108 protein-coding genes (2 of these 108 cut by a window edge) are annotated in these 112606 nt (G+C 68.7%); 54 read left to right on the top strand and 54 right to left on the bottom strand.

The genetic code is table 11. The features are described 5' to 3' along the window. The 4 genes from JQX13_RS49345 to JQX13_RS49330 form a co-directional block, all read right to left on the bottom strand. A protein-coding gene (locus JQX13_RS49345) for a dihydrolipoyl dehydrogenase family protein (RefSeq protein WP_203406324.1) crosses the window boundary here: on the bottom strand, positions 1-192 show its 5' portion. The gene continues 1203 nt to the left of window position 1, outside the view; 192 of the gene's 1395 nt are visible here — the first part of the coding sequence; it begins with the start codon at positions 190-192; its stop codon lies off the left edge, out of view. A gap of 93 nt (positions 193-285) precedes the next feature. Continuing rightward, positions 286-1200 carry a helix-turn-helix domain-containing protein gene (locus tag JQX13_RS49340; RefSeq protein ID WP_203406323.1) on the bottom strand — a complete coding sequence of 305 codons (915 nt, stop codon included), beginning with the start codon at positions 1198-1200 and terminating at the stop codon, positions 286-288. 33 nt (positions 1201-1233) lie between these two features. Beyond that, entirely contained in the window at positions 1234-2163 is a 930-nt protein-coding gene (locus JQX13_RS49335) for an NAD(P)/FAD-dependent oxidoreductase (RefSeq protein WP_203406322.1), read from the bottom strand. Between the two features lie 90 nt (positions 2164-2253). After that, the gene (locus tag JQX13_RS49330) at positions 2254-3849 is read right to left on the bottom strand and encodes a serine hydrolase domain-containing protein (RefSeq protein ID WP_203406321.1); all 1596 of its coding nucleotides are present in this window, start codon (positions 3847-3849) and stop codon (positions 2254-2256) included. Positions 3850-4163: 314 nt separating this feature from the next. On the opposite strand from JQX13_RS49330, the gene JQX13_RS49325 reads away from it, so the two are divergent. Further along, positions 4164-4991 carry an Ig-like domain-containing protein gene (locus JQX13_RS49325; RefSeq protein WP_203406320.1) on the top strand — a complete coding sequence of 276 codons (828 nt, stop codon included), beginning with the start codon at positions 4164-4166 and terminating at the stop codon, positions 4989-4991. A 69-nt stretch (positions 4992-5060) separates the two neighbouring features. Here JQX13_RS49325 and JQX13_RS49320 read toward each other — a convergent pair whose 3' ends face one another. The 4 genes from JQX13_RS49320 to JQX13_RS49305 form a co-directional block, all read right to left on the bottom strand. Then, positions 5061-5903: a carboxypeptidase regulatory-like domain-containing protein gene (locus JQX13_RS49320; RefSeq protein WP_203406319.1), complete on the bottom strand. Its 843-nt coding sequence runs from the start codon at positions 5901-5903 to the stop codon at positions 5061-5063. A 177-nt stretch (positions 5904-6080) separates the two neighbouring features. Continuing rightward, the gene (locus JQX13_RS49315; RefSeq protein WP_203406318.1) at positions 6081-6575 is read right to left on the bottom strand and encodes a GbsR/MarR family transcriptional regulator; all 495 of its coding nucleotides are present in this window, start codon (positions 6573-6575) and stop codon (positions 6081-6083) included. A 125-nt stretch (positions 6576-6700) separates the two neighbouring features. Then, on the bottom strand, positions 6701-7555 hold the full coding sequence (locus JQX13_RS49310) for a peptidase MA family metallohydrolase (RefSeq protein WP_203406317.1): 855 nt from the start codon (positions 7553-7555) through the stop codon (positions 6701-6703). Positions 7556-7563: 8 nt separating this feature from the next. After that, the gene (locus tag JQX13_RS49305; RefSeq protein WP_203406316.1) at positions 7564-8499 is read right to left on the bottom strand and encodes a metalloenzyme; all 936 of its coding nucleotides are present in this window, start codon (positions 8497-8499) and stop codon (positions 7564-7566) included. Between the two features lie 33 nt (positions 8500-8532). On the opposite strand from JQX13_RS49305, the gene JQX13_RS49300 reads away from it, so the two are divergent. Next, positions 8533-9615 (top strand): DUF4388 domain-containing protein, encoded by a 1083-nt coding sequence (locus JQX13_RS49300; RefSeq protein WP_203406315.1) that lies wholly within the window; start codon positions 8533-8535, stop codon positions 9613-9615. Between the two features lie 3 nt (positions 9616-9618). On the opposite strand, the gene JQX13_RS49295 is transcribed toward JQX13_RS49300, so the two are convergent. The 5 genes from JQX13_RS49295 to gstA form a co-directional block, all read right to left on the bottom strand. Then, the gene (locus JQX13_RS49295) at positions 9619-10779 is read right to left on the bottom strand and encodes a GTP-binding protein (RefSeq protein WP_203406314.1); all 1161 of its coding nucleotides are present in this window, start codon (positions 10777-10779) and stop codon (positions 9619-9621) included. Then, positions 10776-11918, bottom strand: coding sequence for an anhydro-N-acetylmuramic acid kinase (locus tag JQX13_RS49290; protein ID WP_203406313.1), 1143 nt, complete (start codon positions 11916-11918; stop codon positions 10776-10778). The genes JQX13_RS49295 and JQX13_RS49290 overlap by 4 nt, the downstream gene beginning before the upstream one ends. A gap of 4 nt (positions 11919-11922) precedes the next feature. Further along, positions 11923-13095, bottom strand: coding sequence for a hypothetical protein (locus tag JQX13_RS49285; protein WP_203406312.1), 1173 nt, complete (start codon positions 13093-13095; stop codon positions 11923-11925). Between the two features lie 245 nt (positions 13096-13340). Further along, positions 13341-14669, bottom strand: coding sequence for an amidohydrolase (locus tag JQX13_RS49280; protein WP_203406311.1), 1329 nt, complete (start codon positions 14667-14669; stop codon positions 13341-13343). A gap of 172 nt (positions 14670-14841) precedes the next feature. Beyond that, positions 14842-15450: a glutathione transferase GstA gene (gene gstA / locus JQX13_RS49275; protein ID WP_203406310.1), complete on the bottom strand. Its 609-nt coding sequence runs from the start codon at positions 15448-15450 to the stop codon at positions 14842-14844. A gap of 440 nt (positions 15451-15890) precedes the next feature. Here gstA and JQX13_RS49270 point away from each other — a divergent pair, with 440 nt between their 5' ends. Together JQX13_RS49270 and JQX13_RS49265 are read left to right on the top strand one after the other, a co-directional pair. Next, positions 15891-17624 (top strand): hypothetical protein, encoded by a 1734-nt coding sequence (locus JQX13_RS49270; protein WP_203406309.1) that lies wholly within the window; start codon positions 15891-15893, stop codon positions 17622-17624. 127 nt (positions 17625-17751) lie between these two features. Continuing rightward, positions 17752-18729, top strand: coding sequence for a LysM peptidoglycan-binding domain-containing protein (locus JQX13_RS49265; RefSeq protein ID WP_203406308.1), 978 nt, complete (start codon positions 17752-17754; stop codon positions 18727-18729). Positions 18730-18740: 11 nt separating this feature from the next. Here the strand turns inward: JQX13_RS49265 and JQX13_RS49260 are convergent, their stop codons facing one another. Then, entirely contained in the window at positions 18741-19892 is a 1152-nt protein-coding gene (locus JQX13_RS49260) for a hypothetical protein (RefSeq protein ID WP_203406307.1), read from the bottom strand. Between the two features lie 133 nt (positions 19893-20025). On the opposite strand from JQX13_RS49260, the gene JQX13_RS49255 reads away from it, so the two are divergent. Then, positions 20026-20967, top strand: coding sequence for a TraB/GumN family protein (locus tag JQX13_RS49255; RefSeq protein ID WP_203406306.1), 942 nt, complete (start codon positions 20026-20028; stop codon positions 20965-20967). A gap of 12 nt (positions 20968-20979) precedes the next feature. Here the strand turns inward: JQX13_RS49255 and murQ are convergent, their stop codons facing one another. From murQ to purM, 7 genes are all read right to left on the bottom strand, one after another. Further along, positions 20980-21882 carry an N-acetylmuramic acid 6-phosphate etherase gene (murQ, locus tag JQX13_RS49250; RefSeq protein ID WP_203412570.1) on the bottom strand — a complete coding sequence of 301 codons (903 nt, stop codon included), beginning with the start codon at positions 21880-21882 and terminating at the stop codon, positions 20980-20982. A 20-nt stretch (positions 21883-21902) separates the two neighbouring features. After that, positions 21903-22094 carry a 50S ribosomal protein L28 gene (gene rpmB, locus JQX13_RS49245; RefSeq protein ID WP_043403428.1) on the bottom strand — a complete coding sequence of 64 codons (192 nt, stop codon included), beginning with the start codon at positions 22092-22094 and terminating at the stop codon, positions 21903-21905. Positions 22095-22194: 100 nt separating this feature from the next. Then, positions 22195-23715: an NAD(P)-binding protein gene (locus JQX13_RS49240; protein WP_203406305.1), complete on the bottom strand. Its 1521-nt coding sequence runs from the start codon at positions 23713-23715 to the stop codon at positions 22195-22197. Positions 23716-23800: 85 nt separating this feature from the next. Continuing rightward, the gene (locus JQX13_RS49235) at positions 23801-24562 is read right to left on the bottom strand and encodes an arginyltransferase (RefSeq protein ID WP_203406304.1); all 762 of its coding nucleotides are present in this window, start codon (positions 24560-24562) and stop codon (positions 23801-23803) included. 106 nt (positions 24563-24668) lie between these two features. Beyond that, entirely contained in the window at positions 24669-25148 is a 480-nt protein-coding gene (locus JQX13_RS49230; protein ID WP_203406303.1) for a DUF523 domain-containing protein, read from the bottom strand. Continuing rightward, positions 25145-25807 carry a phosphoribosylglycinamide formyltransferase gene (gene purN, locus JQX13_RS49225; RefSeq protein WP_203406302.1) on the bottom strand — a complete coding sequence of 221 codons (663 nt, stop codon included), beginning with the start codon at positions 25805-25807 and terminating at the stop codon, positions 25145-25147. Before purN ends, JQX13_RS49230 begins: the two co-directional genes overlap by 4 nt. Next, positions 25804-26841, bottom strand: a complete 1038-nt coding sequence (gene purM, locus JQX13_RS49220; protein WP_203406301.1) for a phosphoribosylformylglycinamidine cyclo-ligase — start codon at positions 26839-26841, stop codon at positions 25804-25806. The genes purN and purM overlap by 4 nt, the downstream gene beginning before the upstream one ends. A 137-nt stretch (positions 26842-26978) precedes the next feature. Here purM and JQX13_RS49215 point away from each other — a divergent pair, with 137 nt between their 5' ends. From JQX13_RS49215 to JQX13_RS49165, 11 genes are all read left to right on the top strand, one after another. Beyond that, positions 26979-27362 (top strand): histidine kinase dimerization/phospho-acceptor domain-containing protein, encoded by a 384-nt coding sequence (locus JQX13_RS49215; protein ID WP_203406300.1) that lies wholly within the window; start codon positions 26979-26981, stop codon positions 27360-27362. A gap of 204 nt (positions 27363-27566) precedes the next feature. Then, a complete protein-coding gene (locus JQX13_RS49210) occupies positions 27567-28217 on the top strand; it encodes a Crp/Fnr family transcriptional regulator (RefSeq protein WP_203406299.1) in 651 nt (216 codons plus the stop codon). 1 nt (position 28218) lies between these two features. Next, positions 28219-28974: an MBL fold metallo-hydrolase gene (locus JQX13_RS49205; RefSeq protein WP_203406298.1), complete on the top strand. Its 756-nt coding sequence runs from the start codon at positions 28219-28221 to the stop codon at positions 28972-28974. A 104-nt stretch (positions 28975-29078) separates the two neighbouring features. Beyond that, on the top strand, positions 29079-29924 hold the full coding sequence (accD, locus tag JQX13_RS49200) for an acetyl-CoA carboxylase, carboxyltransferase subunit beta (RefSeq protein WP_203406297.1): 846 nt from the start codon (positions 29079-29081) through the stop codon (positions 29922-29924). A 13-nt stretch (positions 29925-29937) separates the two neighbouring features. Then, the gene (locus JQX13_RS49195; protein WP_203406296.1) at positions 29938-31242 is read left to right on the top strand and encodes a bifunctional folylpolyglutamate synthase/dihydrofolate synthase; all 1305 of its coding nucleotides are present in this window, start codon (positions 29938-29940) and stop codon (positions 31240-31242) included. Between the two features lie 9 nt (positions 31243-31251). Next, positions 31252-32529: an alpha/beta fold hydrolase gene (locus JQX13_RS49190; protein WP_203406295.1), complete on the top strand. Its 1278-nt coding sequence runs from the start codon at positions 31252-31254 to the stop codon at positions 32527-32529. 196 nt (positions 32530-32725) lie between these two features. Then, positions 32726-34063 (top strand): AMIN domain-containing protein, encoded by a 1338-nt coding sequence (locus tag JQX13_RS49185; RefSeq protein ID WP_203406294.1) that lies wholly within the window; start codon positions 32726-32728, stop codon positions 34061-34063. A gap of 426 nt (positions 34064-34489) precedes the next feature. Further along, positions 34490-34840, top strand: coding sequence for a helix-turn-helix domain-containing protein (locus JQX13_RS49180; protein WP_108074726.1), 351 nt, complete (start codon positions 34490-34492; stop codon positions 34838-34840). Positions 34841-34975: 135 nt separating this feature from the next. After that, on the top strand, positions 34976-36535 hold the full coding sequence (locus JQX13_RS49175; protein ID WP_203406293.1) for a hypothetical protein: 1560 nt from the start codon (positions 34976-34978) through the stop codon (positions 36533-36535). Positions 36536-36625: 90 nt separating this feature from the next. Further along, positions 36626-37339, top strand: coding sequence for a TetR/AcrR family transcriptional regulator (locus JQX13_RS49170; protein WP_203406292.1), 714 nt, complete (start codon positions 36626-36628; stop codon positions 37337-37339). Then, positions 37282-38070 carry an enoyl-CoA hydratase/isomerase family protein gene (locus JQX13_RS49165; RefSeq protein ID WP_203406291.1) on the top strand — a complete coding sequence of 263 codons (789 nt, stop codon included), beginning with the start codon at positions 37282-37284 and terminating at the stop codon, positions 38068-38070. The genes JQX13_RS49170 and JQX13_RS49165 overlap by 58 nt, the downstream gene beginning before the upstream one ends. 20 nt (positions 38071-38090) lie before the next feature. On the opposite strand, the gene JQX13_RS49160 is transcribed toward JQX13_RS49165, so the two are convergent. After that, a complete protein-coding gene (locus JQX13_RS49160) occupies positions 38091-39002 on the bottom strand; it encodes a M23 family metallopeptidase (protein ID WP_203406290.1) in 912 nt (303 codons plus the stop codon). Between the two features lie 256 nt (positions 39003-39258). Between JQX13_RS49160 and JQX13_RS49155 the strand changes: the two genes are divergently transcribed. From JQX13_RS49155 to JQX13_RS49120, 8 genes are all read left to right on the top strand, one after another. Beyond that, a complete protein-coding gene (locus JQX13_RS49155; protein WP_203406289.1) occupies positions 39259-39720 on the top strand; it encodes a hypothetical protein in 462 nt (153 codons plus the stop codon). A 15-nt stretch (positions 39721-39735) separates the two neighbouring features. Beyond that, complete coding sequence (locus tag JQX13_RS49150; protein WP_203406288.1) at positions 39736-40500, top strand: endonuclease/exonuclease/phosphatase family protein; 765 nt, start codon at positions 39736-39738, stop codon at positions 40498-40500. A 131-nt stretch (positions 40501-40631) separates the two neighbouring features. Next, complete coding sequence (locus JQX13_RS49145) at positions 40632-41078, top strand: phage holin family protein (protein WP_203412569.1); 447 nt, start codon at positions 40632-40634, stop codon at positions 41076-41078. Beyond that, positions 41068-41292 carry a DUF3618 domain-containing protein gene (locus JQX13_RS49140; protein WP_203406287.1) on the top strand — a complete coding sequence of 75 codons (225 nt, stop codon included), beginning with the start codon at positions 41068-41070 and terminating at the stop codon, positions 41290-41292. The genes JQX13_RS49145 and JQX13_RS49140 overlap by 11 nt, the downstream gene beginning before the upstream one ends. Positions 41293-41335: 43 nt before the next feature. After that, positions 41336-41536, top strand: a complete 201-nt coding sequence (locus tag JQX13_RS49135) for a hypothetical protein (protein ID WP_203406286.1) — start codon at positions 41336-41338, stop codon at positions 41534-41536. Positions 41537-41573: 37 nt separating this feature from the next. Continuing rightward, a complete protein-coding gene (locus tag JQX13_RS49130) occupies positions 41574-42020 on the top strand; it encodes a hypothetical protein (protein WP_203406285.1) in 447 nt (148 codons plus the stop codon). A gap of 38 nt (positions 42021-42058) precedes the next feature. Continuing rightward, positions 42059-42331: a YtxH domain-containing protein gene (locus JQX13_RS49125; RefSeq protein WP_203406284.1), complete on the top strand. Its 273-nt coding sequence runs from the start codon at positions 42059-42061 to the stop codon at positions 42329-42331. Positions 42332-42725: 394 nt separating this feature from the next. Then, the gene (locus JQX13_RS49120) at positions 42726-43721 is read left to right on the top strand and encodes a hypothetical protein (RefSeq protein ID WP_239015522.1); all 996 of its coding nucleotides are present in this window, start codon (positions 42726-42728) and stop codon (positions 43719-43721) included. A gap of 18 nt (positions 43722-43739) precedes the next feature. On the opposite strand, the gene JQX13_RS49115 is transcribed toward JQX13_RS49120, so the two are convergent. After that, positions 43740-44600, bottom strand: a complete 861-nt coding sequence (locus JQX13_RS49115) for a hypothetical protein (RefSeq protein WP_203406283.1) — start codon at positions 44598-44600, stop codon at positions 43740-43742. A gap of 95 nt (positions 44601-44695) precedes the next feature. On the opposite strand from JQX13_RS49115, the gene JQX13_RS49110 reads away from it, so the two are divergent. Continuing rightward, on the top strand, positions 44696-47266 hold the full coding sequence (locus JQX13_RS49110) for an adenylate/guanylate cyclase domain-containing protein (protein WP_203406282.1): 2571 nt from the start codon (positions 44696-44698) through the stop codon (positions 47264-47266). A 15-nt stretch (positions 47267-47281) separates the two neighbouring features. On the opposite strand, the gene JQX13_RS49105 is transcribed toward JQX13_RS49110, so the two are convergent. From JQX13_RS49105 to JQX13_RS49070, 8 genes are all read right to left on the bottom strand, one after another. After that, complete coding sequence (locus JQX13_RS49105; protein WP_203406281.1) at positions 47282-47641, bottom strand: (2Fe-2S) ferredoxin domain-containing protein; 360 nt, start codon at positions 47639-47641, stop codon at positions 47282-47284. 200 nt (positions 47642-47841) lie between these two features. Next, on the bottom strand, positions 47842-48603 hold the full coding sequence (locus JQX13_RS49100; RefSeq protein ID WP_203406280.1) for a NuoI/complex I 23 kDa subunit family protein: 762 nt from the start codon (positions 48601-48603) through the stop codon (positions 47842-47844). Between the two features lie 12 nt (positions 48604-48615). Beyond that, complete coding sequence (locus JQX13_RS49095) at positions 48616-50118, bottom strand: complex I subunit 1/NuoH family protein (RefSeq protein WP_203406279.1); 1503 nt, start codon at positions 50116-50118, stop codon at positions 48616-48618. Positions 50119-50120: 2 nt separating this feature from the next. Further along, positions 50121-51983, bottom strand: a complete 1863-nt coding sequence (locus JQX13_RS49090; protein ID WP_203406278.1) for a 2Fe-2S iron-sulfur cluster-binding protein — start codon at positions 51981-51983, stop codon at positions 50121-50123. After that, positions 51980-53245 carry an NADH dehydrogenase (quinone) subunit D gene (gene nuoD / locus JQX13_RS49085; protein WP_203406277.1) on the bottom strand — a complete coding sequence of 422 codons (1266 nt, stop codon included), beginning with the start codon at positions 53243-53245 and terminating at the stop codon, positions 51980-51982. Before nuoD ends, JQX13_RS49090 begins: the two co-directional genes overlap by 4 nt. A gap of 38 nt (positions 53246-53283) precedes the next feature. Then, a complete protein-coding gene (locus tag JQX13_RS49080; protein WP_203412567.1) occupies positions 53284-53796 on the bottom strand; it encodes an NADH-quinone oxidoreductase subunit C in 513 nt (170 codons plus the stop codon). A 382-nt stretch (positions 53797-54178) separates the two neighbouring features. Beyond that, positions 54179-54736 carry an NADH-quinone oxidoreductase subunit B gene (locus JQX13_RS49075; protein WP_203406276.1) on the bottom strand — a complete coding sequence of 186 codons (558 nt, stop codon included), beginning with the start codon at positions 54734-54736 and terminating at the stop codon, positions 54179-54181. 6 nt (positions 54737-54742) lie between these two features. Next, positions 54743-55114 carry an NADH-quinone oxidoreductase subunit A gene (locus JQX13_RS49070; RefSeq protein ID WP_203406275.1) on the bottom strand — a complete coding sequence of 124 codons (372 nt, stop codon included), beginning with the start codon at positions 55112-55114 and terminating at the stop codon, positions 54743-54745. 210 nt (positions 55115-55324) lie between these two features. Between JQX13_RS49070 and JQX13_RS49065 the strand changes: the two genes are divergently transcribed. Further along, the gene (locus JQX13_RS49065) at positions 55325-56920 is read left to right on the top strand and encodes a methyl-accepting chemotaxis protein (RefSeq protein WP_203406274.1); all 1596 of its coding nucleotides are present in this window, start codon (positions 55325-55327) and stop codon (positions 56918-56920) included. 24 nt (positions 56921-56944) lie between these two features. On the opposite strand, the gene JQX13_RS49060 is transcribed toward JQX13_RS49065, so the two are convergent. Together JQX13_RS49060 and JQX13_RS49055 are read right to left on the bottom strand one after the other, a co-directional pair. Further along, the gene (locus JQX13_RS49060; RefSeq protein WP_203406273.1) at positions 56945-58306 is read right to left on the bottom strand and encodes a cytochrome P450; all 1362 of its coding nucleotides are present in this window, start codon (positions 58304-58306) and stop codon (positions 56945-56947) included. Positions 58307-58451: 145 nt separating this feature from the next. Then, positions 58452-59291, bottom strand: a complete 840-nt coding sequence (locus JQX13_RS49055) for a PHP domain-containing protein (protein ID WP_203406272.1) — start codon at positions 59289-59291, stop codon at positions 58452-58454. A gap of 141 nt (positions 59292-59432) precedes the next feature. On the opposite strand from JQX13_RS49055, the gene JQX13_RS49050 reads away from it, so the two are divergent. The 10 genes from JQX13_RS49050 (at position 59433) to JQX13_RS49005 (ending at position 69269) form a co-directional block, all read left to right on the top strand. Then, positions 59433-59861 carry an RrF2 family transcriptional regulator gene (locus JQX13_RS49050; RefSeq protein WP_239014330.1) on the top strand — a complete coding sequence of 143 codons (429 nt, stop codon included), beginning with the start codon at positions 59433-59435 and terminating at the stop codon, positions 59859-59861. 14 nt (positions 59862-59875) lie between these two features. Then, positions 59876-60157 (top strand): hypothetical protein, encoded by a 282-nt coding sequence (locus JQX13_RS49045; RefSeq protein WP_203406270.1) that lies wholly within the window; start codon positions 59876-59878, stop codon positions 60155-60157. Positions 60158-60201: 44 nt separating this feature from the next. After that, positions 60202-61413: a deoxyhypusine synthase family protein gene (locus JQX13_RS49040; protein WP_203406269.1), complete on the top strand. Its 1212-nt coding sequence runs from the start codon at positions 60202-60204 to the stop codon at positions 61411-61413. A 27-nt stretch (positions 61414-61440) separates the two neighbouring features. Then, on the top strand, positions 61441-61881 hold the full coding sequence (locus tag JQX13_RS49035; protein ID WP_203406268.1) for an OsmC family protein: 441 nt from the start codon (positions 61441-61443) through the stop codon (positions 61879-61881). 112 nt (positions 61882-61993) lie between these two features. Next, the gene (locus JQX13_RS49030; protein ID WP_203406267.1) at positions 61994-62533 is read left to right on the top strand and encodes a hypothetical protein; all 540 of its coding nucleotides are present in this window, start codon (positions 61994-61996) and stop codon (positions 62531-62533) included. Between the two features lie 72 nt (positions 62534-62605). Continuing rightward, positions 62606-64933 carry a hypothetical protein gene (locus JQX13_RS49025; RefSeq protein ID WP_203406266.1) on the top strand — a complete coding sequence of 776 codons (2328 nt, stop codon included), beginning with the start codon at positions 62606-62608 and terminating at the stop codon, positions 64931-64933. Between the two features lie 81 nt (positions 64934-65014). Then, positions 65015-66229 carry a metallophosphoesterase gene (locus JQX13_RS49020; protein WP_203406265.1) on the top strand — a complete coding sequence of 405 codons (1215 nt, stop codon included), beginning with the start codon at positions 65015-65017 and terminating at the stop codon, positions 66227-66229. A 142-nt stretch (positions 66230-66371) separates the two neighbouring features. Beyond that, on the top strand, positions 66372-67733 hold the full coding sequence (locus JQX13_RS49015) for a TAXI family TRAP transporter solute-binding subunit (RefSeq protein ID WP_203406264.1): 1362 nt from the start codon (positions 66372-66374) through the stop codon (positions 67731-67733). Positions 67734-67965: 232 nt separating this feature from the next. Next, positions 67966-68484, top strand: a complete 519-nt coding sequence (locus tag JQX13_RS55055; RefSeq protein WP_239014329.1) for a hypothetical protein — start codon at positions 67966-67968, stop codon at positions 68482-68484. Then, positions 68481-69269: a hypothetical protein gene (locus JQX13_RS49005; RefSeq protein ID WP_203406263.1), complete on the top strand. Its 789-nt coding sequence runs from the start codon at positions 68481-68483 to the stop codon at positions 69267-69269. The genes JQX13_RS55055 and JQX13_RS49005 overlap by 4 nt, the downstream gene beginning before the upstream one ends. Positions 69270-69309: 40 nt before the next feature. Here JQX13_RS49005 and JQX13_RS49000 read toward each other — a convergent pair whose 3' ends face one another. Continuing rightward, a complete protein-coding gene (locus JQX13_RS49000) occupies positions 69310-70728 on the bottom strand; it encodes a 5'-methylthioadenosine/S-adenosylhomocysteine nucleosidase (protein WP_203406262.1) in 1419 nt (472 codons plus the stop codon). A gap of 112 nt (positions 70729-70840) precedes the next feature. Then, complete coding sequence (locus tag JQX13_RS48995) at positions 70841-71347, bottom strand: hypothetical protein (protein WP_203406261.1); 507 nt, start codon at positions 71345-71347, stop codon at positions 70841-70843. A 501-nt stretch (positions 71348-71848) separates the two neighbouring features. On the opposite strand from JQX13_RS48995, the gene JQX13_RS48990 reads away from it, so the two are divergent. Further along, positions 71849-72691: an SIR2 family NAD-dependent protein deacylase gene (locus JQX13_RS48990; protein ID WP_203406260.1), complete on the top strand. Its 843-nt coding sequence runs from the start codon at positions 71849-71851 to the stop codon at positions 72689-72691. After that, positions 72684-73244 carry a non-canonical purine NTP pyrophosphatase gene (locus JQX13_RS48985; RefSeq protein ID WP_239014328.1) on the top strand — a complete coding sequence of 187 codons (561 nt, stop codon included), beginning with the start codon at positions 72684-72686 and terminating at the stop codon, positions 73242-73244. The genes JQX13_RS48990 and JQX13_RS48985 overlap by 8 nt, the downstream gene beginning before the upstream one ends. Before the next feature lie 78 nt (positions 73245-73322). Here the strand turns inward: JQX13_RS48985 and speA are convergent, their stop codons facing one another. Beyond that, positions 73323-75341 carry a biosynthetic arginine decarboxylase gene (speA, locus tag JQX13_RS48980; RefSeq protein WP_203406259.1) on the bottom strand — a complete coding sequence of 673 codons (2019 nt, stop codon included), beginning with the start codon at positions 75339-75341 and terminating at the stop codon, positions 73323-73325. Positions 75342-75566: 225 nt separating this feature from the next. Here speA and clpX point away from each other — a divergent pair, with 225 nt between their 5' ends. Further along, complete coding sequence (clpX, locus tag JQX13_RS48975) at positions 75567-76640, top strand: ATP-dependent Clp protease ATP-binding subunit ClpX (protein WP_203406258.1); 1074 nt, start codon at positions 75567-75569, stop codon at positions 76638-76640. A gap of 10 nt (positions 76641-76650) precedes the next feature. Here clpX and JQX13_RS48970 read toward each other — a convergent pair whose 3' ends face one another. From JQX13_RS48970 to dnaK, 3 genes are all read right to left on the bottom strand, one after another. Further along, positions 76651-77403, bottom strand: coding sequence for a CvpA family protein (locus JQX13_RS48970; RefSeq protein WP_203406257.1), 753 nt, complete (start codon positions 77401-77403; stop codon positions 76651-76653). Positions 77404-77430: 27 nt separating this feature from the next. Next, positions 77431-78183 carry a J domain-containing protein gene (locus JQX13_RS48965; protein WP_239015519.1) on the bottom strand — a complete coding sequence of 251 codons (753 nt, stop codon included), beginning with the start codon at positions 78181-78183 and terminating at the stop codon, positions 77431-77433. A gap of 816 nt (positions 78184-78999) precedes the next feature. Then, positions 79000-80619 carry a molecular chaperone DnaK gene (gene dnaK, locus JQX13_RS48960; RefSeq protein ID WP_203406256.1) on the bottom strand — a complete coding sequence of 540 codons (1620 nt, stop codon included), beginning with the start codon at positions 80617-80619 and terminating at the stop codon, positions 79000-79002. A gap of 213 nt (positions 80620-80832) precedes the next feature. On the opposite strand from dnaK, the gene JQX13_RS48955 reads away from it, so the two are divergent. Further along, positions 80833-81666: a class II glutamine amidotransferase gene (locus JQX13_RS48955; RefSeq protein WP_203406255.1), complete on the top strand. Its 834-nt coding sequence runs from the start codon at positions 80833-80835 to the stop codon at positions 81664-81666. Here the strand turns inward: JQX13_RS48955 and mrtX are convergent, their stop codons facing one another. From mrtX to polX, 3 genes are read right to left on the bottom strand one after another with little or no spacing between them, the layout of a single operon-like run. Next, the gene (mrtX, locus tag JQX13_RS48950; RefSeq protein WP_203406254.1) at positions 81667-82389 is read right to left on the bottom strand and encodes a myxosortase MrtX; all 723 of its coding nucleotides are present in this window, start codon (positions 82387-82389) and stop codon (positions 81667-81669) included. Then, positions 82386-82982, bottom strand: coding sequence for an MXAN_2756 family trypsin-like serine endoprotease (locus JQX13_RS48945; RefSeq protein WP_203406253.1), 597 nt, complete (start codon positions 82980-82982; stop codon positions 82386-82388). Before JQX13_RS48945 ends, mrtX begins: the two co-directional genes overlap by 4 nt. A gap of 34 nt (positions 82983-83016) precedes the next feature. After that, on the bottom strand, positions 83017-84696 hold the full coding sequence (gene polX / locus JQX13_RS48940) for a DNA polymerase/3'-5' exonuclease PolX (RefSeq protein WP_239015518.1): 1680 nt from the start codon (positions 84694-84696) through the stop codon (positions 83017-83019). 203 nt (positions 84697-84899) lie between these two features. Here polX and JQX13_RS48935 point away from each other — a divergent pair, with 203 nt between their 5' ends. Then, entirely contained in the window at positions 84900-85217 is a 318-nt protein-coding gene (locus tag JQX13_RS48935) for a Rieske (2Fe-2S) protein (protein ID WP_203406251.1), read from the top strand. A gap of 165 nt (positions 85218-85382) precedes the next feature. After that, positions 85383-85850, top strand: a complete 468-nt coding sequence (locus JQX13_RS48930) for a MogA/MoaB family molybdenum cofactor biosynthesis protein (protein ID WP_239015515.1) — start codon at positions 85383-85385, stop codon at positions 85848-85850. 86 nt (positions 85851-85936) lie between these two features. Here JQX13_RS48930 and JQX13_RS48925 read toward each other — a convergent pair whose 3' ends face one another. Then, the gene (locus JQX13_RS48925; protein WP_203406249.1) at positions 85937-87109 is read right to left on the bottom strand and encodes an epoxide hydrolase family protein; all 1173 of its coding nucleotides are present in this window, start codon (positions 87107-87109) and stop codon (positions 85937-85939) included. Between the two features lie 129 nt (positions 87110-87238). Here JQX13_RS48925 and JQX13_RS48920 point away from each other — a divergent pair, with 129 nt between their 5' ends. From JQX13_RS48920 to holA, 3 genes are read left to right on the top strand one after another with little or no spacing between them, the layout of a single operon-like run. Then, positions 87239-88189, top strand: coding sequence for a TIGR02757 family protein (locus JQX13_RS48920; protein ID WP_203406248.1), 951 nt, complete (start codon positions 87239-87241; stop codon positions 88187-88189). Positions 88190-88228: 39 nt separating this feature from the next. Further along, positions 88229-89257 (top strand): DNA polymerase III subunit delta', encoded by a 1029-nt coding sequence (gene holB / locus JQX13_RS48915; RefSeq protein WP_203406247.1) that lies wholly within the window; start codon positions 88229-88231, stop codon positions 89255-89257. Next, the gene (gene holA, locus JQX13_RS48910; RefSeq protein WP_203406246.1) at positions 89254-90570 is read left to right on the top strand and encodes a DNA polymerase III subunit delta; all 1317 of its coding nucleotides are present in this window, start codon (positions 89254-89256) and stop codon (positions 90568-90570) included. Before holB ends, holA begins: the two co-directional genes overlap by 4 nt. A 9-nt stretch (positions 90571-90579) precedes the next feature. On the opposite strand, the gene JQX13_RS48905 is transcribed toward holA, so the two are convergent. The 3 genes from JQX13_RS48905 to JQX13_RS48895 all read right to left on the bottom strand — a co-directional run bounded on the left by JQX13_RS48905 (position 90580) and on the right by JQX13_RS48895 (position 91983). After that, positions 90580-90762, bottom strand: coding sequence for a hypothetical protein (locus tag JQX13_RS48905; RefSeq protein WP_203406245.1), 183 nt, complete (start codon positions 90760-90762; stop codon positions 90580-90582). Between the two features lie 285 nt (positions 90763-91047). Continuing rightward, positions 91048-91251: a cold-shock protein gene (locus JQX13_RS48900; protein ID WP_203406244.1), complete on the bottom strand. Its 204-nt coding sequence runs from the start codon at positions 91249-91251 to the stop codon at positions 91048-91050. Between the two features lie 192 nt (positions 91252-91443). Beyond that, positions 91444-91983 carry an Lrp/AsnC family transcriptional regulator gene (locus JQX13_RS48895; RefSeq protein WP_203406243.1) on the bottom strand — a complete coding sequence of 180 codons (540 nt, stop codon included), beginning with the start codon at positions 91981-91983 and terminating at the stop codon, positions 91444-91446. Between the two features lie 49 nt (positions 91984-92032). On the opposite strand from JQX13_RS48895, the gene JQX13_RS48890 reads away from it, so the two are divergent. Beyond that, positions 92033-93277: a trans-sulfuration enzyme family protein gene (locus JQX13_RS48890; RefSeq protein ID WP_203406242.1), complete on the top strand. Its 1245-nt coding sequence runs from the start codon at positions 92033-92035 to the stop codon at positions 93275-93277. 114 nt (positions 93278-93391) lie between these two features. Here the strand turns inward: JQX13_RS48890 and JQX13_RS48885 are convergent, their stop codons facing one another. Further along, a complete protein-coding gene (locus JQX13_RS48885) occupies positions 93392-94795 on the bottom strand; it encodes an NAD(P)/FAD-dependent oxidoreductase (protein WP_203406241.1) in 1404 nt (467 codons plus the stop codon). Positions 94796-94932: 137 nt separating this feature from the next. Then, on the bottom strand, positions 94933-95730 hold the full coding sequence (locus tag JQX13_RS48880; RefSeq protein ID WP_203406240.1) for an NRDE family protein: 798 nt from the start codon (positions 95728-95730) through the stop codon (positions 94933-94935). 115 nt (positions 95731-95845) lie between these two features. On the opposite strand from JQX13_RS48880, the gene metG reads away from it, so the two are divergent. The 3 genes from metG to JQX13_RS48865 are packed head-to-tail and all read left to right on the top strand — an operon-like array spanning position 95846 to position 99686. Further along, positions 95846-97933: a methionine--tRNA ligase gene (metG, locus tag JQX13_RS48875; protein ID WP_203406239.1), complete on the top strand. Its 2088-nt coding sequence runs from the start codon at positions 95846-95848 to the stop codon at positions 97931-97933. A 2-nt stretch (positions 97934-97935) separates the two neighbouring features. Next, positions 97936-98916, top strand: a complete 981-nt coding sequence (locus JQX13_RS48870; protein WP_203406238.1) for a HEAT repeat domain-containing protein — start codon at positions 97936-97938, stop codon at positions 98914-98916. After that, the gene (locus JQX13_RS48865) at positions 98913-99686 is read left to right on the top strand and encodes a TatD family hydrolase (RefSeq protein ID WP_203406237.1); all 774 of its coding nucleotides are present in this window, start codon (positions 98913-98915) and stop codon (positions 99684-99686) included. The genes JQX13_RS48870 and JQX13_RS48865 overlap by 4 nt, the downstream gene beginning before the upstream one ends. 52 nt (positions 99687-99738) lie before the next feature. Here JQX13_RS48865 and JQX13_RS48860 read toward each other — a convergent pair whose 3' ends face one another. After that, positions 99739-101700, bottom strand: coding sequence for an HD domain-containing phosphohydrolase (locus JQX13_RS48860; protein WP_203406236.1), 1962 nt, complete (start codon positions 101698-101700; stop codon positions 99739-99741). Positions 101701-101702: 2 nt separating this feature from the next. Further along, positions 101703-103157 carry a 3'-5' exoribonuclease YhaM family protein gene (locus JQX13_RS48855; RefSeq protein WP_203406235.1) on the bottom strand — a complete coding sequence of 485 codons (1455 nt, stop codon included), beginning with the start codon at positions 103155-103157 and terminating at the stop codon, positions 101703-101705. 53 nt (positions 103158-103210) lie between these two features. On the opposite strand from JQX13_RS48855, the gene JQX13_RS48850 reads away from it, so the two are divergent. Further along, on the top strand, positions 103211-103822 hold the full coding sequence (locus JQX13_RS48850) for an START domain-containing protein (RefSeq protein ID WP_203406234.1): 612 nt from the start codon (positions 103211-103213) through the stop codon (positions 103820-103822). A 6-nt stretch (positions 103823-103828) separates the two neighbouring features. Here JQX13_RS48850 and JQX13_RS48845 read toward each other — a convergent pair whose 3' ends face one another. The 3 genes from JQX13_RS48845 to JQX13_RS48835 form a co-directional block, all read right to left on the bottom strand. Beyond that, the gene (locus tag JQX13_RS48845) at positions 103829-104968 is read right to left on the bottom strand and encodes a class I SAM-dependent rRNA methyltransferase (RefSeq protein WP_203406233.1); all 1140 of its coding nucleotides are present in this window, start codon (positions 104966-104968) and stop codon (positions 103829-103831) included. A gap of 146 nt (positions 104969-105114) precedes the next feature. Continuing rightward, a complete protein-coding gene (locus JQX13_RS48840; RefSeq protein ID WP_203406232.1) occupies positions 105115-105486 on the bottom strand; it encodes a hypothetical protein in 372 nt (123 codons plus the stop codon). A 16-nt stretch (positions 105487-105502) separates the two neighbouring features. Continuing rightward, positions 105503-107098 (bottom strand): NAD(P)/FAD-dependent oxidoreductase, encoded by a 1596-nt coding sequence (locus tag JQX13_RS48835; RefSeq protein ID WP_203406231.1) that lies wholly within the window; start codon positions 107096-107098, stop codon positions 105503-105505. 313 nt (positions 107099-107411) lie between these two features. On the opposite strand from JQX13_RS48835, the gene JQX13_RS48830 reads away from it, so the two are divergent. Then, a complete protein-coding gene (locus JQX13_RS48830; protein WP_203406230.1) occupies positions 107412-107612 on the top strand; it encodes a hypothetical protein in 201 nt (66 codons plus the stop codon). A 133-nt stretch (positions 107613-107745) separates the two neighbouring features. Here the strand turns inward: JQX13_RS48830 and JQX13_RS48825 are convergent, their stop codons facing one another. Further along, a complete protein-coding gene (locus JQX13_RS48825) occupies positions 107746-108429 on the bottom strand; it encodes a diacylglycerol kinase family protein (protein WP_203406229.1) in 684 nt (227 codons plus the stop codon). 120 nt (positions 108430-108549) lie between these two features. Between JQX13_RS48825 and JQX13_RS48820 the strand changes: the two genes are divergently transcribed. From JQX13_RS48820 to JQX13_RS48810, 3 genes are all read left to right on the top strand, one after another. After that, positions 108550-111318, top strand: a complete 2769-nt coding sequence (locus JQX13_RS48820) for an N-acetylmuramoyl-L-alanine amidase (protein WP_203406228.1) — start codon at positions 108550-108552, stop codon at positions 111316-111318. A 109-nt stretch (positions 111319-111427) separates the two neighbouring features. Further along, the gene (gene gap, locus JQX13_RS48815; RefSeq protein ID WP_203406227.1) at positions 111428-112438 is read left to right on the top strand and encodes a type I glyceraldehyde-3-phosphate dehydrogenase; all 1011 of its coding nucleotides are present in this window, start codon (positions 111428-111430) and stop codon (positions 112436-112438) included. Positions 112439-112468: 30 nt separating this feature from the next. Continuing rightward, positions 112469-112606: the 5' portion of a phosphoglycerate kinase gene (locus JQX13_RS48810; protein WP_203406226.1), read on the top strand. It continues 1053 nt past the right edge of the window; the window shows 138 of its 1191 coding nt (coding positions 1-138); it begins with the start codon at positions 112469-112471; its stop codon lies beyond the right edge, outside the window.

Here is a 112606-nt window from a genome sequence, read left to right as displayed (position 1 = left end):
CCGGGCCAGCCACAACACCTCCGGAGGCCGCAGCAGCGCCTTGCTGGGGATGCAGGCCCAGAAGGAGCACTCTCCGCCGAACCGCTCCACCTCCACGATGGCCGTCGAGAGTCCTCCTCCGGCGGTCCTCGCCGCCACGTTCTCTCCCGTGGGGCCTCCTCCGATGACCACGACATCGAATGCATCCGCCATGTGCCCTCTCCGTGTGTCGAGTCCCAGGGGGGCGTAGGGGAGCACGAGCGGTGGCTTCACGCGGCGCGCGATGGAGCTTCCATCCGAAACATGTCACTCGGAGTGCCGTGGTTGTTGGGAGGGCTGCGTTGCCTGACGTCTCCACGCGGCGGGCGTGAGGCCGTGCGCGCGCCGGAAGAGGCGGATGAAGTGCGTCACGTCCGCGTAGCCCACGCGCTCGGCGATGATGTCCACCCGTTCATCCGTCCCCTGGAGCCGCCGCCGGGCCTCGGCCATGCGGTACTCGAGAATCCACTGTCCCACCGTACGGCCCGTCTCCTTGCGAACCACGCTCGCCACGTGCGTGGGCGAGCGCCCGACGGCGCGTGCGACCTGAGCGAGTGACAGCGGCTCGAGGGCGTTCGTCTCGATGTACGTGAGCGCCTGGCGGGCGATTCCCTGGCCCGCGGGGTCAGGTGTGGCCTCGGGGCCGCTCATCCGCTCCAGTTCGATCAGCACCAGGCGGAGCAGGGCACTCACGGCCTCGTCGCGGGACCGCTCGTTGCCGGAGAGCTCCTGCTCGATGAGGCGCATCCACCCTTCGAGGCGCTGGCGTTGAGCGGCGTTCGGGCGGAGGACCGGGTGGCATCCGCTCCGGACCCGCAGCAAGGGACCCAGCCGCAGGCCCGTGTGGCTCCCCCAGCTCGGGTCCTCATGAGGAAAGGCCTCGGGGTGGAATGAGAGCCCCCAGCCTTCCATGTCCTCGAAGTGCGCCGAGCCGTGTGCATCCCCGGGGGGAATGATGTGAACGTCTCCCGCGCGCAGCACCAGATCGCCGGAGTGCCGTACCCTCGTCAGGCCTCGCGTCACGAGGAAGATGACCGCGTACGAATGGACGAAGGTTCCAGGCCGGGCGGGACGACGCTCACCGCTGAAGCGTTGCACCCATACCGGGAACTGGTGACGTTCGAACTCCTCACGCGCTAGCGCCGGCGTCTTCTCTCCGGGCGGGGTCTTCGTCTTCGTCATCGTCTCCTTCGTAGCGGCAAGCATGGCAGGGGCTCAACCTTCGGACGGAAATCCCGCGCTCGCGTTCTCCAGGTTGAGGGCATGGTTGAGCATCGCCGCGGCCTGGAACCCCGCCGACGCCGCGACGATCGCTGACTGGAGGCGGGTCGTGAGGTCGCCCGCCGCGTGGATTCCTGGAGTGGAGGTCTCCATGTGCTCGTTGATGCGGACGAAGCCCTGCTCATCGAGGGCGAGGCCGAGCCGCTGGACCAGCTCCGTCTGGCGCTGGTGCGGATGGGCGAAGAGCACCTCGCGGGACAGCCGGGTTCCATCCTCCAACTCCACCGCTTCGAGGTGGTCCCCGTGGGGAACGAGTCGGCGGATCCTCCGGGGCTCGAGCCGGACGCCGGCGCGCTCGAGCCGCTGGCGCTGCTCGGCGGGCACCTCCAGGCTTCCCTGGGTGAAGGCGACCACGTCCCGTGACCAACCCGTGAGGAACAGGCTGAAGTCGAGGAGCATTGCACTCGTCGCGAGCACCCCGAACGCCCGATCGCGGACCTCCCAGCCATGGCAGTACGGGCACGCGAAGATGCTCCTGCCCCACAGCTCGCGATAGCCGGGCAGGTCCGGGAGCTCATCGACCAGGCCCGTCGTGAGCAGCACACGGCGGCACTCCACCACGTCACCTCCCGCGAGGACGACCCGGAAGCCCGAGGCGATGCGCTCCACGGAGGAGATCGCCACGTCACGGACCTCGACTCCTCCGTAGGGCTGGAGCTGCTCACGGGCGATTCGCCGGAACTCCATCGGGGGCGTCCCATCGCGGGTGACGAAGCCATGGAGCTGCTCCGCCATGAGGTTCCGGCGGGTTCCCCCGTCGCAGAGGAGAACCTTCTTCCGGGCGCGCCCGAGCACCAGCGCCGCGTTCAGGCCCGCCGGGCCACCACCGATGATCACCACGTCCTTCCGCTTCGAATCCGTCACCTTTTCGTCCTCCGGTGCTCAACGGATAAACGCGGGCACACCGTGGCGGCAGGGCGGGTTGTCGTGCGGAATCGGCGGATCTTCCGGTGGTCAGTGTTGGGACGGCTCGATGTTCCCCGCGGTGAACCGGCGCAGGTCCGCGCGCAGCACCTCGTTGAAGCGGAACGGCTCCGGGCAGTTCCGTGTCTCGCAGACGGCCAGGTAGTCGTTGAAGAACGCGAGCGGTCCCCGGGCCGGATAGCTCCGCAGCCGCTCGGGGCCCAGGGCCTCCTCCATCGTCCGGGCCATCTGGGCACCCACGCGGATGAAGAGCCAGTCCTCGCTCGGCCCGTGGGCGGTGAGGATGCGCTCGCGCGTGGCCTTCGGATCGCGCGCGATGGCGGTCCGATCGAGCAGCCGCGTCACCTGCTCGAAGGCCTCGGGGAGCCCACCCGTTCCGGGCAGTTTCCCAGGACCTCGCGTGGCCCACAGGTGGTACGCGAGCCCGTAGCCGAAGACACGTCCCAGCCCCTCGTTCACCACCGCGTCCACCGCGTCCTGACGGCGCGCGTTCAGCCGGGAGCCCTCGTCCTCGAGCAGCAGCGCGATGATGCCGTAGGCGATGCGCCGCAGCGAGGCGGCCTGTCCCTCCACGTTGCTCGCGAGCGCGATGGCCACGTCCTCCCCGGGGAGCAGCAGGAGCAGCGTCGACGTCTCCGGCTGGGCCCCCGCGTGGGCCACCACGTAGTGGCCCCGGAGCGGCCAGGTCGCGAAACCCATGCCGTAGTCGGTGAGCCGCCCATCGCGGGTGCTCATCGAGGTCTGCATCAGCCCCGTGCTCGCGCGAGACACCAGCCGGTAGTCGAGCAGCGCTCCTCCGTAGTCGAGCAGATCCTCGATGGACGCGCGGGTGCCTCCGCCAGCGAAGCGGCCGGAGACGTCGACGACCTTGGAGGGCACGAGCTGCCCGTCCCGGAGGCGGTAGCCCACGGCGTGGTGCCCGTCACGTGTGCGGCGATCGTCCAGTGCCGCGTGCTCCATTCCGGCGGGAGCGAAGACGTGCTCCCGGAGGTACTCCCCATAGCTCCGCCCCGAGACGGCCTCGATGGCGGCGCCGAGCAGGTTGTAGGCCCAGGTGCTGTAGATGAACCGGGTGCCGGGCTCGGCCTCCAACTCGTAGCCCGCGACGAGGGCGAGCGAGCCCGCGGTGTCGAGCGGGCCGGTGTCATGGCTCGGGCCGAAGCGGCCGTAGTTCGTCACGCCACCCAGGTGCCCGAGCAGTTGCCGCACCGTCACCGGCCAGCGCTTCTCCGGCCAGGAGGGCACCAGCGTGCGGATGTCGGCGTCCAGGTCGATGCGGCCCCGCTCCACGAGCTGCATCACGGCCACCGCGGTGAATGTCTTCGTGATGGAGGCCATCCGCCAGGTGGTCCTCGGCGTCGCTGGGAGTCCGCGGGCCTTGTCGCGCGAGCCGTAGGTGCCCACCCAGCGCCGCTCTCCCCACCGCACGCCCACCGCGAGGCCCACGTGCGGCCCCCGGGCGAGCTCCGCGCGCACGAGCGCATCCATCGCCCGTTGCACGTCCTCGGCGAAGGGGACCGCCACGGCCGATGCCGGGACGTGGGGCCGCTCGCACACCGGTACGCCCCGGGGCGCCGCCCACACTGTGAGGCCGAGTAGGAGCAACGGCGGCAACAACCCCTTCACCGGGCGTTCCTCCGGGGCTCGTTCCCGGTGTGGGTCTCTTCGGCTCGGGTGTGGTGATTCATGTCGCGCGGCGCTGGCGGCGCCCACCGTAACCGGATTTCGACCGGTCCGAGCGCCTGTGGAAGGAAAGGACAACTCAGGGCGTGGGCTGCCCCTTTTTTCCACACCCTCCAGGAGCCCTCAGAGGGGTGTTGGAAATGGAACGGGTCTTGCTGCTGCGTGGTGGGTTTTACCACCCAGGTCCTTTGGACCCAAAGTTCCTCATCCCGACATCCCTGCGCTCGCCCCCCCGGCGAGTGGGAGGCACATTCATCATGAAGAGGCTGTTCAATCCGTTGATGGCCGCGTCCGTCGTCATGCTCGCTTCCGCTTGCGCGAAGGTGGAGCGCATCGAGGTGAAGCCGGCGAAGGTGGAACTGTCCGAGGCGGGCCAGACGGTGGCCCTGTCCGCGCGGGCGCTCACGAAGGATGGCGAGCCCGTGGAGAAGGCGGAGCTCGCGTTTACCACCAGCGACGCGAAGGTCGCGACCGTGGATGCCACCGGCAAGGTGAGCGCGGTGAAGAGTGGCTCGGCCGCCATCTCCATCAAGTCCGGCGAGGTGAGCGCCACGGCCCCCGTCGAGGTGGTCATCCCCTCGGCCATCACCGTCAAGGGCGCGCCCTTCACGCTCACCGGGCTCGGCTCGGAGGCGGTGGTGGAGGCCGAGGTGCAGGATGACGCCGGCCGGCCCGTGAAGGAGGCGAAGCTGGAGTACACCAGCGCCGACGCCAACGTGGTGGAGGTGGACGGCAACCGGCTGATCGCCAAGGCCGTGGGCGCCACGACGGTGACGGCGACCTCGGGCAAGCTGACGCAGGCCATCGAGGTCACCGTGAAGCTGCCGGACGTGGACGCGGTGGCCTTCGAGACGGTGCCCGCCACCCTGAAGGTGGGTGAGAGCGCGACGCTCGCCGCGGTCGCCAAGGGCACGGACGGCGCCGCCATCCAGGGCGTGTCCTTCACCTACACCACCAGCGACGAGAAGATCGCCACCGTGGACGCCACCGGCACGGTGACGGCCGTGAAGGCGGGCGCGGTCACCATCAAGGCCGAGGGCGGCAGCAAGGCCACCGAGGCGAAGCTGACCATCAAGAAGAAGTAGGCGGCACGGCGGTACCTGCCCGGGCTCCGAGTGCCCTCCTGGTGCGCTCGGGGCCCGTGGTGCGTTCGGCTACCGGGCGCGAGCCTGCTTCGCGGCCGTGAACTCGAAGGACACCTCGGCGTCCTGGCCTTCCTTCACCGTCACCTGGGCCGTCTTCGTGCCGAGCGTCTCGTGCCAGGCCTCGAGGGTGTACGTCCCCGGCGGCACGCCCTGGAGATGGAAGGCGCCGTCCTCTCCGGAGGTGGCGAAGTACGGGTGGGGGCTCATCACCACGAAGGCGGTCATCCACGGGTGGATGTCGCACTTGAGGCGGACGATCTCCGCGTCCCCGGGAGGCCGGGCCTCCTTCGTCTTCAGGGGCGGCTGCGTCACGTTGAAGAGCTGCTTGCCCCCGGCCATGCCCCGCACGTTGTGGAGGGTGCTGTCGCTGTTCATCAGCACGAGCGGCTGGCCGATGACGGCACCTTGCACGCGCGGCAGGTAGGTGCACCGGTTCTGGTCCACCACCACCAGGGTGCTCGGCGGCGTCGTGGGCTGGCCGGGCACGTTGCCCTGTACGCGCACCAGGACGTTGGCGAGCTTGCCGTCCTTCACCTGGACGGGCTGATCCACCAAGTCCATGCCGTCACAGTTGGGATCCGTGCCCGGGGTGATGGGGGAGGGGGCGGGAGGCGTTCCCTTGAAGGTCACGAACCCGCGGACGCCACCGCCGCCCTGGGGGGCCTGGGCGGCTTCCTCCTGTTCCTGGGGAAGGGGCGTGTCGGCGGGCAGCGGCGCGGCCTTCACGGTGGCCGGGGCCGGGGCTTGCGCGGGAGCGGGAGCGGGAGCGGCGGCCTCGTCCTTCTTGCAGGCCGTCAGGGCGGTGAGCCCCACGGCTCCGAGCACCGTCAGGCCCAGCGTACGCAGCTTCATCGTGCAGTCTCCTCACACTCCCGGTGAGCAGGGGGGTAGCGCACCTGGGTGGGGATGGTCCACACCTGTCTAACAGAAAAGCGGGCCGGTGGGCCAATGGGGTGGGGTATCGCTCCCAGGAGGTGCTGGGTAGCCCTGCGAGGAGGCGGGCCGGCTTCCACGCTCCGTGTGGGGCGATCAGTGCCGGGGAGCCGGCTTGCGGCGGGAGCGGGTGTCGGCCCCGGCTTCGCGCAGGCGGGTGAGCAGCGACGACAGGTCGCGCTCGAGCAGGGCACAGGACTCGCTGAGGTCCCTCAGGGCCTCGAGGCGGGCGCGGGCGGGGTGCTCACCTTCGCCGAGCAGCCAGAGGCCCTCCTCGACCAGGCCCTTCACGCTGGCGAGCGCGTGGAGGCGGGTGCGCAGGAGGTTCTCCCAGGCATCCTCCCGGAGGCGGTAGCTGTCGCGCCGATCCAACACCGGCACCCGCTCCACGAAGCCGCGCTCCGCGAGCAACCGGGCCATGCTGCTCACCGAGGCCTTGCTGGCACCGAGTCCCCGGGCCATCGCGTCCAGCGAGTCACAGCCGGACTCCGACAGCGCCAGCCACGCCACCATGCGGCCCGCGATGGGCGGCACACCGAGCTGGTGGATGAACCCGCTCAGGGACTCCATCACCTGGGGCAGGGTGCGCATCGTCCAGCTCCCTTCGAATCACATTCGGAATCGGCCGAATGATATTCGGTACGCACCGAATGTGATTCAACCCGGGCCGGATGACATTCGGAGTTTTCTGAACGAACGAAAGGGGCCGGTGGGGCTCAGTTCTGGGGCTCGGTGACGCGCTGCAGGGCCCGCCCGCTGCGGAAGCCACGCCAGCGCACATAGCGGGTGAAGTCGCGCGTGAAGGCCTCCGCGGTCAGCCCGATGGCGCTCTCGAAGGCCTCCGGGAAGTCCTTTCCGCCCTTCATCTCGCCCAGCAGCGCGCGCACGGCCTCCTCCCCGTAGCGTCCCACCAGGAACGAGAAGGCATGGTGCGCCACCCCGTACACGAGGTTCGAATCGGCCCGGTACAGGTCGTCCGGTTTTTGTACCGGATCGCTCCCGGGGAAGCGCTCCAGGTACCGGGCGATCTCCTCCAGGGTCACCCACCGGTACGACTGCTCCGCGGTGAACGAGGCCATGCCCTCGCGGAACCAGAGGGGAATCCGCTTGCGCGACCAGCCGAACCGGTCCGACGCGAGCTGGTACATCAGGCTGTGGGTGAGCTCGTGGAGCATCAGCTCGTTGATTTGAGCCTGGGTCGCCCCGGCCAGTCCCCAGGTGGCGGGCGCCTGGACGAACATGTCGTCGTAGCGGCTCCAGGCGCGCAGCCAGTCGAGGCCGTGTTGCCGGACGGCATGCTCCAGCGCCTGGTGATCGGGCATCACCTTGATGGTGACGGTCTCCCGCAGTTGGCCCCAGCGCTCCAGCCGGGGCAGGGCCTCGTCCACGGCCCGCTGGAGGCGGGCGGCATCCCGGGCGTCCTCGGGGGCGTATTCGATGCGGAACAGGCCGGAGGGGCTCTCCATCGATGCCTCGAGTGTCGCCATCCTGGGCGCGGCGCACCCCACCAGGAGCGTCAGCACCGCCACGGCCACGCGTCCCGCTGCTCCCAGCCCACTGCCCTTGCGCATCTCCACCCTCATTCCACGTTCAACCAGTGCAACACGGTGCGGCCCACGTCCGCCACGGTGGCCAGGGACTCCAATCCAGGCGCTGGCGGACCGAAGTAGAGCACGGGGACGGGGTTGAGGGTGTGTGAACGGGTCGTCAGATCTTCCACGTTCCCATGGTCGCTGCAGATGAGCACCCGGGCCTCGGCCGGCCGGGAGGCGATGACGGCCCGGGCGAAGGCGTCGAAGATCTCCAGGGCCTCGTGGGCGGCGGCGAAGTCCCGGGCGTGCCCGGCCTCGTCCGCCAGGTAGTGCTCGAAGAAGGTGAAGTCCGCCTCGCTGGCCACCCGCCAGAAGACCTCGGCGGCCTCGGCCGGGGTGCGCTGGGGGGCGGACAGGCTCCGGGCCCGCGCCCTCGCCCCGGTGATGTCATGGGTGAGGCCCTCTCCGGCCCGGGCGTCCGCCAGCGTGCGCAGGGGGACGTCGCCGGCGGCGAAGGCCAGCGTGGTGGCGGAGGGCTTCAGGCGCCGCAGGGCGGCCGGGGTGAGGGTGAACTCGGGGGCGCAGGTGGAGGGGCGCCGGTTCAGCTTCAGCGCGTCCAGGTAGGCCACGGGGTAGCTGTTGGCGAAGGTGGCGCGGCGGCCCGCGGCCACCAGGCGCTTGATGATGGAGTGGCGCGCGAGGAGCTCGCGCAGAGGCGCGTCCGGGTAGCCCAGCACGTGCCGGCCGATGAGGACGGGGGCGGGCTGGCCGGTGAGGATGGCCGTCTGATTGGAGGCGGACTGCGGGCGCCCGGTGACGCCGAAGGTGGGGTCCACCGGGAAGCACAAGCCTCCCTCGGGGAGCGGGCGGGCGGGCGCGTCCTGGAAGTGGGACAGGAGGTAGTCGCGGCCCGCGAGCGGATTGTGCTCCGGCTCGTTTCGTCCGATGCCGACACCGTCGATGAAGAGGATCGCGACGCGCATGGTGTCCGACTGTATCCTCACCGCAAGACACTCATGGCCCTCCACGGCGATTTCTCCAGCTTCCCCCTTCCCGAATTGCTCCAGTGGTTGGATAGCTCCCGGAAGACGGGAACGCTCCAGCTCCTTTCCTGGGAAGGAGGCGAGCGGAAGCTCTTCCTGCTCTCGGGCCAGGTGCTGGCGGTGGCCCACGAGGGGCTCTGGGGGCGTGTGGCCCGGGTGCTGTCCCTGGCGAAGCTGGCGGATGGCTCGGCGGTGCTGGCGGCCCTCAAGGCGCTGCCTCCGGGGGGCGAGGACGTGGACGCCGTCCTCCGGGCCCGCAAGGTGGACCCGAAGCTGGTGCGTGAGCTGGTTCGCGAGGAGATGTTCGGCTCCATGGTGGACCAGACGCGCGGAGGCCATGGAGCCTTCCACTGGACGGAGGACCTGGATCGCTCGAACGAGGAGTGGGCACCCTGCGAGATGAGCCTCCGGGAGCTGCTCTTCGAGTCGCTGCGGTGGGTGGATGAGCAGGCGGACGTGGACCGGGTGTTGCCGGGGGATGCTCTGACGGTGCGGGCCCGCGTGCAGCCGAGCCCGCGCCAGCCGCTGATGCACCGCATCCTGCTGTCCATGTGCGCGGGAGGGCAGAACCTGGGGCGGCTGCGGCTGTCGCTGGGCCTGTCGCGCTCCTCCATCACGCGCCGTGTCTTCGAGTTGCTGCGCGCCAAACAGGTGGAGGTGGAGGGGGCACCGGAGGTGGTGGTGGATCCGGTGACGGACATGCTGGAGAAGGGCGCGGTGCTGGTGCGCGAGGGGCAGTACGACGCGGCGGAGCTGGTGTGCTCGTCGCTGCTGGCGAGCGATCCCACGGAGCGGCGGGTGCGCGAGTTCGCGCGGATGGTGCAGAGCGAGCACATGGCGGCGCTCTACACGGAGCTGCCGCCGCTGGCGGTGCCGGTTCTGCGGCCGGATCCGGACGCCCAGTCGCTGCTCAAGCCCGAGGAGCGGCAGGTGGCGGGGCTCGTCAATGGCACCTGGGACGTGTCGACGCTCGTCCTGGCCAGCCCGGTGCGCGAGCTGGAGACGCTGAAGACGCTGGCCAAGCTGGTGCGGATGGGCCTGCTGCTGCTGGGCTGAGCGCTACTCCGTCGCGGGCGCGGGCAGCCCGGCCGCGTGGAGCCGGGTGAAGATCTGCATCAGCACGTAGAGCGCGAACGCCGCGTCATCCACCCGGTTGCTGGAGCGCGCGGCCAGCGTCTGGAGCTTGAGCAGATCTCCCCCATCCACGTGGAGCAGGTATGCCTGGGCGCCGAGGGGTCCCTCTCCGGCGAGCGCGAGCCCGCGCCGGGCGGCATCGAGGCACGCCTGGATGCACGTCCCATAATCCCCGGAGGAGAACGCGCCCTCCGCGGCCCGGGCATGATCGAACAGATCCGAGGGCGCGAGCGCGCTGGCGGGCCCGAGGGGCCGCTGTCCGGTGAGGGCGGGGGGCGCGACGGGAGGCGCCACCTGGACCTGGGGATGGGCGCCGATGGCCGGCATGTTGCTGCGGGAGACGGGGCCCATGGGGCGCGGCGCCGTGGCCGTGGCGGGAGCCGAGACCGCGGGCGTGCGGCCCGCGAGCTGGCTGAGCTGGGCCTCCAGTCCACCTCCCGCGCCCTTGGCGGCGCCGAGGGAGGGAACGGTCGGGGTGGCCGCGCGGGGCGGGGGGACGATGCGCTTGGCGCGCAGATCCTGGATGACCAGCCGGGTGATGGCCTTGAGGGCGTCCATCACGCCGCGGCCGCTGATGGCCTCGGTCTCGAAGTCGGGGACGTTGCGCGGGTTGAGCGCGGCGCGCAGCTCCGGCACGGGCAGGGCCTTGGGGATGTCGCGCTTGTTCCACTGGAACACGAGCGGGAAGCGCTCCAGCCGGACGCCCTGCTCGAGCAGGTTCTCCTCCAGGTTGGCCAGCGACTCGCGGTTGGCGTCCATCATCTCCGGCTGCGAGTCCGCCACGAACACCACGCCGTCGGCGCCCTGGAGCACCAGCTTGCGGGTGGCGTTGTAGAAGACCTGACCGGGCACGGTGTACAGCGCGAGCCTCACGGTGCAGTCATTCACCCGCTCGACCTTCACGGGCAGGAAGTCGAAGAAGAGCGTCCGGTCTCCCTCCGTGGCGATGGACATCATCTCGCCCCGGTGCGCGGGGCGCACGGTCTCGTAGACTTTTCGCAACGTCGTCGTCTTGCCGGAGAGACCCGGTCCGTAGAAGACGATCTTCACCGCCACTTCGCGGGCTACCAGGTTCACGCTGCTCACGGTGTGAGCTTTCCTAGAACGACTTGCCTCCTGGCGCCAGTTGCCGATGGCACATTCGCGGGGGTCCCCGAGAGATGTTCATTCGCCAGGAGGGCGAAGCACACGGCCTCCTTGGCCCCTTCCGGCAGGCCCAGCACGTCCAGGGGGCGGACGGGCAGGGGGGCGAGCCGTGCCGTCAGGCGCTCCATCAGCACCGGATTCCGGGTACCTCCGCCGGAAACGTACACCGCCTCCAGGGCGAAGCGCGGCAGGAGCCACCGCTCGTAGGCGCGGGCCGTGGCCTCCACCGTGAAGGCCACCGCCGTGGCCATCACGTCGTGCGAGGACCAGGCGCCATGGCGCTCCCATATCCGCGTCACCAGCGCGTCACCGAAGCCCTCGCGGCCGGCGCTGCGGGGCGGGGGAAGGGCCAGGAAGGGGTGGGCGAGCAGTTCCTCCAGCAGGTCCGGGATGACCCGGCCCTGGCGGGAGAGGCTTCCATCCAGGTCGCACTGGAGCCGGCCCTGGGTCACTCGCCGGGCCAGTCCGTCCAGCACCATGTTGCCCGGCCCGGTGTCGAAGGCGATCGTGTCCTCGAGCCGATCGCTCACCACGCTCACGTTGCCGATGCCGCCGAGGTTCTGTAGCGCGCGGGCCACCCCCGGCTTCCGGAACAGGGCCCAGTCCAGGTACGGCACCAGCGGCGCCCCCTGTCCCCCGGCCGCCACGTCCCGGGTGCGGAAATCACTCACCACGGGAATGCCGGTGCGCTCGGCGATGACGGAGGCCTCTCCGAGCTGCAGCGTGGAGGGCGTGTCGGACAGGCTCGAGGGCAGGTGCGCCACGGTCTGCCCGTGCGAGCCGATGACGTCCACGTCCTCGGGACGGAGATCGGCCCGGGAGATGACCTCCAGCGCGGCCTCGGCGAAGCGTTCACCGAGGGCGAAGTTGAGCTCGCAGAGCGAGCGGGCGTCATCGGCGGCGAGGACTCGCCGGGTGAACTCGGGGGTGAAGGGCCGGGAGATGTGGGCCAGGAGGGTGATACGGACCTCGGGGCCGGTGCCCTCGATGCGGCACAGCACCGCCTCCACCGCGTCCACGCTGGTGCCGGACAGCAGACCTATGCACAGGCGGGAAGGGGGAAGGGGACTCGGGGCCATGCCCTCAAGTGTAAGGCCCGGGTCCCACGGATGCCGGGACGCCCGGGGTGGAACGACGAGAATCCCTCAATTGTGACCCCACGCTCGCACTCTGGGCGACCCTGTCCGGCGCCAGGCTCCGTTCCCCGGCCCACCCCGGGTCGGGAGGTCCCACGTCCGCCAGGGGGGGCCGGAGGGCCGTTGGCGCATGGGGACGTAGGACTCCGGGTGGAGCTTCTCCGAGTCGTTCTTCTCCGAGTCGTTCCTGTTTCTCGCGCCATCGTCGGACGCCGGGGCACTCGGGGGATTCGAGCACTCGAGGTTCGCGGGCGCACTCCTCGCGGGAGTCGAGGGCGAGGGGCGGAGAGGTTCCACCCGGAGGCGGAGTCCCGGGGCGTTCCACCGGGAGGCGGGGTCGGCCCCAGGCTCTTCGCCCGAGGGCCTGCTCGATGGCCACTCCCGTCGCGCGGAAGGTGGCGACGCGCGTGCCCGCCGTGTGCTCCCGGGCGGTGGCTCTGGACGCGAGCGCTCCGCCACGCGTCCCCCGCTCGAACGTCATGAAGACGCGCCGGCCCCGGACGCTGGGTTCGCTCCGGTGGGCCTGTTTGGTCTGAGCGGGGGAGTGATTCTCCGCCACCCGCACACGGACAGATGATTCGCGCGCTCCACACTGGCTCAGCTCATTGCCCTCCAGCGTGGCGGACCCCCAGAGCACCTGGAGACAGTCCCGGGTGGTGGCGCTCACCGAGGTGTTCCGCACCACCGCGCTCATGCCCAGGGAGATGCCCTGGGCCGCGCGGGTGATGACGGCGCCGTGGATTTCCGTACCTCGACCGCCCCGGACCCGGATGCCGTACCAGGAGCCCTCTCCTCCACGCGAGGAGAGCTCGACCGGGTGCGCCGCGGTGCCTCGCACCACCAGCGTCCCATCCACGATGAGCTCCACCCGCCGCGGATCCACACCGGAGCCCAGCGCGTCCTCGGAGGCCGCGATGACCTGGACGCCGGGCTCGAGCGTCAGCCGAGCGCCCCAGGCCACGGTGACATCGCCCTTCAGGACATAGGGGCTGCCACTCCTCTTCCAGACGGTATGGCCGGAGAGGGTTCCCTGCACGTCCGTGGCGGACGCCAGGGCTGGGAGGAGAAACATCAAGGCGAGAAGCACTGCGCGCATGGCGGAGCGAAGGGTAGCGCGCATTCGCGAACATCGTCCATGCGGCCATTCCCGCTCGGGCGATGCGCGAGAGGATTTGGCTGCTGACCGGGCGGACGAGCGGGCGCCAGATCGTCGGCGGCCCTCCGTCGCCTCGCCCGTTTGTATGTGATTGCGCCAAAGCCTTGCATCGACATTGGCACCGACATACTTCAAGCCCGAACCTTCCGGGTTGGAAGGTTCAGGGGTCGAATCTTTCAGGGGCGAAGGTGTTCCCAGCCTGAGCGGGGCTACGGCCTGGCCAGCAGCTCCAGGGCGGAGGTCGTCAGCGTGGTGACACCGGTGCGGAGGGTCCGCTCGCGATCCGGGGCGAAGAGAGGGGAGTGCAGGGAGGGGAGCGTCGCACCTGCGGCCCTGGCCTCCGCGAGACGCTTGGGCTCGACGGTGCCCAACCAGAGCATCACCGCGGGGACTCCGGCGAGGCCGTACTCGGAGAAGTCCTCGCCGCCCATGACGGGCTGGGCCTCGCGGATGTTCTCCGCGCCGAGCACCCGGGTGACGGCGCCGATCAGCCGCTTCGTCAGCTCCGGATCATTGTAGGTGGCGGGCGTGCCCTCGGTGACGGCCACGTCGGGCTTGCGGGGGGCGTTGGCCGCCATGGCCTCGGCGTTCACCACGCGCTCGATGGCGGAGAGCAGCTGCTTGCGGACCTCGGGCTTGTAGGAGCGCACGGTGAGCTGGAGCTTCACCTCGTCGGGGATGATGTTGTGCTTCGTGCCGCCGTGGATGGAGCCCACCGTCACCACGGCGGGCTCGAGCGGGGACTTCTCCCGGCTCACGAGGGTCTGCAGCGAGAGGATGGTGCGGGCCGCGAGGACGATGGGGTCCACCGTGGTGTGCGGGTAGGCGCCGTGACCGCCCTTGCCGTAGAGGGTGATGTCGACGGAGTCCACGTTGGCCAGGGCGTAGCCGGACACGTACTCGACGGTGCCCGACGCCGCGGTGGCGCTGTTGTGGATGGCGACGGCGAAGTCCGGCTTGGGGAAGCGTTTGTAGAGGCCGTCCTCGAGCATCCGCCGCGCGCCGCTGCCCCGTTCCTCGGCGGGCTGGCCGACCATCATGAGGGTGCCGCGCCAGCGATCCTTCGAGCGTGCCAGGAGCGTGGCGGTGCCGAGCCAGGACGTCATGTGGACGTCATGCCCGCAGGCGTGCATCACGGACACGCTCTGGCCGGCGTCGTCCTTCGCCTTCGCCTGGCTGGCGTAGGGCAGCCCCGTCTTCTCCTCCACCGGGAGGCCATCCAGATCGGTGCGCAGCATCACCGTGGGGCCCTTGCCGTTGCGCAGCAGGGCCACCACACCATGGCCGCCGACCTTCTCGGTCACCTCGAAGCCGAGCTTGCGCAGGCGCCCGGCCAGCTTCGCCGCGGTCTTCTCCTCTTGGAGGGAGAGTTCGGGGTTCTGGTGCAGCTCCCTGTAGAGGGCATCGAGCTCGGGATAGAGCCCGTCGAGACCCTGGAGGACGGGGGAGGCGGTTTTCGTGGCATTCGCGGCCCGCGCGGCCCCTGGGGCCCAGGTGGTGGCGGCGAGGACGAGTGCGAGGAGGGGGAGTGATTTCACCGTGCTGTCTCCGGTCTGGAGCGGGGGAGCCGACTACAGCACGGCCACACCTCGACGCCCAATCCACCGGTGGGGGTTCTTCGTCCCCGGGGAGACAGCTCTCGGATGAGGAGGGAGGTGCTCGGGCCGTGAGGCCAGGGCCGGCGGCCCGAGCAGCCGGGACTTCAGGAGACTACTTCAGCAGACCCTCGGCCTTGAGCGCCGCCTGCACGTTGGGCCGCTCGGCCACGCGCGCGTGGTAGGCCTTGAGCACCGGCCACTGGGAGAGGTCGATGCCCGTGAACTGGCTCCAGCCGAGCACGGTGAAGAGGTAGGCATCGGCGACGGTGAACTGCTCGCCCATGAGGAAGGGACCCTTCTCGAGCTGGGTGCTCAGGGTGTCGAAGCGCTTGCCGAGGAGCTCGCGCTGGATCTTCTTTCCCTCCTCGGGGAACGAGGGGTTGAAGAGGGGAGTGAAGTTCTTGTGCAGCTCGGTGCTGATGAAGTTGAGCAACTCCTGGAGACGGTAGCGCTCCAGGGTGCCGTTGGCCGGGGCCAGCTTGGACTGAGGGGCCTTGTCGGCGATGTACTGAACGATGGCGGGTCCCTCGGTGAGGATGTTGCCGTCATCGAACTGCAGGGCCGGGATGTAGCCCTTGGGGTTGATGGCGGTGAAGTCCTTGCCGGACTCGGTCTTCTTGGCACGCAGGTCGACCTTCTCGACCTGGAAGTCCAGACCCGCCTCGCGCAGGACGATGTGCGGCGACAGCGAGCAGGCCCCTGGGGAGTAGTAGAGCTTCATACGTGAGGACTCCTTGTATGCCTGGGTGCAGGCGGCCGGGCAATCTGCCCGTTTCTCCGCTCCCGCGCCATGGAATCCGCCTGCACGGCGAGTCAAGCAGGGTCCGGGTGACCCCGGGTTTTTTCTCGCCCTTTACGTCACATCAGACAAAACACGTACGTGTCGGGTGGAGGCGCCAGGAGGACTCCGCAACTCTTGCACACCGCAAGTCTTGCACACCGCAATCCCTGCACGGTCCGTCACGGTACCTTTATCCTTGGGACGGATGGACAGCCCATTCGATGTTAGGGGTTGATTTAATCATATACATGCGTGTGCTCATTGCGGTATCAAGGACGCGACCTCGATGCCGCTGGGGGGCGGGGGGGTCGTGTCCTAGAAAAATCCATCCAGGAGCCGAACAGATGCGAAGTGATTCCGGTAGGCGTGTAGGTTTTTTGGTGAGACCCGTCAGTCAGCGGTTGGGATTGACCCTGGGTCTGGTGATGGCCGGGGCCTCGGGGCTGGTGCCCTTCGAGAGCCACGCGGACTCTCCGCCCGGTGTCATGTTCCTGTTGGACAATCATGAGTCTATGCAGGACTACCCCGAGTACCTGCCCGAGGCCTTCACGCCCGGCTACGAGCCGCCAGCCACGCCCGCCACCAGGCCCGGTGACCGCGGAGGCACGGGCTCGGGCGGACTCGCTCTCAACACGGGCTGCGATGACCCGGCGCTGGTCGCAGCGATGAGCTGGTTCGACAAGGACAGCCCGGATCCGGCGAAGAACGGCTCCGTCATCTACGACAGCGACGCTGATCTGGCCTCGCCGTTCTTCGATCCGAACAGGTTCTACCACTCGCGCGGACGGCGCATTAACTTCGTCGTGGAGGAATCTCCGGCTACGCTCTACCCCGACTTCGAGTCGATGGCCTCCTCCAGTAACACGCTCACCGCCTGCTACTCGAGCGTGGGTTGGGATTTCAACGACTATCCCTACATGGCAACGCAGATCATGGACGACTGCGTGCGGTGCCTGACGACCAGGGGCTGGTGGCGAGGGCCGATCGTGACCGACGCGCTGAAGCCCTATCAGGGTCCCAATCAGAAGCCCGGCGAGGCGCCGCTCCCTCCCGAGGCGTTCCGCAAGTGGGTTGTCAGCGGACGCGTGCTCAACGTGCGTCCGCCCAAGTTCGTGATCGCGCGCAAGGCGCTCAAGGATGCCATCGCCGCCGCGAGCAACGTCCGTATGGGGGTGGCCACCTTCGGGAAGGACCATGGCTGGTACGATCCGCCGGAACTGCTCGCGTCGGTGCGCCCGAGCTGTGACAAGTCTTCTCCGAATATCGATGAGGTGGCGCTCGATCGGCCCCTGCTGATGAAGGCCGTCAACAAGACGGAATTCCGCAACAACGAGCGCTCCACCGGTGAGGCGCTCTTCGGTCTGGGTGGCTACTTCTCCTCGCAAGGGGTGGACGGTAAGTGGGCGAACTGGTTCAACCAGCCCATCAACCCTGGCTGGGGATGGCCGGGCTGCTGCAGCGGTGGAACCTCCGACAACCCGTACACGGGGGAGTCGGGCCAGAACTGGGGTGGGGCGAGTGATGAGTGGATCAAGCCGAAATCCGTGGATCCCGCTACGGGGTACTACCGGCCGGGTCAGCCGTGGGAGGGCTCCGGAACCGACAGGTCCGTCTGCTCCGAGTCCCAGGCCAATGCCGTCATCGTGGTGACCGGTGGACGGCCTCATTCCGACAACTCGGTGCCCATCACCAGAATGATGGACATCCTCGTGGCGGATGGTGCGCGGCACGCGGATGGCTCGCTCCTCACGTTCGATCCGAGCAACCCCCAGACGAACCCGAACCCGGGTGGTGTGAACTACTGCCACCTGTTCGGCTCCACCCAGCAGGCCTGCGATTACACCGACTACAACTGGCCCACGGGTCTGGCGACGACGAACAAGAACTTCATGGATGACGTGGCGTTCTTCCTGTCGCACGCGGACCTGCGTGGCGACATGCCGGGCAATCAGTCGGTGCGCACGTTCGTCGTCGGCTACGGTGACAGCAGCCCCATGCTCCAGAGCATCTCGCTGGCGGGCAAGGGTCAGTTCTTCCGTGCGGACCAGCCGGGAGAGCTGCGGGATGCGCTCTTGAACGCCCTGGGAGAGGTTTCCGCCGGCTCCACGCCGTAGCGTAGCGCCCGCGCCACGAGAAGAGGCCAGGGCAGGGCGCGTGAGTCCCCGTCCTGGCCTCTATCCTGCCTGGTTCCCTCCCTGTGTTATGCTTCCGCCCATGGCCAGCGAAGCTCGAAACGGGGGAGTGGCCTTCCGCTCCAATCATCATCGGTTGCTCGATGGAGATCACGAGTACTTCCTGCTCGAGTTCCACGAGCCTGTCCCTTCCGGGCACCAGCTCGTGGCGCTCGGGGACACGTGGCGGGCCGAGCGCCGGCTGCGTGATTTCGCGCAGGACTACTTCAACCTGCGGACGTTGCGCGAACTGGTCCACACCCACTCCCTCGGGGGGTCGTTCGAGCCCGTCACCCAGGATGAGGTGGTGCGGCAGGTTGCGACGTTGATCTCCCGCGGGCAGTTCCGGCTGGCGCGAGCCCCCCTGAAGATGGTGTCCGGGGTGGTGCCTCCGCTCGACAAGAAGCCAGCCTCGCCAGCTCCCGCGCCCGAGGAGGAGAAGCTGCGGCTGATGCTGCAGGTCGTCGACGACGTCACCGAGGATCCGATCGCGGATCTCGAGCTCCGCCTCACGCTCCCGGATGGTTCGGCGCAGAAGGTCAAGACCGACGAGGAGGGCCATATCGAGGTCTCGAATCTCCCCCAGGGGCGCGTCAAGGTGGCTGCGTCCATCGAAGGGGCGACCCTGAAGGAGACGCTGGCGTTCGTGAAGGCCGGCATCCTCCCGGCCATGCAGCCGGTGGGGAAGACCCGCCGCCGGCGCAAGAAGGGTGTTTCGGGACGCTTCCTCGCGCGCCTCGTCTCGCACAAGGTCGCCGATGGCGAGACGTTGGAGAGCATCGCCGAGGCGTACGAGATGACGGTGGATGCGATCGCTCGGTTCAACTGGGGCACGACAGACCCCGAGAAGATCCAGAGCCACCTGCTCATCGACGTGGGCTGCACGCTCAAGGACGACAGCGGCAGGTTCGTGCTCTCCAGCGAGGACGATCCCGGACTCATCTACATCCCCCGTCCGTTGGAGATGGACTGGGTGCCGCTGGAGCAGCGTCACATCTGGCGGGTGAAGAAGCTGCCAGAGCCGCGGCTCTACCTGTTCTCGGCCTGAGGCGGGTCGCGTCAGTAGACGGCGAACCCCACCGACCATGAGCTGATGAAGTCGCGGGTGTCCGCGCTGGCGGTGGGCAGCCAGTCCTGGGTCCAGCGGAAGGTCAGCCCCAGGCGCGTGGAGAGCTCGAGCTCCGCGAGCCCTCCGAAGGAGACGTAGGGCCGCTGGCCCTGGGTGGTGGGTAGCGTCGCCCCGGCCGAGGCGGACCACGACTGCCCGCCGCCGACGAAGGGGCCCAGGTGCAGGCGCCACAAGGAGATGGGATACCACTGGGCCTCCAGGCCCAGGCGCACGTTGTAGAAGCCGTTGAGCGCGTCATCGTCGAACTGCAGACGTGAGTCGGCGAGGATGCCGAACTTCCTCGAGGGGTAGTAGCCGAGCGCGAAGCGGAAGCCGAGGCTCCGCAGGCTCTGGCGGCCGGGCAGGGTGAAGGTGTCCTCGCCGGCACCGAACTGGTACGAGAAGCCCGCGCGGTTGATGGGCGCGGCACCCCGCAGCCACATTCCGGCGCCTTCGCGGCCCGACACCGTGGCGCTGTCGATGCCTTGCAGATGCTCGGGGGAGAGCTCGTCGAGCGCGACGATGCTCTGCGAGCCATCGCCGTGCCAGAGGTGCAACGGGTGATGCGGGTGCACGGCGACCGTGCCCTCGTAGCGGAGGCCCTCGGTGGCGGCCAGCCCGACGCCTACCGCGACCCCGACGACTACTGCCACCACCAGCAGTCTGTCGGCGGCCTTGATGGCGTCGAGGGAAGAGCCCGCGGAAGAGCCCACGGAGGTTACCGAGCCGCCGGATGGGGCACCGGAGACGGGCGTGGCGTCGTGGACGGCGGGGGCCCGGTAGGTGGGCGGCGCGTAGTAGGGCTCGCCGTAATCGACGTAGAAGGAAGGCATCCAGTGGCCGTGCAGGCTCAGGTAGTAGCCCGGTGGCGGCTCACCCGTGACGGGTGCCCAGGGAGGCGCAGGTGTCGGCTCCTCCGCCGTTGAGAACCTCTGCACGGCATACACACCCTGTCCGCGCTCCTCGGGTGGGGTCCGCGCGAGGCGCTCCAGCTCCGTCCGCGGAATTTCGTAGAAGTGGCCGAGGCATCCGCTCGTCATCACCGCGACGAGGGTGATGAGTGCGTGCGGACGCAGGTGTTTCGACAGCATGTCTCGAGCCATGGGCCCCTCCCGGCCGGGTCTCCCCGGGGACGACGGGGAGATCATAGGCCGAGCGGCTCCGCGGATGAATCCGGCCCGGCGTACTTGTATGCCGTCAGGCCCTCGTTCACTGTCGCGTCCCAACGGACACACCATGCGCCCGACCCGACTGTTATTGGCCCTCCTCGCTGTTTTCGGCACCGCCTGTGCCACCACCCCGGCGAGGGACGTTCCCGTCTCCGCGCCACAGCCCGCCGCCGTCGCGCGGCCGCTTGCCTTCCTCTGGGAGGTGACGCGCCCGGGTGCGCCGGACAAGCCGCTCTATCTCACCGGCTCGGTGCATCTGGGCAGACCCGGCCAGTTCGTCTTCCCGCCGTCCCTGGAGGCCGCGCTCGAGCGCTCGCAGGCCCTGGTGGTGGAGCTGGATCCGGACCAGGCGTCTCCGCGCGAGTCGCAGCGGTTGGTGATGAGTCTGGGCATCCTCTCTCCGCCCGACAGCCTGAGCGCGCACCTGCGTCCCGAGACGCGAGCGCTGCTGCCCGAGGCGCTCCAGCGGGTGGGGCTCCCCGCGGCGGCCGTCGAGCGCATGCGGCCGTGGCTGCTGTCCATCACGCTCTCCGTGTTGGAGATGCAGAAGGCCGGCTATTCGGAGGCGGGTGGCATCGACCGGCTGCTGTTGGCCAGGGCGCGAGGCAGCAAGACCCTCGTGGAGCTGGAGACGCTCGACAGCCAGATGCGCATGCTCGCTGGCTTCTCCGACGAGCTGCAGGATCTGATGTTGAGGGATCAGCTCGAGAACTCGGCGCTGACGTCGGTCAGCATGGCCCAGGTGGCCACCGCGTGGGAGGGCGGTAACCCCGACGCCCTGGCCAAGGTGCTCTTCGAGAACAAGGACGACCCCGTCTACGGCCCCTTCTACGAGGCTCTCTTCTTCAAGCGCAACCAGGAGATGGCGGACAAGATGGCGGCGATGCTCGACAAGCCGGAGACACACTTCGTCGTGGTGGGTGCCGGCCACCTGGTGGGGGAGCGCGGCATCCTCGACCTCCTGACCCGCAAGGGATTCCAGGTGCGCCAGCTTCCGCGCGAGCCTTGAGCGGGCAATTCGTCAGGAATCCGCCAGGGTTCTCAGCGGGGCGTGTTTCAGGCGGCGCCTGGCCTCCTTCGCGGGGAGTCCCGTGAAGTGCATGGCCAGCGCCACCTTCACCTCGTTGCCGGCCTGCTCCAGCAGCCGTTTCGCCGCCGCGGGGGGCAGGTCCGTCAGCTCCGCCACCATCCGCGCGGCTCGCTCCCGCAGCTTCTCGTTCGTGGGCCGCACGTCCACCATCCGCCCCCGGTACACCTTGCCCAGGAGCACGAAGGCCGTCGTGGTGAGCGCGTTGAGGATCAGCTTCGTCGCCGTGCCCGCCTTCAGCCGCGTGCTGCCCGCCACCAGCTCCGGCCCCGTCTCGGCCAGCAGCACGTGATCCACCTTCACGCGCGGGCCCGGTGGGTTGCAGCACACCAGCACCGTGCGCGCTCCCCGCCGCTTCGCCTCGTCCATCGCGCCCAGGACGAAGGGAGTCCGCGCGCTCGCGGAGATGCCGCATACGACGTCCCGGGGCCCCACGCGCAGCCGGCTCATGGAGGCGCCACCGGCCTCGGCGTCATCCTCCGCGCCCTCCACGGCGCGCGTCATCGCCCGGCGGCCACCGGCGATCACCGCTTGCACCTGGGAAGGGGAGGCTCCGAACGTGGGCGGGCACTCGCTCGCATCGAGCACCCCGAGGCGCCCGCTGGTCCCCGCTCCCACGTAGAGCAGGCGGCCACCCGCCCGCAATGCGTCCGCCACGGACCGAGCCACGCTCGCTACATCACGTAGCGCAGGACGGACCGCACGGACAGCTGCTTCATCTTCTTGATGCAGAAGGCGAACGACCTCCTCCGGAGAGGCGAGGTCCAGGTCGTCCGCCCGAGGATGCGAACGCTCGGTGGGCGGGAGTGCGATCCTCTTCGAGCGCGATCTTCCCACCCGCGAGCGCACGGGCGTCCTCAGGCCGCCTTGGTCACCTTGCCCGCCTTGATGCAGCGGGTGCAGGCCAACACGCGCTCCGTGCGGCCCTCGACGGACGCCCGGATCTTCTGGAGATTCGGGAGCGTCCGCTTCTTCGTCTTGTTGTTCGCGTGGCTGACGTTGTTGCCCACGAGCGGCCGCTTCCCGCAGATGTCACACTTCCAGGCCATGACTGCCAACTCCTTGAAATCAGGGACGAAATGAGAGCCCGCCCTAAGAGAGCGGCGGAACCTATCTACAAACCACTGGAAAATCCAGTCTGATCCGTCCTCAGCGTTTGAGGACGGCCTTCTTCTTCAGCATTTCCTGAACCAGCCGCGTGGCTCGCGCACCAGCCAGGAACTCTCCCTCGAGACCCAGCCCGGGGAGGACCTCCCGCCCGGCCAGCAGCAGGTTCTTGGAGGGAGTGTGCTGCTTCAACCCCGTGACCCCCAGCACGGCTTCCGAGTCGAAGACGTAGTGCGGGTGCGGCATGAGCCGGCTGCCACGCACGGCGCCCGCGTCCAGGTAGGGGGCCGAGCGCAGCAGGCGCTTGTTCTTCGTGAAGGGCATCAGCGCTTCCAGGTGCGCGTCGATGCGCATGGCCAGCGACTGGAGGTAGCCCTCACCCAGGTCGCGTACGCTCGCGGGCACGAAGCCTCCGGCGCAGACGACGCGGAGCGAGGGCGCGTCCTTGTCCTCGGCCGTCCGGGCGGGGTGCTGCTGGACGAGCAGCGGGCCCAGCTCGGCGTCCTCGGTGTCCAGGAGCAGCAGCTCCCCCATGCCACGCGGCAGCACCGCCTCGGGCACCACCCAGTTCACCGCGAAGAGGAAGGACTTGATGGTGGCCAGGTCCAGGTGCTCGCTCAGGGCCCGGTGCTTCTTGCGATCCGTGATGAGCCGCCGCAGCGCTCCCGCGTCCGTGGCGGACACCAGGCACGAGGCCCGGTAGAGCGTGTCCGAGCGCAGCAGCTTCACCCCGGAGAAGCGGCCTCCGTCGAAGTGCAGCTCCTCCACCACGTAGGTGTCCGTGTTCTCGGGGCTGAGCAGGTCTCCGCCCAGCTCCACGAGCCGCTCGAAGAGCAGCTTGCGCAGGCCATCCCGTCCGCCCGGGTAGCGCCAGGGCGACTGCAGCGCCTGCGACAGGGGCCGCGTGCGCGCCAGGGGCGAGGTGGGTTGATCCAGGTGGACGACGAAAGGCAGCAGGCCGCGCAGCAGCTTCGAGGGCTCGTCTTCTCCCGCCAGCCGCGGCTCCGTCTCGAGCCCCGGGTGCTGACGCATGCGCTTCTTGAGGTTCCAGCCCTCCATGAGTCCGTCCGGCGGCAGCGGCGGACCTTCCTTGAAGAAGGCATCGGAGGGCTCGTGCTGCGTGGCCGAGGCGGAGATGTCCGCGAGGATGCGCTCGCCCTCGGTGCCGAACTCCCGGACGAGCTCGGCGCGCCGACGGGTCGCGTCGGTGTGCAGGTCCACCCGGTGGCGAGGCAGCACCAGCTGCAGCTCGGGCACGTGGGGCTGCTGGCTGCGCTGCAGCTGCGTGGTGAGGCTCAGCTCCGTGAAGGCCTCCTCCACCGCGGGCATCGTCTTGAGGGCCGGGGCGACGAAGGGCGCGTAGGGCAGCACGAAGCCGTCGTGCTCGTAGCCCGGCCCGGTCCCATCGTGCTCCACCAGGAGCACGCTGTATCCCCGCTTCGCGAGCAGTGCCGCGGCGAGCGCTCCGCCCAGCTGGCTGCCCAGGACGATCACGTCATAGACGTGCCTGGACGGGGCCGTGGCGGAGGGGAGCGGCTTGGATCTGGTGGCGGGTGTCGGCATTGCGCCGCGCACACTACACACGTTGCTTGGGGCCCGGCAGCGCTTTCCCGCCCAGGGCGCCCAAAAAGGCCGCCCGGTAAGGGCCCTAGGGTTGGGGCTCCCCGGAGGGCTCCTCGGGACGCCAACGCGGAACCTCGTCGGGGCCAGGACGACCCTCGAGCAGCTCGTGGGGGCGGAACGTCCCCTTGTAGCGCAGGGACGCGCAGTCCTGGACGCGGTAGCCGAGGTACACGTGGGGAATTCCCCGCGCCCGTGCCAGCTCCACCTGGAACACCACGTTGGCCGAGCCCGGCGAGTAGCGCGCGTACTCGGGATCGTAGAAGAAGTACACCGCGCTCCAGGCCTGGGGCATCTCGTCGCAGATGCCCAGGCCCACCAGCCGGGGGCCCTCCTCGGCGGTGTCGTCGTAGTACGCCACCTCGCGCGCGGCCGGGTGGGGGAAGGCGAACTGGAGGAAGTACTCGCGCCTGCCGAGCGGCGAGGCCTCCCAGTCGCGCGTCTGCTCCCGCTCGGAGTGCCAGGCCTGGTAGAGCGCCAGGCGCTGCTCGTCCACCCGGGGGGGGCCCACCTCCACGCGGAAGTGGGCACACGCGGCGCGTGCCCGGCGCTGGCTGCGGTTGGGTTGGAAGGTCTCCGTGGGGATGCGCAGGGAGACGCACGCCATGCACGCCTGGCAGGCGGGCCGGAAGTACATCGGGCCGAAGCGGCGCCACCCTCGCACGAGCATCCGCTCGTACTCCTCGGCCGTCACGTCCTGCATGACCAGCTGTTCCAGTGAGGAACTCTGGTCCGGCAGGTAGCTGCAGGGGCCGGGTGGTTCGACGGTATGTCCCAGGATGATGGCCATGGATTCCCCCTTCGTTCCTGGGTGATGACGGGCGTCACGTCAAGAGGCGGCCAGGGAGGCGGGCATACCCTCACCCCAGCCCTCTCCCGGAGGGAGAGGGGACTCCTCAGAGATCCTCGTCGCTCAACACCGTGAGTCCGGACTGGCTCAACAACGCCGCCGTGACTCCCTGTCCCTTCACCACCACTCCGTCGACGTGCGTGCCCTGCGTCCCACAAGAAGGGCTGCGCTCCTTCAGCAGCGCCACCGTCACCCCGAAGCGCCTCGCCGCCGCCAGCGCCAGCTCCGCGCCCCTGCGGAAGGCCTCCGTCCGGTCCGTCCCCGACTCCACCTCCGCCGCCCTCGCCCGGCCCGCCAGCACCTCCGCTCCCGCTCCGCCCTTCAGCTCCACCGCGGGTCTCGGAATGCCCAGTCCCGCGCCCGTCTCCGGACACACGGGCACCACCTCCTTGCCCTCCAGCGCCCGCATCACCTTGTCCGAGCCCTTCGACTTGCCGTCGTAGCGGCACGCCTCTCCCAGCAGGCACGCGCTCACCAGGACCACCCTTGCCTCGTGCAGCGCCGCCACCCGCTCCTCGCGCGTCATCCCGGCTCTCCCGGGTTGCGCAGGCTCTGCTCGCCCATGGCGGGTCCCGCCTCCGTCACCACCCGCCCGCCCTCCAGCCGCACCGCTCCCGTGGCCACCAGCTTCACCACCAGCGGGTACAGCCGGTGCTCCTCCTTCAGGATGCGCGCCGTCAGCGCCGCTTCGTCGTCACCCGGAAGCACCGGCACCACCGCCTGCGCGATGATGGGGCCCGTGTCCATGCCTGGATCCACGAAGTGCACCGTGCACCCGGCCAGCTTCACCCCGCGCTCCAGTGCCTGTCGCTGCGCATGCAGCCCCGGGAAGGCGGGCAGCAGCGACGGGTGGATGTTCAGCACCTTCCCCGGGAAGCGTCCCAGGAAGTCCACCCCCAGCAACCGCATGAAGCCCGCCAGGCACACCCACTCCACGCCCGCGGACACCAGCGTGTCCACCAGCGCCTTCTCGAAGTCCGCTCGCGCGCCGAAGGCCTTGTGATCCAGCACCACCGCCGCGACGCCCGCCTTCCTCGCCCGCTCCAGCGCGAAGGCCGTTCCCACGTTGGACACCACCACCGCCACCTCGGCGGGGAAGTCCGGCCGGGCGCATGCGTCGAGCAGGGCCTGCAGGTTGCTCCCGCTGCCCGACACCAGGACGCCCAGCTTCGTCCGGCCGCTCATGCCTCGATGACCGCCGTGGCCTCGCCCTCGCCCGTCTCCACGCGGCCCACCTCCGTCGCCTCCACCCCGCGCGCCTTCAGCGTCGCCAACGCCGCCGGCACGTCCGCCTTCGCCACCACCGCGATGAGCCCCAGGCCCATGTTGAAGGTGTCGTACATCTCCTTGCGCTCGACTCCGCCCAGCTTCTGGATGAGCTCGAAGATGGCCGGACGCTTCCACGTCTTCTCGTCCAGCACCGCCCGCGTCCCGTCCGGCAGGCACCGCGGCAGGTTGCCCGGAATCCCGCTCCCGGTGATGTGCGCGAAGCCCTTCACCTTCACCGCCTTCATCAGCGCCAGCGCGTCCTTCACGTAGATGCGCGTGGGCTCCAGCAGCGCGTCGGCCAGCGGACGGTCCAGCCCCTCGGGCACCGCGTCCAGCGTCAGCTTCGCGTCCTCCAGCAGCACCTTGCGCGCCAGCGAGTAGCCGTTGGAGTGCAGACCGGAGGAGGGCAGCCCGATGAGCGCGTCCCCGGGCGCCACGCTCTTCCCATCGATGAGCTCCGAGCGCTCCGCCACGCCCACGCAGAAGCCGGCCAGGTCGTACTCTCCCCGAGCGTAGAAGCCCGGCATCTCCGCCGTCTCCCCGCCCAGCAGCGTGCACCCCGCCTGCTCGCATCCCTGCGCGATGCCCTTCACCACCTCGGCCGCGGCATCCACCTCCAGCCGTCCCGTGGCGAAGTAGTCCAGGAAGAAGAGCGGCTCCGCCCCACAGGTGAGGATGTCGTTCACCGACATCGCCACCAGGTCGATGCCCACCGTCCCGTGCCGGCCCGCCTGGAAGGCCACCTTCAGCTTGGTGCCCACTCCGTCCGTGCCCGCCACCAGCACCGGCTCCCGGTACTTCCCGGGCGGCAGGGCGAAGAGCCCTCCGAATCCTCCCACCCCGGCCACCACCTCTGGCCTCACCGTCCTCGCCGCATAGGGCTTGATGCGCTCGACGAACGCGTCGCCCGCCTCGATGTCTACTCCGGACTGCTTGTAGGTCGTTCCCACGGTCGGCCTTCTACCGGCTTTTCCCGGCCGTTGTCTCGGCCGTTGGCGGTCCGGATGTCGGTTGCGCGGCGCTGTCCGGAAAGCCGCACGATCGTCCTCCCCCGAGGCGCTCATGCCTGATAGGGGACGGTCGGCTCATGGTCCCGACTCCCCCCACGCCCTCCCTTCCCGATGTCCCCGAGCGGCTCCGGCCTGTCCTCTCGTCCGTCCTGGAGGAGGAGGGGGCCTCGGTACCGGCCCCTGTCCGGGAGCTCCTCCTGGAGGCGTTGCACGCACGGCTCGAGGCCCTGCTCCAGGACGAGCGCGCGCGGGAACTGGAGCGGCGCAGACAGTTCGTCTCCAAGCTGAGCCACGCTCTGCGCAACGACCTGTCGGCGGCCAGGATGGGCGCCCAGATGATCGTCCGCTGTCCCGAGAACGTGGAGCGGGTGGTCACCATGTCCGGGAAGATCCTGGACGGCATCGAGCGCGCGGATCGGAAGATCCAGGAACTGCTGGACGCCCATCGTCCCCAGGGGTGAGGCCGTCCCCTCGCTCTCCGGGAGTCCCTGGCCACCCGTGGGCGCTCGGACACACTCCAGGTGTGACATTCTCAGGCTCCTACACGGAGGGACTCAGGAGATCGTCCTCGGGGTGGGCGTCTGGACGACACCCCGCGCCGAGAAGACATTGGATCGCGGCCGGAATTTGACCCTGTCGATGGGGGCGGCTTAACTCGTCCTGCGATGGGCGCCGAGGAAACCCTCTTTCAGCGATTCGGCAAGGAGTTCACGAAGGGCACGGTCCTCTTCCGCGAGGGAGAGCCGGGCAAGGAGATGTTCGTCATCCAGTCGGGACGGATCGCGATCTCCAAGCGGGTGCGCGACGTGGAGAAGGTGCTGGCGGTGCTCGGCCCGGGCGAGTTCTTCGGCGAGATGGCCATCATCTCCAACAAGCCGCGCAATGCCTCGGCCAGCGTCAGCGAGGACGCCAAGCTCCTGGTCATCGATCCCAAGACGTTCGAGGGGATGATCCGCGGCAACGCGGAGATCGCCGTGAGGATGATCAAGAAGCTGGCCGAGCGCCTGTCCGAGGCGGACGCGCAGATCGAGAACCTGCTGCACGCGGATCCGGCCAGCCGGGTGGTGCACCACATCCTCCAGACGAGCCAGACGCGTGGGCGGACCATGGAGGAGGGGGTGGAGATCGAGTTCGTGGTGCGCGAGCTGCCACGGCAGATCGGCGTGGGCGAGCCGGCCATCCGCAACATGCTGGACCGGTTGGAGCGGGCCGGTCTGGTGGAGCGCGCCGGTGACAGACTCACCGTCTATGACACGGGCCGCCTCCACGACTTCCTCCAATACCTGGAGATGAAGTGGAAGTTCGGAGATCTCTAGCGTGAAGCTCCAGGTCCTCGGGTGCCATGGCGGTGAGCTGCCCTCGTGTCGCACGACGTGCTTCCTCGTGGACGACGTGCTCGCGCTCGACGCGGGCGCGCTCACGAGCACGTTGTCGCTGGAGCAGCTCTGCAAGATCGAAGACATCATCGTCGGCCACAGCCACTTCGATCATGTGAAGGATCTACCGCTGATGGCGGACCTGATCATCGGCCGCCGTGACAAGCCGGTCACCATCCACGCCTCTCGCGAGTGCGCCCGTGCGCTGCGCGAGAACATGTTCAACAACGCCCTCTGGCCGGACTTCACGCGCATCCCCACGCGCAAGGAGCCGGTGCTGCGCATCAAGCCCTTCCGGGCCGGCAGCACCTTCCAGGTGGGTCCCTACACGGTGCAGTCCATCCCCGTGCACCACCCGGTAGAGTCCTGCGGCTTCATCATCACCCGCGGACGCACCTCGCTGGCCATGAGCGGCGACACCGGGCCCACCGACAAGCTATGGAAGGTGCTCAACCAGACGCCCACCCTCAAGGCGCTCCTGGTGGAGACGAGCTTCCCCAACGCACTGCAGCAACTGGCCGACGTGTCCGGTCACCTCACGCCGCGCACGCTCAAGAGCGAGCTGAGCCGCTTCGAGCGCGACGGCTGCTCCGTGCTGGTCTACCACATCAAGCCGGCCTTCGTTCCCCAGGTGAAGAAGGAGCTGGCCGACATGCCGGTGGAGATCCTGGAGCTCGGCGACACCTTCGAGTTCTAGCCCGCACGTTCTTCGGACGGACGACCCGAAAGGTCGCATCCTGGAGCGGGGATCCGGATGGGAGTTGACGGCCCCCGGGTTGTAGGATTAACCCCGCCCCTCCCATGGCCTGGTTCTCCAAGAAGCCCCGTATCGCGACCACTCCCGAGCCCGTCGAAGCCCCCAGCCGTATGCAGGGGCTCTGGGCCAAGTGCGAGAACTGCGACGAGATCATCTACCGGCAGGAGTTGGAGAAGAACCTCAACGTCTGCCCGCACTGTGAGCATCACCTGCCCTGGCCGGCGCGAGCCCGCCTGGCGGCCCTGCTGGATCCCGACAGCTTCGAGGAGTTCGACAAGGAGCTGGAGCCGCAGGATCCGCTCACGTTCACGGACACGAAGAAGTACAAGGACCGGCTCCGGTCCACCCGCAAGGCGCTCGGCGAGAACGACGCCTTCATCTCCGGGGTGGGCCGCATCGAGGGCAAGCCGGTGTCCATTGGCTGCTTCGTCTTCGAGTTCATGGGCGGCTCCATGGGCTCGGTGGTGGGTGAGAAGGTCACCCGTGTCTTCGAGCGCGCCTTCGAGCTCAAGTGCCCGGCCATCGTCTTCTCGGCCTCGGGCGGCGCCCGCATGCAGGAGGGCATCTTCTCCCTCATGCAGATGGCCAAGACGAGCGCGGCCATCGCCCGCTTCCGCAACGTGGGCAAGCCCTACATCTCGGTGCTGCTGCACCCCACCACCGGCGGCGTGGCGGCCTCCTTCGCCTGGCTGGGTGACATCATCCTCGCCGAGCCCAAGGCCCTCATCGGCTTCGCCGGCCCGCGCGTCATCGAGCAGACCATCCGCCAGAAGCTCCCCGAGGGCTTCCAGCGCTCCGAGTTCCTCGTCGAGCACGGGATGATCGACTCCATCGTGCCGCGCAAGGAGCTGCGCGCGACGCTGGGTCAGGTGCTCGGCCTGCTCGGTTAGTGCCCGCCGCGCCATGACGCTGCCCCGGACGCCGGCGGAGGCCCTGGAGTTCTTCGCCCGGCTCAGCCCCTCCAGCATCAAGCTCGGTCTCGAGCGGGTGCGGGACACGTTGGAGGCGCTCGGTCACCCCGAGCGTCGCTACCCCGCGTTGCACGTGGCGGGCACCAACGGCAAGGGCAGCACCTGCGCCTTCGCCTCCGCCGCCCTCCATGCCGCGGGCTACCGGGTGGGGCTCTACACCTCGCCCCACCTGGTGCGCGTCAACGAGCGCATCCGCGTGGACGGGGTGGAGATCGATGACGAGGTGTTCGGCCAGCGCATTCTCGAGGTGCTCGAGCGGCATCCGGACGCGGCCACCTCGCTCACGTACTTCGAGTTCGGCACCGTGGTGGCCTTCTGGCACTTCGCCCGGGAGGGTGTGGACGTGGCCGTGGTGGAGGTGGGCCTGGGTGGGCGTCTGGATGCCACCACCGCGTGCCAGCCGCTCGTCACCGCCATCACGCCGGTGTCCTTCGATCACATGGAGTACCTGGGCAACACGCTGGGGGCCATCGCCGGGGAGAAGGCCGGCATCCTCAAGCCGGGCGTTCCCGTGGTGGTGAGCCGTCAGGAGCCCGAGGCCCTCGCCGCCATCGAGCGCAGGGCAGGGGAGGTGGGAGCGCCCCTGCTCCTCGAGGGCCGGGAGTTCTCGGTGGCCGCCCGCCCGGAGGGCAACGTCGCCTACGAGGGGCCGGGCCTCTCGCTGGAGGGCCTCACGCTGGGCCTGCGAGGTGAGCACCAGCGGCAGAACGCGGCGGTGGCGCTCGCCGCCCTGGAGCTGCTCTCCCAGCGGGGTCTCCCCATTCCATCGGAAGCCCTGCGGACGGGCGCCTGTACGGCCCGCTGGCCCGGACGCCTGGAGGAACTGGGCGGTCAACCCCCGGTGCTGCTGGATGGCGCCCACAACCCCGCCGGGGTGCAGGTGTTGCTCGCCGGCCTGCGCTCCCTCTACCCCGGACGCCGCGTGCACTGTGTCTTCGGCGTGGTGGCAGACAAGGACCGCGGACCGATGCTGCGCGCGCTCCTGCCAAGCTGTACTTCGGTACACCTCACGCCGCTCGACACCCCTCGCTCGCTCCCCCCGGAGCGCTACCTCGACGAGGCACGTGCCCTCTGTACGGAGGTGTGCACGTATCCATCACTGGACGACGCACTGGCCGGTGCTCGCGAGCGAGCGGCTGCTGGTGACGTCATCCTGTGCACCGGTTCACTGTTCCTGGTGGGTGCCGCCCGGGCGAGGCTTGGTGGAAACCTTGGCGCGTTGCATCACAGTCCGTAGATTCAAGATATGCGCTTGCCGGATTGGAGAGCGGCGACTCCAACGGGTCCCCATACACCCACGGTCGATGAGCTCGACTTCCGATCGCTTTACCAGAAGACCAAGTACGTGGTGGAGACGGCCGACGGCTGGTCCCTGGTCATCACCCGCTACCGTCCCGTCAAGCAACCCTTCGCTCAGCCCTTGTTCGGCGAGCCCCTGCTGCTGGTGCATGGCTTCTCCCAGAACCGCCACGCCTGGACGAGCGGCCAGTTCGTCAAGAACCTGCTCTTCTTCGGGGTGGACATCCACATCCTGGAGCTGCGCGGACACGGCAAGAGCTCCATCGAGTTCCAGAAGGAGCGCGCCGCTCGCTTTCGCCGCCCGCTGCCTCAGGACCTGGACTACGGCTGGGACATCGACAGTTACTTCCTCTACGACCTGCCGGCCGCCGTGTCGGGGGTGAAGCGCATCACCCGGCGCGAGCGCATCTTCTTCTGCGGCCACTCCATGGGCGGGATGCTCGGCTATGGCTATGCCGGCATCCACGACGACTTCGAGGGCCTCATCACCATCGGCTCTCCGGCGGACCTGGGCCGGGGCATCATGCTGCTGCGGATGCTGGCCCTGTGGGCTCCCGCGCTGGGGGCGACCATCGACGCGGCGATCGCCGGCCTCAACCTGGAGGAGCGGTTGGGGCACACGGGACGGATGCTGCTCGCCCGGGGCGCCTCCGCCCTCAACGAGAGCCTGGCCCGGTGGCTGGAGCCCAAGGACGCGCCCCGCGAGCGCCGGTTCTACTTCATCCCGGTGGATGACTGGTTGAAGTTCGCGGAGAGGCAACTCGCCTGGGCCGAGGATCACCCCGTCTTCAACCGCATCACCACCCGCATCAACCGGTTGAGCAACCCCGCCCGCGTCAGTGCCAAGGACGTGCGCTGGTTGCTACGCGAGGGCGGTGAGCGAGAGCCGCGCAAGGTGGTGGAGCAGTTCGCGCGGTGGATCCGCCGCGGCGAGATGGTGTGCTACCGCACCGGGTTCGACTTCAAGCGCGGCTTCTCGAAGATCCACATCCCCATGGCCATCATCTTCGGGGACATGGATCCGCTCGCATCCGTGGAGTCCACCCGCAGCGTCTACCACGCGGCCCAGAGCGAGTACCTCCTCTGGCGGCCGGTGAAGGGCAACAGCCACATCGAGCTGACGATGGGGCACGACATCCGGCAGATCTGCTACGACATCAAGAACCTCATCGAGTACGCGCGCACCCATCGCAACCGGACGCCCGCGCTGCCTCGATGGAGGTGAGCCCCTCCGAGGTGAGCCCCCGGCTCTGTAGGATTTTCATGGGTTCGCTTGGGGTTGATGACAAGTGAACCTCCTCCCATGGGGTGGGAGTTGGGAGAGGACGGCCGCCGCCGTAGCGGGATTGCTGGAAAGTTGGAGCCCCAGCACCGCATGCTAGCTTCGCGGTCGAATGCGTCCGTCCGGAGGGAAGTCGCCGATGAAGGCCATCGCGGTTGTGTTGCTTGCCTGCGTGCTGGTGCCGGGTCTGGCACTGGCGCAGGAGGGGCAAGCCCCGGCCCAGGGCAATCTCAACACCATCACGGGCGTGAACGTGCGGGGCGGGACGGTGGAGATCGTCGGGACGAAGAAGCCCAACTTCACCACCTTCACGATGACGGATCCACCCCGACTGGTCATCGACATCTCCGAGGCTGTGTTCTCCGGCGTGAAGGAGGACATCTCCGTCGGCAATGGCACCATCACCGCCATCCGGACGGCCAGCTATGGCTCCGACGAATCGGCCATCGCCCGCGTTCTCATCGGCTTCGAGCGCGACGTGGATCCGGACATCCAGGCCACCGGAAACTCGCTGGTGGTGAGCGTGGGAGGCGGCGCGGCGGTGGCGGCGAGGCCCTCGGCGCCCGCGGGCACGGCTCCGGGCACGACGCCTGGTGGCGGCGCGGATCAGGCGGCGGTGGCGGCGCAAGCGGAGCAGCAGCAGCAGGAGAAGGCCGCGGCCCAGGCGGCGGTGGCGGCGCAAGCGGAGCGGCAGCAGCAGGAGAAGGCCGCGGCCCAGGCGGCCGCCGCGGCCCAGGCGGATGCGGAAGCCCAGCGGCAGGCCCAGGCGCGGGCCGATGCCGATCGCAAGGCTCAGGAGGAGGCCGCGCGGGTGGCGGCCCAGCAGGCCGAGCAGCAGGCTCGCGCGGATAGGGAGGCGGCCGCGGCCGCCGAGAAGCAGCGCCAGGAGGAGGCCCGCGCCGCCGCCGAGGAGAAGAAGCGTCTGGCCGCCGAGGCGCGTGAGCGCCAGCGCGAGGAGGCCCGCGCCGCCGCCGAGGAGAAGAAGCGTCTGGCCGCCGAGGCGCGTGAGCGCCAGCGCGAGGAGGCCCAGGCCGCCGCCGAGGAGAGGAAGCGTGAGCGGGCCGAAGCTCGCCAGGCCCGCATCGCCCAGGCCGAGACGCCGCGCCGTGCCTCCGTGGAGCAGGGGGACGGCTCGGGTGACTCCTCGCGCCGCAAGACGATGACGCTGGTGGGCTTCAAGCAGGAGTCCTCGGCCTCGCGCGTCTTCGTGCGCACCAACGAGCCCGTCCGCTACACCGTCACCGAGGGCGACAAGGAAGTGGTGCTGGAACTGGAGAACACCCGCATCGTCGAGTCCAACAACACCCTGCCGCTCAACACCTCCTTCTTCGACACGGCGGTGGTCTCGGTGGACCCCCAGGTGGGCCCCTCGCGCACGGTCCGGGTCGCCATCAAGCTCAAGGAGCAGGTTCCCTTCCAGACGCACCAGGACGGCAATGAGCTGTCGATCGAGTTCCAGCGCCCCGCTCGCCGCTGAGAGAGCGGGCGGGTCGGGCCGGGAGCTTCGAGGGGGTCGTGCGCTCGACCGCCGCTCGCTTCGAATAGAGAGATTCGGGCCGCCACGTCGCGTCATCACGCGCCTGGACGCCTGAGGTAGGGCCCGCTCGCACGATTCCCCAACGGCCACGCCTCCTCGGGCGCGGGGACGCACGTGACGCTCGGCATTGGATTCGGGATACGATACAGCCCGTCGTACAACCACGGGCTCGTGGAAAGTCTGCCTTCCTTCAGCGGCGTATCGAAGGTGGCAGGATTCAAAAAGGGGGCGAGCACGTCCGAATCCTGGTGGCAGTTTCACGCTTGCCGGGGTCTGGATATTCAAGACCGGGGGATTGGAATCCCGGCCGCATGTGCGTGGTTCTTCACTCCCTGACTGCTTCCCCTGAGGAGGACGAGGTCTTTCGTGTCGGAACTCGGCAAACGTATCGGACAGCGCATTCGTGAACTTCGCACCCAGCGCCCGGAGCGCTGGACACAGGAGGAACTCGCGGAGCGGGCGCAAATCAGCGTCTCCTTCCTCTCGATGATCGAGCGGGGGGAGCGTGTTGCGCATGTGGAAACCCTTGCCGCCCTGGCCAACGCCCTGGGCGTGAGCCTCGGCGAGCTCTTCGCCGGAACGGAGGAGACACCGGCCCAGACGGAGGACTTGCTGCGGCCGTTGTCGGATTTCGCCCGCGCGAGGGGCTTGACGGCCCGGGACGTGGATCGCCTGCTGGGGGTGGCTCGGGCCATGTTCAGCGGCTCCGCGGCCTGAGCCTGCCTGCCTGGCCCCGGCGGCCTGTCTGGCCGCCGTCCTTGACGGGACGCATCTGAGACCGGGAAGATGGGGAATGTTGGCTGTGCGTCAGTGGCGCGCGGCGTTCTTCCCCTTCGTAAGGAGCCTTCTCAGATGCGTCTGGGTCTCGCCGTGTTTATGGCGGTCGCGAGTGGAGTGTTCGCGGCCTGCCAGGCCCCGCTCCCGGCCACGCTGGAGTTCGTGGACCAATCTCCCGCTCAGCCCAAGCTGGGGGAAATCACCACGTTGCGCTTCCGCGCCATCGACTCCCGTGGTCAACCTCAGCCGGGCGTGCGTGTCACCTTCGAGGTGCAGGCGCCCGTCTCCGGCATCGAGCTCAACCCCACGGAGGCCACCACCGACGTGACCTCGGGCATCGCCTCCACCCAGGTGGTGGCCAACGGTGGCCGTGTGTCCTCGGTCGTGGTGACGGCCCGGGTAGGCGACAAGTCGGCGGTCAGCCCCGCCGTCACCTTCGCGGGTGCCAGCTCCTCCGCCCGCCAGTTCACCTTCCAGTGCGGCTCCGTCGCCGGTGAGGGTTCCGGCGGCGTTCACGCCATTGGCGCCTTTGACGAGACGCGTCATCTGATCGCGGGCGTGAAGGTGGACTGCATCGCCCACGTGGCGGATCGCAACGGCGATGGCATCGCCGGGGCACAGGTCTCCTTCCTCACCGAGGCGGGCACCATCGGCCCCAGCGCCACCAGCGTGACCGACGTGGTGGGCAACGCCCTGGTCCTCTACAAGACCTCGCTGCCGCTCCCCGACGACGTGAAGCCGGGCACCTTCACCTGGAACCCGCTCAACGACACCACCCACACCGGCGAGTACATCGCCCCGCTGTGGATGCATCCGTTCAACTGGGTCGAGGATCCCATCACCCACTACGCGGGACCCTACAACTTCCAGGAGCCCCGCCGGCCGGATCCCATCCGCCCGGGCAGGGAGAACAACCCCCGCGACAACCTGGTCAGCATGATCGCCATCACCACGGGTGAGGAGGCCTTCGACGACCTCAACAACAATGGCGTCTATGACCAGGGCGAGCCCTTCGTCGACCTGACCGAGCCCTTCGTCGACAACAACGACAACGGCACGTGGGATGCGACGCGCGAGGATGGATCGGAAGGCGCGGAGCGCTACGTCGACGCCAACGGCAACGGCAAGTGGGACGGCAAGAACGGTAGGTACGACGCCGTCTCGCTCATCTGGGTCCAGGAGCGCATCCTCTGGACGGGCTGGCCGCATGAGCAGGACCGTCGCGCGCCCGCCTCGGGCGAGAGTCACAAGTCCGTCATCCGCCCGATTCTGCCGGAGTCGCCGGGCCCGCATCACCTCTCCAAGTTCGACCAGCTGCTCGCGGACTTCCTGGTCGCGGACCCCTGGTTCAACAGCCTGGCCCGCAACAGCAACGACGACGGCTGCGAGGCGGGCACGGCCGGGCCGGTGAAGGTGGAGAAGCACACCAAGGGCATGGCCTTCACCTATCCGGCCTACACGCGCATGCGCTACGTCATCCAGGACGTGCGCGACCCCTCCAATCCCATCGTGCCGGACTACCCGAAGGCCATCAACTGGCAGGTGACGGCCGGCTGTGGCTTCACCGCCTCCCCGCAGGATGGCCACAAGGTCATCATCTCCGCCCCCAGGGTCTACGGAGATATCTTCCCGTGACGGATGCCCGGCAAGGGCATTGACCCCGGGCTCCCGCCTCCGTAGCGTCCTCCCCGGCCGATTGGCGAATCAACTGGGGAGAGACACCGCGTGAGTCAGCGGCAGAGCAAGTCGGAGGAGGCAGGGAGCCGGGAGAACGAGCGCCGCCGCACCATCCTGCGCGCGGCGATCGACGTGTTCGCGCGCAAGGGTTACCACGGCTGCCGCATCGCGGACGTGGCGCGCGAGGCGGGCGTGGCCTACGGGCTCGTCTACCACTACTTCAAGAACAAGGACGAGCTGCTGGAGACCGTCGTCGAGACGGGGTGGAGCGGCTTCGTCTCGCGCATCCGCGCGGTGGCCGAGGACGAGAGCAGCTCGCTCGAGCAGAAGGTGCACGGCATCGCGGAGGTGGCCTTCGAGGCCTACCGGGTGGATCCCCGCGCGGTGAAGGTGCTCATCCTGGAGGTCGCCCGTAGCCCCGCGGGCACCCAGGTCGTCAGCCGGCAGCATGCCTTCCTCGACACCATCCGCATGTCCGCGGAGATGTTCTCGCGCGCCCAGGCCGCGGGCGAGCTGCGCGCGGACGCGGACCCCATGCTGTGTGCCTCGCTCCTCTTCGGCGCCATCGAAATGGGGCTCACCGCCTTCGTGTCGGGCCTGGTGGAGGACCGCAGCCCCGAGGCGCTCGAGCGCGCCAAGGTGCAGATCGCCAATTCCTTCCTTCATGGCGTCCTCCCCGGCGCCGCCACTTCCTCGGAGGTGTCATGGAAGCAGGAGAAAGCGTCGTCCGGTACCAGGCCGAAGGCGGGCAAGCGCTCCTGACGATCGATCGGCCGAGGGCTCGCAACGCGCTCTCGCCCGAGGTGTTGCACGGGCTGCTGGCCGCGCTGGACAGGGCGGAGGCGGACCCCGCCGTGCGTGTGGTGGTGCTCACCGGCGCGGGCGAGAAGGTGTTCTGCGCCGGGGGAGACCTCGGGCAGATGGGCGGGGAGGGTGGTTTCCTCGCCACCCACGAGGGGCGCCGCGTCTACGGCCGGCTGCTGTTGCGGCTGCAGGACCTCCGCAAGCCCACGGTGGCGCGCGTCAATGGACATGCGCTCGCGGGTGGGCTGGGGCTGGTGCTCGGGTGTGACCTGGCCGTGGCCACCGAGCACGCCGAGCTGGGCACGCCGGAGATCGACGTGGGGCTCTTCCCCATGATGATGATGGCGCTGCTGCAGCGGCACGTGGGCCGCAAGCGGGCGCTGGAGATGGTGATGACGGGGGAGCGGATGTCCGCGCGCGAGGCGCTCGCGCTGGGGCTGCTCAACCGGGTGGTGCCCGCGGCGGAGCTGGATGCGACGGTGGCGGGGCTCGTGGGGAAGCTCGCCGGAAAGAGTCAGGCGGTGCTCGCCCTGGGGCGCCGCGCCTTCTTCACCGCCGAGGACCTGCCCCTGCCAGCCGCCATCGAGTACCTGTCCTCGCAGCTGTCCCTCAACGTGCTGGCCGAGGACGCCGCCGAGGGGGTCACCGCCTTCGTCGAGAAGCGTCCCCCGAAGTGGAACGACCGCTGAGCTCCTCGACGTGGTGAGCCCTACGGCTTGTCGCGCTGGGTAACGGCCGGGGCGCCGCCGCCGTTGAAGTCGAGCTCGAGCAGCGTCTCGCCATCCACCCACAGGTCATCCACCTTCACGCCCCAGTGGAGGTGGGGGCCGGTGACGCGGCCGGTGGCGCCCACCTTGCCCAGGAGCTGGCCGCGCTCCACGCGCTGGCCGTCCTTCACGTCCGTGGCCGACAGGTGGAAGTAGGCCGTGTAGAGGCCGGCCCCGTGGTACACGAGCACCGTGTTGCCCGAGGCGTACGCGTCGCGCGTCATCACCACCGTGCCCGCGTTGGCCGAGTACACGGGCACGCCCACCGCCCCGCGCAGATCGGTGCCGAAGTGCTGGCTCTGCTTCTTGCCGTTGAAGGTGCGCAGATCGCCATAGGGCGCGGTGATGGTGTCCTGGCGCGGCCAGGCGAAGTTCTCGGTGAAGAGGGGCGCGACGAAGGACTGCGCGAAGGCGGCGGCGAAGGCGGCCCTGTCCGCCTCCATGCGCGCCTGCACCTCGGGGGCCGGCTTCTTCTTCACGAACTTGTTGGCCACCTTCAGCCTCCGCTCGGGCCAGCCCGGGGCCACCACGTCCAGCGTGCCCGAGAGCTCCGTGGGCGCGGCGCCGCTGGTGGCGGGCACCGACACCTTCACCGGCACCTGTCCCGGCACCTGCTCCACCGCGAGCCCGGTGAGGGCCTGGAAACCGTCGCGCACCGGATAGAAGCGCAGGGGGCGCTCTCCGAGGGTCCCGGTGGGGGCCTGGGCGAGGCCTCGCACGGTGACGAGCACCGGATCTCCCGGACGGGCGGCCACGGGCTGGAGGGAGAGGAGGGGCCGCTCCTCGGCGGCGAGGGCGGACAGGCCGAGGGCCAGCAGGAGGAACGGAAGCCGTCGGAGGGGGTAGATGTGCACGGTCGCGAGATATGCGTGCAGGCCGGGGGGGCGTCAACGATGGACGACATCGACAACCCCCCAACTGTCGGCCCCGAGGCTGTCAGCGCCGGGCTCCGGGAGCGGAGATGGCGCATGCTCCTTCCATTGATGGGCAGGCGGACGGGCAGGCCCCTGTTGAGCTTCAGCATTCACTCCGCCCGTACGGCTTCCTAGCTTCCGTTCATCCGTTTTCTTGGGGCGTATTTGGGGTGTTTTTCGAGGGGGAGAAATTCGGATGCCGCGTTCGTATAGCTTCGAGCACTACACCGTAGCCAAGACCTCGACTCCGAGCCGCAGTCTGCGGCGCCGGGACAAGCAAGCCCTGTCCGAGCGGCGCGCGACGGAGCGCCGGAGCGACAAGGAGATCCATTACGGCCGCAGTCATGCGGAGACGGAGGAGATGTTCCACGTGCGCGCCATGAACGCGCAGCTCGAGGCACTGGCGGGACTGTCCGCCAACGCTCCGGTGAAGCCCACCGCGACCAACCGGGGCCAGCCCATCGGCGCGCTGCCCTTGGCCGAGGAGCCGCTGCTGTCGCGTGGGGCGCTGCGCGACGTGCTCGACGAGGCCCTGCGCCAGTTCCGCGCGTTGCAGTCGGGCATCCAGGACGCCACCAAGGCCACGGGGCGGCTGTTGTCCCTGCCGATGGAAGCGGCCCGCCTGGCCGCGCAGCGGCTCCGTCTCGTTCAGGGCTGACGGGGTGGGCCGGACGTGGAACTGACGCTCGTCTCCTACAACATCCACAGCGGCATCGGGACGGATGATCACTTCGACCTGCACCGGGTGGGCGAGGTGTTGCGTGAGATCAACGCGGACATCATCGCCCTCCAGGAAGTGGGGGACTACCGGGGCGTGACGGCCCGGGAGGATCAGCCCGAGCACCTCGCGGAGATGCTCGGGCTGCACATGGCCTTCGGTCCCAACGTGGTGCGCAACGGCCGCCGCTACGGCAACGCCATCCTCTCGCGGCTGCCCATCCTCAAGTCGAAGAACTACGACCTGAGCGTGGGGCGCCGCGAGCCCCGGGGCGCCCTGCGCTGCGATCTGGACCTGGGCAATGGTCGGCAGCTCCACGTCTTCTGCCTGCACCTGGGGTTGAGCATGCGCGAGCGCCGGCGCCAGGAGGCGCTGCTGCTGTCCGCCGACATCCTCCGGGACGCCGTGCGGAATGATCCCGTGGTGGTGTGTGGAGATTTCAACTATTGGGGGCCCGGCGCGGTCCCCGGGCTGGTCCGCCAGGCCATCCATGACGTGGCCCTGGAGCTGGGAATCCGGGTGCGCACCTACCACTCCCGCCTCCCGATGCTGCGCCTGGATCGCATCTACGTGGACTCGGGCGTGAGGCCGCTGGAGCTTCACTCCCACCGGACTCCGCTCTCGGCGTTGGCCTCGGATCACCTGCCGCTGGTGATGCGCTTCGAGGCCCCGATGGAGGGCCAGACGCCCCGCTCGGCACCGGTGCAGCTCATCGGCTAGCCTGGGGGCGCTGGCTCGTCGGATGGCCGACGCTGACGAACGCCGGACAATCGCTTCGTGACGGGGTTGTCGCGGAGAACTGGGGAGACCTACGTTGGGGCCTCCGAATGAGAGCGACGGCCGGGGAGCAGATGGGCTTGGGCACCGAAACGGAGCGCAAACTGACCGCGCTCGTTGGACGGTTGACGGATGGTTTCAGCAAGCTGGTGACACAGCACCTGACGCTGGCGCGCGTGGAGTTGATGGAGGACGCGCGCATCATGGGCCAGGATGTGGCGCTCATCGCCGCGTTCGTGCCCTTCGTGCTGGTGGGCTACGCCTTCCTCTGTGGGGCGCTGGCCGCCGTCCTGGCGCAGTGGGTCGGCTGGGCCGGCTCGCTCGCGCTGGTGGGGGCGGTCAACCTCGTGGGAGGCGTCCTGGGCATCACCCGGGTCGCCATGCGTCTGAAGTCCCACCGGGTCATGGATGAGACCACCCAGGAGCTCGAGCGCAGCGTGGCGGTGCTCGCCCAGGCGCCCGCCGCGGCCGCGCAGGCCCAGCCCGCGGTCCTTCCCCAGGGGGCCGGTCATGGCCGCTGACAGCAGGGCGAGGCTCATGCACCAGAAGACACCCGAGCAGATCCGAGCGGAGATCGAGCGCACCCGTGCCGAGCTCATCCTCTCCGTGGGCGAGCTGCGCGAGGAGGTGGCGCGGCGCATCGACTGGCGCGAGTGGGTGCGCGAACGGCCCCTCACATGCGTGGGCGCGGCTTTCTTCATCGGATTCGTCATCGGCAATAGCCAACGGCGCTGAGACGCCCCACTTTCCTTCACCCTTCCAACCTCGAGAGGATCCCATGGACGTCAATGCGCAGAACCTGCAGGACAAGGCCCGTCAGCTCCAGGAGAACGTGCTTCCGCAGCTGGAGGACGCGCGGCGCAACCTGGAGGACATGAACAACCGCGTGGTGAGCTTCATCCGCGCCAACCCGGGTACGTGCCTGCTGGGCGCCGTGGCCGTGGGCTTCATCGTCGGGCGCATCGCGTCCCGCCGCTGAGGGTGTCACCGTTTTCTCGAAGACTCGGAGTTCCTACATGACGACCTTCCAGAGCAACCCGGGCAACGGTGGCCAGTCGGCCAACGGTGGCCAGGCGCAGGGCAATCAGGGGCAGGGGCAGGCGGGTTTCGGCCATCGCGTGGACCGGATCGGCTCGGACGCGCAGCAGCTGTGGGACGACGCGCGCGGCGCGGTGACGGACCTGCAGGAGTCGTTGGACCTCAAGGGCCGCGTGGATCGCAACCCGTACCTGATGCTGGCCGCGGCGTTCGGCGTGGGCTACGTGCTCGGCGGCGGCCTCTTCACGCGCACCACCGGGCGCATCATCCGGCTGGGCGTGCGTCTGGCGGCGCTGCCCATGGTCAAGGACGAGCTCATCGGCATGGCCGAGGCGGCGCTGCACGGTGTCGAGGTGGGCGCCGGTCGTGTGTCCAACATGACCGGGAGTGGTGGCGTTGGCGGCCCTCAGGGCCCGCAGGTGTGATTCACTGTTCCCCCACCCGCCATACAGGAGCGCACGCGATGATCAGCGCCAATGATCTGAAGAAGATGGACAAGGACGACCTGCTCGAGCTGTTCGGGCTGGAGACCAAGAAGGGTCCCGCGGACTGGCTGTTGCCCACGTTGGGTGCCTTCTCCGTGGGGATGCTGGTGGGCGCGGGCCTGGGCCTGCTGATGGCCCCGAAGGCCGGTAACGAGCTGCGCAATGATCTGCGCAGCCGGCTGCAGCGAGAGCAGGACACCCTGGCCAACGGCAACGGGCAGCGCCCCGAGTCCGTGTCCCGCAGCGCCTAGTCGCCGACATGACGTGGCTCCGCCCGGGATTCGGGCGGCCATCGAGGGGCGATCCGCTCAGACCGGGTCGCCCCTTCGACATTCCAGGCGCTAGACTCCGGAACCCTATGCGGGAGCTTGCTGCGTGACGTCGAGGAAGGAGCGCAAGCCGGCTGGAGGAAAGGGCCGGACAGGGAAGGGCGCGGGACGTGCCGCGTCGAAGCGCGAGGACTCGCCGAAGCGGCGGGACACGCCGAAGGAGATTCCCGCCCTCGATGGCGCCTGGGAGGAAGGGAGTCCGCTGCCAGCGCCCGTCCATGCCCGGAGGCCAGGGCGGGAGGCGTCGCGCGAGAGCCCCTCCGTGAGTCCTCCCGGGTGCGTGCCCGTGCCGCGCCGGATCACCCCACACGACGACATGCCCGCGGTGGGCGCCGAGCTGGAGACGACCCTGGCGCGCACCGGGACCGTGTCGGCACGGCCAGCGCCGCCACCCGAGCCTCCGCGGCCCGATGCGACCGCCGAGTCCGTGACACGCGGGGTACTGGCCCGGGTGCGGGACCTGGAGACGCTGGAGTCCGCCTATGACGCGTGGCTCGAGTTGAGGTTGGCGCACGGCGCCGCGCGGCTGCGCTTCCAGGAGGAGCGCGAGCGGTTGGAGCAGCAGGGCTCCTTCCTGGTGGGCGCGGTGCGTGCGGCGAGCCAGGAGCGGACGGGTTCGGCCGGGGCGGTACCGGCACCGGAGTCGGCGCTGGCCTCCACGGACGTGCCCATGCGGGAGTTCCTGCGTCAGGCGGAGGAGAAACTGACGCGGGCGCGCGAGGCGCTGGCGAAGGACGAGGCGGAGAGCGAGGCCCGCTACCGAGCGACCTTCGAGGAGATCCGCTCCACCGTGCAGGACAGGGTGCGGCGCTACCTGAGCGCATCGCCTCCGCGGCTGCGGTTGCTGCTGCGCAAGGTGGGCGCCACGCGCGCCGTCCTCCATGTGGAGCGAGTGGGGGGCGATGCCTCCGTGCTCCTGCTGTACCTCTTCACCGGACGCATCCCCTCGCGTTACGGCTTCCTCTTCGACGACTCCACGGAGGAGGTGTCACTGCCGCCAGCGCCGCTCTACCCGGAGGAGGGAGTGGCGCCGGGCGAGGTGCGTCCGGATGCGCCGGCCCTGGTGGCGCGGGTCCGCGCGCCGGGAGAGGTGCTGCCCGTGAAGGGCTTCCTGCCCGTCTTCGTGCCGCGCGCCGAGGGAGGCGAGGACTTCTTCCGCCTGCTGCAGCGCGGGCCCGTCATGGAGGTGGAGGTGGCTGATGGGCCCGGCTTCCGCGGCATCCTCACCCGAGAGGAGTCCGAGCGCTTCGCGGGGCACCTGCTGCGCCTCAAGCTCGAGGGGCGGCTCGAGCTCGAGGTGGAAGCGGGGTGAACGGGAGGGCGAGGCCGGTTACTGCGTGCGCACCATGCCCACGTCCGCGGTGCCCACGAGCAGCGCGCTGCCGATGAAGAGGTTGTTGGACTCGGCGCCGCCCGACCGCACCGTCTGGAAGACGACGAGGTAGTTGCTCTGGGGCCGGGGGAAGGCGCTGCCCGGGATGGTGAGGGTGTCCCGCGTCCAATCGGCGGGCATGGCCGCGAGCTGGAGGAGGCTCAGCGGATCCGTCGGCATGTTGGAGTAGGTGGGCTCGCCCTTGTCGCCGTCCGAGCTCAGCGGGATGACGGTGACGAAGCCGATCGTGCGCTCCTTGCCGCCGGCCACCGCGGGACGCCGCAGCGTGAGCTCCTGGTTGGCCAGGTGCCGGACGAAGCCCTCCGGTGGGTGGAGCGTGTCGATGCGCTCCTGGGCAGGCGCGTCCTCCACGGTGCCCACGTGCGAGTTGCCTCCTTGCACGGCGATGAAGCGGTAGGTGGTACCGGACTGGTACTTCACGCCCGCGTCATCCTCGGAGCCGCTCGTCAGGCCGTAGGTACCCGGGCCCTTGTTCTCGAGGTTCAGCGTGCCGCCGTTCTGCATCTCGATGCGGACGGTGGCGTCGGAGAGGGGCTCCGGGGTGCCCTGGTCGCCACTGCGCGTGCCGAAGAAGACGTAGGCGGCCGTCTGACCCGGGAGGGTGAGCCGATCCTCCTCGTAGAAGCCTCCGTCGGGCTGCGTGCCGGCATCGAACCCGGCCATGGCGGACAACGACACGTCCACGTCCGGAGTGGACAGTACGGTGCCCACCATCACCTTCTCCGCGAGGAGCTGCTCGCAGGCAAGGGGGGAGAGCAGGAGAGCGGTGGCGGCGGCGGACAGCAGGAGGCGTTTCATATGCATCTTTCCGGAAGGACGGCCCGGCGGACGAGCATACCAGGGTGTCGTGAGGGCTGGGGCCGGGGGCCGAACGCGCTATGGTGGCCGCTCCCGTGCGAAGCCTTCCCATCTACTCGGCCGGTCTCCGCTTCCTGCAGCGGCTCGGCTACTCGCTCCTGCAGGCCACGCTCTTCGGCGCCATTCTCGGGTTGCTCGTCTACTACCGCGTTCCGCGCGCGCAGCTCTCCGGGGAGGCCACGCCCATCGCGCTGCTCGCCCGCCCCTCTGCCTGGGTGCAGTCCTGGGAGCGGGGCACCTACGACTGGCGCGTGCGCTCCCTGGGGGCCCGCTCCTCGCGCTCGGATCGCGTGGTGGTGGTGGCGCTCGACGACGAGACGCTCGCCGAGGCCCGTCAGGACGAGCACCCCGGCATCGCCTCCAACCCATGGCCCCGGGAAATCCTGGGTGGCCTGTCCAACCGGCTCGTCGACGAGGGCGCGGAGTTGGTGTTGCTCGACTTCCCCTTCACGGAGCGCAGCCCGCGAGCCTGCCTCGCGCAGGGCACGCCCGGCCTGGAGGGGCTGGACGACGATCGGGCCTTCCGCACGCTGCTGGACCGCTACCCGGAGAAGTCGGTGCTGGCCTTTTCGTGGACTTCGGACCGGGGGATTCCGGCGGGCAGCAGGCTGTGGCCGTTCCGCGTGCGGCTGGGTAGCTACGCCAGCGAGGCCGAGGCCCGGAGCCGGGTGCAGTCGGTGCTGGCGGACCAGAAGCCGGCCTTCCTCATCCCCGCGGGCAACGCCGTGGAGGTCTGGGCGGGCGTGGCCAGCGAGCAGGATGGCCAGCGGGTGGCGCTGGAGCAGGGCGTGCGCGAGCCGCCGAAGGTGCAGGAGCGGCGCGTCACGGACGACACGTACCGTGTGGGCCCGCTCGAGCTCTTCGTGTCCCTGGCCGAGGTGCAGGTGGAGGGATTGGACGCGGCGCTGCTGGAGGAGGTGCGGCAGTTGGAGCACCCGGTGGCGCCGTTGCTGGGCTCGGCGAGTCTCTACGGCGCCGTCACCGTGCCGGCGGATCCGGACGGGGTGGTGCGCGCCGTGCCACACCTGGTGAGCTACCGCTCGCGCGAGGGCAACCGGCACGTGCTTCCCTCGATGCCGCTGGTGGCGGCGATGCGTCAGGCGAACACGCGCCAGCTGCGCTACGCGGACGGCCGGCTGTACGTGGGAGACCGCTTCTCCATCCCCATGGACGAGTCCGGTTACAGCCTGGTGCGCTGGGACGCGGCGGAGGTGGGGCGGGGCTCGCGGGGCTCGGTGTCTCGGGCCATCCCCGCATGGAACGTGCTGCGCAACCTCTTCGCCGTACGCGAGGGCGTGCCGCCGCGCTCGGTGCACGACATCGAGGGCCGCCTCATCGTCTTCACCAACACGTCGCGCCAGGCGATGGACTTCCAGCGCACGCCCATCGGCGAGCGCACACCCGCGGGCGCGGTGCTCGCGCAGTCGTTGGTGAACCTCCTGCAGTCCGAGGGCCTCACCCGTGCCACGCCGCGCACGGATCTCTTCCTGACGCTGGGGCTGGCGTTCATCGGCGCCTTCGTGGCGCTCACCTTCAACCGGGGCCTGCGCTCCTTCGGCGACGTGATGGTGTACCTGACCGCCATGGGGACGGTGGGCCTGCTCTACGCGGGAGTGGCCTGGTACCTGTTCGTCACCCGGCTGCTCTGGGTGGCGATGGTGGGCCCGCTGCTGGCCATGGGCCTCACCTTCGTCTTCACCATCGTCCAGGCCTCGCGCACCGAGCGGCAGCTGCGCCACTTCATCACCGACGTGCTCGGCCGCTACGTGCACCCCGAGGTGGCGAGGCTCGTCACGCGGGACTTGCGCCTGCTGACGCGGCCGGAGCGCCGCGAGGTGACGGTCTTCTTCTGTGACCTCGACGGCTTCTCGCGTCTGTCCGGACAACTTCCGCCCGAGCGGCTCATCCAGCTGCTCAACGACTACCTGACGGAGATGACGGACGTGGTGCGCGCCACGCACGGCCAGGTGGACAAGTACATTGGCGACGCGGTGATGGCCTTCTGGGGCGCGCCGGTGCGCACGGACAAACACGCGCACCGGGCCTGCGACGCCGCGTTGAAGGTACGCGCGGTGCTGGTGGAGCGCCAGGCGTACTGGGACAAGACGTACGGCCACCACCTGCAGTGCCGCATCGGCATCGACACCAGCGAGGTGCTGGTGGGCGGCATGGGCAGCGACTTCGAGTCCAAGTACTCCGTCATGGGCGAGCCGGTGAAGCTCTCCATGTTCATGGAGAGCCTCAACCGCGGCTACGGCACCTTCGTGCTGGTGGGGGACAACACGGCCCGGCTGGCGCAGGACTCCTACGTCTTCCGCGAGGTGGACCGGGTGCGGCCCAAGGGCCGGACGGAGCCCCTGCGCATGCACGAGCTGGTGGGCCGCAAGGGAGAGATCTCCCCCCAGATGCAGGAGCAGCTCGCGCTCTACGAGCAGGCGCTCACGGCGTACCACCAGCGGCGCTTCGACGAGGCGCTGGCGCTGTTCACACGGGGCGTGGAGGCCTTCCAGGACGCGGTGGCCGGGGTGTACGCCGAGCGCTGCCGCAAGTTCGCCTCGGCGGCGCCTCCAGAGGACTGGGACGGCGTGTTCGCGCTCGAGGGGTAGTGACGGTGGGGCGGGCTACTCGTCCGCCTCGTCCGGGTGGCCGAAGAACTCGATGATGGGCTTGTCCTGCTCGATGTGCTCGGCCACCACGCGCCGCATCTTCTCCGGCGTCATGTGCGAGTAGTACGCCTCGCCCTCCCAACCCATGAGCTGGTAGTCCTCGGGGGAGAGGGGATCCCTCTTGCGTCCCGTCTCCTCGCGGATGACGACGTTCGGCCCCATGTGACAGAAGCCGTAGCAACCTCCGCGGTACAGCTCGCAGCGCACCTGGAGCTTCCGGGTGGACAGCTCCTCACGGGCGGCCGTGGCCACGGCATCGGAGCCGCCGGCCTTGCAGCTGGAGCCCTTGCACACGGAGAGGCGGTAACGCTTCATGCGGCCCACCCTACGGAGTTTGTGATGCGCTGGAAAGGGTCGCTCGCCCCGAGGTGCACCCGTCCCCTCGCATGCCTGGAACGGGGTTGTAGGGCTGCAACGCGGCTGCACGCGCACGGGCCCTGAAACGGCACCGGCCCGCCATTCCACCGCACGAGGCGGGAGGGCGGGCCGGCAGCCGGCGGGGTGCGCCGGACGTCCTACTTGAGGAACTTCGTCACGGGCACCGGGCCCTCGTTGGAGACGACGGTGCGGCTGCCCGGAGCGCCGTGGTCACCATGGGCGTGGCCGTGGCCCGCCGTGAGCTCCGCGCCGTGGTGCGACTCGTGGCCCTCGCCGATGCGGGTGTGGGCCTCCTTGTGCACGTGGGCCGGCTGCGCCGAACCCGGGCGCTTGTTCCACGGATCGGACGGGTGGGAGACGGCGGCCCCCTTGAGCAGCTTGGGGATGTCGTAGACGAAGCCCTGCCGGTTGTACTCGGCCGGAGTGTGCGTGTACGTGTCCATGCGGATGGCGTCCTTGGGGCACGCGTCCACGCACAGGCCGCACACGATGCAGCGCAGCTCATCGATGACGAACTGGGTCGGGAACTTCTCGATGACGCGCGAGCTGCCCTCCGCCGCGTCCACCTCGTACTCCCCGGCCTCGATGTAGATGCACTGGGCCGGGCAGATGGTGGCGCACATGTAGCAGGCCACGCAGCGCGGCTTGCCGTCCTCGCGCGGAACCAGGCGGTGAAGACCGCGGTACCCGTCGGGGTAGGGGATCTTCTCCTCCGGGTACTGCACGGTGGTCACCAGGCTGGTGCTCTTGCGGTCCTCGAACGGGGTGTTGACCTCCCGCTCGCCGAAGAGGTTGCGCAGGAAGTGCCGGGTGGTGATGGCCAGACCGCGGATCAACTCCGGCAGGTAGGAGCGCTCGCGGATGTCGGTGCGGGGATCCTTGGTCGCGTTGTAAGCCATGATGTCTTTCTCTCAGCTCGCCTGGTGCGAGGCCGTGGCGGCACCGGAGTGCGCACCAGCAGGATGGGGGGCCGCGTGGGCCGCATGGGCGTGGGAGGGCAGTCCGTGACCATGCGCGTCGTGGCCGTGGGCATCGTGGCCATGGCCGCCGCCGTGCGCGCCTCCGTGGCCGTGACCCTCGGTGCTCGCCTCCTTCCGGGACAGCGTGAGGGCCACCAGGATGCCGATCTGCAGGATGCCGAAGATGGCCAGCGCGCGCAGCGACGGATCCCACAGCACCAGGGCGCCGGTCGCGAACACGTTGATGAGGCCCAGCGGCAGGAGGATCTTCCAGCCCAGCGTCTGGATCTGATCGTAACGGAAGCGCAGGAACGTCCAGCGGATGGCCAGCTGCAGCCACACGAAGAACATCACCTTCCCCCAGAACACGGTGCCCAGGATGGTGCCGTACAGCCACCCGTGCTCACGCATCACCGGCAGGTTGGACAGCCACTCGCCACCGAAGGGCAGGTGGTAGCCGCCGAAGAAGAGCACCACGACCAGGCCCGACAGGACCACGATCTCCACGAACTCGGAGATCATGAACAGGCCGAACTTCATGCCCGAGTACTCGACGAAGTAGCCGATGATCTCCGACTCACCCTCGGGCGTGTCGAAGGGGGCGCGCTTGGTCTCCGCGAAGGCCGCGGCGAAGAACAGGAAGAAGCCCAGCGGCTGCAGCAGGAAGCCCCACGCGGGGATGCCGATGTCGAAGCCACCGAAGTTGGCGGACCACAGGTAGCGGGCCTGCCCACTGGCCACGACGCCCGTGCCCAGCTCGTTGGCCACGTTGCCCACGAAGGAGGGCAGCTGCACCGTGGAGAAGGCCATCATCAGGCCCACCAGCGACAAGCCCAGGGCGACCTCGTAGGAGATCATCTGCGAGGCGGCGCGAACGCCACCGAGCAGCGCGAACTTGTTGTTGGAGGACCAGCCGGCCAGCGACGTGCCGTACACCGCCAGCGAGGCGATGGCGAACACGTAGAGGACGCCGAAGTCCGGGGTGGCGACCACCATGTCCACCGTCTCGCCGAACACCGACACCGTGGGACCGGCGGGCACCACCGCGAACAGGGCGAACACCGGCGCGAAGGCCAGCATGGGCCCCAGGTTGTAGAGCAGCCTGTTGGCCGTGGCCGGGATGAAGTCCTCCTTGAACAGCATCTTCATGCCGTCGGCCAGGAAGTGGGGGATGCCCACCAGGGCCTTGTCCTTGAGACCCGGCAGGTTGATGCGCGCGCGGTTGGGGCCGATGCGGTTCTGCATCAGCGAGCTCCACTTGCGCTCGGCCACCGTGAGCAGGGACGCGATGCCCATGACCACGGCGACCATCAGGATGACCAGGTTCGTCAGACGGCTGGCGCCCGGGAAGAGATCCTCCACGAGACCGCCCAGCAGGTACGCCGCCGCCATGATGCCCGCGAAGTGGGCGAACATGACGCCGAACCAGAACAGCATGGTGAGTGTGCGCTTCATTGTCAGAGACCCCGGACCCTGGGAGCGCCGAACTCACGATACCCCGGTGGCCGGCCGTCGGCGGCGGTCGGCAGGGGATTGATGCCAGGCTTTTCACGGTCGGGCGGAGCGGCCTTGTCCCAGTCGAACTGGGCGAGCTCGGCCACCTGCTTGCCCAGCTCGCGGAACGCCTCGCGCGAGGACGTCCAGGCCGCGGTGCCACCCAGCTCGCGGGTGAGCTCCGCCGCCAGCGCCCAGTGCGCCACGGCGTCGCCCTTGGACGGGTACGCCTTGCGGAAGCGCTGGACGATGCCGTCCATCTGCACGAAGGAGCCGTCGTACTCCACGTGGGTGGAGGCCGGCAGCAGCACGGTGGCCTGCGCGGTCAGCGGCGACTCGTTCATCGCCTGCGCCACGAAGACGTCCAGCTTCGCGGCCGCCTGGGCGAAGGTCTCCACGTTGCCCGGCACCTCGGTGCCCACGGCGTAGAGCGCCCTCACCTTGCCACCGTCGATGGCCTTCACCAGCTCGTCGAACGGACGGAGCGCCAGCCCCAGTCCGGCGGCGATGAGCTCCAGACCCTTGCGGTTGGGGTTCTTGTCCGCCGTCATGAGGTAGTGGTCGGCGTCACCCTGCGGACGGCCACCCACGTAGACCTCCCTGGCGCCCAGCGTCCCCTTGGCGAAGGTGAGCGTGGCGAGCAGGTCCTCGTTGGAGGCCAGTGGGGAGGCGAGCACCGCCACCTTGCCCTTCACCTCGCCGAGCGCCTTGGCGGCGGCCTTGATGGCCTCCTTGCGCGCGACCTCCGGACGGGCCGTACCGCCCTGCTGGCGGCCCACCACCGCGCTCAGCACGCGGCCGAGGTTGAGGTACTTGTACGAGAGCCGGCCCTGATCGCACATCCAGCTCTTGTTGATGGCCTCGTTCTCGCGCGGGCGGTAGCGGTAGGTGTCCTGCGCCATGAAGTCCGCGTAGGTGTTGCAGCCGCGCGAGCAGCCGGTGCACACGGACGGAGCGGCGGACAGGAACCACGAGCGGGCGCGGAAACGGAAGTCCCGGCTGAGCAGCGCGCCCACGGGGCAGATGTCCACGGTGTTGAGCGAGTAGTTGCTGTTGAGCTCGCTGCCCGGGAACGTGTCGATGACCTCGTGGCTGCCACGGCCGAAGATGCCGAGCTGCGGCTCCTTCGGGATCTCGTTCATGAAGCGCACGCAGCGGCTGCAGATGATGCAGCGCTCCTGGTCCAGCACCACGCGGGGTCCCAGGACCTTGCGCTTGTTCTTCATGACCTTGCCGCCCTCCAGACGCGAGGGGCGGTAGTCGTAGCGCATGTAGTAGTCCTGCAGCTTGCACTCACCGGCCTGGTCACAGATGGAGCAGTCGACCGGGTGGTTGAGCAGCAGGAACTCCATCACCGCGCGCTGCTGCTCCTTCACCTTGGCCGTGTTGGTCTTGATGACCTGGCCCTCGGCGAGCGGCGTCTGGCAGGCGGGCACCAGCTTGGGGGCGTTGGACGCCTCCACCATGCACATGCGGCAGTTGGCCGCGATGGACAGGCGCGGGTGGTAGCAGAAGTAGGGGATGTCCGAGCCGACCGAACGGGCGGCCTCGACCATGTTCGTCCCCGGCTTCACCACGACTTCCTTGCCGTCGATGGTGCAGGTGACGAAGCCCGGGTTCTTCGGCGGGGGCGGCCCGGCCGGCTTGGCGGTCGGAGGCGGGGGCGGCGCGGTGGGGGCGCTGTGCGCGGCCGGAGGGGTGTCCAGCTTCGCGCCCGCGGGCGGATGCTTCGGCGTGGAGCCGGGAGCCTCACGCGTTTCGGAGGGCGCGCCCTTGGGGGGCGGCTGCGAGTCTCCGGTTGGCTTCTTGGTGTCGTTGTCGCTCACTGCTCGACCTCGCCGCCGATCATGTTGATCGTGTCAAAGGTGGGAATGAGGTCCGCCAGCAACTTGCCCTTGATGATGTGGGGCACGGCGGACAGGATCGGGTAGCCCGGTGCGCGCACGTGGACCTTGTACGGCCGGCCGCTTCCGTCGCTCACCATGTACCAGCCCAGCTCTCCGTTGGCGGCCTCGGTGCAGTCGTAGACCTCGCCGGCGGGCACCTGGATGCCCTCCATCACCAGCTTGAAGTGGGAGATGACGCCCTCGATGGTGCCGTACACCTCGGGCTTGGGCGGCAGCGCGATGCGCCAGTCATTCACGATGATGGGGCCACCGGGGATCTGCTTCAGCGCCTGGCGGATGATGCGGTTGGATTGCCGCATCTCCTCGATGCGCATCAGGTAGCGATCGTAGTTGTCGCCATGCTGGCCCACCGGCACGTCGAACTCCATGCGGTCGTACACCCAGTATGGCTTCACCTTGCGGATGTCGTAGTCGATGCCGCAGGCGCGCAGGCAGGGGCCCGTCCATCCGTAGTCGATGGCGTCCTCGGCGGTGATGATGCCCGTCTCCTTGGTGCGGTCCACGAAGATGCGGTTGCGCGTGAGCAGCCCGTCCATCTCGTCGACCAGCTCCATCACCTTGTCGAGCGTCTTGATGACCTTCTCGCTCCACCCCTCGGGCAGGTCGCGGTTCATGCCGCCAATGCGCCCGAAGTTGGTGGTGAGCCGGGCGCCCGTCAGCTCGGCCACGCGATCCATGATGAGCTCGCGCGCCTCGACGCCGTAGAGGAAGGGCGCGAAGCCTCCGAGCTCCATGCCCGTCGCGGCCACGCACGTCAGGTGATCATGGATGCGGTGCAGCTCCGAGCCGATGACCCGGATGTACTGGGCGCGCTCGGGGATCTCCAGGCCGATGAGTTTTTCTACGGCGTTGAGGAAGCCGAAGTTGTTCATCATCGCGGACACGTAGTTCAACCGGTCCGTGTAGGGCAGGCACTGGGTCCAGGTGACGTTCTCGCAGCTCTTCTGGAAGCCGCGGTGGAGGAAGCCGATCTCACAGTCGATCGAGGCGATGTTCTCGCCCTCGAGCTCCACCTTCAGGCGCACCGTGCCGTGCGTGGCGGGGTGCGAGGGGCCCATGTTGATGTACATCCGCTTCGTCTGGAGGTGGGCTTCCAGCTCCTCCTCGTGGGCGTAAGCGTCGATGTCCGGGTTGGGCGCTGTGGGGTTGGGGGGTGACGCCGGCTTGTGGGTGTCCGCCATGATGTCCTCGGGGGGGCGACCGGTAGGAGGGCGAGCGTTCAGGAAACGCCGCTGGTACCGGGGCCGCGGAAGATGTCCTTGATGGGCCGCTCGGGGATGAGCGGCTGACGGTCGCGCAGGGCGTAGTCCTTGCGGAGCGGGTGGCCCTGGAACTCTTCGTACAACAACACGCGACGCAGGTCCGGATGTCCCGCGAAGCGGATGCCGTAGAAATCCCAGACGAAGCGCTCCCACCAGTCGGCGCCGCGGAAGACGGGCACGATGGAGGGGAGCTCCGGGTTGGCCTCGCTCACGCGCACCTTCAGGCGCACGTGCTCGTGACGCGACAGCGAGTAGATGAAGTAGACGACCTCGAAGCGCGGATCATTCTCCGCGAGGTGCAGGCGATCCACCGCATCGATGGAGGTGAAGAGCTTGAAGTCGAGCTCGTTCTTCAGGAACGCGGCGACCTTCGGCAGGTGCTCGGCGTGAATGACGGCCCAGGCGCCGCCAGTGCGGTCGAGGTAGCGCTCCGCCACCGCCTCCGGAAACTGGGCGGTGACCCTGTCCAGTGCGAAAGTGCTCAAGGGGGCCCCAATGCTGGCTATGGAATCCGGGGCGTTATAAGGATCACCCCGGGGGGGCGTCAACGTAATCCCTCAACCATCCTCGCTACTTACGCGAGGCAGAAGTCGACGTTCCCCGGAACGGGGTTTCCTGGCCGCCTCGCCGGAGCCCACGCGAGCAGGAGCGGGCAGGGGGATGAAGGTGGAGACGGGCTCGCGCTTTCCGGCCACGGGGGTGGGGGGCAGCTCCTGCCAGAGGAAGCCGTCGCCGACTGCGCTTCGAGGGGGTCCGCCCGTCCGCGCTACCGGTGGTGGAAAAGCGAGGGCCCCGCTGCCTCCGAGGAGGCTCGCGGGGCCCTGGGCCGGCACCTGCGCGGTGCCCGGGTGCCTACTTGCTCAGGTTGTACTGACTGGCCAGCAGGTCGTGCGGGGCCGAGCCACGGTGACCCGTCGTGTGCACCTGGTTGCCGATCTTGTCCTGCAGCAGCTTGAGGCCGTCGAGCACCTGCTCGGGGCGCGGCGGGCAGCCGGGGATGTAGACGTCCACCGGGATGATGCGGTCGATGCCCTGCAGCACCGCGTAGTTGTCGTAGAAACCACCCGACGAGGCGCACACGCCGAAGGCGACGACCCACTTGGGCTCGCACATCTGCTCGTACACGCGCTTGAGGATGGGGGCCTGCTTCAGGTTGATGGTGCCAATCACCATCAGCATGTCCGCCTGACGCGGCGAGAACCGGGGGAACTCGGCACCGAAGCGGGCGATGTCGTGGCGGGCCGCCGACACGGACATGAACTCCATGCCGCAGCACGCGGTGGCGAACGGGTAGGTGAAGAGCGAGTACTTGCGCGCCCAGCCCAGACCCTTGGAGACCATCCGCTCGAAGAAGCCCATGGCCTCGTCACGGCGGGTGGTCAGTACGGGTGCGATATCAGTCTCAGCCATGTTTCCTCAGTGCTCCCACTCCAGGGCGCCCTTCTTCCAGATGTAGATAAGGCCCACGACGAGGGTCGCAGCGAAAACGAGCATCTCCACGTAGCCGAACCAGCCGAGTGCCTGGAAGTTCACCGCCCAGGGGTACAGGAAGACCGCCTCGACATCGAACACGATGAAGAGGAGGGCGACCACGTAGAACTTCACCGCGAAGCGTTGGCGCGCGGTACCGCTGCTCTCGGAGCCGGCCTCGAAGGCCGTGGACTTGATGGCGCTCGGACGTCTGGGGCCCAGCAGAGCGGCCAGCTGCACGATGACGAGCGCCAGCACGCCCGCCAGCAGCAGCGCGATCGCCAGCGGCAGATAGGGGGCGAGAGGGTTGGTATTCATTCGGGGCGGACCCTAGGGACACCCGGAAGCGGTGTCAATGGGTAAACCCGGGATCCAACCCCCGGATATGCCAGCGGAAAGCGGCGGGGCCCGCTCGGTCGTCCTCCTTCAGGTGCCGAGCGTCCAGGAGCGGGGGGTTTGACGCTTCGCGCACCGGGCGCCTAGGGTCGCCTGGCGCGTCTTCCCGATCAGACAGGAGAGAGCCCGGGCATGTGGGGTCGGCTCAGTTTGCGCTGGCAGGTGGCCTTGGCGGTGCTGGTTCCCAGCCTCGCCGTGGCCCTGTTCAGCGGTTTCTACTTTCCGAAGCAGCAGCGCTCCCATGGGCTCAAGCGGCTCGAGGAGCGGGCATTGGCCGTGGGGCTGCTCGCCTCGGATGAGATCTCCTCTCTTCTGGAGCAGCGGGGCGCGGTGCTTCCGGCGCTTCCGGGTCCCCATCCCATGGATGCGCCCGAGGGAGGGCTGCGCGAGGTGAAGCACCTCTCGCACATCTTCGAGCGGGTGGAGCAGACCGGCTCCGTGTCCTTCCAGGCCGTGCTGGCGCCCGACGGCAAGGTGCTGACGGAGCGGGGCAGCATGCCACGCGGGACGCGGGGCTCGTCGGATATGGGGACGGGCTGCGCGGTGACGCGGATGCAGGGCAACCCGGTGGCGATCTGCGGACTGCCCGGGGGCCACTCCTACGTGCTGGGCCTGGACGGAGCCGCGGTGAACGCCGAGGTGGCGGCCCTGCGTTGGCCGACCCTCCTCGTGTACCTGGGCGCCATGGTGGTGGGCCTGTTCATCGCCTTCTTCATCGGGCGGGTCATCGCCGAGCCGGTGACGCGCATGTCCCAGGCGGCGCGCGAGGTGGCGCAGGGAGACGTGTCGCTCAGCGAGGTGGATGTGGCCTCGGCGGGCGAGGTGCGGATGATGGCGCACTCCTTCAACGAGATGCTGGGCACGCTGCGCGGCACGATCTCCGAGCTGCTGGCGCGGTTGGATCAGCTCTCCAGCGCCTCGCGCGGGCTGACGGGTGCGTCCGCGGATCAGGAACACGTCATCAGCCAGCAGGCGGCGTACGCGCAGCAGATCGCCGCGACCTTCGAGGAGCTGAGCCGCACGGCCGAGCAGATCTCCAGCTCCACCGAGGTGGTGGAGTCCAGCGCGCGGCGCACGCACGAGGCGGTGGCCGAGGCGATGGCGGTGGTGGCGCAGGTGGTCGCGGGCATCAATGACATCCGCATGGAGTCCAAGGGCGTGGCGGACGCGATCGTGGGCCTCAACCAGGATCTGCAGCAGGTGTCGAAGATCGCCCAGGTCATCAACCAGGTGGCGGAGCGCTCGGACCTGCTGGCGCTGAACGCGGCGCTGGAGGGCACGAAGGCGGGCGAGGTGGGCCGGGGCTTCTCGCTGGTGGCGGCGGAGATGCGCAAGCTGGCGGAGAACGTGTCCGCGTCGGCGCGGGACATCGCCCGCATCGTGGAGAAGGTGCAGGACTCCGGGAACGAGGCGGCCACCAAGGCGCGCGTGGGCATGGCCACCAGCGACCGGGGCGTGGAGGTGGCCGAGCAGGCCTCGGCGGTGTTCCAGCGAATCGTGGAGCTGGCGCGCGGCACGAGCGAGGCGGCACGGCAGATCACCATCGCCACGCGGCAGCAGCGTCAGTCGAGTGAGCAGGCCGTGCAGGGCGCGCGCAACGTGGCCGAGCTGGTGAAGCAGGGCGTGGACGCCACGGGCCGCACCACCCGCATCGCCCAGGATCTGCAGAACGTGGCCGACAGCCTCACCGTGCTCACCAGCAAGTTCAAGGTGGCGCGCGACCGCTGAGCCGAGGGGGCTCCCCCCCCTTGGTCAGGCGGCCCGCGCCAGCTCGATGCGCGTCTTCTTCGGGGGCTGTCCGAAGGGCATGTGGCGCAGCCTGGGGGGCGCCGCTCCTGGTGCGAGCTGGGGCCGCACTCCCCGACGCGTCAGCTCGCGCGCGAACGCGGCGGCGAACTGCACCACCTCCATCCAGGCCAGGTGGTAGCCCAGGCAGAAGTGGGGACCACCTCCGAAGGCCGCGGTCTCGATGGCCGACGGTGGCACCCGCCTCCCCATCCAGCGCGAGGGATCGAAGTACTCCGGCTCGGAGAAGAGTGCCGGGTCGTAGCCGTAGGTCCCGATGGGGACGGTGATCATCGTGCCCCGGGGCACCCGCCTGCCGTGCAGCACCAGGTCCTCGGTGGCCTCACGCGCCGTGAACGCCACGGGGGGGTACATCCGCAGCACCTCGCGGAAGAGCGCCTCGGCGAAGGGGTGCCGCTTGAGCTCGTCCGGCGAGCGGGGCAGGCCCGGCGCCGCCATCGACTCGTCCCGCAGCTTCTCCCAGAGATCGGGCCGCTGGGCGAGCACGATGCCCAGCCACGCCATCACCGACGCGGACGTCTCGTGCCCCGCGAGCGCCAGCAGGCGCAGGTTCTGGATGAGGTCCGAATCCCCGAGCGCGTTTCCTTCCTCGTCGCGCGCCGTCAGCAGGGCCGCGAGCGTCCCCTTCATGTCCGGTTTGCCCCGTGCCGCGGAGATCAGGTCGGCGAGGCGTGCGTCGAGCCATCGCCGGCCCCGACTGGCGCGCCTGGCCGGCGAGAAGGGCAGGTCGAGCCTCACGGGCAGGGCACCCAGCACGAAGTCGCGGTAGTTCCGGTTCCAGGCCTCCAGCTCGCTCCGGTCGATGCCCATGATGCGGAAGATGATGTCGAGCGCGAGCTTCTGGGTCTCCGCGAGCAGGGAGAAGGGGCCTTGTTGGGGGAGGCCGGCCACGCTCGCCTCGATGACCTCGGCCGAGATGGCGGCGGCGCCACTGGACGTCAGCCCCCGGGGCGTGAAGGCCCCGCTCATGGCCGAGCGCAGATTGCGATGGGGAACCCCGTCCCGAGACAAGAGGGAGTCGCCGATGAAATCCGGCGCCTGCTCGCGGATGAACTCGCTGCTGGTCACCCGGTTCTTGAGCAACTCGAAGCCGGGCTCTCCCATACACACGAGCGACCAGCCTCCCATGTTCTTCATCCAGAACAGCGGACCCACCTTGGAGGCGGCGTCGCGCAGGAAGGTGAGGGGAGAGCCGATGTTGAAGGGCGCGTGCCCCACCAGGGGGAGTCCTCCGGGGAGGATGGGGATTCCGTCCCGGTGGGTTTCCTTCTGGGGCAACTGGAAGAGCAGGTTGGTCAGGGCTTGCATGGGGGCGTGAAGACAATTCACGGGGCCCGTTACAAATCCATGACGCGTGAGCGGGTTTGGCGGATTCGCCTGGGATTTGTCATCAGGGTGACGCCCCCCTCAGGTTGTCTGTCATCAAGTGCTCATGACGAGCGCTTCCGCACATTCAGCTCGCCGGATGTGCCGCCTGACTCGAGGCCCGGGCGCGCAGCTTCGCGAAGTTCGCGGCGGGCGTCGTGGAGTCTCCGGGGCGCTTGCCCGGCGTCACCTGTTCGCCGTGGAAGTCGCTGCCTCCGGTGGGCACCAGGTCGAACTCCTTCGCGAACCTCAGGTACTTCTCCTGCACGCTCGGGTTGTGGTCCGCGTGCAGCGCCTCCATCCCGTCCAGCCCCGCCTTCGCCAGTTGCAGGAGCTCGTAGCGCTCCACCTTCGAGCTGCCCGGGTGCGCCAGCGTGGCCGTGCCTCCCGCGCGGTGGATGAGCCGGATGGCCTCCGCCCCTTCCAGCTTGAAGCGATCCACCCACGCCGCCTTGCCCGCGCCCAGGAACCGGTCGAACGCATCCTTCACGTCCAGGCACCAGCCCCGCTCCACCAGCAACCGCGCCAGGTGCGGCCTCCCGAGCTGCGCGCTCCCCGCGATGGCCCGCACCTCCTCCATCCTCACCGGAAAGCCCATCTTCCGCAGGCCCTCCACCATCCGCTCCATCCGCTGCTCGCGCTCCACCCGCAGCCGCGCCGCGTAGCTGGCCAGCTCCGGGAAGTCCGGCCGCACGAAGTGCCCCAGGATGTGCACCTCCCGCCTCAGGACGAACGCCGACAGCTCGATGCCCGGCACCAGCTCGATTCCGTGCGCCCGCGCCGCCTCCTCCGCCTCCCCCAGCCCCGCCACCGTGTCGTGGTCCGTCACCGCCAGCACCGTCACTCCGGCGCTCGCCGCCAGGGCCAGCAACTCGGCGGGCGAGTGTTGGCCATCACTCGCCGTGGTGTGGGAATGCAGATCGATCACGACTGACTCCAAGGGGCTCGGGTTGAAAGGTCCGCTTACGCTTCGTAGGATGTGGGATAAACCTGGGTCTCACCAGCGACGGCGGCAATGCAGCAGCACCCATTCCAGATTTCCCGGAAGATCGAATACGGGATGAGGGCCATGATCTTCCTGGCCTCGCAGCCCATGGATCGCACGGTTCCCTTCCGGGAGATAGCCCGCCGCATGGACGTGCCGGAGGATTTCCTGGCGAAGATCCTCAAGACGCTCGTGGAGCGCAACATGGTTCGCTCGACGCGAGGGGCCCATGGCGGCTACGCGCTGGCCCGGCCGGCCCGGGAGGTGTCCTTCCTGGACGTCATCGAGGCCGTCGAAGGTCCAGTGGTGGTCAATGTCTGCCAGGACGGCAGTGCCCACGACTCCTGCAAGGCCACCGGCAGTTGCACCATGTACGGCGTGTGGAAGCTCGGCCAGCAACGGATGCTGGAGGTCTACCGCCACGCCACGCTGGACCGGCTCGCGATGAGCGACCTGCACGAGGCGCCCGGAGCTCCCACACGTCCGGCCGCGGAATCGCGGCGAGTGGAGTGAGTGGAGGAGGGCCCATGGCCAAGGACGACACCATCGAGAACCGCGTGTATCTCTTCGATTCGCTGGCGCGCAGCTACGTCTCCGCCGCGTCGGAGCTGCTGTCCTCCGAGGACGAGGCGGTCCGCGCACGGGCGATGCGGGCCCTGGCGGACCTGGCGTACGTCTCGTGCGTCGTCGCGGACACCGGACACCTGTCCCCCGAGCAGGTGCGCCAGCGGGTGCTGGGGACCCCCGACCCGGAGCTGCCCGAGCCCGACGAGGACGAGCGGGGCGGCAAGGGCAAGAAGCGCAAGTAAACCGGTGCTCCCCTCGGCGCGCGGGCGGTGATAGATCGCCCGCCATGGCCAAGACCCCCTCGAACAGCAAGAAGAACCTGCGCTCCCACTATTCGGGGGCTCGCAAGGCGGACCCGCGTCCCATCACCGGCAAGGAGTCTCCCTCCGAGCTCCTGGAGCACGCCTTCTCCGCCTACGTGGGGCGCCAGGAGCGCACCGCGTTCGAGTTGATGCGCCGCTCCATGGAGGTGGACGCCTCCATCTTCCTCACGCTCTCGGGCGCGATGACCCCGGCGGGTCTCCACCAGAGCTGCATCATCCCGCTCATCGAGAAGGGCATCATCTCCGCGCTCACCACCACCGGCGCCAACCTCTACCACGATGCCCACCGCATCATCGGCCACGCCATCCGCGAGGTGAACCCCAACGCGGGTGACCTCCAGTACCGCCTGGCCCGCATCATCCGCATCTACGACCTGGGCTTCTGGGAGGAGGCGCTGCTCGACACCGACCGGCTCTTCTCCGCGCTCCTGCGCCGCCCCGAGTTCCAGCGCAAGATGACCACCGCCGAGTTCCACTACCTGCTCGGCAAGAACATCCAGGCCATCGAGAAGCAGCTCGGCGTGAAGCAGCCGTCGCTGCTGTCCACCTGCTACAAGTACGGCGTGCCCATCTTCGTGGGCGCCGTGCAGGACGGCTCCATCTTCCTCAACGCCGTGAAGCTCAAGCGGCTGCTGGGCGCGGAGTTCAAGTTCGAGATCGACATCAACGACGACGTCTACTGGATGTCGGCGATCCAGCACTACTGCCGCCACCACTTCTCCAACAAGATGGCCATCTGGATCCTCGGCGGTGGCGTGCCCAAGAACTACACGCTGCAGGGCGAGCCGCTGCTGGATCAGATCCTCGGCGTGCCCACCGATGGCTTCGACATCGACGTGCAGTTCTGCGTGGACCCGGTGGACAACGGAGCGCTCTCGAGTTGCCCGGCCGGTGAGGGCCACACCTGGGGCAAGGTGTCCATGGAGGCCGTGGAGGCGGGCTCCATGTACGTGCACACCGACGTCACCGCCGTCTTCCCGTGGCTCACCCACGCCCTGCTGAGCGACACGAAGATGAAGCGCAAGCCGCGCCGGCTCATGGACGTGATGCAGGAGGCGGTGGCCTTCCTCGACAAGGACGTGCAGAAGCGCCGCAAGTCGCTGATGAAGACGATCGACTGGAGCCCCGAGGACCCGAAGCCCAACCCGGACGAGCACACCGCGTACGTCCGCTGAGTCCACGTCACAGAAGGAGCCACGACCATGAGCGAATCCACTCCCGCCACCGGCGTCGTGATGAACGTCGTGAGCGCGCCGGGCTTCCACTGCAAGCTGGAGCACGGCCCGTCCGGTACGTCCATCACCACCGAGGCGCCCAAGGACAACGGTGGCACCGGCATGTCCTTCTCCCCCACGGACCTCGTGGGCGCGGCGCTCGCCTCCTGCGCCCTCACCACCATGGCCCTGGCCGCCTCGCGCGAGGGCATTCCCTTCGGTGAGGCAAGGGCCCGCGTGGAGAAGCGGATGACGCCTCCGCCGCGCCGCATCGGCGAGCTGGTGCTGGAGATCGACATGCCCGCGGGCCTCTCCGCCGCGCAGCGCGCCCGGCTGGAGGAGGTGGCGCATGGGTGCCCCGTCACGCGCAGCCTGCACCCGGACGTGAAGCTGCCGGTCTCCTTCCGCTACCCGGACGCGCCCAGGTAGGACGCGGACCCGCTCCTCCGCCTGCTCTCCGAACGCCCGGGCATGGCCTCCTGCGCCGCTGCCCGGGCATGCCGACCCTCCTCCGGGTGGGAGTGAGCACGAGGAGGGTGGCGTGAACGTGGAGTTGTTGAGGATCTACCTGAACGACCATCTGGCGGGTTCCACCGTGGGCCTGGAGTTGGCGCGCCGCGCGAAGGCGGAGAACGCGGGCAACTCCGTGGGCGAGTACCTGGACACGCTGGTGGGGGAGCTCCGGGAGGATCGCTCGGTCCTCCTGAATGTGCTGTCGGCGCTGGGATTGAGGCGTGATCCGGTGAAGGAGGGCGTGGCCTGGGTGGGCGAGATGCTGGCCCGGCTGAAGCTCAATGGCCGGTTGACGAGCTACTCGCCGCTGAGCCGCGTGGTGGAGCTGGAGGGGCTGTGCCTGGGCACCGAGGGGCGGCTGTCGTTGTGGCGGACGCTGCGGCGCCTGTCACGCAAGGACGAGCGCCTGGCCCGCTTCGACTTCGCGGCGCTCATCACGAGGGCGGAGCACCAGCGGCGCGCCCTGGAGCGGTTGAGGCAGACGGCCACGGAAGAGGCCTTCTCCGGACCCGATGAAGGTTCCGTGCTGCCCCTCACTCCCTCTCCCTCCGGGAGAGGGCCGGGGTGAGGGTAGAGGAGCACCCGCGCGGCACTTCGCATCCAAGACACGGCGAGGAACGGGGCCTATAAGGTGCCCCCCATGGATGCGAAGTTGCGACAGGTGGTGGAGTTCCTGCTGAGGGAGGGACAGGTGGAGTGGACCACCGACAAGTCCGCTCCTGGAGTCGAGCCGGAAGCACGGGAGCTCTTCATCAGCGTGGGCTCTCGGAGCGAGTCCCTGCCTCCACACCCGCGCATGCTGGCGTGGAAGCTGCCCCAGTGGATGCAGCGCTCGGTGCGCTCCACCACGGGCGCCGTCCTCCTCTCCGCCGACGCGCTCGATGAGCTCTCCCGGCAGCTCAGGGAAGGCCAGCCGGATGGAGCGATCGGGCCCCTCAAGCTGCGCATCCATGTCCACACCCTCGACGTCGTCTGCGCTTCCCTGCTGGCCGTGTACCGGCTCCTCCACGGCTCCTGGCCCGAGGGAGCCGAGGCGCTCGCCGACTATCTGGGGGAGTGGGAGCAGGGCCACACCGAGACGGTGGGCGACTACGAGCGGGCCCTCGGGACGGTGTTCTACGCCGCGTTGAACCTCTGGAGCTCGGAGACCGACCGCCCCACCCGCGAGGTATTGGAGCTCATGGTATCGGTGTTGGAGGTGGTCCGCCTCCCCGCGGAGTGCGCGAAGCTGCCCGAGGGGCTCATTCCCCCCGTCATCTCCCGGCGGCTCAAGGCGGACGAGCGCCTGTACCGCGCCGAGCTGTCTCGCGCCCAGCGGGTGCAGCTCGACATTCCACTGGACGCGCGCAAGGACGGGGCCGTGCGGCGCGTGGACGCGCTCTTCCTGTCCTCCTTCCAGGACGTCACCGTCCTGCGGCTCCTCGCGCGCACCGACAGCGAGAACACCCATTACGGCCAGGGCTTCGACTTCATGGCCGTCCACATCTCCCGGCCGGAGCAGACCAGGCCCTGGCACGCCATCTCGATCACCCCCGAGCGCGCGGGATCGCTCGCGGATCTCGCGGGCGCGCTGGACGAGCTCGAGGGAGACCGGCTACCGGATGGGACGCCGCGCAAGCGGGGCGCGCGCCGTTTCGAGCGCCAGCCCAATGACTACTCGGACCCGTGGTACTCGGACGGCTACGCCAGTCCCGTCGGACGTTCGACGATGGTGGCGGTCCCGTACTCGGGCACCCGGCTGTCGCGCCGCGAGCTATGGGAGGCCATCTGGGACCGGTTCAACGTCGGCCGCCATGTCCACGTCCTTCGCGCCCACACCGTTTTCGCCCGGCCCTTCCTGTGGCGGGGACCGGCGCCGGACGCGGAGCTCGTGTCCCGGGGGTTCCGCCGGTGTGACTTCTCCCCCCAGGGCTCGTCCTTCCACCCCGCGGTGGTCCACTCGTTCCTGGGCGCCACGCACGAGGCGGACGTGATGCACTACGAGAAGTCCGCCGATGGCCACACCGTGCGCGTCTCCGTCTACCCGAACCGGCTCGTCGTCGTGTGGATCGAACGCCCCGGGAAGACGCCGACCTCGCTGTATGCGCTCGCCCAGGAGCAGGCGGCGCTCGCGGAGGGCAAGGCGTTGTGGGAACTCGAGGCCCTGCGGGGACTGCCTCCCTGGCTCGCGCCGCTGGGACCGGAGCGATGGCTCGTCTATGGCTCCTACCGCATCTCCCGTGGACGCTCGTCGATGCTCGATGACTCGCGGTCCATGCAGGGGCTCTTCCACGCGCTCGCCTCTGGCACGGAGCCCACCCTGGAGAAGCTGCCGTCGGAGGCCGCGGCCGAGAGCCGGCGGGTCCTCCGGGATGCCGCCGGCGAGACGGAGCACTGGTTGACCTCGACGGGCGGCGCCCGGCTCGAGTTCCTCATCGAGGAAGAGGAGCGCGGGCCGCTCGCGTGCGACCGGGACGTCCTCCTCTTCCTCCTCACGATCGGTCAGCGCTATTCGGCCTTCGAGACGAGCCGGCGCATGGCCGAGGTGGAGCAGCGCTACCGGACCTCGCGCTGGCAGAACCTGCGGCCCGCGCGCAGCGTCCGCTCGGACGTGATGCTCTTCACCAACTCCCTGTGGCACACGCGCGTGAGCGAGGATCCGGACGTCAACGCGCGTTACCTCGCCTGGCACTCGCTGCACGGGCTGCAGGAGACGGTGGAGGCCATGAGGGATCAGGCCTCGGAGCTGGATCAGTACAAGAGGGATCAGTTCGACCGGATGGTGGGGATTCTGGTGTTCGTCTTCCTGCCGGTGAGCCTCGCATGCGGGTTCTTCTCCGGAGCGCAGTTCCAGGACATGAGCCCCACCGTGGGCATCCCGGGCGCCACCACCGGCTGGCTCATCTTCCTGGGCTACACCGCGGCCTTCACGGTGCTCGTCTTCGGAACGGTGTTCCTCGCCCGGGTGATGAACTGGCGCCGACGCTGAGGTGCCCGGCAGTGGGAATCCCAAGACCGTCCAGCCGTTGAGCCCTCGGCCCGACCCGCTTTCATTCTAGGATTCGCTCCCATGCCGTCCCGGTTCCCCACCTTCTCGATCCTCATCATGACCGCTGCCGTGCTGGGGCACGTCTACCTGTACAGGCGCCTGGTACGGGACACGGTGCGCAGCCGTGCGCTCCGGGTGCTGGCGGTGGTGATGCTCCTCCTGTTGACGCTCGGGCTGCTGCTCCGGCGCACGCTGCAGGACGCGCTCCCCGAGGCGTTCTCGACCGTGTTCCTGGTGGCGTCCTATTCCTGGATGGGGCTGGGGCTCTTCCTGGTGCTCGCGCTCCTCGTGTTGGATCTCGGCCTGGGGCTCGCGGCGCTGGGACGACGGTTTCGCTCGCCCGCCATCCGTGAGTCCCCGAGAGCGTCTCCCGTGGACGTGCCTCCCTCTCCGCTGGTGGATGAGGAGCGGCGGCGCTTCCTCTCGCGAGTGGTGGCCGGGAGCGCCTTCGTCTCGGGTGGCGGGTTCGCCGCGTATGGGAACTGGAGGGCCTTCGCCCCACCGCGCGTGACCGAGGTGGCGGTGAAGATTCCGAAGCTGCCCAAATCCCTGGACGGCTTCAGCATCGTGCAGCTCACGGACATCCACGTGGGACCCTTCATCCGGCGCGAGTTCATGGACGAGCTGGTCCGCCAGACCAACGCGCTCCGGCCGGACCTCGTGGCCATCACGGGCGATCTCGTGGACGGGGACGTGCCCACGCTCGGGGGCTCGGTGGCGGCGCTCGGGAACCTGAAGTCGCACTTCGGCTCCTTCTTCGTCACCGGCAACCATGATTACTACTCCGGTGACGAGGCGTGGACGGCGTTCCTCGAGACACTCGACGTCCGGGTGCTGCGCAACCGTCATGTGAGCATCGGCGATGCGGGCGGCTCGTTCGACCTGGTGGGCGTGGATGACTGGAGCGGGGGGCGGCGGCGCGGCAGGAAGGGGTACGATCTCGACCTGGCGCTCGCGGGACGTGACCCGGACCGCGCCTCGGTGCTGCTCGCGCATCAGCCCGCCAACTTCGTGGTCGCGGCACAGCGGGGCGTGGACCTCCAGATCTCCGGCCACACCCACGGTGGGCAGCTCGTTCCCATGACCTTCTTCATCGGCCTGGTCTGGGATCACTCCGCGGGGCTCTACCATCACGGTGACTCCCACATCTTCGTGAGCCGCGGTTGTGGCTTCTGGGGCCCGCCCATGCGCGTGGGCAGCCCCCCGGAGATCGTCAAGCTCGTGCTGACGGCGTAGGGCGCTCGTCACGAGGACGTCACCTCGACGTCCGGGACGTTGCCTCCGAAGCAGTCGGGCGACCGAGCACGAGAGGTAGAGCACCTGCACGCTAAGATGCCCGGCGCTGGCGAAGGAGGGACTGGTGCAGGGAGCGCGAAACGTGAGTCCTCGGTCATTGATGTCGCGTGTGGAGATGATGCGCGCGGCCGCGGTGGTGGCCGTGGTGCTCGCGGCGGTGGTGGCGGTGGCGTGGCAGTTCGTCGAGCCGGCCCCTCCGCATACGGTCGTCATTGCCACCGGCTCCGCGAGCGGCGCGTACCACGCGGTGGCCCAGCAATACGCGGAACACTTCGAGGAAGCGGGGCTGGAGCTCGTCGTCCGGGAGACGGCGGGCTCGCTGGAGAACTACAGGTTGCTGGGCACTGCGGACTCCGGCGTCGATGTCGCCATCGTTCAGGGAGGCACGGCCCCCGCCGAGAAGGAGAAGCGGCGGGAGTTGGTCGCGCTGGCGAGCCTGTACCTGGAGCCGGTGTGGGTGTTCTACCGGGGAGAGCCCGGGCTCGAGCGGCCCGGTCAGCTGGCGGGCAAGCGCATCGCGGTCGGGGCGGAGGGCAGCGGCGTGCGGGCATTGGCCCTGGAACTGCTGGCCGCGGGCGGGGCGACGGGTGAGAAGTCCGGCACCACGCTCGTCAACATTGGCGGGGACAAGGCGGTGGAGGCGCTGCGAGAGGGCTCGGTCGACGCGGCCGTCTTCGTCATGGGGCCCACGGCGCCCTTCCTCGCCGAACTGCTGGCCACGCCCGGTGTGCAGCTGATGAATTTCGAGCAGGCCCACTCCTACGCGCGGCGGTTCCGGTACCTGTCACCCGTCACGCTGCACCGTGGAGCGCTGGACCTGGCGCGCGATCTGCCGGAGCGGGAGGTGCAACTGGTGGCGCCCGCGGCGGTGCTGGTGGCGCGCAAGGACGTGCATCCCGCCGTGGTCGCGTTGCTGACGGAGGCGGCGGACCAGACGCACCGGGGAGGCGATCTGCTCAGCGATCCCGGGACGTTCCCCAACGCCACGCTGACCGAGCTGCCCGTGAACGAGCAGGCGCGGTACTACCTGACGCACGGCCCGGACTTCCTGCGGCGCGTGTTGCCCTTCTGGCTCGCGGCGCTGATCCACCGGTTCGTCGTCCTGCTCATTCCGCTCTTCGTGGTGCTGGTGCCGCTGCTGAGGCTCACTCCGCCGGTCTACCGCTGGAGCATCCGCTCGCGCATCTACCGCTGGTATGCGCGGCTGCGAGTCATTGACGAGCGTCTACGGAGCATGACGGATGTCGAGCAGGTCCGGAAGGATCTGCTGCTTCTCGAGCAGCTGGAGCATGAGATTGGCGGCGTGAAGGTGCCGCTGAGCTACATGGACGAGTTCTACGATTTACGCATGCACGTGGGCTACATCCGCAACCGTCTGGAGGAGCGACTCACGACGTTGCCGGGAGCGCCTCGTGTCGAGGAGGGCGCATTGAAGGTGTCGTGAGGTCTCGCCGCTGAATGTGTCCAAAGCTTTGTAAAATCCGTTGTCCACTACACATTACCCGGTGGTGTTCGTTTGACGCTATGGAGTACCCACGCTCAGACTGTTCGTCATGGACACCGGCGCAATCTCCCAACGCCTCATTGCGTCAGGCCTCAGCCTGCTACTTCTCTCTTGTAGTGCTACCGGGTACGTGCCGTCTGGTCCATCTGGCTCCATGGATTTGTCCCGCTACGTGCTCATCATCCAAGAGGCCCAGGATGGGCAGATAGTTCATACATGGGAACCACTCAGCGGTTATGACTTATCCAAGCTTCCATACCTTGCGAGCAATAGCCGTTTCGAAGGACAGGTCGTTCGTGCCTCCTTCAACCGCGACTGCGAGGCTGAGCGCGATGGATGCGAAGAAATGTGCAGATCCAGCCTGAAGGGCCGTAATTGGACCCATGCAAGTGCTGGTTCCAAAAATTCCATATGTCGTGAGAAGTGCAGGCCGGCATATCTGGATTGTTGCAATCTCAGAGATATGGCCGAGGCCGGCGCACTTCGGATCAGCTTCTCCGTTGTCGACAGCGCAGTCGACTGGCTGAAGCAGCACCGTCGCGAGCTTCTGGTAGGCACTATTGTCGTCATCGCGGGCGTCGCTTTCGTCATCGCTAGTAGCGGAGCCGGGCTTCTGGTGCTCGCGCCAGCCGTCTTGCTGACTTCATCTAACGTCTCCTCCACGCACCCCTTCACTCAGGTGGAGCAATGACGAGCCTCTCTGCTCTTGTGAACGCACATCCAGTGATTGGGAGGCGTTGGACACAGGACCAACCTTCCGAGCAGGCACGAATTCTTGGCTTGGCACGAGACGCTCTGGATTTCATCTCCGCCACCGGCCAGCGTTACGGTTTTGAAGACTTCTTCAAGAAGCCCGGCTCCCTCCGCCCTTCTCATCAAGGTGAAAACGCGGAGCTGAAAGAACTCATGGGTAGGACGAAGCGCTTCTTCGAGAAGCTTCGCGATGAACCGGAATCTGCCGAGGAGTCGGCTCAGAGTCAGGCCATCCTCGACGCGATTCGCTACATCGAGTCAACCGGCCAGCAGGAGTCCTTCACGGCCTTTCAGGAGTACGTCGAGACCAACGCTCCTCCCTATGTAGTGGCTTCGTTTGACACGCGGGAGGAGGCGGAGGCCTGGCTTGCGAATCACCCGAACCCACCAGACCCCGCCAACGTGCTCATCGCGAACTCGTACCATGATGTCTTTTATGAGCGCGAAACGAACATCCGCCGCCTCCCGCGGAACCGTGCTCTCGAGTGGTATCTCGCCGAGCTTACGGAGAAAGAGCGCCCCGTTGCCGTGGCCTCTTTCGAGACACGAGAGGAGGCGGACACCTGGTGGAGGGCTCCGGCCGAGTCTTCGAGACGGGCTTGGGTGCGAGTGGGGGACGAGCTCCATCTCGCGGTGTATTACCCCAACATCCACCACCGGGCCCTGTTCCCTCTTTCCGTGGTCAGCAGTCCAGAAGAGGTGCGGCTTACTCCCCCAGGGTGATGGGGGCGGGCTCGTCCGAGAGCTACGCGTTGCTGGATACTCAAGGCGCCGTGAGTTCGACTCGGAGATTCTTGAGATCGCGAGCACCGCTTTGCACTTGGGTGGAGCGAATCATCTCAAAAGGAATGCCGATGATGCTCTGGCCATCGGTCCCGGTGTCCGGCTGTAGAGCGAGAAGTCGAGTACCTGTCTCGAGCTCGGCTTCATCCTGCCGGGAAATGCGGCCAACCAGAACGAATTGTCCCGAGCCCAAGCGGTGTACCTCGAAGGTATTCTGGGAAGTCCGCAGGGAGGTTGCCTTGGCGGTCGGGGATATATTCCAGGGTTGGATGAACGCGAGATGGCCCGGAGCCAGTTCCGTGAGCGCCATGGTTTCGGACGCCCTCGAGGATGGCAAGACAGTTGTGAGGGAACGCAATTCAGCGATAGTTCGCACGGGCCCTATCAAGGAAGGCCGGGGACGGGTGGGGCGGGGGTTCTGCCCGGAGGGTGGGGGTTGTTGCCGCGAAGGGGTTCCCACTCCTACCTGCACGTGCTGGACGGGGAGCTGAGTCCTGATATCGGGCTGCCTCGGGACGAGCAGTTTGTACGCCAGAGCGCCCGCGCCCAAAGCCAGAAGGGTGAAGAAGAAATTCCCTCGAGAAGAACCCGTCTTCCTGCTCCCGGGAGCGCCGTGGTCCTGGCTGGAGGAAGAAGCCTCGTTCGTGGTGGGCTTCGCGGGGGCCTCACGGTCTTCGTTCTCAGTCGAGGGCGACGCGAATTGGGCTGCGCTGAGTTTGGATAGGACTTCGAAGGCGAATGCGCTGGCATGTCTGGATGCGATATATTGCCATCCAGCTGCGTCGGACCCGGATTTCCCCTCCACCAGATCGGAAACGCCGCGAATCACGATCGCGTGTACACTCCTGTTGGCATCTGCGGCGACCATGAAGCCACTCCCCTCCATTTCCGCCGCCAGGGCATCATCGTAGTGCTCGCGGATGAATTGGTAATGATCTCCTTGCACGTCGGAGAGGAGTTTTTCGCCCGAGACAATGGGACCTCTCCATGCCCTGGGATGGAGCTCCGTTTGCCTGTCCTTGATTCGGCGCAGCCAGTCCTTGGAGCTTGATTCTTCGCGCGCTCGCTCGGAGAGAAGATGACTGCTGGTGACTCCTCTGGGCCTCGAGCGGAGTTTTCCGGCCTCCTTCCCCGATTCATAGTTGTAGACCGCGGATGCCGCGACGACATCTCCCAACACGACGTCCTTCAGTCCAGCGGCGACCCCGACGAAGAGCGCGACCTGGGGTTTGAATCTGCCAATGGCGCGTTCCGTCTGGGTCGCGGCGGGCATGTTGGTCGGCCCGGTCTCGACCACGAAGACCTCCCAACACCCATCTCGAGCGGCGAACAGGCCGCGCTTGTAGATGCTCCCCTGCTCGTGCACAACCTCCGATAGCTGCTCCAGGTGCGCACGCACCGCCCTCGATTCGACAGGCAGTGCGGTGATGATGAGTGCTCGAAGCCCTGGGGTTGACTGATGTCTCGAGGGTTGGGAGGGCATGGCGTGCTGGGAGGTCACGGAGCGGACCTCAGTTCTCTGCGAGGGTGATTCGGAACGTCATGGATTTCAGGGCCTGGGTCGGGGCAATGGTGAACTCCCTCTGGTCGGAGATGATCTCATCCTTGAGTTGCATCGTGAAGCTGGCCACGAGATCGTTCGAAGGCGTGAACGGATCGTAGTCGAAGACGACGATCTGTACGGATTCCTTCGTCAGGTCATGCAGGGTGGCGGTGCAGCCGAGGGTCGTCCATTCGGGCGCATAGCTCTCGGCGGCCGGGGTCGAGATGGCGTTGGGGGCGCTCGATGGCGGGCAGAGCAGGGACACGAAGACGTCGGGAGCGGAGTCATCGCCGATGTCCCAGCCCGAGCCGTTGGTATCCAGGGGGGTCACCTCGGCGCGTACCGCACTCACGGTCCACTTGCTCTGTGGGTTGCGCACACATTGGCCGGTGCTCGCGTCGCAGACGGTGTTCTGGCCGCATTGCTTGCAGAGATCCCCATTCAGTCCACACGCATTGGTGGTGGGGGTCGTCACGCAGGTTCCGTTGAAGCAACACCCCGGACAGGTCGAGGTGTCACACGAGCTCTGCGCGGTGCATTGCTGGTCGGAGGCGCAGATGAAGCCTGTTCCGCATTGCTTGCATTCTTCGCCGCCACGGCCACAGCCACCTACGGTGTTTCCAGTCTGGCAGACACCTTCCATACAGCAACCCGAGCAGGTTTCCGGGGAGCAAGGGGGCGGAAAATCACAACCCACGAAAAGGAAAAAGAAAGAAAGAGCGAAGAGATATCTGGAACCGCGAAACATGTTCCCCCTCGGAACGTGGGCTTCAAGTACTCCCAAGGAGAGCATGGTGCAGGCCGAGGGTGTCAAGACGGGGACCGTCCTCGGTTTCGACTGTCCGGGCTTCGTTTCGTCAGCGAGGTTGCTGCTCAAAAGGATCGTGTGGGCACGACATTGCCTGCCTGCCCGCCTCCACTGCGCTGCTCTCATGGCGGGTGGCACTTCGAGGCGGTATCCGATTAGATCGCGCACATGTCGGTGCTGACGATCAAGGAAGCGATCCCCAGGTTGCGGCAGGCCTACCAGGAGCGGCGCCTGATCCCCTTCCTCGGGGCGGGGTTCTCCGCGCCGCTCCAACTCCCCCTGTGGAAGGAGCTCATGGGGTGGATGGGTCAGGCGCTGGGCTTCGAGCCCGCGCTCTTCGAGGTCCACGGCCTGCCCCCGCATCTGGCCGGCTATTTCCACCTCGAGTACCCCGGGGGGCTCCGGGCGTTCGTTCACGAAATGGAGAAGAAGTTCCACGCGCCCGAGGTGGATGCGCGCCGCAAGAATTCCATTCAGCACCAGGCGCTGTCGCGCTGCGACTTCCGGACGATCTACACGACGAACTTCGAGCATCACATCGAAGAGGCCCTGCGCGACGCTGGGAAGAAGGCCGCGGTCCTGACCCGGCTCGAGGATTTCATGCGTCCCGTGGAGCCCGATGCGTGTCAGGTCATCAAATTCCATGGAGACCTCGCCCACCCCGACACGGTCGTGCTGACCGAGAGTGAGTTCTTCAACCGTCTCCGGCTGGAGGCCGCTCCCGACCAGCGGCTTCGCTCCGATCTGCTCGGCAATATCTTCCTCTTCCTCGGCTACAACTTCGGTGACACCAACCTCCGCTACATCTGGTACCGGATGGATCAGATGCGCCGCGAGAATCAGGCGCCGGGGACGCCCATCGCGCCTGATCAACGTTGTTACTGGGCGACCTTCGGCCACGGTTGTGTGCAGCCCAGGCTCCTCGAGCAATGGCACATCGACGTGATCGCCCTGGATCCGGATAACAAATCGAAGAGCGTCGTCGAGTTGCTCGACGCCCTGCATGTCTGAGGGGACGATGGTCATCTACTTCAGCTCGTCGAATCCGCGGAAGCACGAGGACGTGGTCCACTACTTCCGGGACAGCAAGAACCCGCCGCGCCTGCTCAGGCAGGAGGTGGCGGAGGTTCTTTCCTCGGACCTCGCCACCATCGTCCGCGAGAAGGCCCTCTCCGCGTACAAGCAGGCACTCGTGCCGCTCTTCGTGGAGCACGGGGGGCTCTACATCGAGCATTTCGCGGGCCTGCCGGGGCCGTTGGTGAAGCCGTTCTGGGAGACGCTCGAAGGCCGCATCTGCGAGTTGATTCCAGAAGGCCAGTCGCGACGGGCCCACGTGGTGCAGATGGTCTGCTACTGCGATGGCAAGACGTTCCAGACCTACGAGGGGCGCGTCGAGGGGAGCATCGTCCCCACCCAGACGGTCCGGGGTGGCATTCATTGGGAGCCGGTCTTCATGCCGGACGGCCACTCCAAGGTGATGGGCGAGATGACGCGCGATGAGAAGCTCGCCTGTAGCGGAAGCGCCAAGGCCTACGCCCAGCTCAGGAAGCTCCTCGGCATCTAATGAAAAGGCCCCAAACACTGAAAGTGCCTGGGGCCTGGACCGGGTTGTGCCGGAAGCCTGGCGGGATGCCCCGCTGCCTCAGGTCCCCGTGGGCGGAACGGGCGCCTTGCCGCCGCCGGACGCGCCCGTGTCCTGCGTCACCAGTCGCAGCTGGCCGTGGTTGGACACGAAGGAGGCGTCCACCTCGCGCTCCAGGTACGTGTAGCCGGACAGGCCTTCCTCGTACATGCGCAGCAGCTGGCGCGACTCGTCCAGCGTGAGGCGCCCGTTGCGCAGCGCCACCTCGGTGGACTTGCGCAGCTTCGCCACGAGGTCGTCCTTGTTGTAGCTCACGTAGTTGAGCACCTCGGTCACCGTGTCGCCCTCCACCACGTGGTCGATCAGGTAGCCGCCGTTGGGCGCCAGCGACACCTGCACCGCGTGCGTGTCACCGAAGAGGTTGTGCAGGTCGCCCAGAATCTCCTGGTACGCGCCCACCAGGAAGATGCCCAGGTAGTAGTCGTCGTTGTTGAGCGGGTGCAGCTCGAGCGCGTCCTTCACCTCGCGCTTGTCGATGAAGTGGTCGATCTTCCCGTCCGAGTCGCACGTGATGTCCGCCAGCACCGCGCGCCGCGACGGCCGCTCGTTCAGCCGGTGGATGGGCATGATGGGGAAGAGCTGATCGATCGCCCACGAGTCCGGCAGCGACTGGAACACCGAGAAGTTGCAGAAGTAGGTGTCCGACAGCTGCTTCTCCAGCGTCTCGAGCTCCTCCGGAATCTCGCCCGACTCCCCGGCGATCCGCATGATCTTGTGGCAGAGGGCCCAGAAGATGTTCTCCGCCATCACCCGCTGCTCCAGCGACAGGTGTCCCAGGGAGAAGAGCGTCAGCGTCTCCTCCTTGTAGTCCTGGGCGTCGTGGTAGGCCTCCAGCAGGTTCTTGTTCGTCACGTCCTTGAAGGTGGACAGGAGGTTGCGCACCACCGAGGGCGCCTTCTCATCCGCCTTGTCCGGCACGCTCACCGGATCGAACTCGCTGGTGCCCAGCACGTCCACCACCAGCACCGCGTGGTGCGCCACCACGGCGCGGCCCGACTCGGACACGAGGATGGGGTGCTGCACGCCCGCCGAGTCGCACGCCTCCATCACCGCGAACACCACGTCGTTGGCGTACTCCTCCGTCGTGTAGTTCATGGACGACGTGAAGTTCGTCTGCGAGCCGTCGTAGTCCACGCCGAGGCCGCCGCCCACGTCCAGGTACTTCAGCGGGGCACCCTGGCGCGCCACCTCCACGAAGAAGCGGCCCACCTCGCGCAGCGCGTTCTTCACGTTGCGGATGTTGGAGATCTGGCTTCCCAGGTGGAAGTGCAGCAGCTCGAAGCACGGCAGCAGCCCCGTCTCCTTCAGGAAGCCGATGGCGCTCATCAGCTCCGAGGAGGACAGGCCGAACTTGGAGCGGTCACCACCCGAGGCCTCCCACTTGCCCGCGCCGCGCGAGGACAGCTTCACCCGCATGCCGATGCGCGGCTGAATCCCCGTCTTGCGCGCCACCTCGGCGATGAGGGGCAGCTCTGAGGGCTTCTCCACCACGAGAATCACCTTGCGGCCCAGGCGGCTGAAGCGCAGCGCCGTCTCGACGTACTCCTCGTCCTTGTAGCCGTTGCAGATGACGAGCGCGTCCTCCTGGTCCAGCAGCGCCATCACCGCGAGCAGCTCCGGCTTGCTTCCGGCCTCCAGGCCGTAGGCGAACTGCTTGCCGGTCTCGACGATGGTCTCCGCCACGTACCGGTGCTGGTTCACCTTGATGGGGTACACCCCCTGGTACTGGCCCTTGTAGTTGTGGTCGGAGATGGCCTTGCGGAACGCCTGGTTCAGGTGGACCACCCGGTGGCGCAACACGTCCGTGAAGCGCAGCAGCAGCGGCAGGCCGATGCCCCGGCGACGCACCTCGTCCACCAGCTCCTTCAGGTCCATGCTCGGCGCAGAGGGCCCATCCGGATGGACACACACATGACCCTTGTCGTTGACGCCGAAGTAGGGCGAGCCCCAGTTGCGGATGCCGTAGGTGTCCTGGGCATCTGCGATGGTCCAACGGTGCTGAGGAGTGATCGAAGCCATCTGCGTTCCTGCTCTCCCGGTCAAGGGGTGGATGGTGTCCAACAAAGGACAGCGCGGGAAGTATCGGGAATCCCCCCGCCGTTCAACTCCTGGTTGAGGGGCGGCCGGCCAGACGACGGCGGCGGCGCCCTCCTTCTCCCTGCAATGGGTGGGCTGTCCTCCAGCGGATTCCTACCCTTCCCGTGAGGAGGTCCGGGAGCCCGCATGGAGCCAAGGGGAGGGTACATGGAGTCGTCCGCACGCAGGGACTCGCCGTTGATGACCCCAAGGGAAATCTACGAGCGGTTGGACAGATTCGTCATCGGCCAGGAGGCGGCCAAGCGGGCCGTGGCCATCGCCGCCCACAACCACCTGAAGCGGATTCAAGCGCGCCGCATGCGGCGCACCTCGCTACTCAAGAAGTCCAACATCCTGCTCATCGGGCCCACCGGAAGCGGGAAGACCCATATCGCCCGCAACCTGGCGGAGATCCTCTCCGTCCCGTTCACCACCGTGGACGCCACCGAGTACACGGAGGCCGGCTACTACGGGAAGGACGTGGAGGTGATGGTGGCGGACCTGCTCTTCAAGGCCAACCACTCGGTGGAGGACACCCAGCGGGGCATCATCTTCATCGACGAGGTGGACAAGATCGCCCGGCGCTCGCAGAGCGCGCGCAACGGCGCGGGGAGCCGGGACATCGGGGGCGAGGGGGTTCAGCAGGCGCTCCTCAAGCTGCTCGAGGGCCGCGAGGTCTTCGTCCCCATGAATGTCACGCAGGCGTGGAATCGCGGTGACTTCGTGCCCATCGACACCCGGGACATCCTGTTCATCTGCGCGGGCACGTTCTCGGACCTGCACGAGTACGGCGGTAGCGTCGAATCACGAGCCATGGGGTTCGGGGCTCAGGAGCCCCAGAAGGTCCGCAAGCGCATCACCACCAAGCAGTTGGTGGAGTACGGGATGCTCGCCGAGTTCCTCGGCCGTCTGCCGGTGGTGGTGCAGTTGGAGCTTCTCGGCGAGCCGGAGCTGCTGCGCGTGCTCACCGAGCCCCAGGACTCCATCATCCGCGAGTACCGGGAGCTGCTGGGGCTGGACGGCATCGAGCTGGATGTCACCGAGGACGCCCTGCGCGAGGTGGTCCGCTTCTCCATCGAGAAGGGTCTGGGCGCTCGCGGTCTGCGCTCCATCCTCGAGCACGTGATGTCGGACGTGATGTTCGAGGCGCCCGAGCACCGCCGCCATCAGTTCACCGTGGACCAGGGCTTCGTCCGCTCCCGCCTGGCGGGGCTGGAGTCCCACGTCGGGTTGGGGGCCTGAGCCCCCGGGCTCACTTGCGCTCGGAGGCCCGTGCCGCGGCCCCGAGTCGGGCCACGAACTGCGGATCCCGCAGGAGCTGGAGGATGAGGTCGCTGCGCAGCACCGCCTGCGTGTCGCCTCGCTCCATCGCCTCGCGGAGCTGCTTGTCCGCCAGGGCCTTCTGGAAACGGGGGTCCTGCTTGAGCGACTTGAAGGCCGGGTTGCCCGCCAGGCGCCGGGCCCGCTCGGGGTCGGTCGCCACCTGTCCCACCGTGATCATGTCCTTCACGGCGGAGAATTGCGTCATCTCGAAGAGGTTGTAGCGGCGCGCCAGTCCGAAGGACACCGAGTCCCTGGGCGACAGGCCCATGCGCTTGCCCGCCACCACGATGTATTGCTCGGCGAAGACGAGCGCGCTGAGCATGACGTAGGTGATGGCCACCACCTTCGCCCCGCCAAGCACGAAGCCGATGAAGCCATCCAGCGTCCGCTTGTCCGGATCCTTGCTCCACAGGAGCCGCTGGAGCAGGGCGGTGAGCGCGTAGCGCACGGCCACCAGCACGACGATGAAGACGAGCAGCGAGCCGGCGAGCGTGCCGATGAGCAGGGGCACGCCGCCGAGCGCGTCCGCCATCCTTGGCCCCACGTACGTGCCCAGCTTGCGCGAGACGAACCACGCCACCGCGAGCGCCACCATGTTGGCGATCTGCTTCGCCCCTCCGGAGATGGCGCCCACCACGGCGAAGAGCAGCACCAGTCCCAGGATGATCAGGTCGATGGTCACGCGGTTCCCCCTTCCGCCAGGTGTCCGTCAGCGGATCTTGAAGGCGTCGCCCTGCTTGCGTGCCTCTTCGTGTAGCACCTTCTGGACCTCGGCGAGCTTCTCCTTGTAGCGGGTGTTCGCCGGCTCATAGGTGAGCGCCATCTTCAGGTTGCGCTCGGCCGCGGACCAACGGCCCGCGTCGGCGTCCGCCGCGCCCGTCTGGTAGAACTGGCGCCCCTTGGGGTGCGTGCCGATCTGCTCCTCCACCTGACGCTTGGAGGCGGCGCGCGTCTCGGCCTCGGAGGTCTCGGTGAAGCGCAGCTTCTGGGCCCGCTCGGGTCCCGAGATGTTCGCCGTGTACTGCCGGCGCTTCGCGTCGTCCCTCAGCACGTAGTAGGCCTCGGTGACGCGCTTGTAGAGCTCGTTGACCCGGTCCTTGAGTTCCTTGTTCGACAGGTGGAAGAAGCGGTCCGGGTGGTAGGTGCGGCTCTCCCGGTAGAAGGCCTTCTTGATGTCCGCGGGCGCCGCCGTCCGCTCCACCATGAGGACCTCGAAGTAGTCCTGCTGGTCGAGCTTCGAGCAGCGCTCCCACAGCTCGGCGAGCTGGGTCGGGTCCAGGTCCTTCCCGGTCGAGGGATGCGGCGGGGGCGGAGGTTGGACCGCGGCGGGGGGCGGCGGAGGCGGGACGACGGGGGCGGCTCCGGACGGAGGGCGCACCGGTGTCCCCGCGGGGGCGATGGCGGGCACCATGGGCGCCACCGGGGGCACGAGCGGCGCGACGGACGGAGCCACGGACGCCACGGCGGGCACTCCCGGTGGACGTGGCGCACCCGGCGGAGGCGGCGGCTGGATCGCGGCGGGCGGGGGAGGGGGAGGCTGGAGCGCACCGGCGGGAGGCGCCGGAGGGCGGACCGGGTTGCTTCCGGAGGGAGGACGCACGGGCGTCGACCCGGGAGGCGCCACGGCCGGGAGCGAGGTCGTGGGCCGGACGACGGGGCGCGCTCCGGAAGCGGGGGCGGGCGGCACGGCCCCCTGCGCTGGGGCGGGAGGCGGACGGGACGGCGGGGCCGCTGTCAGCGGATGCGGCGGGGGAACGCCGGGTGTGGGAGGCCGCGTGGTGGGCGCAACGCTCGGGAGCGCGGTCGCGGTGGGGCGCGTCCCGGCGGGCGTCCCCATGGGGCGCTGAGCCTGGGGCGCACCGGGAGGCGGGGGGGGCACTCCTGGCACCGTGGGCGCGCCGGGTGGCACCGCGGGGCGGGCTCCGGACGGCGCGGCCGGAGGCGCACCGGGTGCCGGAGGCGGACGGGCCACGGCCGGGGCACCGGGTGTCGCGGGCGCACCGGGCACCGCCGGACGGACTCCAGAGGGCACGGCGGGCACTCCCGCCGCGGTCGGACGCTGCGGGGGCTGGCCCGGGGCCGCGGTCACGGGAGGACGCACGGGGGCCGGGGCGCCAGGAGCAGGCGGGGCGCCAGGGGTGGACGGCCGGGCCGGAGGCACGGCGGGTGCGGCGGCCGATGGAGTCGCCCGGGAGCCCGGTGTGGCGGGCTGGCTCGGTGCCGGAGGGGCGGGGGGTTTACCGGCGCCATTCTGGGGAGGCTGGGACATCGCGCTGGTCTATCTCCGTCGGCTGGTGGCGACGGCGGGCAGGTCACCCCCATCATGACCCGCGAGTTGGATCTGCTTGTTGCTCTGCATGGAGCGCTGGATGTCCGCCTCCGACATGCCCGAGGACATGGTGAGCGTGGTGGACGTCTTCTGCCCCGTTTCCTGATCCGTCGCCGATACGTTCAACAGGCCGTCGGTGTTGATCTCGAACGTCACGTCGATCTTCACCTCGCCCCGGTAGCCGATGCGGAAGCCCGAGAACTCGAACTCGCCCAGCATCTCGCACTCGTCGGCGCGGTTGGACTCGCCCTGGTAGACGCGGATCTTCACCTTCTCCTGACCGTCGCGGCTGGTGGTGAAGGTCTTCGAGCGGTCGATGGGGACCGGGGTGTTCTTCTCGATGACCTTCTCGGTGTAGCCGCCCACCGTGCCGATGCGCAGCGACAGCGGCGTCACGTCCACCAGGAAGGTCTCCGTGGCCGTATCCAGCAGCGCGTTGGCCTGGAGCGCCGCGCCCATGGCCACCACCTGGTCCGGATTGATGCCCTCCTTGGGCTCCTTCTGGAAGTAGTGGCGCACCGAGTTGCGGATGATGGGCAGGCGCGTGGGGCCACCCACCAGGATGACCGCGTCGATGTCCGCCGCCGTCATGCGCGCGGACTGCAGCGCCTCGTCGCACACCTTGAAGGTGCGCTGCACCAGGTCCATCACCATCCGGTTGAACTGGTCCTGGGTGATCCGGCCCGTCAGGTCCAACACCTTGCCGCTGGCGTCCTGGCAGATGCCCTCGCAGAGCACGTCCGCCACGCCGTGGCTGCCCACGTCGATCTTCGCCCGCTCGGCCGCGTCCTTGAGCATCTGCAGGCAGAACTTGTTCTGCCGCAGGTCCAGGCGCGTGCGCTTCATGAAGTCGTCCGCCAGCCACGTCATGATGCGGTCGTCGAAGTCGTCGCCGCCCAGGTAGGTGTCACCGGCGGTGGACAGCACCTCGAAGACGTCCTTGCCGATCTCCAGGATGGAGACGTCGAAGGTACCGCCGCCCAGGTCGTACACCACCACGCGCTGGTTGACGTCCCGGCCGAAGCCGTAGGCGAGCGCCGCCGCGGTGGGCTCGTTGAGGATGCGCAGCACCTCCAGCCCGGCGATGCGGCCCGCGTCCTTGGTGGCCTGGCGCTGGTTGTCGTTGAAGTAGGCGGGCACGGTGATGGCGGCCTTCGTCACCTCTCGGCCCAGGTACGTCTCCGCGATGGCCTTCATCTCCTTGAGCACGAGCGCGGAGATCTCCGGCAGCGAGTACGTGTGCCCGCGCACGGCGATGCGCACCGAGTTGTTCTCGCCCTCGACGATCTGGTACGGCATCACCGCCTGGGCCTTCTTCACCTCGTCGGAGAAGTAGTAGCGCCCGATGAGCCGCTTGGCCGAGTACACCGTGGACTCGGCGTTGGTGATGATGTTGCGCTTGGCCGCGTTGCCCACCAGCACCGAGCCGTCCTCCAGGAAGGACACGCACGAGGCATGGGTCGTCTCTCCCCACTCGTTGGGGATGACGAACGGCTGACCGTCCTGCACCACGGACACACACGAGGTGGAGGTGCCCAGGTCGATGCCGATCGCGATGTCGTCCGACATTCCGTCTCCGGTGTAGCCAGGGAGGGCCGTTGAAATCCCAACCCTCGGGAAGGCGCCGGGATGTTAGGCACCTCGCTCTCGGGCTGTCAAACGTTCCGTTTGGGTAAATCCCAATCCTTTCAAGGGGTTGGCAGGACTGGCTGGGGCCGCGAGGTCGGCTTGAGTGGCCCGGAGGGCGGCATTATCTATGGAGGAAACAAGGGGGTTTGTCTCATGTCCGTCGTGCTGGCCGTCCTGACGTCCGATCCGAACCTGGTGCGGTGCGAACTGCATCGGCTGGAGGGGCAGGTCTCCCTTCAGGGAGAGGAGGGGCGGTCCAACGCCGTGGGTATTGGCGCCTACGCCCAGGACGACGTCCTCCTCCGCCGGTTTCCGCGCGACGCGGACCTGACCCTGGAATCGCTCGCTCCGCTGCACGAGACGGAGGCGCTGCTCTTCCATGGGCGGCGTCTGCCCGTGGGGCTGTCGCTGGAGGAGAACACCCAGCCGTTCCGCTCGCGGCGTTGGCTGTTCGCGCACCAGGGGAGTCTCCAGGACTTCTCCAGCCTCCGCGCGGGGCTGCTGGACGAGGTGCCGGACTTCCTCAAACGGCAGATCCGCGGGGAGACGGACAGCGAGGTGGCGTTCGCGCTCTACCTGAAGCGGCTGTGGGAGTCGGGGCACTCGGATGACCCGAGGCTGCCGGCGGAGATGGCGGGCAGGCTGCTGGCGGACACGGCGCGGGCGCTGTCGAAGGCCTCGGCGCAGGCGGGAGCCGCGCGCACCTCCACGCTCAACTTCGTGGCCACCAATGGCTACCTCCTGGTGGCCACGCGCCTGGGCACCCAGCCCCTGTACTACACGCGGCTGGAGGGCACGGATCGCTGCGAGGTGTGCGGCATCACCCCCGGCATGCCCGACACGAAGCCGGGCGTGGTGGCGCACCGGCGCAATCACTCGGTGGTGGTCGCCTCGCACCTGAAGCGCCCGGCGGGCTGGGTGGAGCTGACCGAGGGCACCACGCTGGCGGTGGATTCGGACCTGCGGGTGCGCCACCTGACGCCGTAGTCAGACGCCGAAGAAGGACACCTCGAGGAAGCGCACGAAGAGGTTGCAGGCGGCGTGGAAGAGGGCGGCGCCCACCACGCTGCCCGTGCGCTCGCGCATCCAGCCGAAGAGCAGGGCGGGGAAGAAGACGGACAGGCGCCACACCTGGAAGATGGCCAGGTGGCCGAGCGCGAAGAGCAGCGCCGTCAGCCAGAAGGCGGGGCCCAGCCGCACGCCGAGGAAGCGCCGCCCGTGGGGCCAGGCGTCCCGCAGGCGCGCCTGCATGTAGCCCCGGTAGAAGAACTCCTCCGGCAGGGCCACCACGAAGAGCTGGTCCACCACCCACTCCCCAAAGCGGGGCGGCAGCCGGGGGGTGAAGTGCGCGCCGCCTCGGAAGGGGGCCAGCAGGCGCGCCAGCTCCGGAGGCAGGTGTTGCAGCACCTCGGTCCACAGCGCGAAGGCCCCGAAGAAGAGGGGGAACACCACCGCGCTCATGATGAGGAAGAGGCGAACGTCCTCGCGCCAGGTGCGCGGGGAGAGCCCATAGTCGCGGTAGTCCTCGCCGCGCCAGCGCATGGGGATGAGCGGCAGGTAGAGGAAGCCCACCGTGGCCACCAGCTTGGGGATGCCGGAGCCTCCGAAGAGGAGGAAGGCGATGATGATGCCCAGGAAGCCCAGCCCCCACAGGCCCACCACCTCCTGCACGGCATTCGGACGCCAGGGCGTGGCCGCGGAGGCGCTCACGGCGTGGCCACCTTCGTGCTGAGCTGCTGACGGACGACCTCCAGGGACAGGGCCCGGCAGCCGCGTCCCTTGCGCTGGACCGATACCGCCACCAGCCGGCCGGTGGTGTCGAAGAGGGGACTGCCCGGGGGCAGCGCCAGGTCCACGTCGAAGAAGGGCTCGGGGGCCTTGCGCGCCAGGGCCGCCGCCGGCTTTTCCTTCCTCCGGCCTCGTCCGGGCACGACGCCGATGAGCCACTGTCCGACGGGGTTCCCGGCGGACACGCGCACGGGGACGGCGGGGTACTCACCCGTTGGCGCGGCCACGACCGCCACCTTCAAGTACGCGTTGGCGAGCACCACCGTGGCCGGCAGCGTCTGCCCTTCGTACTCCACCTGCGCGGCGTCCAGGCTGACGTGGCGCACCGAGGTGAGCACCTGCCCCTCGGTACCCACGATGACACCCGGACCGGTGCCGCGACTCCCGTGCACCTTCACCACGGAGCGCTCGTGCATGGCCAGGACCTTCCGGAGATCGGCCAGGGTGGGGCGATCCTCGGCGGAGGCGCGGGAAGTGAGCAGCAGGAGGACGAGCGGGAGCAGGCGGCGAAGCAAGGCGCGGGGAGCCTAGCACCGGTGCTGGCCCGCGTCAGGCGGCTCGCTGCTTCCGGAGGGTGGAGATGAACTGCTCGGCGGGCAGGGTGTTGAGGATGTCTCCCCGGCGGGCCCAGCCCCGGCGCGCGGTGGCCACCGCGAAGGCCAGGTTGCCCAGGTCCGAGGCCCTGTGCGCATCACAGCTCACCACCAGCTTCACCCCGCGTTGGAGCGCCATGCGCACGTGCTCGGTCTTCAGGTCCAACCGCTCCGGCTTGCCGTTGACCTCCACCACCACGCCCCGCTCGGCGGCCTTGTCGAGCACCGCCTCCATGCGCACGGGGTAGGGCTCCCGGTTCTGGATGAGGCGCCCGGTGGGGTGTCCGAGGATGTGCAGGTGCGGGTTGTCGAAGGCCTGCAGCAGCCGGCGCGTCATCTGCTCCTCGTCCATGCCGTGGCGCACGTGGATGGAGCCGATGACCACCTCGAGCTTCTCGAGCACGCCATCCGAGTAGTCGAGCGCTCCACTCTCCAGGATGTCCACCTCGATGCCCTTGAGCAGCCGCACGCCCTTGACGGTGTCGTTGACGCGGTCGATCTCGTCCCACTGGCGGCGCAGGTCGTCCTCCTTGAGGCCTCCGGCGTAGATGGCCGCCTGGCTGTGCTCGGTGACGGTGAGGAACTCCAGGCCCAGTGCCTGGGCCGCGCGCGCCATCTCCTCCAGCGAGTTCTTCCCGTCGGACCAGGTGCTGTGGGCGTGCACGGCGCCCTGGATGTCCTCCATCGTGATCAGATCCTCGGGCAGCCGGCCCTCGAGCGCGGCCTCTAGCTCTCCCGTGTCCTCGCGCAGCTCGGGCGGGATGTACTGCATGCCGAGCAGCCGGTAGAGCGCGACCTCGTCGGGCACGTGCAGCTTGGTGCCGTCGTCGCGGTGGATGCCCCACTCGGAGATCTTCAGCCCCCGCTCGTGGGCGAGCCCGCGCAGCCGCACATGGTGGGCCTTGGAGCCCGTGAAGTGATGCAGCGCGGTGGCGAAGTCCTCGTCCGGCAGGACGCGCAGGTCCACCTGGAGATCCTTCTCGTGCAGCCGCACCGAGCACTTGCTCTCGCCCCGGCCGATGACGTGGGCCACCTCGGGCGCGCGGGAGAAGGCATCGAACACCGCGCTGGCATCCGGCGCCGAGGCGATGAGGTCCACGTCCCCGACCGTCTCCGCGCGCCGGCGCAGGCTGCCTCCGACGCTCGCGCGGATGACACCGGGCGCGGTCTTGATGGACTCGAGCAGCCGCTCGGCCACGGGCATGACCTCTCCGAGCAGGCGCCGGGGCGTGCGGGTGCGCCGGTACAGCTCGAGTCCGGCGAGGATCTTGGCCTCGCTCTTCTCACCGAAGCCCGGGAGCTGGCGCACGCGGCCCTCGCGGCAGGCCTTCTCCAGCGCGTCCACTCCGTCCACTCCGAGCTGGCGCGCGAGGACCAGGGCCTTCTTCGGGCCCAGGTCGGGCACCTGGACGAGCGCCAGGACGCCCGGGGGGAACTCGGCGCGCAGGGTGTCGTAATAGGCGAGCTTTCCGGTGGTGAGCAGCTCGGAGACCTTGTCGGCGATGGCCTGACCGATTCCCGGGAGCTCCTGCAGGCGGCCTTCGCGCACGAGGGCGCCGAGATCCTCGGAGAGGCCGGCGATGCGGTCGGCGGCGGTGTCGTACGCGCGACTGCGGAAGGGGTTCTCCCCCTTCATCTGGAGGAGGAGCGAGATGTCCCGGAGGACCTGGACCACGGCGGTTTTATCGGGAGTCGTCACGGGGGGAAGTTAATGCCCACGGAATGGGGGTGCAGGCGAGCGGAAACGTGAGGTCCGCGTGAGAGACTTCCCCAGGCCCGGCCATGTCGGGATACAAGAGCACCCGTGTTGATTCCAGAGCGTTACGAGAGACGGAACCGATGAAGATCAAGCTCGGACCGGCGGACTTCGCCGAAAAGGAGATGCGGGGCTACGAAGTGGGTAAGCGCAGCCTGTGCGTTGCCAGGATCAACGGGCGCTACAAGGGGCTCGACGACTGGTGCAACCACGCGGGGTGCCTGCTGTCCGGTGGCCGCCTGGAGGGGAACATGGTCGTCTGCCCCTGCCACGAGGTCGGCTTCGACATGGACACGGGCAAGAACGAGACCTCGCCGGGCGTCTGCGACGATCAGCCCACGGTGAAGGTCGAGGTCGAGAACGGGGAGCTGCTCGTCGAGCTGTCCGACAAGGACGTGTAGGGAGGAACCAGGATGGGACACGAGGGACACGATCACGACCATGACCACGGGCATGGTCACGGGCACCACCACGGCCACGATCATGGTCATGACCACGGGCACGGCCATGAGCACGGGCACGAGCACGGGTCGCGGACGGCCGCGGAGCACAAGTCGCACGCGCCGGTGCACGTGAGCGCGTTCGTGGTGACGTGCTCGGACAGCCGGGACGCGTCGAAGGACGAGAGCGGGCGGGTGCTGCGCGAGCTGCTCGAGGGCGAGGGGCACTCGGTGAGCGGCTACAAGGTCATCAAGGACGAGCCCGAGGCCATCCGCGCGACGCTGAAGGAGGCGCAGGAGGCGGGCGCGCGGGCGGTGATCTTCAACGGTGGAACGGGGATCGGCCGCCGTGACAGCACGGTGGAGACGCTGCAGGGGCTGTTCGAGAAGACGCTGCCCGGCTTCGGCGAGCTGTTCCGGATGCTGTCGTTCAAGGAGATCGGCAGCGCGGCGATGATGTCCCGGGCGACGGCGGGCACGTACCAGGGGATGATCCTCTTCGCGCTCCCGGGCTCGCCGCAGGCGGTGCGGCTCGGGTTGCAGAAGCTCATCCTCCCCGAGCTGGGCCACGCGGTGCGCGAGCTGACGCGCTGAAGGCCGAGCTCGACAGCCACCGCGAGAAGGGCGACCTGGACAAGGCGCCCCACGGCCGCAACCGCAACCCCATCCTCTTCTCCTGATCAGCGCAGCTGCTTGCGCAGCGGCCGGAAGAAGGCCCGGATCTCCTCGAGCAGCAATCCGGGCTTCTCCACGGAGGCGAAGTGACCTCCGGAAGGTGCATCGGTCCAGCGCTGGACGTTGTAGTACCGCTCGACCCAGCGTCGCGGCATCTGCACGACGTCCTTGGGCATGATGACCACGCCCGTGGGGGCCTCGACCACGGGCGTGCGCGAGTGCGAGGGCCGCCAGCGCTGGTGCGCGTTCGCGTAGTAGAAGCGCGCGGCGGTGCCGAAGCTCTCGGTGACCCAGTAGAGCGTCATCACCGTGAGCAGCTCGTCCTTGGAGAAGACCTTCTCCACGTCACCGTCGCAGTCGCTCCAGGTCTTGCGCTTGTCCAGCAGCCACGCGGACATGCCCACGGGCGAGTCGTGCATGCCATACGCGAGCGTCTGGGGCCGGGTGTTCTGGATGCCGACGTAGCCGATGCCTTCCTTCATGAAGTGAAGGGTTCGCTGGAGTGCTTCCTGTTCGTCGGGGCCGTACTCGGAGGGCGGCGGGTGGCCGTCGGTGCAGGCGTCGAGGGGCAGCGGGAAGGTCGTGTGGATGCCGATCATCCGGTCCGCGTACTTGTGGCCGAGCTGTGCGGAAACGAACGCGCCGATGTCGCTTCCGTGTGAGCCGAAGCGCGAGTAGCCGAGCCCCTCCATGAGCTGGACCCACAGGTCCGCCGTCTCCACGAAGCTGATTCCCGTCTTCGTCAGGGGGGTGGAAAACCCGTAGCCGGGCACCGAGGGAATCACCACGTCGAAGGCGTCCTCCGGGCTCCCGCCGAACTCGGCCGGATGGGTCAGGGGCCGGATGAGCTTGTTCATGTCCCAGAACGTCCAGGGCCAGCCGTGCGTCAGTATGAGCGGAATCGGGCTCGGTCCCTGGCCCCGTTCGTGGATGAAGTGGATGGGGATGCCGTCGAGCCGTGTGCGGTAGTGGTTGAAGGCGTTGATGGCCCGCTCCTGGGCGCGCCAGTCGAAGTCCTTCTCCCAGTAGCGCATGAGCTCGACGAGGTACTTCTGCTGGGTGCCGTAGGTCCATTCGTCGTTGGCGAAGTCGCCCGGCCACCGTGTCCGCGCCAGGCGCTGGCGGAGATCCTCGAGGACGTGATCGGGGATGGAGACCGTGAAGCGTTCCGTTTTCATGCTGGGGCACCTCTGCGAGGGGTTGGATCCGCGGAGGGGAACCTAGGTCGGGCTCGCTTCAAGGGAAGGATGAACTTCGAGGCGAAGCGGGTTGCTCCATGCTACGGAGTGCATGGAGTTCACAGAACGATGGCCCGGCAAACGAAAGGAAACACAGGGCTGACCCCGCTCGAGGCCGAGCGCCTGCGCCCCTGTCTGGATGCCTTCCTGGCCTCCACCGACAGCCGGGCACGCATCGCCTTCGATCCCCTGGAGTTCCCCCACCGTTATGAGAACCCGAGAGACATCGAGGTGAGCGCGCTGCTGGCGGCGGCGCTGGCCTACGGGCGCGCGGACCTCTTCCGGCCCAAGGTGGATGCGTTGTTGAAGCGCATGGGCCCGTCTCCCGCGGCCTTCGTGCGCGAGCTGGACGTGGCCGGAGCGCGTGAGCTGCTCGACGGGTTCGTCTACCGCTTCAACGTGGGCACGGACGTGGCGGTGCTGCTGCTGGGCATGGGCCGCGCGTTGCGCGAGCTCGGGAGCCTGGAGGCGCTCTTCGTCCGGGGACTGGAAGCGCGTGGCTCCTGGCATGGGGCGCTGGACGCCTTCACCTCGGCCCTGCGCGACGTGCCCATGGAGCCGCTGCGCGAGGCACTCGGGCCCGAGCGCGGCCTGCACCACCTGTTGCCCTCGCCCCTGGGGGCCGGCGCGGCCAAGCGGCTCAACCTGTTCCTGCGTTGGATGGTGCGCGGTCCGGATGGCGTGGACCTCGGCATCTGGAAGCGCGTGCGTCCCTCGGCGCTGCTGATCCCCCTGGATACGCACATCGGCCGCATCTCCAAGCACCTGGGCCTCACCCGCCGCAAGGATCTGAGCTGGCGCACCGCCGAGGAGGTGACGGCCTCGCTCCGCGCGCTCGATGCCGAGGACCCCGTGCGCTTCGACTTCGCCCTGTGTCACTACGGCATGAGCGGCGTGTGTCCCACGAAGCCCGTTCCGGAGAATTGCGCGCGGTGCGAATTGCTTCCGGCCTGTGCTGTCGGGCGAAAGACGGTGAAGGCCCACGGAGGCACGGAGGGGAGGAGGCGGGCTACCCGCTGAGTGGTTGACGGGTGCCGCGCGAGCGGGGATACACGCGCCATGACGTTGGCTTCGGTCGTCGGACAGCCGCGCGCCATCGACGCGCTCCAGGCGGCGCTTCGCAGCGGCGCGGTTCATCACGCCTACCTCTTCGCCGGACCCGAGGGCGTGGGCAAGGAGCTCGCCGCCGTGGGGCTCGCCCAGGCGCTCACCTGCCCGGAAAAGCCCGACGAGGGCTGTGGCACCTGCTCGGGGTGTACCCGCATCGCCAAGGGCGCCCACCCGGACGTCTCCCTACTCATGCCGGACGCCGAGCGCGTGGCGCGTGGGCTCGCGGGGCGCTCGGACATCAGCGGCACGCCCAGCCGGGAGATCCGCGTGGAGCAGATCCGCGGACTGCTGGAGCGCATCTCGTTGCGCGGGCTCGAGTCCAGGCGCAAGGTGGCCATCGTGGTGGACGCGCACATGATGAACCCGCAGGCGCAGAACGCGTTCCTCAAGACGCTCGAGGAGCCGCCCGCGGACACCACGCTCATCCTGCTCGCGTCGGCGCCGGACAAGCTGCTGCCCACCATCCGCAGCCGGTGCAGCAAGGTGTACTTCGGTCCGCTATCCGTGGAGCTCGTCGCCGAGCGGCTCCAGAAGGAGCGCAAGCTGGACGCGCAGACGGCGGAGCTGGCGGCGGTGATGGCGGGTGGCAGTCTGGGGCGGGCCCTGGCGTTGGACCTCGACGCGCTCGCGGCGCGCAAGGAGGTCATCACCGGCTTCGAGGCGCTGAAGCCCGGACAGCCAGGCGCGCAGCTGCGCTGGGCCGAGACGTTCGGCGCCTCGCGCGAGCTGGCGGAGCAGGCGCTCTCCATCCTCTCCCTGTGGACGCGGGACGTGTCGCTGGCGAAGGCGGGCGTGGCGCGGCTGGCGAACCGGGACATGGTGCCGCTCGCGCTCGAGGTGGCCGAGCGCACGCACGAGACGGTGTTGCACCGGCGGCACGCGCTGCTGGAGAAGACGAAGGCGACCATCGTGGAGCGCAACGCGGCGCCGAGGCTGCAGCTGGAGCGGATGCTCATCGAGCTGCTGGAGGGGCGATGAGCGCGGACATCGAGGACGTGCTGGACGAGGCGAAGGCCGGCAAGGTGCAACCGCTCTACCTGCTGTGGGGCGAGGAGTACCTGGTGCGCCGGGGCGCCGACGAGCTGGTGAAGGTGCTGCTGCCGGACGCATCCGCGGGGCTGAACTTCGCGGTGCTGGACGCGGGCTCGCCGCGCGAGGTGGCGCAGGAGCTGGCCACGCTGCCGCTCTTCCCCGGGCGCAAGGTGGTGCTGGTGCGCGACCCGGAGTTCCTCGCGCCGAAGAAGGGCCGCGGGGACGCGCTGGGCAAGGCGCGCGAGGCGTGGAAGGCGGGCAAGCGCAAGGAGGGCGCCCGGCGGTTGTTGGCGCTGGCGGCGCGGGCGGGGTGGGGCGTGGATCAGCTCGACCCGGGCGCGAGGGGTGCGCCGTCGGTGGAGCAGTGGAAGGACGAGCTGAACGTCGAGCTGGCCGAGGCGGACCTGGCCTTCCTCAAGGAAGTGGCCGCGTTCTGCCGCGAGGAGCGCATCACCGCGCCCGAGGGGGACGCGAGCGCGCTGCTGGAGCTGTTCCAGAAGGGCGTGCCGCCGGGGCATGCGCTGGTGTTGGCGGCCTCGGAGGTGGACGCGAAGAACCCGCTGGTGAAGCTCGCGGCGGAGAAGGGACGGGTGGTCGAGCGCAAGGTGGCGGCACGCCACAAGGACTTCGAGCTCGAGCCACTCGCCGAGGAGTTCCTCCGGCCCTTCAAGAAGAAGCTGGGGAAGGGCGCCGCGGAGCAGCTCAAGGAGCGCGTCGGCGGCAACGTGCGGCTCCTGCAGTCGGAGCTGGAGAAGCTGGCGACGTACGCGGAGGGCTCGACGATCGAGGCCGCGGACGTGGCGCTGCTGGTGGCCCACACGCGAGAGGAGGAGTTCTTCGAGCTGTCCGAGGCCCTGCAGAACCGCAACCTCAAGGCGGCGCTGGACTACACGTTGGACGCGATGGGGCAGGGGGTGCACGGGCTCCAGTTGCTGGGCGCGGTGGCTTCCATCACGCGCGGTATGCTGGAGAACCACGAGCGGCTGGAGAAGTTCGCGGGAGGCTCGCTGCCGCGCTCGTTCCCGGACTTCAAGGCGCGCGTGTTCCCGAGGATCGAGGAGGAGGCCAAGGCGGCGAAGGGCAAGGCCCCTCACCCGTACGCGGCGTTCCTCGCGATGCAGGGGGCCGCACGCTACAAGCGGCGAGAGTTGCTCGATGCGCTGGTGGCGTGCGCCGATGCGGACCTGGCGCTCAAGTCGTCCGCGAGCAGCAAGCTCGTCATCGAGCGGCTGCTCTGGACCGTCTGCGGGAGCGCCTGACGGCCGTGCTCAGTGCTCCAGCGGCGGCTGGGGCCCCGGGATGATGTGGGCGATGTCGGGATCCAGTCCGCCCTCCTCGCCCTTGGGCCGCTCGGCCTTGAGCCGCTTGCGCTCCTCACGCCGGGCTTCCTTCTCCTGATTGCGCTCCTGACGCGCCCGTTCCTTTTGCCTCTTGTTGAATGTGACTGTCATGAGACTCCGAGGGAATGAGTTCTAGAAAGATCCGTCTCCTCCCAGAGACCGGATCCGAGAAACCGTGCTGATGCGCATGGAATCGCGCCCGCTGGTCCGACGAGGAAGCCGAGCCGCCTCTCCTCGTTGGAACCCATGGCGGTAGCGCTCCCGGAACGGAGCGCGGTGGGCTCCAGATGTAATCACCGGGCCCGGAGATGTCATCCCGTTGGGCCTGGGTGTCCGGAAATGAAAAAGGCCCAACCTCGCGAGGAGACTGGGCCGGGTGCCGGTTCTGACGGCGCGTCAGGCGGGGCGGACGTTCTGCGCCTGCAGGCCCTTGGGGCCACGGGCGACGTCGAACTCGACCTTCTGCCCTTCCTGGAGGGAGCGGAAGCCCTGGGTCTGGATCGCGCTGTGGTGGCAGAAGAGATCCTCGCCCCCGCCGTCCTGCGTGATGAATCCAAAACCCTTCGCGTCGTTGAACCACTTCACATTACCAGTTGCCATTTACTCGTCTTCTTTCTTGTCCGGTCTCAATGAGCTGAGCCGGAGGCCGCTTCCTTGTGGGGGGCGACCATTGCCGTGTGTCACGTTTCGAGGCGCGTGCCTAGGGGGACCTTCTCCGAATCTCTCCGAAAAGTGACCCCGTGACCGGCGGCTGGAGATGGAACCCCCGGCTCCGGGATTCCATTCCGCCCCTCATCGAGGCGGTTTTCGAGTCCGCCGTTGCGAGGGCTCGGGGGTGAGCGGCAGCCCGGGGTTCCGCACGAACTCGAAGATGAGGGACGTCTCCATGTGGGCCACCTCGGAGCGGGTGGTGAAGGCGTCCATGCCCAGGTCTCGCAAGTGATCGGCGTCCCGCACGGCCACGTGGACGAGGAAGTCGTTGGCTCCGGCCACGTGGTAGACGGCCAGCACCTGGGGAAGGGAGAGCGCGTGGCGGCGGAACTCCTCCACCAGCTCGCGTGAGTGCTGCCGGAGCCGCACGGCGATCATCGCCTGGAGCCCGATGCCCACCGCTCGCGCGTCCACTTCCGCGTGGAACGACTTGAGCACGCCGGTCTCTCTCAGCCGGTTCACTCGCGCGAGGCAGCTCGACTGCGCGAGCCCCACCTCGGCGGCCAGTTCCTTGTTCGAGAGCCGAGCATTGTTCTGCAAGGCCTCCAGGATGGCGAAGTCGATTCGGTCCAGCGCGGGTTCCGCCGCGTGCTTCCGCAGGCTATTCGATGTTCCTTTCATGCCCGGAAGCGTATTCCTTCCGGCCTCCCGTTCGCAGGAGGAAATTCGGATGAGGAAGCTCGGTTTCGAAACGCGTGCGGTTCATTCCGGCCGTGAGGACCTGACCGATCTCGGCGTTCATGCGCCGCCCATCGATCTCTCCACCACCTACCCCGTGGGCGGCCTCGGAGGCATCGGCGAGTGCTTCGATGCGCTCGCCCAGGGCGGTCCCCTGCGCGACAACCCCATCTACGCCCGGCTGCACAACCCCACCGTGGTCCGCTTCGAGAAGGCGCTCGCGGCGCTGGAGGGGGCCGAGGAGGCGGTGGCCTTCGCTTCGGGCATGGCGGCGCTGACGGCGGTGCTGCTCGCGGCGCGCCAGGGAGGCAAGCACGTGGTTGCCTGCCGCCCTGTCTACGGGGGCACGGACCATCTGCTGGACAGTGGCCTGCTGGGCATGGAGGTCACCTGGACGCATCCTCACCAGGTGAGCAGGGCCCTGCGTCCGGACACGGCGCTCGTCGTCATCGAGACGCCGGCCAACCCCACGCTGGCGCTCATCGACATCGCGCGGGTGGTGGCCCAGGCGGGCAGCGTTCCGGTGTTGGTGGACTCCACCTTCGCCACGCCCGTGCTCCAGAACCCGCTCGCGCACGGGGCCGCGCTGGTGCTGCACAGCGCGACCAAGTTCCTCGGTGGGCACGGTGACGTCATGGGGGGCGTGGTGGCCACGTGTTCGGCCTGGGCGGCGCGGCTGCGTCAGGTGCGCATCGCCACCGGCGGCGTGCTCCACCCCGAGGCGGGCTACATGCTGCACCGTGGCCTCGCGACGCTCCCCGTTCGAGTCCGGGAGGCGCAGCGCGGCGCGCAGTTCCTCGCGGAGCGTCTGGCCTCGCACCCGGCCGTGTCCCGCACCTGGTACCCGGGGCTCGCTGGTGGAGATCCCGAGGGGCTCGTGGGCCGGCAGATGCGGGGGCCGGGATGCCTGCTCTCCTTCGAGCTGGTGGGTGGAGGGAAGGCGGCGGCCCGGGTGATGGAGCGGTTGGAGCTGCTCACTCCGGCGGTGAGCCTCGGCTCGGTGGACACGCTCATCCAGCACCCGGCGAGCCTCACGCACCGCGTGGTGGACGCGACGGACCGCGAGGCCAGCGGCATCTCCGAGGGCATGCTCCGTGTCAGCGTGGGCCTGGAGAACCCCGAGGACCTCTGGGCGGACCTGCGGAACGCCTTGGAAGCGCTGCAGGGAGAAGAAATCGCTGCCCGAGTGGAGAAGCCACTCTTTGGGCTGACCAATCCAGGTCTTGGGCGGAGTTGAACCGCGTCGCTTTGTGAAGGCGATTACCAGTGGCGTGTTGGGCCTCTCCGGCCGGGCAGCTGCCATCACGGACGAAGGGGCCCGAAAAATCCTGACAACGGGCCTTTTTCGCCTCTACGCCTGGGGCATCCGGTGCACGTTCGCCCGTTCTGCGAGGGGGACGAACAGGCTCTTCGCCCCGTAGGCGAGCAACGGCAGCGCCATCCCCGGCTGGAGCAGCGATTCCAGGCCGTCGCGCATGTGCAGCACCCGCAGGAACTGGTGGTAGACGTTCGCGTCCACCGAGGTCAGCTCGATGAGCCGGCCGAAGAACCAGTGCAGGACCCCCACTCCGGGAGGTCGTGCACCCGTCGTCTGCGGGTAGTGCATGTCCATGACGGACGTCATGAACCAGGGGATGCGGAGGATGCCGGGCAGCTTCCGGCGGAACCGCTCCGAGACCCCGCTCAGCTCTCCGGGAGTGTGCGGCTCCTTTCCGGTGAGGAGCTCTCCCAGCATCTTCGCGCCCAGGCTGGCCGTCGTCATCCCCTGGCCGAAGATGGGGTTGAAGGCGCACACGGCATCGCCCGTGACGATGAGCCGCTCGGGGAAGCGCGACAACCGCTCGTAATGCAGCCACCGGCTCGTTGGAATCTTGTGGGTGACCGGGGCCGTCAGCGGCTCGGCGTCCTGGATGTAATCGTAGAGGCCCGGCCGCGGTAGGGAGCGGGCGAACTCCAGGAACCCCTTGTCATCCGTGGGCGCGTGGTCGCCGAAGTACCCGTTCACGCTGACGATCCAGCGATCGCCCTCCACGTGCGAGATGAACCCCGCCCGCCATCCGTCCGGCGCGCGCGGGTACTGCACCAGCAGCTTCCAGTCGTCCCGGAAGCCCGCGGGCCGCTTGTAGAGCCGGCTCGTGTACGCCAGGTCGATGCCGATCTTCTCCTCCTCGGGCCGACCGTAGCCCAGCTCCTCCAGCCACCGGGGCGAGCGCGTTCCCCGGCCGCTCGCGTCCACCACCAGGTCCGCCTCCAGCGTCTCCTCGCCGCCCGGCCCCCTCACCTTCACCCCGGTGACGCGTTTCCTCTCCGCGTCGGTGCACAGCGCCTCGACGGTGACGTTCTCCCGGATCTCCACCTGGGGCAGTGCCTTCACCCGCTGGAACACGTTCCATTCCAGGTAGGGACGGGTGCACAGCACGGACTCGATGCCGCTCGGGACGCGTACCTTCCACACGCCGAAGTGCTGCCAGGCCATGTCCCGGCTCGAGTCGATGACGTTCATGCCCGAGTCCTGCGTCTCTCGCGTCAGGCCAGGGAAGAGCTCCTCCAGCACCCGCTTTCCGGCCTCCAGCAACAGATGGACGTGTTGGCCCTGGGGGGCGCCCTTGCGTGGCTCCGGACCCGCGGGACGCTCGTCCCGTTCGAGCACCGTCACCTTCTCGAAGTGGTCCGCCAGGACCCGGGCATTCACCAGCCCCGCCATGCTGCTGCCGATGACTACGGCATGCCCGTACCTCCGTGCGCTGCTGCTCATGTGACATCCCCCGGTGTCGGAGTGTGGATTCCCTCCATTAGGACCCCCCCGCGACTGGCGGGCAAGGAGGGCGGGGAACACACCGGGGCCGTTTCCAGCCGACGTTGTGGGAGACGCGGAGCGTCACGCGCCGTCATTCACCGGGGGTAGAGCAGGGGCGTGACGTCTCGATACGGCCCCTGGCATGGGGAGACATCGGCTGCCAGGTAGTGGGCCACCCGTCCAGGCGTCAGCGCGACGATGGCCGACGAGCGGGTCCCATATCCTGGCGTATGGATGCACAGCGCCTGGTACTGGCGCAGGCGCTCGTGAATCTCGGGAAGGCCCTCTTCCTCGGGGAGGAGCTCCGGCGCGCGCTCCGGCAGCACGTGGTCCGCCAGCAGGGCCTGGAGTGTCCGCACGGCCTCGGGCCAGGGCTGCCGTGCCGCTCTCTCCGCGAGCTTCCGAGCCCTCGCCACCTTGGGCATGGCCGCGCAGTCGAGGACGTCGTTGGGCAGGACGTGGATGCCCGGGGGCACGTCCTCGAGGCGCATTCGCTCCGAATCCGGCCGGGCATAGGCCACCCGGAGCACCCCGGCGTCACCGTAGAGCAGGTTGAAGGGGTTGTACTCCCGGGGATCCAGCCCCGCGAGGTAGCGCTCGGCCCCCTCCACGCCACCGGCTTCCAGGGCGCGCAGGACCACCTCTCCCCGGGAGCGTGGCGCCCGCGTCAGGTTCGCGGAACCCCGTTGGTTCGTCAGACCCACGAAGAAACCGCCGTCCGTCAACCCCATCCACGTGCCCTGCCGCTCCAGGTCGCGTCCTCCGACGATTCGGGGAGCGGGGGACAGGAGCTGGGGACCGGCGGCCGGGCGGGCATACAGCTCATCGCGGTTGGCGGCCAGCACGAGCGGGTAGTCGGGGTGGATGTGGCGGAGGATGACGATGGTGCACATCGTGTGGGGTCGATAACAGCTCCGGGGCCCCGGTGCATCAGGCGCGTTCCTTCGTTACTTCCCGATGACCGGAGCCCTTCGAGCGGCTAATGTCCGCCCCCCCTCAGGAGAACCCATGGCGGAGAGAATCCTCGTCACCAGCGCGCTACCGTACGCCAACGGCCCCATCCATCTGGGCCACATGGTCGAGTACATCCAGACCGACATCTACGTGCGCTTCCAGCGCTCCTGCGGCAAGGACGTCGTCTACTTCTGTGCCGACGACACCCACGGCACGCCCATCGAGCTGAACGCCGCGAAGCACGGCCTCAAGCCCGAGGAGTTCATCGCGCGCTTCTACGAGGCGCATCAGGCGGACTTCCGCGAGTTCGGCGTCCAGTTCGACTACTTCCACTCCACCAACTCGCCCGAGAACAAGCACTACGCCGAGCTCATCTACGGGCGGCTGAAGGAGCACGGGGACATCGAGAAGCGCGACGTCGAGCAGGCCTACTGCGAGGTGGACAAGCGTTTCCTCCCGGATCGCTTCATCAAGGGCACCTGTCCCAACTGCAAGGCGGCCGACCAATACGGCGACGCCTGTGAGAAGTGTGGCAAGGCCTACGCCCCCACGGACCTCATCGAGCCCCGGTGCGCCCTGTGCAACACGCCTCCGGTGCGCCGCAAGTCCCCGCATCTCTTCTTCAAGCTGTCGAACCACGCGGGCTTCCTGCAGGAGACGCTGCGCAAGCCGGACTTCCTCCACCAGGGCCTCGCCACCCAGCTCCAGGGCTTCTTCGAGCAGGGTCTGGCGGACTGGGACATCAGCCGCGACGGTCCGTACTTCGGTTTCCCCATCCCGGGTGAGACGGACAAGTACTTCTACGTCTGGCTGGACGCCCCCATCGGCTACATCGCCACCACGGAGAAGTGGGCCCAGACGACGGGCAAGGCGAAGAGCGCCCTGGACTACTGGGCCGAGGGCAGCGATGCCCGCATCGTCCACTTCATCGGCAAGGACATCGTCTACTTCCACGCGCTCTTCTGGCCCGCCGTCCTCAAGGTGGCCGGTCTCAAGCGGCCCGATGCGATCAAGGTGCACGGCCACCTCACCCTCAACGGGGAGAAGATGTCGAAGACGCGGGGCACCCTCATCGCCGCGCGCGCCTACCTGGAGCACCTGGACCCGAGCTACCTGCGCTACTTCTACGCCGCCACGCTCGGCTCGGGCATCGAGGACATCGACCTGAGCCTCAAGGACTTCCGCCTCCGGGTGAACGGCGAGCTGGTGAACAACATCGGCAACCTGGCCAACCGCAGCCTGTCCATGCTCGCGGGCGCGGTGCTGGAGAAGCGGCTCGCTCCCGCCACGAAGGAGGGTCCCGGCAAGGCGCTGGTGGAGGCCGCGCTCGCCCGCGTCCCCGAGGTGCGCGAGGCCTTCGAGAAGCTCGAGTACCGCAACGCCATCCGCATCATCACGGAAATCTCCCAGACGGCGAACGGCTTCCTCCAGAACGCGGCCCCCTGGGCCAAGGTGAAGACGGATCCCGAGGCCGCTCGCGCCGACCTGAGCGACGCCGCCGAGGTGGCCTATCTGCTCGGTGCGCTGCTCTCGCCGGTGATTCCGCGCGTGACGGAGAAGCTCTTCGCGCAGCTCAACGCGCCGCCGCTCACCTTCGAGGCGCTCGCCACCGCGCGCTACCCGCTGCTCGACCGCAGCCGGCCCGTGGGTACCCCCGAGCCGCTCCTGCCGCGTCTGGAGGAGGACCGCGTCAACGCCATCCTCGGCCAGCCTCCCGCCGCCGCCGAGCCGGCCAAGGAGGGCAAGAAGAAGGCCTCCGAGCCCAAGCCCGCCGAGGCCAAGGCCCCCGAGGCGAAGCCCGCCGAGGCCGCGCCGGGAGAGATCGAGATTGGCGACTTCGCCAAGGTGGTGCTCAAGGTGGGCAAGATTCTCGCCGCCGAGCGCGTGCCCAAGGCGGACAAGTTGCTGAAGCTCACCGTGGACCTGGGCGAGGAGCAGCCGCGCACCATCTGCTCCGGCATCGCCGAGGCCTTCCAGCCCGAGCAGGTGCAGGGCCGCAAGGTGGTGGTGGTGGCCAACCTCAAGCCGCGCATGCTGCGTGGCATCGAGTCGCGCGGGATGATTCTGACCGCGGGCCCCGGTGGCAAGGACCTGTCCCTGTTGGACCCGGGTGACATGCCTCCCGGCTCCGAGGTGAAGTGAGCGTGACGGACTGGTGGGTCGAACGGGACCGGGCCCTTCTCACCCTCGAGCGGGAGAGGGACCCCGGCAAGCGCGCCGAGGCGGCGGAGTTCCTCTTCCATCTGGCCGCCGAGGACGCCTCTCGCGCGCCCGAGCTCTCCGAGGCGCTCACGCGGCTGCTCGCCGACAAGCAGGTGGCCGTGCGCCGCACCGGCGTGGGCATGGCCACCGCGGTGCTGTCCGCCGAGGAGCTTCCCGGGTTCCTCGCCGGGCAACTCGCCGACGAGGAGAGCCTGGTGCGTCTGGAGGCCGCCGGACGCCTCGCCGATCTCGCCCGGCCCGACTGTCGCGGCACGTTGGCCCAGGCCCTCGAGGATCCCGTCTTCGAGGTCCGCTTCGAGGCCGCTCGCGGCATGGCCGCCCTCAAGCACCCGGCCGGACTGGACGTGCTCGTCGAAGCGCTCAATGAGGATCTGCTGCGCTTCCGTGCGCTCGGGGCACTCGCCGAGCTGGGGGATGCGCGTGCGCTGCCCGCCGTTCAGCGTCTGTTCCGCCGTTGGATGTTGCCCGCCTTCGACCGCACCCAGGCGGCCGGCGTGCTCGCGAAGCTGGGCGATCCCGAGGGGGCCGGCTGGCTCCTCAAGCGGACCGAGCGGCGGCGGTGGAACTGGGCCCAGGACCGGGCCCTCGCCGTGGAGCTATGTGGCGAGGTGAAGGCCCCGGGCGCCATCGAGCGGCTGCACGCGATCCTCTCCGATCCCAAGGACGATTGCCGGGGCGCGGCGGCGCGTGGGCTGGGCCGATTGGGTGACCCGAAGGCCCTGCCGTGGTTGCTGTCCCTGCTCGACGAGCCCGGGGTCCACGAGGACTACCGGCTCGATGCCGCCGAGGGCCTGTGGCTGCTCGGCGTTCCCGAGGGCCGTGACCGGGTGCGCGCGGTATTGCCCGCGTTCTCCGCCGAGGCCCGTGCCGAGCTCTCCGAGCTCATCGAGGAAATGCCATGAGGCTCGTTGATTCCCACTGCCACTTCGATCGCGCCGAGTCCGCGCAGGTGACCGCCGCGCTGGAGCGCGCCCGCGCCGCCGGGTTGGTTCATGCCGTCATCGTCGGCCAGTTCCAGGGCCCCGGAGACTGGGGCATCGCCCTGGAGGTCGCCGCCGCTCATCCCGACTTTCTCACGCCCACGCTCGGCATCCATCCGCACGAGGCGGCTCGCGCCACCGAGGCGGACCTCGAGCACCTGGAGCGCACGTGTGCCCGCCCGGAGATCCACGCCGTGGGCGAGGCGGGGCTCGATTACTACTACGATCACTCTCCCCGGGACGTGCAGGCACAGGTGTTCCGGAGGCAGTGCGCGCTGGCGAAGCGGCTCGGCAAGCCGCTCGTGGTGCATGTGCGGGACGCGCATGGCGACTGCGAGGCCATCCTGAAGGAAGAGGGCGTGAGCCGCGGCGTCATCCACTGCTTCACCGGGGACACCGACGCGGCCCGGCGCTACCTGGAGCTGGGCTTCATGCTGTCGCTGTCCGGCGTCGTCACCTACAAGAAGACCCAGGCGCTCCAGGACGCCGTGCGCTTCGCTCCCCTGGACCGGCTGATGGTGGAGACGGACAGCCCGTATCTGGCTCCTGTTCCCTACCGGGGCAAGAAGAACGAGCCCTCGTATGTCGTCGAGACGGCCAGGAAGGTCGCCGAATTGAAGGGTGTGACCCTCGAGCAGGTGGCCGAGGTGACCACGGCCAACGCGGCGGCGCTGTTCGGGTTCACCGTGTGATGACAGGCACGAGATACCCTCACCCCGACCCTCTCCCGGAGGGAGAGGGGGGTTATACGGCGGCCGTGGTCGTCGTGGGCCTTCGTGTCGTGGCCTGCTGGGCAACGAGCTGCAGCTCCTTGTCCATCTGCGGCACGTCCAGCAACAGCGCGTCCGGATCGTAGCGGAAGTCCGCCTGCTGGAAGCTCAGCAGCGTCTGCATCGCCTGCTCGCCGTTCAGTCCCGCGACGGTCGCGTAGACGAGCTTGCCCTGCTCCATGTGCAGGAAGCCCTCGTGGGCGTTCTGCTTCAGGTACAGCCGCCCCGACTTCTTGCCCGCTCCCAGCATCTTGAGCAGCTCCTGCGCGGGCATCTCGTCCAGGCTCCCTCGCACCACTCGTGCGGGGCCGTTGTGCAGGATGCGATCGTCGTACAGGACGCGGATCGTCTTCGCCGCCTCGTCCGGCGCCGTGGGAGCCAGCACCGCCGTGGCTCCGCCCATCATCAGCCGCTCGCGCGTGCCCGGGTCCGGATCTCCGAGCACTACCACCGGTAGCCCCGCGTGCTCCGGTGAGGCGCGCACCGCCTGGAGCAGCCCGAGCACCTCGTCCAGCCCGAACTTCAGCCCCACCACCAGTACGTCGCAGTCCTGGTACACCAGCGCGTCGTACGCCCCTTCCAGCAGTGAGAGCGCGTGCACCACCAGGCCCTTCTTCTGGCAGGACTCCAGCAAGTCCGTACGCGTGCCTTCTTCCGGCTCGACGACGAGGATCTGCCGCCCGTCATTGGCGATGCGTTGGCGCAGCAGCTCGCCGCTCTGCACCCTCATGACGATGTCCGCCACCAGCGGGTCGTACAGCTTGCCCGAGTTCTCGAGCAGGTGTTCGAGCGCCTGCTCCTTGGTCAGCACCTTCCCGTACGCATTGGCCGGGTTCTTCGTCAGCTCCAGGAAGCTGTCCACCGTCGCCAGGATGCGCGCGCCCAGGGTGATGTCGTCGCCCTTGGCTCCCTGCGGCGTCCCCGAGCCGTCGTAGGCCTCGTAGAGCTGCGCGAGCATGGTGTTCACCTGCACCGGCAGGTGCACCGACTCGAAGAGCTTCACCGGCACCCGGCTGTAGCGCTTGGCTTCGGCCATCCACTCCGGATTCATCGCGTTGCTGGCCAGGCAGAAGTGCCGCTCGGCCGGCTTTCCCAGGTCGTGCAGGAAGCCCGCGATGGCCACCGCCGCCACGTCCCGGGGCGGCATCCCCAGGCGTTTGGCCACCACCGCCGCCTGCCGCGACACCTGCGCCGAGTGGCCCCGGTGGTGCTTGCGCTCGCGCTCCTGCATCGTCACCAGGATGCTCAGCGTCTCGATGTAGTCCTTGTCCGTCACCGTCCCGCGCGAGCCCTGGAGCACATCGCTGCGGGACGTATTGGGCCGCGCTGGTGGGCCCGGGCGTTGGATCCGCAGCCGGGCGTCCGTCTCCAGGCGGAGCTGGAGGCTGCTCCTCGGGGCCGGCCCCGTGGTGCTCTCGTACGCGCTGGCCATGGTGGACACATCCGCCCGGATCTGGGCGGTCACCACCTCCAGCGACGCGAAGGCCGTGGGGTCTCCGTAGTAGTGCTTCCGGATGGCGGCGGCGATGGTGCTGCGCAGGCCCACGTACGCGTAGACCTCGGAGAGCCCCGTCACCAGGGCGATCTCGTCCATCAGCTTCTTGTTCTGCGGCTCGGCCGCCACCACCGACAGCAGCTTGCGCTCCGGGTCGATCGCCAGCGGAAGCACGTTCTGCGCCTCCGCCAGCCGCACCGGCACCTTGTCCAGCACCTCCGTGGGAATGCGGGCCTTGGCCAGCTTCTCCGCGGAGACGAAGCGAGTCTGGAACTCGGCCGCCAGGAAGCGCAGCAACGCCGCCTCCTGGAGCAGGCCGATCTCCACCAGACAGTCCCCCAGCCGGTGGCCGGTGATCTTCTGGTGCTCCAGCGCCTTCTGGATGGCGTCCGTCGTGACGAGTCCCGCCTCGACGAGCCGCTCCCCGAGTTTCTTCGCCATGATCAGCCTTCCGAGTCAGAGCCCCCCTCGGGCTTGTTGGCGGGCTCCGTCTTCGCCGTCAGCACGCTGAAGGGTTTGAACGTCAGCTCCTTGGGGACGCTCACCGGCTCGCGCGGCGGCTTGGGCTCGCGAGGCTCCCGGGCCTCGCGAGGCTCCCGAGGCTCGCGAGGCGGCCTGGGCTCGCGCTGCTTCTCCTGCCGCTCGGCCTTCTCGGGCCGCTGCGACGGCGCTGCCTCGCCCGCGGTCTTCTCCGGCCGCTCCTTGGGCTTCTTCTCCTTGAACTTCTTGCGGCCGCCTCCCTCCACGGGCGCCCGGCCCCGCGCCGTGGGCACAGGGCCCTTCCAGAGCGAGCGCTCGTAGAGCCGCAGGTTCTCCGTCCACTTGTCGTTGGGGTCGCGCTGCATGGCCTCCACCCACGAGGCGATGCGCGAGTCCAGCGAGTCCAGCGCGTGGACGATATGGGCCTCGATCGTCACCGGCAGCTTGGGCGAGCCGTACTCCAGACGCCCGTGGTGCGAGAGGACGATGTGGGTGAGGTGCTGCTCGAGCAGGGGCGGGAAGTTGGGCAGGGAGAGCGTCTTCTCGCGGATCTTCTGCGCCGTCATGACGAGGTGGCCCACCAGCTTGCCCTCGTCGGTGTACTCGAAGCCCTTCTCCGGGGAGATCTCCGCGACCTTCATCACGTCATGGAGGAAGGCGCCGGCGAGCAGCAGGTCACGGTCCGCCATGGGGTAGTGGTCCGCCACGCGCAGGGTGAGCCGCATCACGGAGAGCAGGTGGTCGGCCAGTCCGCCGCGGTAGGCATGGTGCACGCCCTTGGCGGCCGGCGCTTGCGGGAGGCCCGCGGCGATCTGCGGATCATCCAGGAAGGCCAGCAGCAGCGCCTTCACGTGGGGATCGTTCACGCGCTCGGTGATGATTTCACGGATCTGCCCCACGGCGCGGGCGCCTCCGTGGCCCTCGCCACCCGTCCTGGGCGCGGCCTGCTCCTCGTTCCGGCGCTCCTCACGGGGCTCGCGGGCGGGAGCGGCGGCCTTGGGCGCGGGGGCCTGCTCGGCGGGGGCGGGGGCGGGCGCCGCCGGGGGCTCGAACTCCTTGGGATCCAACGGCTCGGGGTCCAGCCGCTCGAGGGACTCGATGACCACCTGCACCTTGCCGTGGAAGGCGATGACATTGCCACGGACGAGGACGTAGTCACCGGTGGCGAAGGCGGGCTCGAGGGCCTCGACCTTGTCGAAGACGCGGGCGTCGATCTCTCCGCTCTTGTCGACGAGCACCACGGAGAGGAACACCTTGCCGCTGCGCGCGGTGACGCGGTCCTTCTTCGTGACGCGGAAGACGGTGTTGACGGAGTCCTTCTCGCGCAGGTCCTTCGCGTACACCTTGCGCACCGTCTCCACGGAGGCATCAGTGGGGGAGGAAGTGGGGGCGTTGTCGGCCTGATTGTCGGTCGTCATCTCGGGGGCGGACACTAGCACCACCCAGGCGGTTCGGCGGTTAGGATGTATTCATGTCCTTCTTCTCCGCCCTTCCCCTGCTCGTCCTGTTGGCTGGCGCCGATGAACCGGCCTGGCGTCAGGTGGCCCGCGATGACGGGATCATCGTGATGGCCCGGACCCCCGAGGGAGGCTCCGTGTCCGAGGTGAAGGCCACCGCCCTCGTGGACGCGCCTCCTCGGGACGTGTGGCGGGTCATTCGTGACTACAACCACTACACGAAGACCATGCCCTATACCGAGGAGAGCCGCGTGCTGTCCTCGGAGCAGGACGGAAAGGTCATCGTCTTCCATTGCGTGGTGAACGCCCCGCTGGTGGACAAACGCGACTTCATCATCCGCATCGTCGACGAGTCGGACTGGAAGGACGGGAAGGGCTTCCTGAAGTCCTCCTGGACCGCGGCCACGGAGGGGGTGCCGCCCGAGCGCAAGGGCGTGGTGCGTGTGAAACTCAACACGGGCTACTGGCTGCTGGAGCCGCGCGAGGACGGGAAGAAGACCTTCGCCACCTACTATCTCTACACGGACCCGGGGGGCTCGGTGCCCAAGTGGATCGCCGACCGGGCGAACAAGACGTCCGTGCCGGACGTCCTCCGGGCCGTGCGCAAACACGCGACGAAGAAGTAGGGCGGGTCAGCTCGTCTCCAGGACGATACCCGACAGGTAGTCGGTGCCAGGGAAACCCACGAGGGTGGGGTGGTCCGGCGGCAGGCCCAGCCGGGCGAAGCGGAAGCCCATGCGTCCCTCCTGCTCGCAGGCCTCGGCCACCAGCTCGTCGAAGCCGCCCGTGGGCAGGGGCGGGTGGTAGCCGACGATGAGCAGGGTGCCGCCGTGGCGGGTGACGCGCAGGCCCAGGCGCACCTGCTCGATGAAGGACTCGCGAGAGGTGGCCTCGGGGGTGTCCAACAACACCAGGTCGAAGGTGTCGTGCAGGCCGCGCAGTACGGTGAGCGCATCGCCGCGTTCCACCCGCAGGCGCCCCAACAACCCGTTGGCTTCTCCGTTCTCCCGGGCCAGGTCCGCCGTGTCCGCGTCGCTGTCGAAGGCGAGGATGGAGCGGGCACCATGGCGCCCGGCGTGGACGAAGAGTCCGCCCACATGGCAGCTCGGATCCAACACACGCGCGCCCTGGGCGAGCCGGGCGATGAAGCGGCGCAGCTCGCGCTGATCATAGGGATAGCCCACGCCCGGGCCGTAGGTGAGGTCCACCGTGAAGCGCGCGCCCAGCTCCAGCACGCGGCTCCAGCGCGGCGGGTTGCCGTAGAGGGCATGGGGCCGCTGCACGGGCAGGCCGAGCTGCCGGCGCCGGGTGGTGTCGTTGCGCAACAGGACGGACTCCGCCCCGCTCACCTCCACGAGGGCGCGGGTGATCTCCTGCAGCCGGGCGTCCATGGCGCGCGTGAGCGTCTGGACGACGAGGTGCGTGTCATAGCGGTCCACGATGAGGCCGGGGAGGGCGTCGCCGTCGTCGTTGATGGAGCGGCAGAAGCGCGGGTCATCCACCATGCGCGCGCGGCGCTCGAAGGCGTGGCGCACGTGACGGGCGATGAGGCCCTCGGCCGATTCCTCCGGCAGCCCCAACCGGCGCACCGCGTAGGAGGACTCGAGGTCCACGTCCGCCAGCCCGAGCACCTGTCCGTCCTCGTCCCGGAGCTGCACCGCCTCCCCTACGGGCGGGGTGCCTTCCATCGAGACGATGTCCTCCCGACGCACCCAGGGCGCGCCATGCTTGAGCCGTCGCGCCGCCTCGCGGGAAAGGTAGGTATTGAGCAAGGCCGTCCTCCCCTCTGCACGGGCCGGGTCCCCGGGCCGCGCCATGTGGTCCACAACGGAGGGAACATGGGGCGGACGGAGGGGCGGTGCGGGGAGGTTGGGAGTGCCCCCCTGGAGAGCAGGGGAGCGGGAGAGGGGATGGGCTCTCAGTCCTTCGTGGGGCCCGGCCGCTTGAAGGCCTTGGCCGTCACCCGGGTGAGCAGCGCGCTCACGCCCAGCGCCAGGACGATGCCCAACCCGCGCCGGGCCCAGGAGTCGCTCAGGATGAGCATCAGCGCCCAGATGCCCATCACCACCGAGGCGGCGACGCTGAGCAGCTGGGTGCCCCCCAAGAGCCCCTTCGTCGCGGGGCGGGCTCGGGCGAGCGCCGGGATGCTCGACGCCTTGCGCCAGGTGGAGTGTCCGTCCTCGAGCACTTCGTCGTTCGGGTCCACCAGGCCCTGGCTGTACGCCGCCTCCACGTCCAACAGGCTGGGGTAGTGCAGCTCTCCATCCGGTGTGCGTACGCGGTAGCCCATGGCGCCCTCCCGTGGCTCAGGCCAGCTCGGTCGCAATCTGCTCCGCCACGCGCAATCCATCAATGGCCGAGGAGACGATACCGCCCGCGTAGCCACAACCCTCGCCGGCGGGGTAGAGCCCGCGCATCGACACGGACTGCATGTCCTCGCCGCGGGTGATGCGCACCGGCGAGCTGGTGCGGCTCTCGATGCCGATGAGCTTGCCCTCATCGCTGATGAAGCCGCGCATCTTCCGGTCGAACGCCTTGAGCGCCTGCTTCAGCGACTGCGTGAGCCCCGGCGGGAAGAGCTTGTTGAGATCCGTGTGGGCCAACCCCGGCCGGTAGCTCGTCCCGCCCGGATCCTTCTTCACGCGCCCGGCCAGGTAGTCGGGGATCGTCTGCGCGGGAGCGAAGAACTTCCCCCCACCCAGCTCGTACGCCTTGGACTCCCAGTGGCGCTGGAACTCCAGGCCCGCGAGCGGACCCCGGAAGCCCTCGCGCTCGAAGTCCTGCACGGACACCGTGACGACGATGCCCGCGTTGGCGTACTTCGCGTTGCGGCGCGAGTTGCTCATGCCGTTGGTGCACTGCAGCCCGTCCTGCGTGGGCGTGGGCACCACGATGCCTCCCGGGCACATGCAGAACGAGTAGACGCCGCGCACCTCCCCATCCACGTCCAGGTTCTCCGCCAGCTTGTAGTCGGCCGGCGGCAGCTTCGGGTTCTTCGCCGCGCTGCCGTACTGGATGGAGTTGATGAGCCCCTGCGGGTGCTCGGCGCGGAAGCCGAGCGCGAAGGGCTTGGGCTCGATGACCACGCGCCCGTCGGCGGCGAAGCGCTCGTAGAGCTCGCGCGCCGAGTTGCCCGGGGCGAGCACCACGCGATCGCTCTCCAGCGTCCGTCCGTCCGCGAGCCTCACGCCCGACACCCGGCCGTCGCGGTAGAGGACCTCCTCCACCTTGTGCTCGAAGAGCACCTGGCAGCCGCCGGCGATGAGCTCCTCGCGCAGCTTCGCCACCGCGCCCGGCAACAGGTCCGAGCCGATGTGCGGCTTGCCCTCGATGAGGATGTGGTCCGGCGCGCCGCAGCGGGCGAACGTCTCGATGACCTTGCGCACCAGCGGGTGGTTGATGCGCGTGGACAGCTTGCCGTCGGTATAAGCGCCGGCCCCACCCTCCCCGAAGTTCATGTTGCTCTCCGGGTCCAACGAGCCGTCCCGCATCAGCTTCGCCACATCTTTCCGCCGCGACACGACTTCCTTGCCGCGCTCGATGAGGATGGTGCGTACGCCGCGTTCCAGCAGGCTCAGTGCGCAGAAGAGTCCCGCGGGTCCGGTGCCGATGATGAGCGGCATGCGCTCCGGCTCCTTCACGCGTTGTGGGGGCTCGGGAGGAGGCGGCGTCTCACTGACGTCCGGGGGCAGCCGCTTCGGCGCGCGCCCGGGCCCCAGTTCCACCTCCAACGTATAGATGTAGCGAGGGCTGCCTTTCTTGCGGGCATCCAACACCGCGCGCACGACCCGCACGCTCGCCAGGTCCGCCCGGGTCACTCCGAGCTTCTCGGCGGCTCTCTGCCCGAGCAGCTCCTCCGGCTCGTCCAACCACAACCCGATGTTGTTCACCCGATAAGCCATGCGCTGCTCTTCTCCTGAAGCCGGGGAAAGGGGGCGCGTATGTGCGCCGCCCGAGCCCCTGAATGCAAGCTGTTGAACACGTAGGAAACGCGTGGGTGCGAACTTGACGATACACCCCTCGGATGCCCCCCCCCTGAGCCAGGGGCGGGGTGCGAAGACCCCTTCGCATCTCCAGACAACCGCGTGAGCCCCTCGCGTCTCCCAAGTCCCCGATGTGCATGGGAAATCCGTTTGGAAGCCGACTGCTGGCACGAGGGTTGAAGAAGGAATCGCCAGTGATTACGCGGTCCCACCGCTTTCGGAGGACACGTCCTTGAGTACTGACAAGCAGGGCACTCGGATCCTTGCCCGGACCTTCTTCAACCAGCTGCGCGCGAGCGGCTACACCCCCATGCAGATCATCGGCATCGCCACGGAGCTGCTGGACCTGGTAACGGAGAACATCAAGGGCGTCGACAAGAACGTTGCCCAGCCAACGCAGGAGGCCCGGCCGGACTTCCGGCAGGAGGCCTGACCCTCTAGACTGGCGCTGTCCCTAGAGGGCAGCCGGGTTCCGGGCAGGTCCCGGGGCTCGAGCGCCCCTAGGAGGCAAGCAGAACGAACCGGCCTGGAGCCGGTTTTTTCATGTCCGCGTTCCGCCGTGGGGACTACCGGTGGCCTTCGCGTTCACGACGCCGCTGGCGGGCGGCGGCCCCGGCGACGATGAGCAGGCCGGCGTCCATGGCGGTGAAGACGGAGCTGGCGGTGCGAGGCGCGAGCGCCCCGAGCAGGACGGCGCCTCCCACGAAGGCGACGCGGTCCACCCAGACGGAGCGGGGTTGCGGCAGCATCAGCACCGTCACGCAGAGGGCCAGTGGCAGGCCGAGGGCCACCTGACGAGCGATCTGCGGACCGCTGGTGACCACCGTCTCCCAGTTGTGCACGAGGATGGCGGCGAAGATGACGACGGTGCCGGTGGCGAGCACCAGCACGCCCGCTGCGGCCGCGTCCTTGGTGAGGCGGGCCTTCTCGTCGAAGTGGCGGGTGGCGAGGTCCACCAGGTGCTCGAGCGCGCTGTTGAGGATCTCCGCGAAGAAGATGAGGAGGACGCAGAAGATGAGCGTCACCTTCTCCGCGAGCCCGAGCTCGATGCCGCTGCCCACCAGGCCCACGAGCAACGCGGAGACGATGTGGACGCGCATGTTGCGCTGGTGGACGGCGGTGTGGATGAGCCCGTTCCACGCGTGACGGAAGGACGCGAGCATCCCGGAGCCGCCATGAGATGGAGGGGCCGGAGTCGGCTTCTTCTCGGGAGGAGGCGGCGGCTGGGGTGAAAGTGCTGGAGAGCTCATCACGGACAGGTTAGCGGGAGAGCAGGCGGGCACCCACGGATTGATTGGCTTGCCCTCGCGCCGGGGCCTAACCTCCGGCCCCCCATGGCCCTTCCTGCTCACGTACGAACCACCGCCTGGATGCTGGTCTCCCTGCTCTGCCTGCCGAGCATGAGCCGAGCCCAGGAGGAGGACACCTTCTCTCATGATTGTGGCCTGGAGCCTCCGGGTGCCGTCTATGTCCCGCTGCCCGGTCCCCGGCCCCACGAGACGCGCTGGCAGCGCTCGGAGCCCGCCCTGGTGCGCCGCGAGGACCGCTCGGGCCGGGTCTCCGCGCTCTCGGGGCTGCCCCAGACGCGCATCCGCTCCGGCGCCCTGTCGGGCAAGACGCTCTACCTGAGCCCCGGGCACGGCTTCTATCGCAGCTCGCCCCTGGGCCGGTGGGCCACCCAGCGTGGCAACACGAACGGCGTCGTCGAGGACCTGGTCTCCATCGAGACGCTCAACCAGTACCTGATGCCGATGCTGATGGGCGCGGGCGCCACGGTGATTCCCGTGCGGGAGTCGGATCTCAACCCGCGCATGCTGCTCGTCGACAATGGCGGGGCGGGCTATTCGGAGGAGGGGGCCGCGGAGCTCTTCTCCTCCAGCCAGCCCGGATGGGGCACGCCGCCGGTGCCCATGGGGAACGCGGTGGAGCCCTTCAGGCTCGGGGACCAGCGGGTGATGAAGGCCTCGCCCACGGAGTCCGCGCGTGCCACCTGGGCGGGAGCGATTCCGGCCGACGGCTACTACCACGTGTACGTCTCGTACGTGGCGGACCCGGATCGCGTCACGGACGCGCACTACCTGGTGCGGCACGCGGGGGGCGAGAGCCACTTCCGGGTGAACCAGCGCCGCCACGGTGGAACGTGGGTGCTGCTGGGCCGCTTCTACTTCCGCGCGGGCCAGCACCCGGAGACGGCCTCAGTGGTGGCGATCAATGACTCGACGATGACGGGCAGCGTGTCCCTGGACGCGGTGCGCATCGGCGGCGGGAGCGGGGACATTGGCGATGCGGCCCTGGGTGCCCTTCCTCGCCCGCGCTTCGAGGAGTGCGCGCGCTACCACACCCAGTTCAGCGGCGCGCCGCCCGAGGTGTTCGCGCCCTCGGGCACCAACGCTCTCTCCAACGAGCGCAATGACGACGTCTCCGCGCGCGCGCGCTTCGCCGCCTGGCTGCACGAGGACGGAGAGGATGCCGTCTACGTCGCCTGGCACACCAACGCCTCCAGCACGGGCAACGTGCGAGGCACCGAGGCCTATGTCTACGGCCCCAATCCCGTGGACGGCACCTATAACTTCACCGGAGTGCCCGGCAGCGAGGTGCTCGCGCAGAAGCTGCTGGAGGAGCTGACGGTGGATCTCCAGCGGGAGGTGGAGCCCTCCTGGAGGGTGCGCAAGCTGCGCTCGGCCAACCTGGGCGAGGTGAACCCGAGACACAACCCGGAGATCCCCTCCGTGCTGATGGAGATCGCCTATCACGACAACGCCCAGGACGCCGCGCACCTCAAGGATCCGAACTTCCGCCGCGTCGCCGCGCGCGCTCTCCTGCATGGAGTCATCAAGTATTTCGCAGAGAAGGATGGGCTGCCGGTGCAGCTGCCTCCCGAGGCGCCCCCGGCGGTGGTGGCGCGCAACACCAGCGGTGGCGGGGTGGAGGTGAAGTGGACCGTGCCGCCGGACCCGGACGGCAGCGTGCCCGCCCAGTTCCCGGCTACCGGCTATCGGGTCTACCAGAGCGTGGATGGGCTGGCCTGGGACGAGGGCACCGAGGTGGACGCCACTTCCTTTTCCCTCAGCCTGCCGGCGGGCACGACGCGCTACTTCCGCGTGGCCGCCTTCAACGCGGGGGGCGAGTCCTTCCCCTCGGAGGTGGTGGGGGTGCGCGTTCCGGACGCGGGCCGGGTTCCGGAGGTGCTCGTGATCAACGCCTTCCGGCGCCTGGACGCGACGCTGGCGCGTGCCGAGGACCTCTCGGCGTACGACCTGGGCTCGCCCCTGCGCGCGCTCCTGGAGTCCATGAATGACGGCACGGCGCTGCGGCGTCATGGGGAGGCGGTGGCGCAGCACGCGGTGGCCTTCGACGGGGCGACCAGCGAGGCGATCGCCGCGGGCCTGCTCACGCCCGTGGGCTATCGGGTGCTGGACTGGTTCACCGGGCGGGGTGGGGTAGGGGGGAAGGGTCCGAGTGCCGCCGAGCAGCAGCTCATGCGCACCTTCGTCAACGCAGGCGGGCACCTGCTGCTCTCGGGTAGCCATGTGGCATCCGCGCTCGCCGCTGGAGGGGCGGAGGATCAGGCCTTCCTGACCGGGTTCCTCCATACCCTGCCCGGTTGCGGCACGTCCGGTCTCCTGGTGGGTGGACTTTCGGACGGGTGGCTCCCGGAGCTATCCGCCTCGCTGCTCGATGACGGTCTGCGCGGTGGCTTCCCGGTGGGGGGAGCGGACGTACTCATTCCCCTGGAGGGGGGCTCCCCCGTGCTGGGCTATGTCGGGACGGGACTGGCCGCCGGCGTGTCTTCCGCCGAGGGGGGACAGGTCCTCTTCCTGAGCGTGCCCCTGGAGGCCGTCGTCACGCCCTCGCGACGCGCCTGGCTCATGGGGGCGTTCCTCGCTCGGGCGGGGGTGCTGTCCTCTCCCCCCGCCGCTCCTGACGGAGAGGAGACCCTGCCTCCGGATGCCGAAACACCGGCCCCAGCGAGCCCGGCCCCCTGCTCCCTGAACAGCGTTCCCGAGTCCTACGAAAACGCGGATACGGGCTGCGGCTGCCGGGCAGGCGGGGGATCCATGGTCGCTACGTGGCTGTTGCTGCTGTGGACTGTTCAGCTACGGCGCACGGGTCGTCGTTCTCCCTTCACAGAGCGTTGACTCGCGTGCGCTACCTGCCTACGGTCGCCCGCCTTTCCCACGGCGGGTGGGCGTACGGCCGGCCCGTCGTGTGTCTGTGAGCTTTCTATCCGCCTAAGGAGACTGGGACATGGCCACCAAGATTGCCATCAACGGATTCGGTCGTATCGGCCGCTGCGTGCTTCGCGCGGCGCTGAGCCGTAAGGAGGATCTCGACTTCGTCGCCATCAACGACCTCGACGAGCCGGCCGCGCTGGCGCACCTCTTCAAGTACGACTCCGTGCACGGCACCTGGCCGGGCACCGTGAAGGCCACGGACAAGGGCATCGTCATCGACGGCAAGGAGATCGCCGTCACCGCCCAGAAGGACCCCACGGCGCTGCCCTGGAAGTCCCTGGGCGCGGACATCGTGCTCGAGTGCACCGGCCGCTTCACCGAGCGCGACGGCGCCGAGAAGCACCTGGGCGCGGGCGCCAAGAAGGTCATCATCTCCGCGCCGGCCAAGGGCCCGGACCTGACGATCGCCTACGGCATCAACCACGACCAGTACGATGCCAAGAAGCACCACATCCTCTCCAACGCCTCCTGCACCACCAACTGCCTGGCGCCGCTGGGCAAGGTGCTTCTCGAGAACTTCGGCATCGAGAAGGGCGTGATGACCACCATCCACAGCTACACCAACGACCAGCGCATCCTGGACCTCACGCACAAGGACCTGCGCCGCGCCCGCGCCGCCGCCCTGTCGATGATTCCCGCCTCCACCGGTGCCGCGAAGGCCATCGGTGAGGTGCTCCCGGCGCTCAAGGGCAAGATGAACGGCCAGGCGGTGCGCGTGCCCACCCCGAACGTGTCCCTGGTGGACCTGAGCGTGGTGACCAGCAAGTCCGTCACTGTGGACGCCGTCAACGCCGCCTTCAAGGCCGCCGCCGAGGGCCCGCTCAAGGGCATCCTCCAGTACAGCGAGGAGCTGACCGTCTCCGTCGACTACAACGGCAACCCGCACTCCTCCATCTTCGACTCCACCAACACCATGGTCATGGGCGACAACCTGCTCAAGGTGATGGCCTGGTACGACAACGAGTGGGGCTTCTCCAACCGCATGGTGGACACGGCGAAGTTCCTCGCGTCCAAGGGCTTCTAGTCAGTCAGCGTTCCGAGTGGGAGGACCGAGATGATCCGCTACATCGACGACATGCAGCTCACCGGTAAGCGCGTCTTCATCCGGGTGGACTTCAACGTTCCCCTGGAGGGCAAGCGCATCACCGACGACACCCGCATCCGCGAGGCGCTGCCGACCATCCGGCGTGCG

Origin of the sequence: Archangium violaceum (genome assembly GCF_016859125.1) — a bacterium.
Classification (GTDB): domain Bacteria; phylum Myxococcota; class Myxococcia; order Myxococcales; family Myxococcaceae; genus Archangium; species Archangium violaceum_A.
Note: the sequence above shows the minus strand (reverse complement) of the source record. Positions and strands in the feature narration are given on the sequence as shown.

Excerpts from the sequence above, each read along its gene's own strand:
- holB (WP_203406247.1), top strand. The coding sequence starts at position 88,229 with ATGACGTTGGCTTCGGTCGTCGGACAGCCGCGCGCCATCGACGCGCTC.
- JQX13_RS49045 (WP_203406270.1), top strand. The coding sequence starts at position 59,876 with ATGGCCAAGGACGACACCATCGAGAACCGCGTGTATCTCTTCGATTCG.
- JQX13_RS49025 (WP_203406266.1), top strand. The coding sequence starts at position 62,606 with ATGGATGCGAAGTTGCGACAGGTGGTGGAGTTCCTGCTGAGGGAGGGA.
- JQX13_RS48895 (WP_203406243.1), bottom strand. The coding sequence starts at position 91,983 with ATGAAAGGAACATCGAATAGCCTGCGGAAGCACGCGGCGGAACCCGCG.
- JQX13_RS49340 (WP_203406323.1), bottom strand. The coding sequence starts at position 1,200 with ATGACGAAGACGAAGACCCCGCCCGGAGAGAAGACGCCGGCGCTAGCG.
- speA (WP_203406259.1), bottom strand. The coding sequence starts at position 75,341 with ATGGCTTCGATCACTCCTCAGCACCGTTGGACCATCGCAGATGCCCAG.
- JQX13_RS48900 (WP_203406244.1), bottom strand. The coding sequence starts at position 91,251 with ATGGCAACTGGTAATGTGAAGTGGTTCAACGACGCGAAGGGTTTTGGA.
- JQX13_RS49005 (WP_203406263.1), top strand. The coding sequence starts at position 68,481 with ATGACGAGCCTCTCTGCTCTTGTGAACGCACATCCAGTGATTGGGAGG.
- JQX13_RS49210 (WP_203406299.1), top strand. The coding sequence starts at position 27,567 with ATGGGCGCCGAGGAAACCCTCTTTCAGCGATTCGGCAAGGAGTTCACG.
- accD (WP_203406297.1), top strand. The coding sequence starts at position 29,079 with ATGGCCTGGTTCTCCAAGAAGCCCCGTATCGCGACCACTCCCGAGCCC.
- JQX13_RS49175 (WP_203406293.1), top strand. The coding sequence starts at position 34,976 with ATGCGTCTGGGTCTCGCCGTGTTTATGGCGGTCGCGAGTGGAGTGTTC.
- JQX13_RS49185 (WP_203406294.1), top strand. The coding sequence starts at position 32,726 with ATGAAGGCCATCGCGGTTGTGTTGCTTGCCTGCGTGCTGGTGCCGGGT.
- JQX13_RS49065 (WP_203406274.1), top strand. The coding sequence starts at position 55,325 with ATGTGGGGTCGGCTCAGTTTGCGCTGGCAGGTGGCCTTGGCGGTGCTG.
- JQX13_RS49155 (WP_203406289.1), top strand. The coding sequence starts at position 39,259 with ATGCCGCGTTCGTATAGCTTCGAGCACTACACCGTAGCCAAGACCTCG.
- JQX13_RS48855 (WP_203406235.1), bottom strand. The coding sequence starts at position 103,157 with ATGACGACCGACAATCAGGCCGACAACGCCCCCACTTCCTCCCCCACT.
- JQX13_RS49235 (WP_203406304.1), bottom strand. The coding sequence starts at position 24,562 with ATGGCCATCATCCTGGGACATACCGTCGAACCACCCGGCCCCTGCAGC.
- JQX13_RS48880 (WP_203406240.1), bottom strand. The coding sequence starts at position 95,730 with ATGTGCACCATCGTCATCCTCCGCCACATCCACCCCGACTACCCGCTC.
- JQX13_RS48850 (WP_203406234.1), top strand. The coding sequence starts at position 103,211 with ATGTCCTTCTTCTCCGCCCTTCCCCTGCTCGTCCTGTTGGCTGGCGCC.
- polX (WP_239015518.1), bottom strand. The coding sequence starts at position 84,696 with ATGAAGGGGGAGAACCCCTTCCGCAGTCGCGCGTACGACACCGCCGCC.
- clpX (WP_203406258.1), top strand. The coding sequence starts at position 75,567 with ATGGAGTCGTCCGCACGCAGGGACTCGCCGTTGATGACCCCAAGGGAA.
- JQX13_RS49135 (WP_203406286.1), top strand. The coding sequence starts at position 41,336 with ATGGACGTCAATGCGCAGAACCTGCAGGACAAGGCCCGTCAGCTCCAG.
- JQX13_RS49260 (WP_203406307.1), bottom strand. The coding sequence starts at position 19,892 with ATGGCTCGAGACATGCTGTCGAAACACCTGCGTCCGCACGCACTCATC.
- JQX13_RS49255 (WP_203406306.1), top strand. The coding sequence starts at position 20,026 with ATGCGCCCGACCCGACTGTTATTGGCCCTCCTCGCTGTTTTCGGCACC.
- JQX13_RS49215 (WP_203406300.1), top strand. The coding sequence starts at position 26,979 with ATGGTCCCGACTCCCCCCACGCCCTCCCTTCCCGATGTCCCCGAGCGG.
- purN (WP_203406302.1), bottom strand. The coding sequence starts at position 25,807 with ATGAGCGGCCGGACGAAGCTGGGCGTCCTGGTGTCGGGCAGCGGGAGC.
- JQX13_RS49290 (WP_203406313.1), bottom strand. The coding sequence starts at position 11,918 with ATGGCCCCGAGTCCCCTTCCCCCTTCCCGCCTGTGCATAGGTCTGCTG.
- JQX13_RS48860 (WP_203406236.1), bottom strand. The coding sequence starts at position 101,700 with ATGGCGAAGAAACTCGGGGAGCGGCTCGTCGAGGCGGGACTCGTCACG.
- JQX13_RS49305 (WP_203406316.1), bottom strand. The coding sequence starts at position 8,499 with ATGCGCGTCGCGATCCTCTTCATCGACGGTGTCGGCATCGGACGAAAC.
- JQX13_RS49050 (WP_239014330.1), top strand. The coding sequence starts at position 59,433 with ATGATCTTCCTGGCCTCGCAGCCCATGGATCGCACGGTTCCCTTCCGG.
- JQX13_RS48885 (WP_203406241.1), bottom strand. The coding sequence starts at position 94,795 with ATGAGCAGCAGCGCACGGAGGTACGGGCATGCCGTAGTCATCGGCAGC.
- JQX13_RS49325 (WP_203406320.1), top strand. The coding sequence starts at position 4,164 with ATGAAGAGGCTGTTCAATCCGTTGATGGCCGCGTCCGTCGTCATGCTC.
- JQX13_RS49300 (WP_203406315.1), top strand. The coding sequence starts at position 8,533 with ATGGCCCTCCACGGCGATTTCTCCAGCTTCCCCCTTCCCGAATTGCTC.
- JQX13_RS49230 (WP_203406303.1), bottom strand. The coding sequence starts at position 25,148 with ATGACGCGCGAGGAGCGGGTGGCGGCGCTGCACGAGGCAAGGGTGGTC.
- JQX13_RS48825 (WP_203406229.1), bottom strand. The coding sequence starts at position 108,429 with ATGAGCTCTCCAGCACTTTCACCCCAGCCGCCGCCTCCTCCCGAGAAG.
- JQX13_RS49195 (WP_203406296.1), top strand. The coding sequence starts at position 29,938 with ATGACGCTGCCCCGGACGCCGGCGGAGGCCCTGGAGTTCTTCGCCCGG.
- JQX13_RS49130 (WP_203406285.1), top strand. The coding sequence starts at position 41,574 with ATGACGACCTTCCAGAGCAACCCGGGCAACGGTGGCCAGTCGGCCAAC.
- JQX13_RS48990 (WP_203406260.1), top strand. The coding sequence starts at position 71,849 with ATGTCGGTGCTGACGATCAAGGAAGCGATCCCCAGGTTGCGGCAGGCC.
- JQX13_RS49070 (WP_203406275.1), bottom strand. The coding sequence starts at position 55,114 with ATGAATACCAACCCTCTCGCCCCCTATCTGCCGCTGGCGATCGCGCTG.
- JQX13_RS48935 (WP_203406251.1), top strand. The coding sequence starts at position 84,900 with ATGAAGATCAAGCTCGGACCGGCGGACTTCGCCGAAAAGGAGATGCGG.
- JQX13_RS49145 (WP_203412569.1), top strand. The coding sequence starts at position 40,632 with ATGGGCTTGGGCACCGAAACGGAGCGCAAACTGACCGCGCTCGTTGGA.
- rpmB (WP_043403428.1), bottom strand. The coding sequence starts at position 22,094 with ATGGCCTGGAAGTGTGACATCTGCGGGAAGCGGCCGCTCGTGGGCAAC.
- JQX13_RS48820 (WP_203406228.1), top strand. The coding sequence starts at position 108,550 with ATGCTGGTCTCCCTGCTCTGCCTGCCGAGCATGAGCCGAGCCCAGGAG.
- JQX13_RS49120 (WP_239015522.1), top strand. The coding sequence starts at position 42,726 with ATGCCCGCGGTGGGCGCCGAGCTGGAGACGACCCTGGCGCGCACCGGG.
- JQX13_RS49310 (WP_203406317.1), bottom strand. The coding sequence starts at position 7,555 with ATGCGCAAGGGCAGTGGGCTGGGAGCAGCGGGACGCGTGGCCGTGGCG.
- JQX13_RS49240 (WP_203406305.1), bottom strand. The coding sequence starts at position 23,715 with ATGCCGACACCCGCCACCAGATCCAAGCCGCTCCCCTCCGCCACGGCC.
- JQX13_RS49165 (WP_203406291.1), top strand. The coding sequence starts at position 37,282 with ATGGAAGCAGGAGAAAGCGTCGTCCGGTACCAGGCCGAAGGCGGGCAA.
- JQX13_RS49105 (WP_203406281.1), bottom strand. The coding sequence starts at position 47,641 with ATGAAGCGTTACCGCCTCTCCGTGTGCAAGGGCTCCAGCTGCAAGGCC.
- JQX13_RS49140 (WP_203406287.1), top strand. The coding sequence starts at position 41,068 with ATGGCCGCTGACAGCAGGGCGAGGCTCATGCACCAGAAGACACCCGAG.
- holA (WP_203406246.1), top strand. The coding sequence starts at position 89,254 with ATGAGCGCGGACATCGAGGACGTGCTGGACGAGGCGAAGGCCGGCAAG.
- JQX13_RS49020 (WP_203406265.1), top strand. The coding sequence starts at position 65,015 with ATGCCGTCCCGGTTCCCCACCTTCTCGATCCTCATCATGACCGCTGCC.
- JQX13_RS48955 (WP_203406255.1), top strand. The coding sequence starts at position 80,833 with ATGTCCGTCGTGCTGGCCGTCCTGACGTCCGATCCGAACCTGGTGCGG.
- JQX13_RS48905 (WP_203406245.1), bottom strand. The coding sequence starts at position 90,762 with ATGACAGTCACATTCAACAAGAGGCAAAAGGAACGGGCGCGTCAGGAG.
- nuoD (WP_203406277.1), bottom strand. The coding sequence starts at position 53,245 with ATGGCGGACACCCACAAGCCGGCGTCACCCCCCAACCCCACAGCGCCC.
- JQX13_RS49060 (WP_203406273.1), bottom strand. The coding sequence starts at position 58,306 with ATGCAAGCCCTGACCAACCTGCTCTTCCAGTTGCCCCAGAAGGAAACC.
- JQX13_RS48890 (WP_203406242.1), top strand. The coding sequence starts at position 92,033 with ATGAGGAAGCTCGGTTTCGAAACGCGTGCGGTTCATTCCGGCCGTGAG.
- JQX13_RS48920 (WP_203406248.1), top strand. The coding sequence starts at position 87,239 with ATGGCCCGGCAAACGAAAGGAAACACAGGGCTGACCCCGCTCGAGGCC.
- JQX13_RS49115 (WP_203406283.1), bottom strand. The coding sequence starts at position 44,600 with ATGAAACGCCTCCTGCTGTCCGCCGCCGCCACCGCTCTCCTGCTCTCC.
- JQX13_RS49125 (WP_203406284.1), top strand. The coding sequence starts at position 42,059 with ATGATCAGCGCCAATGATCTGAAGAAGATGGACAAGGACGACCTGCTC.
- JQX13_RS49285 (WP_203406312.1), bottom strand. The coding sequence starts at position 13,095 with ATGCGCGCTACCCTTCGCTCCGCCATGCGCGCAGTGCTTCTCGCCTTG.
- JQX13_RS49035 (WP_203406268.1), top strand. The coding sequence starts at position 61,441 with ATGAGCGAATCCACTCCCGCCACCGGCGTCGTGATGAACGTCGTGAGC.
- JQX13_RS48985 (WP_239014328.1), top strand. The coding sequence starts at position 72,684 with ATGTCTGAGGGGACGATGGTCATCTACTTCAGCTCGTCGAATCCGCGG.
- gap (WP_203406227.1), top strand. The coding sequence starts at position 111,428 with ATGGCCACCAAGATTGCCATCAACGGATTCGGTCGTATCGGCCGCTGC.
- JQX13_RS48840 (WP_203406232.1), bottom strand. The coding sequence starts at position 105,486 with ATGGGCTACCGCGTACGCACACCGGATGGAGAGCTGCACTACCCCAGC.
- JQX13_RS49315 (WP_203406318.1), bottom strand. The coding sequence starts at position 6,575 with ATGCGCACCCTGCCCCAGGTGATGGAGTCCCTGAGCGGGTTCATCCAC.
- JQX13_RS49095 (WP_203406279.1), bottom strand. The coding sequence starts at position 50,118 with ATGAAGCGCACACTCACCATGCTGTTCTGGTTCGGCGTCATGTTCGCC.
- JQX13_RS49100 (WP_203406280.1), bottom strand. The coding sequence starts at position 48,603 with ATGGCTTACAACGCGACCAAGGATCCCCGCACCGACATCCGCGAGCGC.
- gstA (WP_203406310.1), bottom strand. The coding sequence starts at position 15,450 with ATGAAGCTCTACTACTCCCCAGGGGCCTGCTCGCTGTCGCCGCACATC.
- JQX13_RS49040 (WP_203406269.1), top strand. The coding sequence starts at position 60,202 with ATGGCCAAGACCCCCTCGAACAGCAAGAAGAACCTGCGCTCCCACTAT.
- dnaK (WP_203406256.1), bottom strand. The coding sequence starts at position 80,619 with ATGTCGGACGACATCGCGATCGGCATCGACCTGGGCACCTCCACCTCG.
- JQX13_RS49075 (WP_203406276.1), bottom strand. The coding sequence starts at position 54,736 with ATGGCTGAGACTGATATCGCACCCGTACTGACCACCCGCCGTGACGAG.
- JQX13_RS48925 (WP_203406249.1), bottom strand. The coding sequence starts at position 87,109 with ATGAAAACGGAACGCTTCACGGTCTCCATCCCCGATCACGTCCTCGAG.
- JQX13_RS48835 (WP_203406231.1), bottom strand. The coding sequence starts at position 107,098 with ATGGCTTATCGGGTGAACAACATCGGGTTGTGGTTGGACGAGCCGGAG.
- metG (WP_203406239.1), top strand. The coding sequence starts at position 95,846 with ATGGCGGAGAGAATCCTCGTCACCAGCGCGCTACCGTACGCCAACGGC.
- JQX13_RS48865 (WP_203406237.1), top strand. The coding sequence starts at position 98,913 with ATGAGGCTCGTTGATTCCCACTGCCACTTCGATCGCGCCGAGTCCGCG.
- JQX13_RS49320 (WP_203406319.1), bottom strand. The coding sequence starts at position 5,903 with ATGAAGCTGCGTACGCTGGGCCTGACGGTGCTCGGAGCCGTGGGGCTC.
- JQX13_RS49190 (WP_203406295.1), top strand. The coding sequence starts at position 31,252 with ATGCGCTTGCCGGATTGGAGAGCGGCGACTCCAACGGGTCCCCATACA.